This window comes from Methylobacterium sp. Leaf93, assembly GCF_001422345.1.
GTDB lineage: Bacteria > Pseudomonadota > Alphaproteobacteria > Rhizobiales > Beijerinckiaceae > Methylobacterium > Methylobacterium bullatum.
Genome location: NZ_LMMS01000027.1, coordinates 225,457 through 337,923, shown reverse-complemented (window position 1 = coordinate 337,923; position 112,467 = coordinate 225,457). Strand labels below are relative to the sequence as shown.

The following is a 112,467-nucleotide window of genomic DNA, read 5'->3' as shown; positions in this document are numbered from 1 at the left end:
CCGTGTAGCCCGCGGCCGTGACGGCCTGGAGGACCTTGTCGCTCAATCCGAGGTCGGCAAAAGACATATGCTGATGTGAACCGTTGCGCGCGGGAACTCGTACGGGTCCGCGCGGAGAAGATCGTCGTGAGTCAGGCTTCGAGGTCCGTTCGAAAAAGATCGTTCGAACACTGGACCAGCCGCGCACACGCGTTGCGGGACACTTAGAGCCTTGAGGTGTCTTGTCAATCGACCACTGGCCGAGCACCCTCGCTTATCCGGTGCACATCGCACCCTACGGGATATCGGCCGAGTGAGCGGGAGTACTGCCAAGCTGGCACACGCCCTGCTTGGGCTGACGCCCATCGGACATGGGCTTCGGCCCTCTCGACGAAGGAGGACCGGGCTCATGTCACATAGCGCATCGATCACCGAACCGGCCGCGTCCGGAGGCGCCGTCCCCACATCCCATGCCGACGTGGTGATCAAGCCCGGCTACGACGACCGCCTCACCAACGAGGATCTGGCCCCCCTCCGGAAGCAGACCTGGGGCACCTACAATTTCTTTGCCTTCTGGATGTCGGACGTCCACAGCGTCGGCGGCTACATTACGGCGGGCAGCCTGTTCTCCCTCGGCCTCGTGAGCTGGCAGGTGCTGGTCTCGCTGCTCGTCGGCATTCTCATCGTGCAGTTCTTCTGCAATCTCGTGGCAAAGCCGAGCCAAATCACGGGCACGCCCTATCCGGTGATCTGCCGGGCCTCCTTCGGCGTGAAGGGCGCCAACATCCCGGCCATCATCCGGGGGCTCATCGCGGTCGCCTGGTACGGCATCCAGACCTACCTCGCCTCCAGCGCCTTCATGATCGTGGCCCTGCGCTTCTATCCGGAGCTCAAACCCTATGCCGACGTGACCCAGTTCGGCTTCGCCGGCCTGTCCAGCCTCGGCTGGGCGGCCTTCATGGCCCTTTGGGTGATCCAGGCCCTCGTGTTCTGGCGCGGCATGGAGGCGATCCGCAAGTTCATCGATTGGGCCGGCCCCGCCGTCTACGTGGTGATGATCGCCCTGGCGGTCTACCTCGTGGCCAAAGCCGGCGTATCGAATGTCGGCCTCACGCTGGGCGAGGTGAAGTACCAGGGCTGGGACGCCCTGCCGGTGATGATCAACGCGGTCGCCCTGGTCGTCTCGTACTTCTCCGGGCCGATGCTGAATTTCGGCGACTTCTCACGCTACGGAAAGTCGTTCCCGGCGGTAAAGGCCGGCAATTTCTGGGGCCTGCCGGTGAACTTCATCGGCTTCTCGCTGCTCACCGTCATCACCACCTCGTCGACACTCCCGGTCTTCGGCCATCTCATCATCGATCCGGTGGAGACGGTGAGCAAGATCGACAACACCTACGCGGTTGTGCTCGGCGCCTTCACCTTCATGACGGCGACGATCGGCATCAACATCGTGGCCAACTTCGTCTCGCCGGCCTTCGACTTCTCGAACGTGGCACCGCAGCACATCAGCTGGCGCATGGGCGGCATGATCGCGGCCGTGGCCTCGATCTTCATCACCCCGTGGAACCTCTACAACAACCCGGCCGTAATCCATTACACGCTCGACATCCTCGGCGCGTTCATAGGCCCGCTCTTCGGCATCCTGATCGCCGACTTCTTCGTGGTGCGGAAGCAGCACGTGGTGGTGGACGACCTCTACACGATGAGCCCGACGGGCACGTATTGGTACGATGGCGGCTACAACCGCGCCGCCATCTACAGCGTCATTCCCTCCGCCCTGGTGCCGGTGCTCTGCGCCGTCATCCCGGCCCTGGGGAGTCTGGCGAACTTCAGCTGGTTCATCGGCGTGGCCCTGGGCTTCTCGATCTATCTCGTCCTGATGCGTAAGACGGCGGTCACGGCTAAGGCCTGACCGGAGACCGATTCCCTTTGCGCATCCTGCTGATCAACCCCAACACGACCGACTCCGTCACCGACCTCGTCACCCGGCATGCACGGCGGGTGGCGGGCGACGCCGCCGAGTTCGTGCCGGTCACCGGGCGCTTCGGCGCCCGCTACATCACCAGCCGGGCCGCGTCGGCGATCGCGGCCCATGCCGCCCTCGACGCGCTGGCCGAGCACGCGGAGGGCTGCGACGCGGTCTATCTCGCCTGTTTCGGCGATCCGGGGCTCGGGGCGCTCCGCGAGATCTCCCCCCTTCCGGTGGTCGGCATGGCCGAGGCCTCGTGCCTCGCCGCCACCGCGCGGGGAGGGCGCTTCGCCATCGTCACCGGAGGTACCCTTTGGGGGCCGATGCTAGAGGAGTTCGTAGCGGGGATCGGCCTGTCCGACAAACTCGCCGGCATCCGCACCATCGCCCCCACGGGAGACCGCATCGCACGGGACCCCGAGGCGGCTCTGGCGGATCTGGCCGCCGCCTGCACCACCTGCGCCCTCCGCGACGGGGCGGACGTGGTGATCCTCGGCGGGGCGGCGCTCGCCGGCCTCGCCGAGCGCATCCAGCCGCAGGTGCCCGTGCCCGTCCTGTGCTCGGTGGAAGTGGGCACCCGCGCGGTCCTCGCCGCCGCGATCTGCGGCTTGCCACCGGGCCAGCCGGCACCGTCCATCGAGAGCATCGGCCTGTCGCCCACCCTGGCCGAGCGGCTGGCGCAGGATTGAAGGAAACCCGCAGCCGATGACCCCGCGTGCCGGAAGGCACTTGCGGGCGGCCATCGGATCGGCTTACTTTGCGATACAAAGTTGATCCGGGAGCATCGGATGTCCGATCTCGACAAGGCCCTGGCCGATATCGTAGCGATCCGCGCGCAGCTCTCCCGCGGCGACGCCTTCTGCGGGTTCGGCCCCTCCGCCATCGCCGCCACGGGTGTCCTCGCCCTCGGCACCGTCCTGGCGCAGCATGCCTGGCTCGACGACCCGACCGGGCAGCCGCTGCTGTTCCTCGGCGGCTGGATCGCCACCGCCCTGGCCTCCGCCGGCCTCATCGGTGCCGAGATGTCGGCTCGCTCCAGGCGAGACCATGCGGGGCTCACCGACACGGCGATCGTGAACGCGGTGGAGCAGTTCCTGCCGGCGGGAGCGGCGGGCGCCCTGCTCGCCCTGGTCCTGGTGCGGGTCTCGCCGGAAAGCCTCTGGATGCTGCCCGGCCTGTGGCAGGTGCTCGTCAGCCTCGGGCTCTTCGCCTCGGTGCGGTCCCTGCCGAAGGGCGTCGCGCTGCCCGGCGCCTGGTACATGGTGGCAGGCCTCGCCGTGCTGATGCTGGCCAGTACCGACCATGCCCTCTCGCCCTGGACCATGGGCCTGCCCTTCGCCATCGGCCAGTTCCTCATGGCCGCGATCCTCTACCGTGCCCGGGAGGAGACCGATGCCTGAGGCTCCCTTCGCGTATGACGGCCTCGACCGGGTCATTCACGAGAAGGCCCGGCTCGGTCTCCTCACCTCGCTGATGGCGGCCCCGAAGGGCCTCGCCTTCGGCGACCTGAAGCAACTCTGCGGCCTCACCGACGGCAACCTCAGCCGCCACCTCCAGGTGCTGCAGGAGGCCGGCCTCGTCGAGATCAGGAAAGGGCAGGGCAACGGTCATGGCGGCTCTCGCCCACTGACCACCTGCCACCTGACGCAGGCCGGGCGCACGCGCTTCCTCGATTACCTCGCCGTCCTCGAACAGGTCGTCCGGGACGCCGCCAAGGCCGCCGAAACCGCGAGTCTCCCCCTCGTCGCCCGACCGGCCTGACGCCCGAAATCCGTCTTTTTTTGCGAAGGAACTTTGTAATGCAAAGTGAACAGACACCTGGCCTGCATGTCGGGATCATCATGGATGGCAATGGGCGCTGGGCCTCGGCGCGCGGCCTGTCCCGCGCGCTCGGCCACAAGGAAGGTGTCGAGGCGATCCGCCGGGTCGTCGAGGCGGCCCCGAAGCAGGAAATCGGTACCCTCACCCTCTACGCCTTCTCCTGCGACAACTGGCGTCGGCCGGAAGCGGAGGTCTCCGCCCTGATGGGGCTCCTCCGTCTCTACCTCCGCAACGAGGTCTCCCGATTGGTGGAGAACGGCGTGCGGCTCAGTGTGATCGGCCGGCGCGACCGTCTGCCCGAGGGGCTCGCCGCCGCCATCGGCCGCGCGGAGGCAGCGACCTTCGCGGGGAAGGCGCTGCACCTCCGGATCGCCGTCGATTATTCCGCCCGCGACGCCATCCTCGCCGCCGCGCTCGCCAGCGATCCCGGCATCACCCGCACCGCCTTCTCGGCCCTGGTGACGGGAGATGCCTGCGTGCCCGAGGTGGATCTCGTGATCCGCACCAGCGGCGAGCAGCGGCTCTCCGATTTCCTGCTCTGGGAGAGCGCCTACGCCGAACTCCACTTCACCCGCCGCCACTGGCCCGATTTCGGAGCCGGCGACCTCGAAGACGCGCTCGCCGCTTATCGGTGCCGCGAGCGCCGCTTCGGCGGGCTCGACGCCACGTCCGCCGCCGCCTGAGAGGATCGAGACGGGAGAAAGGGAAAGCCATGCGCATCGTCCTCGTCAACGTGCCCCACCCGGCCATCGGCAGCCGCATTCCCGACGACCACCTCCCGCCGCTAGGGCTTCTCGCCATCGGCGGCCCCCTCATCGACGACGGGCACGAGGTCCGCCTGATCGATGGCGAGTTCGGCCCGATGGACCCGGACGCCATCGTCGCGGAGGCTCTGGCCTTCCGTCCCGATGCCGTCCTGTTCGGGCATTCCGGCTCGACCTCGGGCCATCCGGTCATCGCCGACATCGCATCTCGACTGGCGCGCGCCCGGCCGGGTCTCCCCATCGTCTATGGCGGTGTGTTTCCGACCTACCACTGGCGCGAAATCCTGAGGGACGAGCCCTACGTCACCGCCATCGTGCGCGGGGAGGGCGAGGAGACGGCACGCCGCCTGATGTCTGCGCTCTCGGGCCGAGCGCCCCTCGCCTCCGTGCCGGGCATCGCCTTTCGCAGCGGCGACGGCCCCCATGCCACGCAGGCCGCGCCGGTGATCCGCGACCTCGACGCCTACCGCGTCGGCTGGGAACTCATCGACCATGCCCGCTACAGCTATTGGGGCGGCCTGCGAGCCGTCGTCGTGCAGTTCTCACGCGGCTGTCCGCATCTCTGCAATTATTGCGGCCAGCGTGGCTTCTGGACCCGCTGGCGCCACCGCGACCCGGTGAAGTTCGCCAGGGAATTGGCCCGGCTCCATCGCGACCACGGGGTGCGGGTCATCAACTTCGCCGACGAGAACCCCACCGTCTCGAAGAAGGCGTGGCGGGTCTTCCTCGAAACGCTGATCGGGGAGAATGTGGACCTCATCCTGGTGGGCTCGACCCGCGCCGACGACATCGTGCGCGACGCCGACATCCTGCATCTCTACAAGCGCGCCGGCTGGACGCGCTTCCTCCTCGGACTCGAAAGCACCGACGAGGCGACGCTCGCGCGCATCAAGAAGGGCGGCGCCACCACCACGGACCGCGAGGCGATCCGCCTTCTTCGCCGCCATGGCATCCTCTCCATGGCGACCTGGGTCGTCGGGTTCGAGGAAGAGACGGACCGGGATTACTGGCGCGGCCTGCGCCAGCTCCTGTCCTACGATCCCGACCAGATCCAGATGCTCTACGTGACGCCCCATCGCTGGACGCCGTATTTCAGCATCGCCGCGAATCGGCGGGTGATCCAGACCGATCGTCGCCGCTGGGACTACAAGCATCAGGTGCTGGCGACCCGGCACATGGCGCCGTGGCGGGTGCTGCTATGGTTCAAGTTCATCGAGGTGGCGGTCCAGGCTCGCCCGCGTGCGCTCGCACGTGTCCTGTTCCATCGCGACGCGGGACTACGCCACGCCATGCGCTGGTACACGCGGATGGGGCGTCGGGTATGGCCCTATGAGATCAGGAATTTCCTGCGCGACCCGCTGGTCGAGAACGGGCCGAGCGTCGCCGAATTCTGGGGGGAGCCGCAGGAGAGCGAGGAAGAATCCATGGTTGCCGTCAGCGCGGAACGGCGTCCCGAACCCGCGAGGCCACGCGCCGATGCGGCGTGACGGTCGATCTCAGATGAAGACGAAGAAGATACCGAAGCTGGCGATGAACCCCGCCAGCGATACGGCAGAAAGGGCCAGGAACCGGGACGATGCGACTGCGCCGACATCCTGCCCATCCTCGATGTGCGAGAAGGCGTGGCCTGCCGCCTGCGACGCGCGAATGAGATCGTCGTGGCGCACCATGCTCAAAGCTGCGGACGGTGCCATGTCGCTCTCCCATCGATCGGTTCTATGTGCGCTAACACACCAACTCAGGGTTGGTTCCGGAACGCCGGCGTCATCCGCCCGCCATGTGGCGCGCCTAACTCGAACTCGATCCATTCCAAGGAACGAGTTCGCCATGACAGAGCCGCTGCGTACCCGCTCGCAGGCCGCCGAAGACGGCGAGGATGCCGGCTCGAACCCGAGCCGGAACGCCACCTTCGGCGACGTGGTCGCCACCCGGTTCGATCGGCGCGACCTGCTGCGCGGCCTTCTCGGGGTCGGCGCCATCGCGGCGGTGGTGACGCCCCGCGCGCTCGCCGCCGGCCCGGCCGCGGCGGCGCAGGGAGAGGCGACGCCGTTCCCGTTCAGGGAGATCGAAGCGGGATCGGACGCGCACCATCACGTGGCCGAGGGGCACGATGCCGACATCCTTATCCGCTGGGGCGATCCGGTCCTGCCCGGGGCGCCCGCCTTCGACCCGCTGAACCAGAACGCTGCGGCGCAGGCCCGGCAATTCGGCTACAACAACGACTTCGTCGGCTATTTCCCGATGCCCGGCGCCGCCGATCCGGCCGCGCATGGCCTTCTCGTCATCAACCACGAATACACCAACGAGGAGTTGATGTTCCCCGGCCTCGGCCGCCAGGACATCAAGACCGTGGCCTTCAAGGGCATGACCCGCGACCTCGTCGACATCGAGATGGCCGCCCATGGCGGCTCGGTGATCGAGGTAAAGCGTAACGACGGCAAATGGGCCGTGGTGCCGGGGTCGCGATACGCCCGCCGCATCACCGTCGAGACGCCGATGGCCCTCTCCGGCCCGGCGGCCGGCTCCGATCGGCTGAAGACCACCGACGACCCGTCCGGCCGCGCGGTGAAGGGCATGGTCAACAATTGCGCCGGCGGCACCACACCCTGGGGGACGTGGCTCACCTGCGAGGAGAACATCAACTACTACTTCTCCGGCGCCCTGGCCGAGGGGAGCGCCGAGGCGACCAACCACAAGCGTCTCGGCCTGCCCGGCAACGCCTATGCCTGGGGCCGCTTCCACGAGCGCTTCGACCTGTCCAAGGAACCGAACGAGCCCAACCGCTTCGGCTGGGTGGTGGAGATCGACCCGTTCGATCCCGCCTCCGTCCCGACGAAGCGCACCGCCATGGGCCGGTTCAAGCACGAGGGCGCCGCCGGCATCGTCTCGAAGAGTGGTCGGTACGTCGTCTACCAGGGCGACGACGAGCGTTTCGACTACGTCTACAAGTTCGTGACGGATGCGGCCGTGAACCTCTCCGACCGGGCGGCCAACCGCGACATCCTCGATTCCGGCACGCTGCACGTCGCCCGGTTCGATGCCGACGGGCGCGGGGCCTGGATGCCCCTGGTGTTCGGACAGGGTCCGCTCACACCCGAAAACGGGTTCACCGCCCAGGCCGACGTGCTCATCGAGGCCCGGCGCGCCAGCGACCTCCTCGGAGCCACCAAGATGGACCGTCCGGAGGATGTCGAGGCCAACCCGAAGACCGGCAAGGTCTACGTGATGCTGACCAACAACGGGAAGCGCAAGGCGGGCGACGTGAACGCCGCCAACCCGCGGCCCGACAACCGCTTCGGCCACATCGTCGAACTGACCCCGGACGACGGCGACCACGCGGCCTCGGGCTTCGCCTGGGAAATCCTCGTCAAATGCGGCGATCCCTCCATCGCGGCGGTCGGCGCCACCTTCTCCTCGGCGACGACGAAGGACGGCTGGTTCGGCATGCCGGACAATTGCTCGGTGGACGGGCAGGGACGGCTTTGGGTCGCCACCGACGGGAACTCGCCGTCGAAGACGGGGCGCAACGACGGCATCTGGGCGATGGAGACGGAAGGGCAGGGACGGGGCACGGGCAAGCATTTCTTCAGGGTTCCGAACGGCGCCGAAATGTGCGGCCCCTACTTCACCCCCGACGACACCACGTTCTTCGTCGCCGTGCAGCATCCCGGCGAGGCCGACGAGGAGGATCCAAAGGCCATGCCCGCCACCTTCGAGGCGCCCTCCACCCGCTGGCCGGATTTCATCGACGGGATGCCGCCCCGCCCCGCCATCGTCGCGATCACCAGGCGTGGAGGTGGCCGGGTCGGAAGCTGACGGGGCGACGCGATCGCCCCCTGCGGCCAAGGGGGGGGCAGGCGTGGCCGAGCCCGCCGCTTCCGGTACCCCGGCGACACAGCATTAACGGAATTGGCGCAAGCTGCGCAGGAACACCGGGAGAGCGACCGCCGACGAGGGCGGCATCGCTTCACGTTTCCGTTTCGTTCCTGTATGGTTGGCCCATGACTCAGCGCGAGACCTCACGTCAGGCCGTTCCGGCCCCCGCCGGCGGCCGGCCGAGCGACCTGTTCGCGGGTGGTCAAGCGCCCGTGCGCGGCGCGAAGGCCGCTTCGGCGGCGCGCGCTCCCCTCGACAGAGCACCGGTCGATGCGGCGGAAGCCGGCTACGACGCCTCATCGATCGAGGTGTTGGAAGGCCTGGAGCCGGTCCGGCGCCGGCCGGGCATGTATATCGGCGGTACCGACGAGCGCGCCCTGCATCACCTCTTCGCCGAGGTGATCGACAATTCCATGGACGAGGCGGTGGCGGGCCATGCCAGCTACATCGAGGTGGAGTTGGAGGAGACCGGCCACCTCGTCATCACCGACAATGGCCGCGGCATTCCGGTGGACCCGCACCCGAAATTTCCGGGCAAATCCGCCCTCGAAGTGATCATGACCACGCTGCATGCGGGCGGCAAGTTCGACTCGAAGGTCTATGAGACCTCCGGCGGCCTGCACGGTGTCGGCATCTCCGTGGTCAACGCCCTCTCCGACATCCTCGAAGTCGAGGTGGCCCGAAGCCAGGTTCTCTATCGCCAGACCTTTTCGCGGGGCCATGTCCAGGGTCCGCTGGAAACCGTCGGCCGGGTGCAGAACCGGCGCGGCACGCGGGTGCGCTTCCACCCCGATGCGCAGATCTTCGGGGCGCTGAAGTTCGATCCGCGCCGGCTGTTCAAGATGGCGCGCTCCAAGGCCTACCTGTTCGGCGGCGTCGAGATCCGCTGGCGCTGTGCCCCCGCCCTGCTGGAGGGCATCGCCGACGTGCCGGCCGAGACGGTGCACCGCTTCCCCGGCGGCCTGCGCGACTATCTCGCCCGCGACCTCGACGGCAAGGAGCTCGTCACCGACGCGGTCTTCGCCGGCAAGGTGACGAAGCCCGGCGGCCACGGCTCCCTCGAATGGGCCGTCGCCTGGATGGTGGTGGAAGACGGGGTCTCGCACTCCTACTGCAACACGATTCCCACCGCCGAGGGCGGCACCCACGAGAGCGGCCTGCGCGTGGCCCTGCTGCGCGCCCTGCGCGAGCATGCCGAGCGCGTCGGCCAAGCCAAGCGGATGACCTCGGTCACCACCGACGACGTGATGGCGACCTGCGCCTCGATGCTCTCGGTCTTCATCCGCGAGCCAGAATTCCAAGGCCAGACCAAAGACAAGCTCGCCACGGTGGAAGCCTCGCGCATCGTCGAGACGGCGATCCGTGACGCGTTCGACCACTGGCTCGCCGCCTCCCCGGCCCAGGCCAACAAGCTCCTCGACTGGGTGATCGACCGGGCCGAGGAGCGCCTGCGCCGACGCCAGGAGAAGGAGGTCGCGCGCAAATCCGCGACCCGCAAGCTGCGCCTGCCGGGCAAGCTCGCCGACTGCTCGAAGGCGGGTACGGCCGGCTCGGAAATCTTCATCGTCGAGGGCGATTCCGCCGGCGGCTCGGCCAAGCAAGCGCGCGACCGCGCCAGCCAGGCCATCCTGCCCCTGCGCGGCAAGATCCTCAACGTGGCCTCGGCCAGTCGGGACAAGATGGGCGCCAACCAGCTCATCTCCGACCTGACCCAGGCGCTCGGTTGCGGCACGGGCAACGGCTACAAGGGCGAGGACCTTCGTTACGAGAAGGTCATCATCATGACCGACGCGGATGTCGACGGCGCCCACATCGCCTCGCTGCTGATCACCTTCTTCTACCGGCAGATGCCCAAGCTCATCGACAAGGGCCATCTCTATCTCGCGATCCCGCCGCTCTACCGGCTCACCCACGGCGCCAAGACGGTCTATGCCCGTGACGACGCCGACAAGGAGCGCGTGATCAAGACCGTCTTCAAGGGCGGTAAAGTGGAGATCAGCCGCTTCAAGGGCCTAGGCGAGATGATGCCGGCGCAGTTGAAGGAGACCACGATGGACCCCAAGAAGCGCACGCTCCTGCGCGTGGCTGTCCTCGACGAGGCGCGGGATTCCACCGGCGATGCCGTGGAGCGGCTGATGGGCAACAAGCCGGAAGCCCGCTTTGCCTTCATCTCCGAGCGTGCCGCCTTCGCCGACGAGGCGACACTCGACATCTGAGGACAGGCGGGGCGCGAGTTCGGCCTATCCGAGCCGCCTCTCTTCCCGGGAGTGGAGCGCCAACGGAGTCGGAGGCGAAGAGCCGCGCGGCGCCCCCCCAGCCGCAGACGCGGCACATCCCGCGATGAACTCCAAATCACCCTTCGCTTGCGCTCCGGACGTCCGGACCAGGGTGAATTGCGAGAGAGGTCCGTCAACGCAAAAAACCCGGCCGCGAGGCCGGGTTTTTCACGTGGACGATCCCGATGCCGCGCGATCCTCAATGAGGACCGCGCGACGATCATGGACGATCCTAGTAGGTGCCGAACTTGTAGTTCAGGCCGGCGCGGACGACGGCGAACTCGTCGTCGCGACGACCGGTGCTGACCGAGCGCGCAACCGAGTTATCGGAGGTGTCGATGATGAAGGCGCCCCGATTGCGGTTGCCGCGATCGAGGTTCACGTACAGGCCTTCGACCTTCAACGTCACAGCGGAAGCGCGGAAGAAGTTGAAGAACGACTCGGTGGGAAGAGCGTATTCGATACCACCGCCCACGGCGTAGCCGGTGCGGAAGTCGTCGTTGCCGCGGAAGCCGCCGAAGTCACGATCAGCGCTGCCGGCGCCGTAGGCGAAGCCGCCGGTGCCGTACACGAGGGTGCGGTCGAAGGCGTAGCCGAGACGACCGCGGACGGTCCCGAAATAGTCGAGGCTGGAGAGACCGCGCGGATCGTTGACGGCGAAGGCGGGAGTGGTGAGAACACCCGAGTCACGACGCTTGGAGCCGAAATCGAGGTACTGGGCGTCAGCTTCGATACCGACGACGACACCCGAACCCGGGGTGAACTGGTAGTTGTAGCCGATCTGCGCGCCGCCGGTGAAACCGTCCTGGCTGTCCTTGCGGAACGTGGCGGTCTGAGCGAGGCCGTTCGCGGTGACCTGCTGACCACCAATCGAACCGGGAACGGTGAAGCTGCGGGTGCTGTCGGAACCCGTGCTGAAAGCGTAACCGGCGTTAACACCGGCGTAGAAGCCCGTCCACGTGAAGACCGGGACCGGAACGAAGACCGGCGGGGCGGCGCGACGGGGAAGGTCGGCGGCCGAAGCGACAGCAGTCAGGCCGGCGAGAACGGTCGTAGCGAGAAGCAGTCTTTTCATTGTGTGTCTGGTCCTGATGGGCATTAAGCCTAGGTGCTTGTAGGCTCGGACGGGCGTGAGGTCTGTCGCATTCCTGCAACAACATCCATCGAATACAGCGGCACCCGTCAACGAAGGGTAAAGGTTAGGCGCAAGTGAGGAACGAGAGACTGGTGACGTGCTCTGGCGCACTTCCGGTGCCCTTCCTGCTCACCTCGAGGCTGATCCAGATCACGCTGCCGTGACGACCGGTTTTCACTTCCCGCAAGCATTTATTAAGCGGAACAATTCTGCATCATTCCGGTTAGAAACAACTTTTTGTCCTCGCATGCTATGCGAAGATTGCCGGCGGGCAGGGCCACGCGAAGGCGTCGGTGCATCGGCACGGCTCGGCAAGCAAATGCAGGCAACAGAAGGTTAAGCGTGCCCGATGATCTCATGGTCGCGCGTCCGAAGCCGGCATTCGGCCCGCCGCGGCATTTGCCGGACACGTCGCGGCGGAATCCATTCTTGCAATCGGGCCGCTGGCTCGAGGCGAGAACGAAGCACTCGGTTAGCCACGCACCACCGCAATGCGACCGCTCGGTCAAGACTCGAGTTGCCCTGACTGTGATCGGTCTCGCCGTAGGTCCTTGGCCGTCGCAGGCCTTCCCCGGACCGACTGTGCTCGGAGTTTGGCGGGAGCGCCCGGTGAACCGACGGCGACGCCCATCCCTCGCGGGAGGCGGCAGGTCTTCCGTCAATGCCCAGTGGGCAACCTCGATCGAAGCCATGCCCCTGAAGGCTTCGCGGATCGTCTCCCCGACGGGGTCGTGCCGCCGCCGGGGAGGAATCGAAGGGCCTATCGCCCGGCAGTGACCCAGAGCTCACCCTTGCCGAGGGTGGCGAGATCGCCGGAATAGCGCTTGAGCGCACCGGCGGCGAGGTCGGCATGGGCGGGACTGAGGGCACGCAGGGACCGGGCGAGCAACCGCAGGAACACGAGATCGTGCGTTCCCGTCTCGACGAAGCTCGGGCTCAAAGCGCCGTGTCCGCCGGCGAGGATCGTCCCGCGCCGCATGCCGTAGCCCGGATGGTCGCCCACCGAGAGGGCCGCGATCGTACCCGCGATCATCCGCGATCCGGCATGGGCGCCTGCGACACCGACCAGGATCAGCCCGCGCCGCATGCGGTCGCCGAGATAATCGCCGGCCGATCCGCGGATCACCAGCGTGGCGCCGTCGAGCCCCGCCTTGGCGGCATAGACGGCGCCGCCCGCATGATCGCCGGCATTGCCCTCGATGGTGATCGTGCCGCCCTTGGCGCCCGATCCGGCATAAGGTCCGGCCGATCCCGTAACCGTCACCGATCCCGACGCCATACCGGCGCCGAGGCGCTGGCCGACATCGCCGACGACGCGGATCGAGCCGCCACTGAGCGAGGCACCGACACTGTCGAAGCGCGACGAACCGCCTTCGATGGTCAGGCTGTCGGAGCCGTCGAGGCTGATGGCGAAGACGTCGCCCAGCGTCAGGCCGCGTCGGCTGGTGCCGATGGGGAGCCTAGCCGCTTCGGCCTCGGAGAGGCTACTTAACGAGAGCGGAGTCACGTGGAGGAAATCGAGCCGCTCCGGCGGCTCCTGGCGCAGGGTGAGGGTGCTCATGCCGCTCCAGCCTCGCTCGCCGGCTCCTTCGAGAGCAGGTCCTTCAGGTGATAATGGTGACGGCCGAGATTGCCGCCGTAATTGCCCGCCGTCACCGCCACGAGTCCATGCGCTGCACCGGCTTCGGTGGAGGCGTGGAGCGCCGCGCGCATGGATTCGGCCACCGAGCGCGAGGTGAGCCCGTCGATGACGATCTCGAGCACCACGCCGACCTCGGCCGCGAGTTCCGAGCCGGCCCGACCCTTGAGGGTGGGGCAATAGGCGTCGTTGGTGGAGGCCATCATGCCCTTGGTGCGTGCGCCGACCTTCGAGCCGGAGCGGACGATGCCGCCGGGGAAGGGCAGGATCACGTCCGCCACCGAGCGAGCGGCATCCACCGCGATCTCGGCGACCTTGAGGGTCTCGGCATGGTTGCGCCCGAGGAACAGCAGGTTGCCGCCGCCCACCGCGCCGTCCACCGCGCGGACGAAATCCTCGCAGAGGAACTCGCCGTCCATCACGGGGACGCGCCAATAGCGCCGCGCCTTGCCGGAGACGGGATCGGTCAGGCGCTTGGCGACGGCGAAGCCGTCACCGAAATAGCGGATCGCGCCACCGAGCTTGATCTTGTGCGGCCCGTCGACGCCCGCATAGCAGGCGGTGCCGGGGCAGGTGAGGATGCACTGGCCGACGCGCTTCAGGAGTTGGTCCTTGAGGCCGTTCGGCTCGAAGCCGAACAGCAGCACCCGCACACCGGGGCGTCCGTCCGGAGTCTCCTCCGGCGAGAGTTCGCAATCGATCCCGGCCTCGGCGCCGCAGCCGATCACCGAGGTCGCGAACCCGGTCATCGTGACGGCGGCGATCATCGCCCATTTGGCGGTGTCGTTGGTGATGATCAGCGCCGTGCCGGCGACGTCGAACGCCTCGGCGAAGGTGTCGATCACCGGGATGCCGTTGAGGGTCAGGTCAGTCATGCTCGGTCACCGTACCCACGCGAGGCGTCGTCATCAGGCCCGGCTTCATTCTCAAGCTCGACATGCCACGTCCTCGAACACATCGCTCACGGGGAAGGCCTCGTCCGGCACGGTAAAGCTGTCGAGGCCAGCACCGAATCGGGCATCGAGATAGGCGTCGGTGCGCGTCTCCATCGCCTTGTCGGATTCCACCGTCAGTTCCAGGGTATGGCCGGCGCGCCAATCGACGATCTCGCCATCCTCGACAATGACGTGTCCGTCCTTGAGCACCAGTTTGGCGCGGGCGAACATCGCGGTTCGGTTCTTGTCGTCGCGGTAGATCGCGACGTCGGCGCGCGCGCCCTCGCGCAGGTGGCCGCGATCGGCGAGGCCGAGGAGCTTGGCCGGGCCGGAGCGCGTCAGCTGGGCGATCTCGGAGAAGGTATATTCCCGCTCGATCCCACAGAGGCCCGAGCGCTCGGCGATGACCTTGTGCAGGCCCGCGATCTCGCGGTCGCGCTCCTCCTTATCCATCAGCAGATGGATGATCCGCGGATATTCGGTGAAGGGGCCGCCATTAGGGTGGTCGGTGGTGAGGATGGTGCGCTCGGGGTCGCCCGAGAGCAGCATCAGTTCGAGACCGATCGCCCATTGCAGGGAACTGACGGGGCCGCGCGGCTTGTAGAGGAACGGCACGATGCCGCCGCCTTCCGCGTCGCCCGCCGTGATGATCCACTTCTTCGGGTTCGCGCCCTTGCGGCCGGCGAACTGGCGGATGACGTCGAGCGAGATCGTCACCGTCTGGCCGAAGGCGACCTGACCCACGTCGAAGGTGGCGTTGGGGTGTTTCTCCATCGCCTCCGTGATGCGCTCGGCCGCCGAACGGAAACCGCCGGTGCCGGGATTGGCCGGATCGACCGCGCCGTAGGCATAAAACTGCGCATGGGCGAAGTGGATGCGCCGGCCTTCCGCCGCCTCCATGGTCGCCACGAAGGAATCGTCGGCGCCGGGAATGCCGAGGTTGTTGGCATGGACGTGCAGCGGATGCGGCACGCCGATCTCCTCCACCGCGTCGAGGAGAGAATTCATGATCTTGCGGGTGGTGAGCCCGTAGACCGGAATCTCCTCGTCGAGGCTGAGGTTGAGCATCCCGTCCTTGAAGGCCGAGGCGCCGCCCGCGTTGATGCATTTGACGCCGAGACCGCGCGAGGTGGCCACCGAGAGCGCGACGAGGTCCCGCACCGCCGCCTTGCCCTCGCGCTGGCGCAGCAGCTCGAGGAGCTGGTCGTCGTTGCCCATCACGGTGAGCGCACCGCGATCAAGCAGGGGGATGTCGGCGAGCTCGAGCTGGGTCGCCAGCGCGTTCGTCGGCGGCATCGCCGGCTCGACAGCGATGGTGTAGCCCATCCGCGCGTAGTTCGCGCCAATCCAGGCAGCCGAGCCTCCGGCATGGGCGAAGGGATGGCCCTCGGGCGCAGCCTCGCTGACATAGAGGTCGGGCAGGAGCAGGCGACTCATCACCACGTTGCCGCCGGCGATGTGCGAATGGACCTCGACGCCGCCAGCCATCACGACGCAGCCGGAGGCGTCGATGGTCTTGTCGGGCGCGCGCTCCGAGGCGGCGACGACCCGGCCGTCCTCGATCCAGAGGTCGCCGACGCCGTCGCGGCCGGCGGTAGGATCGACGACCCGGCCGCCCTGGATCAGGATCAGCATGAGGCGCCCTTCTTCTGCGTGAGGCGATTCTGGATGGCGGCGAGCACGCCGGCCGCCGTGAGGTCGGCCGGCTGGCCAACGGGAGGTGAATAGGTGATCGCCGCGCGGCGCTCGTTCCACAGTGCGCCGCCGGCCGTCTCGCCGGGCACGCCCACCGCGATGACGATCTCGGCGACGTCGCCCGTGGCGTCGGCACTGCCCTCGCCGACGATGGCGATGGTGGGCAGGCTGCCGAGCCAGTCCGGGCGCGGGGCGGGGAGGGAGGCGAGCCACAGGGCGGCATCGACCTCGCCAGCGGCCACCTGCCGCTGGCTGTCGAAGCGCCAGGGATCGTGTTCGGGCAGGTGGCGCCCGAAGCCGACGCGAGGGGGCTGACCGGTGGTCCAGGAGGCGAGCTGGGTCACGGCGCGCCCCTGGAACCCGTCCGAGACGGAAAGCGCGAAGAAGCGCGTCAGGTCGTTGAGATCGCGTACCAGCCCCTGCAGCATCTCGACACCGAGCTCGCCGAGCTCGCCGGCGTCGTAGAGGACGACGCCGTACTGGGCCGTCGTCAGGCGCCGGCCGAGATCGGCGTAGGCCGCCTCACCGGAGAGGTTGCCCTTCACGTAGGCACGCAGATGCGCCACCGAGACGGCGAGACCGCCGGCGGCGGCCGGATAGGAGACGTGCCGGGTGGCGGCGTCGCCGGGACCGCCGAGGGAGAGCAGCGTGCGCTCGGAGCCGGCGGCGCGGCCACGCGTCGGTACAGAGGCGGCGATCTCCTGCACGATCGGCCGGTCCCACGGGCGCAGGCCGACGATCAGCACTGCATCGCTCCGGCCGATCGCCTCGGCCGGCGTGGTGTTGAGATTGCCGAACTGGCTGAGGGGGCCGAGCTCCGCATAGAGGCCGTCGCCGCCGACGGGATCGACGGAGGCACCGATGAGTCCGGCCAGATGATAGGCCGCCCGCACCGCGCTCGTATCCGCACTCAATCCCATGACGATCGGAGTCTTCGCTGCGGCGAGGAGCGTGGCTGCGGCCTCCACCGCTACGCTCACGTCCGCCGCACCACCCTTTACCCAGGCAGCCATGCCTACACCTTGGAGAACGAGGGCCCGGCACGCGCTGTGTTCAGCGTCGCACACGGCGGGACTGCGCCAGTCCATTCCTAGTGGGCCGGCACGTTTGCATCGCGGAGGCGCCGCAAGCAACCCCCCAACGACCGCCGGCGGCTCCCTTCTGTCGAGCTACCACGCCGTGCCTCCCGGGCGTACGGCGGAGCCCGGCCCTGCGGAAGCCCGACGATTGATGGTATGGCGACGCTTGCGACCGATCCGCCCTCCGTGGGAGAAGCCCGCGCCGGCGAGCGCCATGCGATCGCCATTCCGGTCCGGTCTCACCGGGGGCGGATGGGCTCATAGCCCGCGCGGCGCAGGGATGAAGGCTTTTTTTTGATGAAAGGGGTCGACGTGGACCAGATCCCGGATCAACGGCCGGCCGAGACGGCGGGACAGGCCCGTGCGGTGCGGGTGCACGCACCGGCGCGGCTTCACTTCGGCTTCCTCGATCTGCACGGGGGGCTCGGCCGGCGCTTCGGCAGCATCGGGCTCGCCGTCGATGCCCCCTCCATCGACCTCACCGCGCGGGCGGCCCCCGCCCTCGACGTGATCGGGCCGGAGGCGGCGCGCGCCCGCACCTATGCGGAGGCAGCGTCACGCCATCTCGGCCTTCGGGGAGCGGCCGCCATCCGGGTGGACGAAGCGATCCCGGCCCATGCCGGCTTCGGCTCGGGCACGCAGCTCGCCCTCAGCGTGGCGGCGGCGCTCGCCGCCCTCGACGGCCGCCCCTTCTCGCCCGACGCCTTCGCCGACGCCCTCGATCGCGGCAACCGCTCGGGCGTGGGTCTGGCCGCCTTCACCCAGGGCGGCCTCATCGTGGATGGTGGCCGTGACGCCAGCAACGGCCCGCCGCCGCTGATCGCACGCCTCGCCTATCCGGAGGCGTGGCGGATCGTGCTAATCCTCGACGAGAGCATGACCGGCGTGCATGGCACCCGCGAGGTCGAGGCGTTTCGCGACCTCCCGCGCTTTCCCGAGGAGCAGGCCGCGGCGATCTGCCGGATCGTGCTGATGCAGGTTCTGCCGGCGGCGGCCACCGCCGAACCGGACGGTTTCGGCGCCGGCATCACCACCATCCAGCGTCTCATCGGCGACCACTTCGCGCCGCACCAGGGCGGGCGCTACGCCAGCCCCGCCGTGGCCGAGGCGCTCGCCGCCATCGCCGCCCACGGGATCGCCGGCTACGGCCAGAGTTCGTGGGGGCCGACCGGCTTCGCACTGGTTCCGTCCGAGGCGGAGGCACGCGCCCTCGTGGCGTCCCTCGACCGGCCCGGCCCCTTGCGTTTCGTGATCGCGCGCGGTCGCAATACCGGCGCCTCGGTCACGCCACTTTAAGACAACAAGCGCATCAGCGACGCTTGACGCAGCCGGCCCGTCCGGTTCCGACAGTACACATGCGAGAGGCGGCGCTGCGATGGCGCCGGACACTTGCGGAGGGAGAGACACGATGGCCCGCTCGATTCTTCATATGCTGACGCCCCTCAAGCACATGAGCCCGTTCGATGTGAACATGGCAGTGGACGCGGGTTTCGAGACGATCGTGACCTATACCGACGTGACCCTGCCGGACGTGACCTCCCTGGTGCAGGATTCGATCTTCTCCCGCTCCCCGCAGGATGGCGCCCGCACGACCATCTTCATCGGCGGCAAGAACGCCGAGGATGCCCTCGACATGATGGACCGGGCGAAGAAAGCCCTGGTGCCCCCCTTCGCCAACCACATCGTCGCCGATCCGGCCGGATCCTTCACCACCGGTGCCGCCATGGTCGCCGAGGTGACACGCGCCCTGAAGGCGAAGTTCGGCACCGACCTGAAGGGCAAGCGCATCGTCATCTTCGGCGGGGCCGGCGTCGTCGCCTACGTGGCGGCGGTGATCGGCGCGCTGGAAGGCGCCAAGACCGTCCTCGTCGGGCATGACGGCGAGGAGCGCGTCTCGAAGATCGCCTTCACCATGAAATGGCGCTTCGGCATCGATGTCGGCGCCGTCGACGGCTCGACACCCGAGGCGCGCCGCGCCGCCATCGCCGAGGCCGACGTGATCCTCTCGGCCGGCCCGGCCGGCATCCCGATCCTGTCGGCCGCCGATCTCGAATCCGCGCCGAAGCTCCTCGTCGCCTCCGACGTGAACGCGGTACCGCCCGCCGGCATCGCCGGGATCGACGTCAACGCCAAGGACGTCGCCCTGCCCACCGGCAAGGGCATCGGCATCGGCGCGCTGGCGGTCGGCAACGTCAAGTACCAGACCCAGTCCCGCCTGTTCCGCCAGATCCTCGCCGCCAGCGAGCCCCTCTGCCTCGACTTCCGCGACGCCTACAAGGTCGCCGTCGAGGTGGCCGGCTGACGGGCGGCGACGCCTGTCGACATCTCCCCCCTCGACCTCATCCTGAGGCGCCCGCGCAAGCGGGCCTCGAAGGAGCCCTCCAGTGATCGCAGCGCGAGCGGGAAGCCTCCTTCGAGGCCTCCGCTTCGCTGCGGCACCTCAGGATGAGGTGATCTGCTCGGAATTGCACGGTTGGCGGATAGCGCATCCAGACCGCCGCCCCGGGGCGACGCGATCCTCATCGCCGCCCAGTCCGGGCGCGCCCTGACGCAGGCCGCGCGCCGGTCGGGCCTGCGCCCCTATGTCCTCGACCTCTTCGGCGATGCCGACACGCTCGCCCTCGCCGAAGGCTATCGCCCTGCCGACGGTCGTTTCGGCGACGGGCTGGCGGGAGAGGGCGTGCTCGCCGGGCTCGATGCCCTGGCCGCCACGGCGGACAAGCCACCGATCGGGATCGTGCTCGGCAGCGGCTTCGAGAATGCGCCGGACCTGATGGCGAGGATCGGCCGGAGCCACAGGCTTCTGGGCGCCGGCCCCGATACGGTCCGGGTGCTGAAGGACCCGCTCGCCTTCGCCGCCCTCTGCCACCGCCTCGCGATCCCGCATCCGGCGGTGACGCGGGAGGCCGTGACCGATCGGTCGGGCTGGCTCCTCAAGCGCTCGGGCGGGTCCGGCGGCAGCCATATCCGTCTCGCCGGCGTGGGGAGGGCACCGGCGGGCGCCTATTTTCAGAGGCGGGTCGCCGGCACGGCGCACGCCGTCGCCTTCCTCGCCGACGGGCGCGAGGCGGCGATCGTGGCGGTCACCGAGCAATGGAGCGCGCCGTCGCCCCTGCGCCCCTTCCGCTATGCCGGGGCGCTGGAACGCGCCGCCCACGAGGCGTCGGTCCTGTCGGCCGCGACCCTCTCCCGCGTGACGGCGGCCATCGCCGGACTCGTCGCGGAGACCGGGCTCGTCGGGCTCGCCAGCGCCGACCTCCTCGTCGCGGAGACGGGGTGGTGGCTCACCGAGATCAACCCGCGCCCGGGAGCCACCCTCGACGTCCTCGACCGCCGCGCCACGCCGCTCCTGGCCGCGCATATCGACGCGAGCCTCGGCGTTTTGCCGCGAATCGAACCCGCACCGGTGGATGCGGCGGCCACGGAAATCTGTTACGCGGCAGCCGGCTACGCGCCGATGCCGCCCCTCGACTGGCCGGATTTCGTTCGCGACCGCCCACAATCCGGCACCTGCGTGCCACGCGATGCGCCCCTCTGCACCGTGTTCGCCGCAGGCCCGGACTCGGCCGCCACCCGAGACCTATTGCGCGTCCGGGCCGCCACTCTGCGGACCCTGCTCGCCACGACGGAGGAAGCCCGATGACCACCCATCCCCCCGCCACGCTCCGGACCACGCCGAGCCTGAACGCCCTCGCCAATCCCCTCGTGGAGAAGCTGGTGGCCGATGCCGAGGCCCTGCGCCTTGCCGTCACCACGGAGAACGGCGCACGCATGGTCGATGCCGGCGCCACCGTGCGCGGCTCCATCGAGGCCGGCCGGCGCATCGCCGAGATCTGCCTCGGCGGCCTCGGCACCGTGTCGATCGTCCCCACCGGGCCGATCGCGGCCTGGCCCTATTCCGTGGTGGTGCATTCCGCCGACCCGGTGCTCGCCTGCCTCGGCAGCCAGTATGCCGGCTGGTCGCTGGCCGACGAGACCGGCGATTCCGGCTTCTTCGCCCTGGGCTCCGGCCCCGGCCGCGCCGTCTCGGTGGTGGAAGACCTCTACACCGAACTCGGCTACCGCGATTCCGCCAGCCGGACAGCCCTGGTGCTCGAGGCCGCCGGCGGACCGCCCGCCTCCGTCATCGCCAAGGTCGCCGAGGCCTGCGGCCTCTCGGCCGATGCGCTGACCTTCATCTACGCGCCGACTCAGTCGCTGGCCGGCTCGACCCAGGTCGTCGCCCGCGTGCTGGAAGTCGCCCTGCACAAGGCCCACACCGTGGGATTCGACCTGCACAAGATCGTCGACGGAATCGGTTCGGCCCCGCTCTCGCCGCAGCATCCCGACTTCATCCAGGCCATGGGCCGCACCAACGACGCCATCATCTATGGCGGCCGGGTGCAGCTCTTCGTCGAGGCCGACGAGGCGGATGCCAAGCAGCTCGCCGAGCAGCTGCCCTCCACCACCTCCGCCGATCACGGCGCCCCCTTCGCCGACATCTTCGGCCGGGTGAACGGCGATTTCTACAAGATCGACGGCGCGCTATTCAGCCCGGCCGAGGTCATCGTTACCTCGGTGACCACCGGCAAGAGCTTTCGCGGCGGCCGGCTGATGCCGGAGCTGGTGGAAGCCTCCTTCAGCTGAGCTGACCGGAGAAGCCGCCGCGCCAGCCCCTCTCCCCACCGGGCGGGGAGAGGATCGCGGGCACCTTGTCGTACCTGCGATGAGCGGAGGCGAAGCCGGAGCGAGGGTGAGGGGGTCTCTCTAAACGAGGCTCCTCCGGGAACGCCCCCTCACCCTCGGCTGCCGCCTCGCCGTGCCGACGACGAGGTCGTCACGGCCCTCTCCCCGCAAGCGGGGCGAGGGGAACGCCTATCATCCCGGCCGGGCCGGGACCGGATCACCGTGTGAGACCACATCCATGCGCATCGGGCTCGCGGCCGATAACGGCAATTGGCACAAGGCCCGATTGAGGGCCGCCCTGGAACATCTCGGCGCCGAGCCGGTGCTGTTTTCGCTCGCCGACGTGGCGGTGGTCACCGGCGCGGGCGAGCCGCTTCGTGTGCCGGGCTTCGCGGACGGGTTGCCCGACGGCGTCCTCCTGCGCACCATCGCCGGGGGCACCTTCGAGGCCACCACCATGCGGCTCGGCGTGCTCCACGCCCTCATGGCCTCCGGGGTCACGGTGTGGAACTCGCCCGGGGCCATCGAGCGCTCGGTGGACAAGGCTATGACGAGCCTCCTCGTCGCCAGGGCCGGACTGCCCACCCCCGACACCTTCGTATTCTCCAGCCGCGAGGCCGCCGCCGCCTGCGTCGCCCGCGAGGCGGGGCCGGGCCGGCCGCTGGTGCTCAAGCCGCTCTTCGGCTCACAGGGCGAGGGTTTGCAACTCATCGAACGGTCGGAAGACCTGCCCGACGAGGAGGCCGTGTCGCGGGTCTATTATCTCCAGCGCTACATCGCGCGGAACGACGGCCTCTGGCGCGATTACCGGGTCTTCGTCTGCGAGGGCAGGGCCATCGCCGCCATGATCCGCGAGGGCGACGGCTGGATCACCAACGTCCATCGCGGAGGCCGGCCCTTGCCCTGGGCGATGCCGGAGAAGGCCGCGGAGCTCGCCGAGCGCGCGGCGGCCGCCATCGGCGTCGATTACACCGGCATCGACCTCGTGGAGGACGGGGAGGGCGGCTACCTCGTTCTCGAAGTCAATTCCATGCCGGCCTGGTCGGGCCTGCAGCAGGTCACCGAGGTCGACGTCGCGGCCGCCGTGGCCCGGGGCTTCCTCAACGCCGTGCGGGCGGCGAGGCCCCCTCGGCTCCTCGCAGCATCGGGATGAGCAGGCTTTCGCCGGAGGCGATCGCCGTGGCCTACAGGGCGTGCTGCCTCGCCGAGCTCGATGCCCTGAAACCCGGCAACGTCCACGTCTTCGGCGACGGCCATCGCATGGCGGTGGCGGATTTCGTCACGAGCGCGGAGGTCTCCGCGTCCCATCTGGCAGAACCCGGCGCGCGGGTCGGCCGTCGGGTGCGCACCGCCATGGAGGCGACCCTCGGCGCGGTGGGCCAGAACACCAATCTCGGCATTCTCCTCCTCTGCGCGCCCCTGGCGCTCGCCGCCGAGCGCGGTGGCCCTCTGCGCGGGGCGCTGAGCCACGTTCTCGATACCCTCAACGCCGCCGATGCGACCGACGTCTTCGCCGCGATTCGCGCCGCGAATCCCGGCGGCCTCGGCAAGGCCGAACGCCACGACGTGACCGGACCGGAAGCTCCGGCCAGCCTCCTCGCGGCCATGGCGGAAGCGGCCCCGCGCGACCGGATCGCCCGCGCCTACGTCACCGGCTTCGCCGACATCTTCGGCATCGGCATACCCGCATTGGCGGAGGCGCGCGGCAAGGGCCTCACGCCGCCCTGGAGTACGACGGCTTTGTTCCTCGGCTACCTCGCGGCCGTTTCCGACAGCCATGTCGCGCGCAAGCACGGGGTGGAGCGGGCCGACGCCCTGCGCATGGAGGCGAGGGAGCTTCTTTCCCTCGATCTCGCCACGCGCCCCGTGGCCGAGCTCCTGGCGCGAGACCACTCGTGGAAGGCCCAGAACCTCAATCCGGGCACCAGCGCGGACATGACGGTGGCCACCCTCTTCGCCGACCGATTGCTGGCGGCTGGAACCTGAACCCGATGAATCCAGCCCTCCGGCGGCGACGGGGGGGGGGCGCCATAATCGATGCAGTGGCGCGTTCAAGCCCCCGTTCGGCAAAGATTTTGCTCGAATCCGCCCCCCTTGCAGGGTTGTTCCGGCAGAGACCCCAGAGTAGGGTCCGCGCCGCGATCCGGGCAAACCGGTCCGGTCCCATTGGGGCTGGACGCCGTGAACAAGGATGGCTTTCGGCCGCGCCAAACTACGGGGCGGTCATGCTTTTTCAAGACTCCTGGGAGAAACCCCACATGGCGAAGATCAACAAAGTTCTGGTCGGCGAGGCTCTCGTCGGCGATGGCAACGAGGTCGCCCACATCGATCTCATCATCGGACCGCGCGGTTCGCCGGCCGAGACGGCTTTCTGCAACGGCCTCGTGAACAACAAGCACGGCTTCACCAGCCTGCTCGCGGTCATCGCGCCGAACCTGCCCTGCAAGCCGAACACCCTGATGTTCAACAAGGTCACCATCAACGACGCCCGTCAGGCCGTCCAGATGTTCGGCCCCGCCCAGTACGGCGTTGCCAAGGCCGTGCAGGACGCCGTTGCCGAAGGCATCATCCCCGCTGACGAAGCCGACGACCTGTTCATCCTGGTCGGCGTGTTCATTCACTGGGAAGCTGCCGACGACGCCAAGATCCAGAAGTACAACTACGACGCCGTGAAGCTGTCGATCCAGCGCGCCGTCAAGGGCGAGCCCACCGCTGCCTACGCCACCGAGCAGCGCAACTCCGCTTCGCACCCCTTCGCGTCGAACGCTTAGATCGGGGACAGTCCTGGGCAGAGCGCGCCTCCGCCCGCACCGCGGGGCCTGCTCCAGCGACTGGCTTCCATCTTCCTCGGACGATGAAACATGAAACGAGGCGGCTCCGGCCGCCTCGTTTTTTTGTGTCTCCGGCCGGCTACGCCCGTAATGTCCCGTCGTGGATCGCGGACGCCACCAGGGCACCCGTGACGCCGATCTCCTGCAGCGCGGCGACATCCGCCGGTCCGCGCACCCCGCCCGCCGCGTAGAGTCGCGTCGCGGGGCTGATCTCGCGGATCTCCGACAGGCGGCTGAGGTCCGGCCCGGTCCCGGCACCGACCCGGCTCAGGGTCATCACGATGACCTCGGAAGGCCAGTGCGCCGGCTCGTCATGAAGCTCCGCCGGTCCCATCCGCTCCGCGCCCCGGCTGTCGAGGGAGAAGACCGCGCGGTCTCCCAAGGCCCGCATCAGGGCGGCATCGTGCTGGCTCTCGCTGCCGATCACCGGGCGCCCCAACCCCTCCGCCAGGAACGCATCGACGCCGGGGCCGCCGGAGAATCCCGCATCGACCCAGAGCTGGACGCCCGGACAGGCGCGAGCGACCTGCTCGAGGCTGCCGAGATCGGGGGGCCTGCCGTCGATGATCGCATCGAGATCCGCGACGTAGAGAATGCGGGCGGCGATCGCGGCGACCAGCCCCTGCGCGACATCCCCGGGCGACGATCCCTTTGCCAAGGACGTCACGATCGGGGCATAGGAGGCGCGATCGCCGGCCCGCGCCCGCACCACCTCTCCGTGGCGCAGGTCGATCACCGGAACGATCCGAAACCCGTCCTTCATCCCCGTTCCTCCCTGTACGGACCTGCCCGTGACGCCTGCCGCATCCACGCACAACCCGGTGATCGGCTGGGATCTCGGGGGGGTCCATGTCAAGGCGGCCCTGGTTCGCGACGGCCGTGTCGAGGCGGTGGTACAGGCACCCTGCCGTCTATGGCGCGGCCTGCCCGCCCTCGACGAGACGTTTTCTCAGCTGCCCGATTGGGCGCGCGGAGAGGCCGACCATGTGGTGACCATGACCGGCGAACTCACCGACTGCTTCTCCGACCGCACCGATGGCGTGGCGCAGCTCTCCGCCTGGGCGAGCGCGAATCTCGCCGGTTCGGTGCGGATTTATGGCGGCCGGGCCGGGCTCCTCCCGCCCGGCGAGGCGACGGGCGCCGCCATCGACGTGGCCTCGGCCAATTGGCACGCCACGGCGGCCCTGGTCGGCCGCCACGCGGCGAACGCGCTCCTCGTCGATATCGGCTCCACCACCGCCGACCTGATCCCCATCGTGGACGGCCGCCCCACCGCCACCGGCTACAGCGACGCCGAGCGCCTGGAGACGGGCGAACTGGTCTATTCCGGCGTGGTGCGCACGCCCGTCCTCGCCTTCACCGCATCGGCGCCGTTCAAGGGCAGACGCACCGGCCTGATGGCCGAGACCTTCGCCACCACGGCCGACGTCTACCGCCTTACCGGCGACCTGCCCGAGGGGGCCGACCAGCAGCACAGCGCCGACATGAAGGGGAAATCGATCCCCGAGACCGAGATCCGCCTCGCCCGGATGATCGGCCGCGATCATGCGGAGGGAAGCTCGGCCGATTGGCGTGCCCTCGCGGCCCATTTCGCCGAGTGCCAGTTGCGGCCCCTCCACGACGCGGCGGCGATCCTGCTCTCGCGCCCCGACATCGCGGCGGATGCGCCCCTGATCGTCTGCGGGGCAGGGCGGTTCCTGGCCGAGCGGCTGGCCCGGCGCCTGGGACGCCCCGCCGTGGCGCTCACCGACCTCATCGCGCCGTCGCTCGCGGAGGAGGGCGCCGTCTGGGCCTCCACCTGTGGCCCGGCCGTGGCGGTGGCCCTGCTGGCCGCCGAACCTATCCAGCACTGAGCCGAACGGGAGACCCGCATGAGCGCCACGCACAAACTCGCCCGCATCCTGGCCACGCGCTCCGGCGCGGGAATCGAGCTCGCCCTCGCCACCGAGGGCGGCCAGACCCTCAAGGTACTGGCGAGCCAGGACCAGATCGACATGCTGGTGGACGAGTTGGAGGACATCCTCAATTCGCCGGTCGAGCCCGGCGACGACGAGCCGCCGGCGGCGGCGTGAGGCGCCGCTCCCCTCAATACGCGTCGCGCTCCTCGCGCTCTTCGTCCCCCAGCAGACCCCGGATCTGGTCGAGGCATCCCTGGAGGATGTAGGCCGCCGCCAGCATGTCGACGACCTCGCCGCGCTTGGCCCGCGAGGCGTCCGCCGCGATCAGCGCCCGCGTCACCGCCGCCGTGGACAGGCGCTCGTCGCAGAACAGCACCGGCAGGTCGAGCAGGGGCTTCATGTTGCGCACAAAGGAACGCGTGGCCTGGACGCGCGGCCCTTCGCTGCCATCCATGTTGAGGGGCAGGCCCATGACGAGGCCGCCGACCTGGTGAGTCTCGCACAGGAGGCGGAGGCGGGCGACGTCGGGCGTGAATTTCACCCGGCGGATGGTCTCGAGGGGCGAGGCGATCTGCCGGCCCACATCCGACAGGGCGAGCCCGATCGTCTTGGTGCCGAGATCGATCCCGATGAGGCGCCGGCCGCCCGCGGACGCCGCGACGAACGCCCGGACCTCGTCTTCCGTCACGAGACCTGACCCAGGAAACTGGAAGACAAGGGCTCGGCGCCCATGCCGAGAATGCCGCGCACTGCGGGCCCTTGAAGCCGGCGCATGAGATCGGGGAGGTCGGCGCCCCCGAACCGCACCGATTCGAGATCGGCGGCCATCACCCAGATCTCGTATTCCCGGCGCTCCGTCTGGTCCGCGCCGACGACCACATCCCAGAACAGGAACTCGCCTGCTTCGGTCTCACCGAAGAAACAGGCGCGTTCGACCACGCTCGGATCGTCACCCTCCACCTCGAAGCGATGCCCCTCCCGCGTCTCCAGCACGGAGGCGATGCTGTGCGCGATTAGTTCCGAACGGGTGACGAGGTCCGCGCTCTCGGTGGGGCTCGGGATCGCGATGCGAACGGAGCCGGAAGCGAGGCCGATTCCGCAATCGAGGCAAAAGCTGCGGTAGCTCTCCGGCAGCGGGAACCCCAGCTCCGTCTCCGCGCGGTCGAGATCGGCCGGATCGGATTTCGGTCCTGCGGTGAATTCGGCGAACACCGTCTGCCACATGATGTCTATCCCCAACGCGACCCGATCCTACGTCCGAAGGGGAATAGCCGCACCGGGAGCGAATGCGCCATAAGCTCGTTAAGGATTTGCTAACGATACGGAGACAGCATGAATCGGCTCGGCCGCCTCTCCCAGGTTTTCGGCGCGCTACGGTCTCCCGGCAAAGGTGGCAGAGCCTGGAACGTCGACACGGCGCGCGAGATGCCGTTCCGGCACAAGCTCATGCTCGCTTTGGCGCTCGAGATCCTCGTCCTCGGCTTCCGGCAGTCGGAAACGCTCCGCCAGGACAAGGGGATTGTGGTCGAAGCCCCCTCTCATCCCGGGAACGCCATCGTCTGAGACGACGCTTCCGCACGCCCCGGCGTTGCGGCGCCGCGAAGCGCGGTGCTATAGCCCGGCCCCTGACGCGCGTTCCGGCGCAGGTCCCGAGGTCCGAAGGCAGCATGTCGGTCGACGCAACCACAGTGAGGCGCATCGCGCATCTGGCGCGTATCGCGGTGAGCGACGAGGAGGTCGCGCCGCTCCAGGGTGAGCTCAACGCCATCCTCGCCTTCGTCGAGCAACTCTCCGAAGTCGATGTCGAGGGCGTCGAGCCGATGACCTCGGTCACGCCGATGGCGATGAAGAAGCGCACCGACGTGGTGACCGACGGCGGTCACGCTCGCGACATCGTCTTCAACGCCCCCGAGACCGAGGACCATTACTTCCTCGTCCCGAAGGTGGTCGAGTAGCACGCTCGATTTCGTGATGCGTGCCCGGCTCGGACCGCGCGGCGCCTGAGAATGGCGACGGGGTCCGGCGGGCTTTGAGGACAGTAGGCGGCATGACCCATCTCAACGAACTCACCCTGGCCGAGGCTCGCGACGGGCTGAAGGCCAAGGATTTCTCGGCGACCGACCTCGCCAAGGCCCATCTCTCGGCGATCGAGACGGCGCGCGGCCTCAACGCCTATCTGCTGGAGACGCCCGAGCGCGCCCTGCAGATGGCGGAGGTCTCCGATGCCAAGATCGCCTCTGGCGAGGCCCGGCCCCTCGAAGGCCTGCCGCTGGGCGTCAAGGACCTGTTCTGCACCCACGGGGTCGCCACCACGGCCGGCTCCAAGATTCTCGAAGGGTTCCAGCCGCATTACGAATCGGCCGTGACCCACAATCTGTGGCGTGACGGCGCGGTGATGCTGGGCAAGCTCAACCTCGACGAGTTCGCCATGGGCTCCTCCAACGAGACCTCGGCCTATGGCGACGTGGTCTCGCCCTGGCGGCGGCAGGAAAACGGAACGCTCTCTGACACGAAGTTGGTGCCGGGCGGCTCCTCCGGCGGTTCGGCCGCTGCCGTGGCCGCGCATCTGTGCCTGGGCGCCACCGCCACCGATACCGGCGGCTCGATCCGCCAGCCCGCCGCCTTCACCGGCACGGTGGGCATCAAGCCGACCTACGGGCGCTGCTCGCGCTGGGGCACGGTGGCCTATGCCTCTTCCCTCGACCAGGCCGGCCCCATCGCCCGCACGGTGCGCGACTGCGCCATCCTGCTCGGCTCCATGTCCGGGGCGGATGCCCGCGACACCACCTGCGCCGACCTGGCCGTGCCGGATTTTGAGGCGGCCGTGGCGCGGGGCGTGAAGGGCCTCACCATCGGCATCCCGAAGGAATACCGGGTCGAGGGCATGTCCGCCGAGATCCAGGCGCTCTGGGACAAGGGCGCCGCGATGCTCAAGGATGCCGGCGCCACGATTCGCGAAATCTCGCTGCCGCATACGCGCTACGCGCTGCCGGCCTATTACATCGTCGCCCCGGCCGAGGCCTCCTCGAATCTGGCCCGCTACGACGGCGTGCGCTACGGCCTGCGCGTGCCCGGCAAAGACATCGCCGGGATGTACGAGAACACCCGCGCCGCGGGCTTCGGCCGCGAGGTGAAGCGCCGCATCATGATCGGCACCTACGTGCTCTCGGCAGGTTATTACGATGCCTATTACGTCCGCGCGCAGAAGATCCGCACCTTGATCAAGCGCGACTTCGAGGAGGCCTACGCCTCCGGCATCGACGCAATCCTGACCCCCGCCACCCCGTCCGCCGCCTTCGGCATCGGCGAGAAGGGCTCGGGCGATCCCGTGGAGATGTATCTCCAGGACGTGTTCACCATCACGGTGAACATGGCGGGCCTGCCCGGCATCTCGGTGCCCGCCGGCCTCGACGCGCAGGGGCTGCCCCTCGGGCTCCAGCTCATCGGGCGCCCGTTCGACGAGGAGACGCTGTTCGCCGCTGCCCAGGTGATCGAAACGGCGGCCGGACGGACCAAGCTGCCCGCCGCGTGGTGGGCATGAAAGCGCGGCCATGACCGTTCCGGTCTATCCTTTCGACGTCTGGATCTGGGCCGCGTTCGATCCCGTCCTGATCGCCATCGCCCTGGTCATGGGCTGGAAGTCGGATCAGTTCGTGAAGGTCATCCTGGTCTCGCTGATGGCTTTCGCCATCTCGGTGCTGGTGTCCTGGGCCGTCACGGCCATCGGCATTCCCTGGCCGGCGCCGATCAGCCATGACGGGCCGACCTTCTTCCCCATTCGCTGGATGGCGGGCTTCCTGTGGGGCACCCTGGGCTTCCTCGCCCACCAGCTCTATCGCCTGCGCGCTTGACCGCGCCGGCCGGTCCTTCCACCTTTCCGGTGCGGTTTCGCGCCGCGCAACACTGAATCCGGGCCATCATGACCGCTGCCGTGAACCCAAAGAAACTCATCAAGGGCGGCCTGCACGACTGGGAGGTCGTGATCGGCATGGAGATTCATGCCCAGGTCACGAGCCGCTCGAAGCTGTTCTCCGGCGCCTCGACGGAATTCGGGGGCGAGCCCAACGACCACGTCTCCCTGGTGGACGCGGCGATGCCTGGCATGCTCCCCGTCATCAACGAGGAATGCGTGGCCCAAGCCGTGCGCACCGGCCTCGGACTGAAGGCGCGGATCAACCACCGCTCGGTGTTCGACCGGAAGAACTATTTCTATCCGGACCTGCCGCAGGGCTACCAGATCAGCCAGTTCAAGGACCCCATCGTCGGCGAGGGCGAGGTGCTGGTCGACCTGCCCGAGGGTGAGACCATCACGGTGGGAATCGAGCGCCTGCATCTCGAGCAGGATGCCGGCAAGTCCCTGCACGACCAGAACCCGACCCAGAGCTTCGTCGACCTCAACCGCTCGGGCGTCGCCCTGATGGAGATCGTCTCGCGGCCGGATCTCCGCTCGTCGGAGGAGGCGCGCGCCTACGTGACCAAGCTGCGTACCATCCTGCGGTATCTCGGCACCTGCGACGGCGACATGGAGAAGGGGTCGCTGCGGGCCGACGTGAACGTCTCGGTGCGAAAGCCCGGCGAGCCGCTCGGCACCCGGTGTGAGATCAAGAACGTCAACTCGATCCGCTTCATCGGTCAGGCCATCGAGGTCGAGGCGCGGCGCCAGATCGCGATCATCGAGGATGGCGGCACGATTTCCCAGGAGACCCGCCTGTTCGATCCGGGCAAGGGCGAGACCCGGTCCATGCGCTCGAAGGAAGAGGCGCACGATTACCGCTACTTCCCCGACCCGGACCTGCTGCCGCTGGAATTCGACCAGGCCTATGTGGATGCGCTGGCCGAGGGTTTGCCGGAACTGCCCGACGCCAAGAAGGCCCGCTTCATCGAGTCCTACGGCCTCTCTCCCTACGATGCCGGCGTGCTCATCGCCGAGCGGTCCTCCGCCGATTATTTCGAGGCGGTGGCCAAGGGTCGCGACGGCAAGGCCGCGGCGAACTGGGTGATCAACGAGCTGTTCGGCCGCCTCAACAAGGAGGGCCACAGCATTGAGACGAGCCCGGTCTCGGCCGATCAGCTCGGCGCCATCGTCGACCTCATCGGCGAGGGCGTGATCTCCGGCAAGATCGCCAAGGACCTTTTCGAAGTTGTCTGGTCCGAGGGCGGTGACCCGCGCGAGATCGTCGAATCGCGCGGCATGAAACAGGTGACCGATACAGGCGCCATTGAGGCGGCGGTGGACGAGATCATCGCCAAGAACCCCGACAAGGTTCAGCAGGCCAAGGAAAAGCCGACCCTGCTCGGCTGGTTCGTCGGCCAGACCATGAAGGCCACGGGCGGCAAGGCCAATCCGGCCGCGGTAAATGCCCTGCTGAAGGCGAAGCTCGGGATCGAGTGACCCGCGCCGCGCCGTTGTTGAGGCTCTCATTTCAACCGGTTGCTCAACCCCGACAAAGACATCCTCGACCGGCCCTGGCGCATCATGGTCAGCGGCATGCGCCGGCGGGCGCGCGGAGGCGGCTAACGAGATGTCTTAGAGGCACACGTGTCGGCCCTCGTGATGGCACCGGTGGCGGGGCGGGCGCCCGTCAGCCACACATCTCCCACTTTTATCGGGGGGCATGGCGCTCGGGCGCGCGAACGTCACAGGAGAATCCCAAATGCCCCTCAGGCTCGACCACTCCTCCGTCGAGGAACTCAACCTGGCCTTGCGCCTGTATCGGCGCCTTCTCGTTCGCCTGCCCCTGATCCTCGTCCTGGGCTTCGCCGGGGTGATCGGCCTGTCCCGTCTCAGCACGGTCCTTTCGCCGCCCTACGGCGTCTATCTCCTCGGGTGGGGCCTGGAGACTTGGGGATTGCTCGGCCTCCTCGCCCTTCTCTTCGCGGAGTTATGGTGGGAGGGCCGCCAGATCGGCAAGGCCCTGAACCATCCGGCCCTGCTGGATGCGCCGATCATGGGGCTTATGGGCGGCCTCGGCGTGATCGGTGAGCGCGCCGCCGAGATCGGGATGGAGCCCGGATTCTTCCACGGCCCGCTGCGGCCGATCCGCCAGCGCTGACGAGACCATGGCGCTCGGCAAGCCGGTCCCTCGCGGGCGAAAAGCTTCCGCGGTCGATCGCGAGAGCATCTAACACTTTCATGATCCGGCGGTATGAGGACGGCGGTTTTTTGCCCTGGGGCTAAAACCACGCTCTCTCAAAATCAGCGATCAGTCATGTGGGAAGGTCTTGCGGGCCTCAAGGCTCGGACACGTCGGGTGAAGACAATGGACAGGCGGCGGAAGCGGTCGAATTGGGGCATTCTGCGCATTCGAAGTCGTGCCGTATCGGCCGCTTCTGCGCCCCGGAGACCGCTTCCGTCCCGTGATTCGCGTTTGTGCTGCTCAACGTCCAGGCCGAATTAGTCCCGGATGATCGTCGCAGCATCCTGCTGGGGTGGAGTCATTCCCATCTCCTGCCTCTAAGTTGGCCGTGATCGACAACCGATCTACGCCTCCTCGTTGCTTGAGCTGTGCTTTGTTCAAGAGCACATGATCAAGGTGCGACTGGATCGCCCTTACGTCAAGCCCCTATCTCGTCTTTCCGGCAACTGTATTCTTTCCCATTCCGCCACATCTTAAAAAGCGCTGCCCATTCAGGTGGTTGGCCAGGTGGTCGACAAAGTGGTCGGCAAAGGATCGTCCGCGTTCCGGGGCCGGATTCAGGCGACGTTCCGGAGTGCCACGCCGCCGCGCGGAGGTGCGAGATTGGGCATCCGTCCCATCGCCTCCGCGTAATCCGCCGCCAGTTCCGCCGCGCCGCGCAAGCCTCCCGGCTCGTCCCGGTAGCCGCCCCAGCCGGCAATGGCGCCGCCCTGCCATTGCCGCTCGATCGCGGCACGCTCGGGCGTGCCGGTGAAGGCGGCGATGAAGGCATCCGCCGCCATGAGCAGGCGGCAGGCGCTCGGATGGTCGGCGACGGCGGCGGTGTAGTACCAGGGCGCGGGTGCGATGTTGCCGGGCACGATCTCGATGCGGCCGCGCCACGGGCTGTCGGCGCCGGTGCAGGCCCAGTGCATGATCGGCGCGTCCACGGCGAAGGCATCCACCACGCCCTCGGCCAGGGCATCGTGAATACGGCCCTGGTCGGTGATCGGCACGAGGCTGCCGAGGGTCGCCACCCGCCTTCCCTTCGCCTGCAGGTTCTCGGCCCAGCGCAGTCCGGCGGCCTCCAGCGTGGCGTAGGCGCTCGGATCGTTGATGACGCCGAGCGTCCGGCCGTCGAGGTCGGACAGGCTGCGGATGCGCGTGTCGCCGGTCCGGCGGGCCAGCACGTAATGGAGGTGGGTATAGGCCTGCGAATAGGCGATGGCGCCGAATCCCGGGCTCGGCGGCAGGGCCGACCAGACGATGTCGGCGGGCGCCTCGGAGGCGGTCCGGCCCGCGTCGAGCAGTTCCGTGCACTGGTCCCAGGGGCATTCGACGAAGACCGGCGTGACGCCGAGGGACCGCGCGAAGGCCGTGGCATAGGCGATGTCGAGGCCGAGCAGGGCGCCGCCGGCGGCCTTGCGGAAGGACAATCCCTTAAAATCGGGCTCCACGGCGATCCGAAGGGTACCGCGAGCCCGGATGTCGTCGAGGAGATCGAAGCCTTTCGGACGGCGGGCGAGACCGTGCCGGGCCATGTCCGGCGCGGGCAGGCCCGAGGCGGCCGCCTGCAGCGTGGCATCGGCCAGAGCCAGGGCGCGGACGGCCTTGGCCTCCGTCCGGTCGATGCTGCTCTGCATGGCACCGAGAGCCTCACCGATGGAGGCGTTGCTGGCGCTGATCGCGGACAGTTCGACGCCTACACCGCCGAGCAGGGTTTCGATCCGGTCGGCGGTGGCCCGCACGGAACCGGCGAGTCCGTCCAGGGCATGGTCCGTCGAGACGCGCAGGGCAGAGAGATCGGCGCGGACATCGGAGAAATCGATGATGCCGGCCGCGTTGCGTGCGCTCTCCCGGGTCTGGTCGGCCAGGGCGCGGACCTCGGCGGCGACCACGGCGAAGCCGCGCCCATGCTCACCGGCTCTCGCCGCCTCGATCGTCGCGTTCAACGACAGCATCCGGATCGTCGCGCCGATCCCGTCGATGGCGGCGACGATCCGGCTCGCCTCGGTGGCCTTGGTGTCGATGCGCGCGCCGATGCGGGCGATCTCGGCGTTGATCTCGCGCATGGCCTGACCGACCGCATCCACGAGCTCGCCGCGGAGGCGCTCGGCCGTTCCCGCCGCCGTGTCGCGGCCGACGCTGCCGAGCGTCGCCGCCAAAGAACGGTCGACGCCTGTCGATTGGCGACGGATCTCGCGGGTGAAGCTGGCAGCCTGTCCATTGGCGCGGGCGGCGTGGCGCATGAGTGTCGCCATGCCGGACACCGCGTCGGTGACGCCCGTGCTTTTGGGCATCGCGGTCGGGTCGTTCTCAAGGTCGTCGATGGATTTCAGCACGTGATCCGACCCAGCCGGGAAGATGCCGACAGACTCGCTCATGGCCCTTAAGCGTGGCTGAAACCTTTTCGCGATCCGTGCTCAACTTCGCGCCAATGCTGGAGAAGTTTTCACCGTGTCATCGCCGGGACATGCTTCGCCGGGGCATTCGGCGAAGCGGGACGTCTATCGGTCATCTTCACCACACGTCCGATGGGTCGGTCTTCGCGCGGGAGAAGAGCGGGCGGGGTCAGGCTTTCAGCGGGCCGCTGCCCCCGGATTGCGCTCCTGCCCGGAGACGGATGGTCCTGTGAAACGGTCGCGCAGGGTCTTCCAGAACGTGCCGCCATGGGCGCCGGGCTCCCCCACGGAGACGGTGGCGTTCATGCCGGCCACCAGGGTGATGCCGTCGGGAACCCTCTCGATGCGGATGCGCACGGGGACGCGCTGGGCGAGGCGCACCCAGGTATAGACCGGGTCGACATTGGGCAGGCCCTGCGTGCTCGGCGAGGCGTTGGCGTTGCTGATGCCGAGGGTGACGCTCTCCACCCGGCCGTCGATGAGCGCCGAGTAGCCGAGGAGTTCGGCCCTCGCCGCGTCGCCCACATGGATATGGGCCAGCTTCGTCTCCTCGAAATAGCCGTCGATCCAGAACGAATCGGTGTCGATCACCGCGACGTTGACGGTGCCGGCAGTGGCGTAGTCGCCCGCGCGCAGGAGAAGGTTGGTGACGCGCCCGTTCACTGGCGAGCGCACTTCCGTGCGTCCGCGGTTGACCCGGGCCTGATGCAGCTGCGCCTTCGCGGAGGCGAGCGCCGCCTCCGCGATCTTGGCGGTGCCCGCATATTGCTGTTTCTCCTCCACCGAGGTGGAGAGGGTGGTCAGGGCCTCGCGCCGGGCCGCCTGGGTCCGTTTGACCTGAAGGTCGGCCTCGCGGTTCTCCAGCTCGGCCTGGGCGGTGGCGATGGCAATGTCGAAATCCACCGGGTCGATGACGTAGAGCACATCGCCCTTGGCGACGTTCTGGTTGTCGGTGACGCGAAGCTCGACAATCTGGCCGGAGACCTGGGGCGCCACGCTCGCCACCTGCACGCGGACGCGCCCGTCGCGGGTCCAGGGCGCGGTGACGTAGAACTGCCAGACCAGGGCGGCGGCCAGGCAAGCGCAGGCCAGGATCACAACGGTCGCCAGGAGCCGCACCACGCGCCAACGCCGGCGCCTCGCGAGGGACGGCGCGCGCTCGCGGGACGGGCGAGCATCGGAAAGATCGTCGTCGGCCATTGTCAGGCAAGATCCATTTCGGCGAGCCACATTGCTCAGAAGAGAACGATGAGAAGCGCGAGGATGCAGACGAAGATCCCCACCTCGGCCAGCGGCGGGTTGGCGACGTAGCGGCTGAAGCGGATGCGGCTGAAGCCGAACCGCAGGAGCACCATGATGGCTAGGGCCGCCAGCACATAGGCGACGAAGGGCGAGATCAGGACGCCGCCGAGATCGATGTCATGCCGCATGGGGCGCCTCCATCAGGCCGGTCGCAGGATGCCGAGGCGGCGCAGGAGGCGGTGCTGGCTCTCCATGATGCCGCCCGCCGTCACCAGGTCGCTGACGAGGCGGGCGATGTCGAGCCGCGTCGGGGCGCTCACGGATCGGCCGTGCCGGAGGAACGCGCGAACGGACCGGGCGAGCGTGGCCGCCTCCGCCGCCTCCAGTCCCTCCCGCGCCTGCCTCGCGGCATCGTTCAGGGCGGGATCGTCGGGGAGGCGGCACAGCTGGGCATGGGCGCGGGCAGCGGCGGATTCGAGGCGGGCCAGGTCGAAGGCACGGTCCAGGCTCGCCGTGCGCACGGCGCCGCTGCCCGAACTCCATTGCGAGAATTGCAACAGCCGGTCGCTGTTGAGGCTGGTGCGGGTGGTGGCGTCGCCGCCATCGCCGGCCAGCGCGTCCAGCACCGAATCCCGGGCCGAATCGAGGGCGAAGGCGCGGCGCTGGGCGCGCGAGATCGGCAGCACGATCCGCACCGCGACGAACAGGATGCAAGCCGCCATGGTCACGAGGAAGGCGTTCGCGAGGAAGGTCTGCGCGTCGTAGGTCTGCGGATTGGACGGCGACAGGAGGACCATGAAGAACACGAGCAGGATGAAGCCGATCCCGAAGGTCGGCGGATTCAGGCTGAGAAAGCATGCCACGAAAATCACCGGCGCGATGGCGATGGCGAGGAGCGGGAAGCCCTGCTCGCCCCCCAGCACGCCGAAGAGCACGATCCCGGCGCAGAGGGCCGCGAGCGGCATACCGATGAGGACTCCGCGGGCGAAGGCCTTCGAATCCGGCGCGATGGCCGAGAGCGAACAGGTCGCCGCGACCTGCACCAGGGCAAAGGAGGTGGCGGGCCAGCCGGCGGCGATGAGGAGGAGAGCGGTGGCGCCAAAGGCGATCCCCACCCGTGCCGCTCCGCGAAGGGCCACGGGCAGGTCGCGATGCGTCGGCAGGGCGACATCGCGCTTCGGTCGGCAGCCGGTGGAGAGGGCGTTCAATCCGTCCTCGGCGAAGGAGGCGGCGCGCGCGAAATCGAGGCCGCGCTGCAGGGCCAGGATCTCCAGGGGCTCGCTCGCCCCCCCCTGGATCGCCTCATCCACCAGGGCACCGAGACGATGCGCGGCCGCGTCGGCATCGGGCTTTCCGTCGTCGGTCAGGCCCAGGCAGATCCGGCGGGCCTCGGCGACGGCCGCGCTGTCGCGGCCCAGCATCGCGGCGGCGGCCGTGAAGGCCCGACTCGCAGCCGCCATGGCGTAGAGCGCGGCGATGGCGCTGCGCGCCCCGGCGGCCCGGCGGGCGCCGTCGTCGAGCTCGCCGCCGATGGCGCTGGCATCGGCGCGCATCACCGCGATCTGCCGGATCAGGGCCGCCGCCCGCTCCGAGCCGGGATCCGCCTGGGACAGGGTCTCGCGGGCGAAGGCCCGGGTGGCCGACAGGGCCTCCGAAAGCGGCTTGCGCAGGGTGCGCCACGTGCTCGGCGAGGCCAGGGCGTCGTTGATGAAGGTGATGGCGACGATGCCGATGGTGATCGCCGCGACGCGGTCGATGGCGGCCTCGAAGACCGCCTGCGGCGTGTCGATATGGGCGACGGCGACGATGGCGACGGTGTAGCCCGCCAGCATGGCGCCATAGGCCCGCGTGTCCTGCAGGAAGTGGGCGACGAAGACGCATAGGCCGAGCCATGTCGCGACAGAGACCAGGAGGAGAACCCTGTCCTGTCCGAACGCACCGATCAGCAGGATCGATATCGCGCCCCCCGCCAGGGTGCCGAGAAAGCGGTACAGCGCCTTGGACAGGGCCTGGCCGCGTTTGGGCTGGGCCAGGATCGCCACGCAGACGGCGGCCGACGAGGCGCCGGAGAGTTGAAGCCAGAACGCGGCGTAGAGCGCCAGCACCATGGCGAGCCAGATCCGCAGGGCGAAGGCCCAGGCGGAAGGCGCGGGGACGATGCGCTCCAGGAGCGAGAGCGCACGGTCGGCCGGGGAGGGGCTTGATCCGGCGGAACCCCCACTCACGGACTGGGCCCGGCCGCCGCCGCATCCGCGGCCTTGCCGGCGACCCTCATCTGCCAGAGGCAGAGAAGGGGCGTCACCACCAGCTCCATCGCCAGGGCACCCAGCATCACCGCCGAGGGCAGACCGGTGAGATAGAGACCCAGCAACCGCGCCAATCCGCCGAGGACGACCACGAGGGTGAGGAAACGGAACAGGCGCGCTTTCGCCTCGATGGCCGGCACGCAACTCCAGAACAGGATGCCGATGCCCGTCAGCAGGCCCGACAGGTAGCGGAAATGGCTGTCGGCGGAGATCTGGGACAGGCTGTCGCCGCCGACTCCCCCTAGTCCGAACAGGATTCCGAAGAGCCCCGACGCCACCGGTATGATCGCGGCCACCGCCACCACGCGCTGCAACGCCTCGCGTTCCCGCATCCGCCCGTTTCTCCGCTCCGGCCCGGAGCAATCGCAGCTCGAGCCGGTCCCGAGTCGAACTAGTTCAGGCCTTGATCTCCTTCAAGCGCTTGACGCACTTGCTGAAATATTGCGGCCATTTCGGCCCCTGCGCGGCCTTGTCGGCAACCGAGAGGGCGCGCCACTCGGCGCCGCATTTCTTCTGCCGCTCACGGGCGGCGCTCTGCCCGACAGTCAGTTCCTTCGCGTCCTTCGCGGCGGGCTCCGGAGCAGCGGCAACGGGGTCCTTGGCGGACGCCGTCGTTGCGAAACCCAGCACCATCGACGCCGCGATCACCGCGGCTGGAAGAAAACGAAACCGCATGATCGCAACCCCAGGTCGTTGTCCTGCGCTCACGGTGAGGCGCCGGCACCGCCGTCATCACAGCCAGAAGTCGGGTAAAGGGCAAGATCCTTCGCCGTGCCGCGGCACACCGTCCACCGTTCGATGGCGGCGCGGATCCTGCAACCATCCGCCCCTCGCCCGGTTTGATCCGGCGACATGATGCGACCCTGACAGGAGCGGAACGTTTCCCATGGCCGCCGCCACCCAGAAGCCCATCGACCTCCATACCTGGGGCACGCCCAATGGTTGGAAGATCCCCATCATGCTGGAGGAGTGCGGTCTGCCCTACCGGGTGGTGCCGGTGAATATCGGCAAGGGCGACCAGTTGGCGCCAGACTTCCTTGCGATCTCGCCCAACAACAAGATCCCGGCCATCGTCGACCCGGACGGTCCGGGGGGCCAGCCCATCACGGTCTTCGAATCGGGGGCGATCCTGCAATATCTCGGGCGAAAGACCGGCTGCCTCTACCCCGCCGACGAACGCGCCCGGGTGGCCGTGGACGAATGGCTGTTCTGGCAGGTCGGGGGCTTCGGACCGATGCTCGGCCAGATGCACCATTTCCGCATCCATGCGGAGGAGAAGATCCCCTACGCCATCGAACGGTTCTCGACGGAATCCCATCGTCTCTACGGCGTGCTCGACCGGCGCTTGGCGGATCGCGACTACATCGCCGATACGTATTCCATCGCCGACATCGCGATCCTGACCTGGGCCAAGCATCACGAGAAGCAGGGTATCGATCTGGCGACCCTGCCGAATGTCCGTCGCTGGCTCGACACAGTCCTGGCGAGGCCCGCCGTGAAACGGGGCCTCGCCGCGATCTGAGCCGCTACTTCTTGGCTTCGACCTGAGGCGCGGCCGGCTTGGCCGCGGGCTTCGGCGCCGGCTTGGTGGCGGCTTCGGAAGCCGGGGTCACGGCCGCCTGCTGGTTCACGTCAGGCACGCGGGTCCAGGTCTCGGAGCCGCACAGGACCTTGAGAAGGCATCCGGACACGCTCAGCTCGGAGCCGGATTCACGCTCCAGGCTGACCTGATAGATCTTGCCCTCGTCGATGTTGTAGATGTCGCCGGAGAACTTCTCTTCGTCGGGGGCGAGACCTTCGATGAGCTGCAGGCCGATGACCGGGCGCAGGCGCTTCTTCGGGTCGGGGTTCTTGGCGTCGGTGCGCGGCGCACCCGTCTCGGTGGTCGGCGTCTTCAGCCACACGACCTTGCCGCAGATGTTCGCACTGTTCGGGCCGCAATGATCGATGCGGATCTTGGCGCGGCCATCCTTCGTGAGCCAGGTGCCGGACGGGTCCTTCGACGGGGCCGCAGCAGCGGCGACGAGTCCGGAGAGCAGGAAGGCGGAGGTCAGGGCAACGCGCATGGCTTTTGGTCTCCTGGTGCCTGTGAAGGGCCGCGGCGCATCGGCGGGAGCGTCGCGAAGGGTCGTGAGCCTGGGGTCGAAAGCTTGGTCGTGGCCGCGCCGGACGTCGAGAACGGTCCGGGCCAGCGTCTTCTGGTGTGAGAAGACACCAGCAATCGGGCGAATTTCCGGCACTGTTGCGCCGAAGCCATGACCAAGGAAATTCCGCTGTGGATGCGCCGTCTTCGTCCTTCGGGTTGAGAGGACGGGGCGTGCTCGCTATAAGCCGGCCGCCGAAGCCGTTTTCGGCCGAGCGAACATAACCGGACTGATCATGGCCACCGAGCGCACTTTCTCCATCCTGAAGCCCGACGCGACCAAGCGGAACCTCACCGGCGCCGTGAATGCCGTGATCGAGAAGGCGGGCCTGCGCATCGTCGGCCAGCGTCGCATCCAGATGACCCAGGCCCAGGCCGAAAAGTTCTACGAGATCCACAAGGAGCGCCCGTTCTTCGGCGAGCTCGTCTCCTTCATGACCTCGGGCCCCGTGGTCGTGCAGGTGCTCGAGGGCGAGAACGCCGTCGCCGCCTACCGCACCGTGATGGGCGCCACCAACCCGGCCAATGCCGACGAGGGCACCATCCGCAAGACCTTCTCCGAGTCGGTCGGCGAGAACACCGTGCACGGTTCGGACAGCGCCGAGAACGCGAAGATCGAGATCGCGCAGTTCTTCCAGGATTCCGACATCGTCGGCTGAGCCCGACCGGCTTTCGCGCCGCCAACGGGTTCGTGATCGCATCGTCGTCCGGTGAACCGGGAGCGTGGCGCGGAACGATGCCGGGTGTGGCGCGAACGCCCTTGCGCGCGAGTCCTGCCGGGCGTGAAAGGAATTCCCTTAACCGAATCCCTTTCACGGACCCCACATTCCATGCGCTCCATCGCTCCGCGCACCGGCCGGATCCTGCTCGCCGCCGGCCTCATCTCCCTGCTCGCCGCGTGTAACGCGAACAAGGGTGCGCCCACGGCCTCCCTCGAAGGCTACACGCCCGATCCGGCTCTGAAAACGGCTTCCGCCAGCAACCTCACCGGACGCGTGCGCCACGCCTGCACGGTGACGCAGTCCCGCCTGCAGAGCGTCCCCGAGGCTTCGCTCACTCGCCCCTGCGGCTGCTACGCCAAGCAGACCCTGGCGAGCCTCAATCCGGCCGAGCTCGAATCCTACCGCACCACCGGCTATTTCAACGATTCCGCCCGCGCCAAGGCGCTCTCGGCCCTCGACAGCTGCCAGCTGCCGCGCCCGGCGTAAGCCGTCATCATCGCCGATCTCGATATCTCGGGATCGGCGGCTGGGGCCTCAGCCTTGCGCGGACAGGCTGAGCAAGGCCCCCTCGGCCGGCCTGATGTCTCCGGCGAACACCACGCGGCCACTCTCCAGCCTTGCCCGCCCGCCCGCGATCAGCGCCAGGGCACGCGGGTAGAGGAGGTGTTCCTCCACGAGAATGCGCGCGGCGAGACTGTCGGCATCGTCGCCCGGCAGAACCGGGACGGCGGCCTGGGCCACGATCGGCCCGGCATCGAGTTCCGGCACCACGTAATGCACCGTGCAGCCATGCAGGCGCACGCCGGCCGCCAGGGCCTGCTCGTGGGTATGGACGCCGCGAAACAGCGGCAGCAGCGAAGGATGGATGTTGATCATCCGCCCGGCCCAGGCCTCGACGAAGCCCGCGGAGAGGATCCGCATGAAGCCGGCCAGCACGACGAGCTCGATCCCGGCCGCTTCGAGTTCCGCGTTCAGGGCGGCATCGAAGCTCGCCCGATCGGGATAGGCGCGGTGATCGAGCGCCGTCGTGGCGATCCCGGCGCTGGCGGCATGGGCGAGCCCGCCCGCCTCCGGCCGGTTGGAGGCGACGAGGACGATCTCGGCGGGATAATCCGGGGCCTTCGCAGCCTCGATCAGCGAGACCATGTTCGAGCCGCGTCCCGAGATCAGGATCGCGACCCGCATCTTGGGTCGGGGAGCCATCACAGGGCGAGCTTGCCCTGGAAGGTCACCGGATCGGGTCCGCGCTCGGTGATGAGCCCGAGGCGGATCGGCGAGGCGCCTGCGGTGTCGAGCGCCCGGGTCACCGCCGACACGCTCTCCGGCGAGACCACCGCCACCATGCCGATACCGCAATTGAAGGTGCGCAGCATTTCGGATTCCGCGACCCCACCGACCTTCGAGATCCATCCGAAGACGGGCGGCGGAATGATCGCGTCGAGGTCTATGCTGATGCCGACACCGTCGGGCAGGACGCGGGGCAGGTTGTCGGGAAAGCCGCCGCCGGTGATGTGGGCGAGCGCCTTGATCCCGTCCGTTGCCTTCAAGGCGGCCAGCAGCGGCTTCACATAGATCCGGGTCGGCTCCAGCAGGGCGTCGCCGAGCGAGCGCGACGGCTCGAACGGGGCCGGGTCGTCGTAGGAGAGGCCGCTTGCCTCGACGATTCGGCGGACCAGAGAGAAGCCGTTGGAATGTACACCGGAGGACGGCAGGCCGAGGACGACGTCGCCTGGCGCGATGCCGGGACGTGGCAGGAGCTTTCCACGCTCGGCGGCGCCGACGCTGAAGCCCGCGAGGTCATAATCCGACCCGTCGTAGAGGCCCGGCATCTCGGCGGTCTCGCCACCGATGAGCGCGCAGCCCGCGATCCGGCAGCCCGCCGCGATCCCGCGCACTATGTCGGTGCCGACGCCCGGCACCAGCTTGCCGGTGGCGTAATAATCGAGGAAGAACAGCGGCTCGGCGCCCTGGACGATGATGTCGTTCACGCACATCGCCACGAGATCGACGCCGATCGTATCGTGGCGGCCGGTCTCGATGGCGATCTTGACCTTGGTGCCGACGCCGTCATTGGCCGCCACCAGGATCGGGTCGGAGAAGCCGGCGGCCTTCAGGTCGAACAACCCGCCGAACCCGCCGATCTCGGCATCCGCGCCGGGCCGGCGGGTGGAGCGCACCAGCGGCTTGATCGTCTCGACCATGGCGTTGCCCGCATCGATATCGACGCCCGCATCCGCGTAGGTCATTCCGTTCCGGCTCTCGCCGTTCTTGCTCTCGGCCGTCATCGGCACCTCGTCTCAACGTCCTGTCCCGGCTGCTCTAACGGGTCGCGGCGGTCTCGGCGAGTCGTCGCGGACGAGTTCGGCGCCCGGTGCCGGGCGCGGAAGCAGATTTCGATCGCCTCAACCGTTCGACGAGGGCCGCACTGGGCTCGCCGATCCCCGCGCCCGCTTCGATGAACCGGACAGGCGGCGCCTTGCGCGGATCGGAGCATCGTCTTCAGGCGGCCCGAAGCTGCGCCAGAAAACGGGTGACTTCGGCATCGAGATGGTCGGCATCGTGCGAGACCGAGGAGGCGACGGAAAGCACCCTCTCGGCCGCTCCGCCGGCCCTCTGCGCCGCGTCGGCGACGCCGCCGATATGAGACGTGACCTGACCGGTGCCATTGGCGGTCTGGTGGATGTTGCGAACGATCTCCCGGGTTGCTGCCCCCTGTTCCTCCACCGCGGCCGCGATCGCGCTCGAGATCCCGCTCAAGTCGTCGATGCGCCCGGCGATGGCGCCGATCGCCGTCACCGCCTCCCGGGTGACCGACTGGATGTCGCCGATCTGGGAGGCGATCTCGTCGGTGGCCCTGGCGGTCTGGGTGGCGAGTTCCTTGACCTCGGCCGCCACCACCGCGAAGCCGCGTCCCGCCTCGCCGGCACGCGCGGCCTCGATGGTGGCATTGAGGGCGAGCAGGTTGGTCTGGCTGGCGATGCCGTTGATCATCGCCACCACGTCGCCGACACGGGTCGCCGCCCGGCTCAGATCCTGAACCAGCCCCGCGGTGCGCCCGGCCTCCGTCGCGCTCGCCTGCGTCAGCGCCGCCGAACTGTCGACCTGACGGCCAACCTCCGACACCGAGGCACTGAGTTGCTCCGCCGCCGCCGCTACGGCGGCGACGTTGGTCGAGGCCTCCTCCGCGGCACGGATCACCGCGCCGGAACGGTCGGCGGTGTCGCCGGCCATCTGCGACATCGCCTGCGCAGTGTCCTGCAGTTCACCAACGGAAGTCGCCACGGCGCGGACGATGCCGCCGAAAGCCGCTTCGAAGGCCTGCGCCAGGGTCTCGGTCTGAGCCCGGCGCTCGATCTCGCGCTGTCGGGTTTCCCCGGCATGACGCTCCGCCACGTCCCGGGCGAGGTTGGCCTTGAACGCTTCGAGGCCCCGGGCGAGGCTGCCGACCTCGTCCCGGCGTTCCAGGCAGGGCACCGCGGCGGCGTAATCGCCCTCAGCGATCCGGCCCATGGCCAGGCCGACCGCGCCGTAGCCGCGGACCAGCGCCTCGTGGGCGAACCAGCCGAGGGCCAGGAACGTGGCGACGGTGGCGACCAGCGTGCCGACGACGACGGCGAAATAGAAGTGTGCCTGGGCTTCGTCCGCCGCGACGGCCGCGTCGGTGCGGGACTGCATCAGCCCGTAGAACGCGTCGAGCGGCTTCATGATCTGCGCCTTGAAACCGTGATATGCCTCCGAATGGACGAGCCCGATCGCCCGATCGCGGTCTCGGGCGGGGTTCGGTTGTGCCAGGGGCTGGCCATCCTTGTCCTTGCCCTCGACGAGATTCATCGCCTCGACCTCAAGATGAACCAGCCCGTCAGAATTCCGGACCGATTCCGCCAGCATGTCGGTTTCCTGCCGGCTGAAGCCGAGACGCTTCATCAGGTCGTGCACCGACACGGTCTCGCCGTCGGGGCGCGGCTTCGCCACGCCGGCTGCGACGAAATCCCAGTAGATGCGATGATACTCCTCCGGGCGCGGCTTGCGGCCGGAGCGGATGTCGAGGATGTCCAAATATTGCTGCTTGTACGACGCTTGGCCGGTGACGACGTAGGTGCGGCCGAGCCGGGTGAGATCGTCCGAAGACTGCCGGATCTCGTCGGCGAGGAGGATCGATTGCTGGCGGGTCGCGTAGGCCGCGCTCACCTGGTCGACAGCCCGTCCATAGAGGATGATGGACCCGGCCAGCAGCAAGCTGGATACCAGCATAGCCGTGATCAGACCAATAAACCTGTTAGATAGACTCATTTTATTCCCCCGCCGTTGAGGGAAATTACAGTCTAGCTCGTTAAAAATCCGCTTTCCCGAGGATGAAAGTCGTTCGCGCTCGTTCCCCTGCCACGGGCCGTGCGGGGCCTCCGCGGCCGAGCCTTGACCCCGCCGCACCGCCTTCCCACTCTTGTGCGCGGGCGACAGACGAGACGGAGGAGGGCCGATGCGCGGCAGGGCGGTGATCGGACTGGTGGGGCTCGGCATCGTCGCGCTGCTGCTTTACCTGCTTTCGGGGGTGATGCTGCCCTTCGTGGCAGGGCTGGCCCTCGCCTATCTTCTCGACCCCATGGCCGACAGGCTCCAGCGCCTGGGTCTCGGGCGGCTCTCCGCCTCGCTCCTGATCCTCGCCATGTTCGTCGTCGGGCTCGTAGTGATCCTGCTGATCGTGGTGCCCCTGGCCGCCAATCAGATCTCGGCGCTTGTGACGACGTTCCCCGGCATGGTTTCACGGCTGCAGGGTATCATTGTCGAGCGGGTCGGGCCAATCTTGACGCGGGTCGGCGGGGCGGACGTTCTCAACGACCTGCAATCGTCCGTCGGGGCCCTGGTGGGGCAGGGCGGCACGTGGTTCCTGGCTTTCCTGAAGTCGCTGTGGTCGGGCAGCCAGGCGCTGGTCTCCATCGCCTCGCTCCTCGTCGTGACCCCCGTCGTGGCTTTCTACCTTCTCGTCGACTGGGACCGGATGGTCGCCACCGTCGACGGATGGACCCCTCCGCGCCACCGCACCACCGTGCGGCGCCTGGCCGGCGAGATCGACCGGGCGATCATCGGCTTCGTACGAGGGCAGACCCTGGTCTGCCTGATCCTGGGGACGTTCTATGCCGTCGGCCTGTTCTTCGTCGGCGTGAATTTCGGCGTGCTGATCGGGATGATCGCGGGCTTCCTCACCTTCATCCCCTATGTCGGCACCCTCGTCGGGTTCCTGCTCTCGGTGGGCGTCGCCCTGGTCCAGTTCTGGCCGACCTCCGACTGGCTCCATATCGGACTGACTGTCGCCGTGTTCGTGGTCGGCCAGTTCTTCGAAGGCAACGTCATCTCGCCCAAGCTCGTGGGCGATTCGGTCGGCCTGCACCCGGTCTGGCTGATGTTCGCGCTCCTGGCCTTCGGCTCGCTGTTCGGGTTCCTCGGTCTGCTGCTGGCCGTCCCCGTCGCGGCCTCTATCGGCGTCATCGTGCGCTTCGCGATCTCGCGTTATCTCCAGAGTCCGCTCTACTATGCCGAAGAACCGATCCTGATTCAGAAGCGCGAGGGATGAAATCGCCGATGCGCGAGGCCGCGCCCCCGAAGCAGCTCGCCTTCGACCTGCCCCTCGACCCGCGCTATGGCCGCGAGGACTTCCTGGTGGGGCCGGCCAACGAGGCGGCCTACGGGCTGATCGAGGCCTGGCCGCGCTGGCCCGATACGGTCTGCCTCATCACCGGGCCGTCGGGCAGCGGCAAGAGCCACCTGGCCTCGATCTGGGCGACCCGCTCCCATGCCTGGACCGTCCCGGCCTCCGAGGTCACCGCCGATTCGGTCACGCATCTCGTCTCTAACGGCGCCCTGGTCATCGAGGATATCGACCGCCCCGAGGGCCGCGAGGAGGCGGCCCTGTTCCACCTCCTCAACCTCGCCCGCGAGAACGGCAGCCCCATCCTCATCACGGCGGCCGCACCGGTGGAGGCGCTCGGCCTCGTCACCGCCGATCTGCGCTCGCGCCTGAGGCTGGCACCGGGCGCCACCATCCTTCCCCCCGACGACGCGCTGATGCGGGCGGTGCTGGTCAAGCTCTTCGTCGACCGCCAGCTCGTGGTCGATCTCAGCGTCGTCGAGGCCATCGCCCTGCGGATCGACCGCTCCCTCGCCAGGGCCAGGGCCGTGGTGGCCGAACTCGACCGCGACGCCTTGAGGCGCGGCCGCCGCATCACGAGGCCGCTGGCCATGTCTGTCCTGGCCGATCTGGGAGTACCGGACGACGAGACCGACGAGGACGACGCGCCGGCTTGATCGCCCGCCCATCCCGATTGTCATGGAATTGTCAGACGCGACGGCCCGGCCGCATGCTACGAGGCCGTTCGTTCGAGCAGAGTGAGGAGAAGACCCGTTGCCGGAAGTGGATTCGGACTCGATCGCCAAGGAGTCGGACATCAAGGGATGGGATACGGAGGGAACGGCTGTCGAGGAGCGGAAGATCGCTCCAGCGGCCGACGCCTCGCCAGACGAGCCCCGCTCCGGTGACGACGGCCGCGGCTCCGCGGCACCCGAATCCCTGGCGCCCAAACGCCCCGCCGCCCGGCGCCGGCCGGCGGAGGCCGGTCCGGTTCGCCCCGCGACCGTCCGGATACGGACGACGAAGCCCGGCCCTGGAGCGCCTCTCCCGGCAGAATCGGCCTCGTTCGACGAGGCCCCCGAGGCACAGACGGAATCAGGCTCGATTCTGGCGGAGACGATCATGGCCGACACGGCGACAGAACGAGCGACAGTCGAACCCGTGGCGCGGGAGACCGTGCTCGCCGCCGGCCGCGCCCTGCGCCATTCGCCCGAGCGCTTCGTGAACCGGGAACTGTCCTGGCTGCAGTTCAACCGCCGGGTGCTGGAAGAGGCCTCCAACGCCAGCCATCCGCTGCTGGAGCAGCTGCGCTTCCTCTCGATCTCGGCCAACAACCTCGACGAGTTCTTCATGGTCCGCGTGGCGGGCCTGCACGACCAGGTCCGCGCCGGCCTGATCCAGCCGTCGCAGGACGGGCTCAGCCCGTCCGAGCAGCTCACCCGGATCGGTTCCGAAGTCTCGCGGCTCGCCCTCGACCAGCAGCGGCGCTGGCGCGAGTTGCGTGACGACCTGCACGGTGTCGGCGTCGACCTCGTGGAGCCCGGCAACCTTACCCCCGATCACAAGGCCTGGCTCGAGGAGTACTTCCTCAGCCACGTCTTCCCGGTGCTGACTCCCCTCGCCATCGACCCGGCCCATCCGTTCCCGTTCCTGTCGAACCTCGGCTCCAGCATCGCCCTGATGATGGTGCGGCCCCGCGACGGGCGGACCCTGCGCGCCCTGATCCGCCTGCCCGCCGTCCTCGACCGCTTCGTGCGCCTGCCGGAGGTCGCGGGGGAATCCACCGCCCGCTTCATCGCCATCGAGCAGGTCATCGTCCTGTTCACGGGCCGCCTGTTCCCGGGCTACTTCGTGAAAGGGCAGGGGGCGTTCCGGGTGATCCGCGATTCCGACCTCGAGATCGAGGAAGAGGCCGAAGACCTCGTCCTGCATTTCGAGAGCGCCCTGAAGCAGCGCCGCCGCGGCGTCGTCATCAGGCTCGAAGTCGAGGCGGGAATGCCGGAGGATCTGCGCGCCTTCGTCGCCGACGAGCTCGAGATCGGCTACGACGCGATCTTCGTGGTCGAGGGCATGCTCGCCCTCAACGAATTGTCGCAGATCGTCGGGATCGACCGGCCGGACCTCAAGTTCAAGTCGTACAACCCGCGCTTCCCCGAGCGCATCCGCGAGAGCGGCGGCGACGTCTTCGCCGCCATCCGGCAGAAGGACTTCATCGTCCACCACCCCTACGAATCCTTCGACGCGGTGGTGCAGTTCCTGGCCCAGGCCGCCCGCGACCCCAACGTGGTCGCGATCAAGCAGACGCTCTACCGCACCTCCTCGAACTCGCCGATCGTGGCGGCGCTGGCCGAAGCCGCCGAACTCGGCAAGTCCGTGACGGCACTGGTGGAGTTGAAAGCGCGCTTCGACGAGGAGGCCAATATCCGCTGGGCCCGCGACCTGGAGAAGGCCGGCGCGCAGGTGGTGTTCGGCTTCATCGAGCTGAAGACCCATGCCAAGCTGTCGATGGTGGTGCGGCGCGAGGGCGACAAGCTCGTGAGCTACTGCCATGTCGGCACCGGCAACTATCACCCGATCACGGCGCGGGTGTACACTGACCTGTCGTTCTTCACTGCCGACCCGGCGGTGGCCCGCGACGTCAGCCGCATGTTCAACTACATCACCGGCTATGCCGAACCGGCCGAACTCGAGCGCATGGCGGTCTCGCCGCTGACCCTCAAGCCCCGGCTCCTCGAGAACATCGCGGCCGAAGTGGCCCATGCCAAAGCCGGGCGGCCGGCGGCGATCTGGATCAAGTGCAACTCCCTGGTGGACGGGCAGATCATCGACGCGCTCTACGACGCGTCCCAGGCCGGGGTGCAGATCGACTGCATCGTGCGCGGCATCTGCTGCCTCAGGCCGGGCATTCCCGGCCTGTCGGATACGATCCGCGTGAAATCCATCGTCGGGCGCTTCCTCGAACACGAGCGGATCTACGCCTTCGGCAACGGGTTCGGCCTGCCGCACCCGAAGGCGACGGTGTCGATCTCATCGGCCGACCTGATGACCCGCAACCTCGAACGGCGCGTGGAGGCGCTGTTGCCGATCACTAACCAAACGGTGCATCAGCAGGTGCTAGACCAGATCATGCTCGCCAATCTCCTCGACAACCAGCAGAGCTGGCGTGTACTGGCGTCTGGCGCGAGTGAACGTGTCCAGCCCTCCGAGGGCGAGGAGCCGTTCAACGCGCACAAGTACTTCATGACGAACCCGAGCCTGTCCGGCCGGGGCAAGTCCTCGAAGAAGTCGAGTCCGCGCGCGCTGAGCCGTAGAGCCCAGCGTCCTTGAGCGGACGATACCGGCAGGAGCTGGTCATGGGACTTCCTCGTAGCGGCATGACAGGTACGGGCTTCACGACTCAGGGGGATCCCGGCGTGCAGGATCGCGTGCAACCGGTGGCGATCATCGACATCGGCTCGAACTCCGTGCGTCTCGTGGCCTATGACGGCCTGAACCGCGCGCCGACGCCGCTCTACAACGAGAAGGTCCTGTGCGGGCTGGGCCGCAACGTGTTCAGCACGGGCCGGCTCAACGAGGAGGCGGTTCGGCGCGCTCTCAGCGCGCTGGCGCGCTTCCGCATCCTCTGTGAGACCATGCGCGTTGGCCGCGTCTTCGTGCTGGCCACGGCCGCCGCGCGCGACGCGCAGAACGGTCCGGAATTCCTCGCCGCGGCGGAGGCCGCCTGCGGCCACCGGATCGAGCTCCTGTCGGGGCGGCGGGAAGCGGAGCTCTCCGCCCTCGGTGTGATCTCCGGTTTCCATACGCCGGATGGGGTCGTCGGTGATCTCGGCGGCGGCTCCCTCGAACTGGTGGACGTGCGCGGCGCCACGGTGGGGCAGGGGGTGACGATGCCGCTCGGCGGTCTCGCCCTCCAGGATCTCTCCGGCGGGTCGGTGAAGAAGGCCCTCAAGATCGCCCGCGAGAACCTCGCGAAGGCAGCCCCGCAGCTGGAGACCCTGCGCGGGCGCAGCTTCTACGCGGTGGGCGGTACCTGGCGGGCGCTTGCCCGCCTGCATCAGGCCGCGCGGGGCTACCCGCTACACGTCATGCACGGCTACAGCATCGAGCCTTCCGACGAACTCAGCTTCCTCGAAGTGGTGGAGCGCACCGACGCCGCCCTGCTGCAGGACGTGGAGGCCGTCTCGGAGGCGCGCCGGCCCCTCCTCGCCTATGGCGCCGTGGTGCTGGAGGAGATCATCCGCGTCGGCCGCCCCCGCGAACTCGCCATCTCGGCCTCCGGCGTGCGCGAGGGGCTGCTCTACGAGCAGCTCGACCGCGACACCCGCCTCACCGACCCGCTCCTCGCGGCGGCGGCGGAACTGAACCGCCTCCGCGCCCGCTCGCCGGGCCACGGCAGCGACCTCATCGCCTGGACCGACCGGTTCGTCGCCACCCTCGACGGGCCGGAGACCGCCGACGAGCGCCGCCTGCGCCACGCCGCCTGTCTCCTCTCGGATATCGGCTGGCGCGCACACCCCGATTACCGGGGTGAACAGAGCATCAACGTCATCACGCATGCCGCCTTCGTCGGGATCGACCACCCCGGACGGGCCTATCTCGCCCTGGCGGTCTATTTCCGCCACGAGGGCGTCGCGGCGGACAAGGCCAGCCCGATGCTGCGCAGTCTCGCCGGGCCGCGCCTGTTCGAACGGGCCCGCCTCCTCGGCGCCCTCCTGCGTGTCGCCTTCCCGATCTCGGCGGGGATGGAGGGAGCGCTGGCCCGCATGCCCCTCCTCGTCGCGGATCGACGGGTGACCCTGACCCTGCCTTCGAATCTGGCCGCGCTGCCGGGCGACCGCCTTCTCAACCGCGTCCGCGGCCTGGGCCGGGTACTGGGTCTGGAAGGGCGGATCGATACCGCCTGATACGGTCGGGGTCGCCGCCGAGATCTTCTATCTCTTCATGCTGCGAACGCACCTCATCGGCTGATCGACGACGCGGCGCGTCACGCCGGCCTGTCCGCGAAGATCGCTTTCTTGACGATGGCGTGGACGCCCCAATTGCCGTCCACCACCTGGGTGATGCCGAAATCGACGGCGATGGACATCAGCGAGATCGCCTCGTCCTCCGTCAGCCCCTTTGCCTGCATCAGAAAGGACCGCATCTTGCGGAAGGCGTCGCGCATGGCGAGGTCGATGGAGGATTTGGAGAAGATCTCGCTCTGCGCGTCGGGGCCGAGATCGGCGAGGTAGTTCGGGTAGCTGAAGCCCGAGAGCACCCAATCTTCGGACGTCTCGATCATCGGGAAATCGAGGGTCTCCAGGGCCGTGCCGGCGAGATCCGCCTTCTTGTGCAGGACGAACTGGAAGGTGCCGGTGAGCGAGCACTCGATAGCGGTGCCGCAGAGTTCGGAATCGCCCTGGCTGGCATGCGGATCGCCCACCGAGAACAGGGCGCCCGGCACCGCGACGGGATAGTACATCGTCGCGCCCTTGCCGATGCGCCAGTTGTCGATGTTGCCGCCGGTGTAACTCGGGGGAATCGAGTTCACCATGTCGGCCTCCTTGGGCGCGAGGCCCATGGTGCCGAAATGCGGGCGGATCGGCACGCGCACCCCCTTGAGCACGTCGAAATTGCGCTGCGTCTTGGTGTGGTCGACGGGGATGCCCGGATAATCGATGGTGGGATGCGCCACGCCGAACGGATCGGTGACCCCCGGCCAGCGGAAATTGTACACCGCCTTCGCCCAGTCGCGGGCGCCGCTCGCATCGACTTCGTAGATGGTGATGACCTCGCGCGCCCGGTCGCCGGTGATCATGTCCTTGTAGTGGTAGCCCCACCAGGCGGCGGCGTTGCTGCCGAAGCTGCGGCCCTTGAAGGCGGGGTTGGCGCAGGGGCGGGGCGCCACATCGAGGATGCGCACCTCCAGCACGTCGCCGGGCTCCGCGCCGCGGATCGCCACCGGGCCGGTACAGATGTGGACGCCGAGCCCCCCGCCCGGTCCGAGGGGGCCGGTCTCCGGCCCGGCGCCGCGGCGGGCGACGCCCTTCTTGTCCTTGGTCCAGAGGAACACGCTCTCGGCGCCGGGATCCCCCGTCACCATGCGCTCGGCATCGTCATTGGCGTGGTGGGTCAGGGTCTCGATGGTGACGTAGTCGCCGGATGCGATCTCGACCTGGGGCTTCAGCAGTTTCGAGAAATAGCCCCAATGGACGGTCTCGGCGGTGGCCGGCAGATGATAATGCGCCGTCTGCCGGATGCCCTTGGCGCTCGTCTGCGCCAGCGCGGGGCCGACGAGGGACAGGCCGCCGGCCGCCATTGCCGCCGCGCCCCCGGTAGCGACGAAGCCGCTCTTGAGGAAGGCCCGCCGCTCGGGCGCGAGGTCGCCGAGGAAACGGCGGCGATGCTCGGCGAAATGGGTGCAGTTCGGATCGTCACCACGGCACATTGGAATCTCCCGACCGGCCCTTGATCCGAATCCTGTATGCAATCCGGTGGCCAGTTTTCCACGCGCCGGGTCTCAAGGGAAAGTCCCGGCGGGATCCGATGGCCGGCGGGCGAGGACAGACGGGAGAATGGATGGATTTCCGCCAAATCGAGCGAACATTCCCCGACGACGCACGTTGACCGGCGCTGATTTCCAGAATCCCCGAGCGTGTCGGGGAGGTTGGAACGCGTCCTTGGATATCGGAGACACGAACGGCTTCACGCTCCCGGCAGGATTCCGCCGGGGCGATGGGGTCCGTGCGCGTGGTCCTCATCCTTCACATCTGTTCTCAGGAGCTCCTCCTTGGCTCAATCCCCCACTCTGAAGCCTGTCGTCGCAACGCCACCGGCCCTCGACGCTCGCCCGGCCGTGTACAATCAGGTCTCCTGGGGCGCGATCTTCGCCGGGGCCGTGGCGGCCCTCGTGGCGCAGATGATCCTCAACATGATCGGCCTCGGCATCGGCTTGTCGACCCTGGACCCCGCCGGTAGCGACACCCCGACCGCCGCAAGCTTGTCCACGGGCGCCGGCCTGTGGTGGGTCGTCTCCGGCATCGTCGCCTCCCTCGCCGGCGGCTTCCTCGCCGGGCGCCTCTCGGGCAAGCCGCTGGCGAGCACCAGCGGTTATCATGGCCTCGTCTCCTGGGCCGTCACCACCCTGGTCATCGTCTACCTGCTCACCTCAGCGGCCGGCGGCCTCATCGGCGGCGCGTTCGGCGGGATTTCGAGCGTGATCGGCGGCGCGGGATCGGCCATCGGCGGCGCCACCCAGACGGCGGCCCAGGCCGCGGCCCCCTCGCTCACCAAGCTGAGCAATCCCCTCGACGGCGTCGAGAACCAAGTCCGTCAGTCCACGGGCGGCCAGGATCCCGCAACCCTGCGTGACGCCGCGTCCCAGGCCGTGCGTGCCTACCTGACAGGCGATGCCGCTCAGCAGGCCCAGGCCGAGACCAAAGCCGCCGATGCCCTGGCCAAGGCGCAGGGAATCTCGCCGGATCAGGCCAAGGCCCAGATCCAGGAGTACCGCAAGCAGTACGAGCAGACAGTGGCCGACGCCAAACAGAAGGCCAAGGTTGCCGCCGAAGCGACCCGCAGCGCCGCTGCGCAGGGCGCCCTCTACGCCGCCCTTGCCCTGATCCTCGGCGGCCTAGCCGCCTTCCTCGGCGGCCGCTTCGGCACGGTGACTCCGGCCGCCGCCTACGGCGACCGCCGCGTCTGATCCCACCGCTTCCGGGCACACGAACGAAAAAGGCCCCCGAGCGATCGGGGGCCTTTTTCATGGCATCGGCCGTGAGGACGAACGACGTCCCGGCTGTTTTTCCTATTCGGAGAGGGGCGTCAGACCCGGCTCGACCGACGCGGTCGTCGGCTGGACGGCGCCCGCCTGTGCCTCCACCACCGCCGCGGCGGTGACGTTGACGATCCCGCGCGCCGTCACCGACGGCGACAGGATGTGGGCGGGCCGGGCCGGGCCGATCAGCAGCGGCCCCACGGGCAGGGCGTCGGCCAGGACCTTGGAGAACTGGAAGGCGATGTTGGCCGCGTCGAGATTGGGAAAGATCAGGACGTTGGCGGAGCCCTTGAGGGGCGAGCCCGGCAGCACCCGGTCGCGGATCAGGCCCGACAGGGCGGTATCCGCCTGCATCTCGCCATCCACCTGGAGGTCCGGCCGGCGACCCTGGATCAGCCCCAGCGCCGCGCGCATCTTCTGGGCCGAGCGGGAATCGGACTGGCCGAAATCCGAATGGCTGAGGAGGGCGATCTTTGGAGTGAGGCCGAAGCGCGCCACGTGGCCGGCGCAGGCCACCGCCACGTCGGCGATCTCCTCGGCGCTGGGATCGGGCCGGACATGGGTGTCTGCGAGGAAGTAGGCGCCCTCCTTTGTGACGATGAGGCTCATGGCGGCGAAATCGAGCACGCCCGGCGCGAGGCCGATCACGTCGCGGATCACCCTCAGGCGCGTCTCGAACCGGCCCTCCAGGCCGCAGATCAGTGCGTCCGCCTCGCCCCGGCGCACGGCGATGGCGCCGATCACCGTGTTGTTGGTGCGCACCAGGGTGCGCGCGGCATCCGGCGTGATCCCGCGACGGCCGGCGACTTCGAGATAGGTCGCGACATAGTCGCGGTAGCGCGGATCGTCCTCGGGATCGATCAGGTCGAAATCGGTGCCCTGCCGGATCGACAGGCCGAAGCGCTTGATCCGGGTCTCGATCACCCGCGGGCGCCCCACCAGGATGGGTCGGGCCACATGATCCTCGACGATGGCCTGGGCGGCGCGCAGCACGCGCTCGTCCTCACCCTCCGCGTAGAGGACGCGCTTGGGGTTCTCCTTCGCCTTGGTGAAGATCGGCTTCATAATGAAACCGGAGCGGTGGACGAAGCGGTCGAGACTGTCGGCGTAGGCCTGGATGTTCTCCAGCGGCCGGCCGGCGACGCCCGAATCCATCGCGGCCTGCGCCACGGCGGGGGCGATCCGCAGGATCAGACGCGGATCGAAAGGGCTCGGAATCAGCGAATGCGGGCCGAAGGGCCGTGCCTCGCCGCCATAGGCGCGGGCGACCACGTCGGACGGAGTCTCGCGGGCCAGCGCGGCGATCGCCTTCACGGCGGCCTTCTTCATCTCCTCGTTGATCGAGGTGGCGCCGACATCGAGGGCACCGCGGAAGATGTAGGGGAAGCACAGGACGTTGTTGACCTGGTTCGGGAAATCCGAACGCCCGGTACAGATCATCGCGTCGGGGCGCTTCGCCTGCGCCAGATCCGGCATGATCTCCGGATAGGGGTTGGCGAGCGCCATGATCAGCGGCTTCTCGGCCATCTTCTCCAGGTATTCCGGCTTCAGGACGCCGCCGGCCGAGAGGCCGATGAACACGTCGGCGCCCGGAATGACCTCGGCCAGCGTCCGGGCCTCAGTCTCCTTGGCATAGACGTCCTTCCAGCGGTCCATCAGTTCGGCGCGGCCCTTGTAGACGACGCCCTTGATGTCGGTGACGGTGATGTTCTCGACCCGGGCGCCGAGCGACACCAGCAGGTTGAGGCAGGCGAGCGCCGCTGCGCCCGCGCCCGAGGTGACGATGCGGACGTCGGAAAGCTGCTTGCCGGCGAATTCCAGGGCGTTGAGGACGGCCGCCGCCACAATGATCGCGGTGCCGTGCTGGTCGTCGTGGAAGACCGGAATGTTCATCCGTGCCCGGCACTGCTCCTCGACCTCGAAGCACTCGGGTGCCTTGATGTCCTCGAGATTGATGCCGCCGAAGGTCGGCTCCAGGGAGCAGACCACGTCCACCAGCTTGCCGACGTCGTTCTGGTCCACCTCGATGTCGAACACGTCGATCCCGGCGAACTTCTTGAACAGGACCGCCTTGCCCTCCATCACCGGCTTCGAGGCGAGGGGGCCGATATTGCCGAGACCGAGCACGGCGGTGCCGTTGGTGAGCACCGCCACGAGGTTCTGGCGAATGGTGAGGGTGGCTGCCTCCTGCGGGTCGTCGTAGATCGCCATGCAGGCTGCGGCGACGCCGGGGGAATAGGCCAGCGCCAGGTCGCGCTGGTTTCCCAACGGCTTCGTCGCCTGGATCTCGAGCTTTCCGGGCCGGGGTAGGCGGTGGTAGACGAGGGCTCCGGATTTGAGATCGTCGGACATGTTGTCGCCCATGAGCCTCACTCCCTTCATCGCGGGCTCTGACGGCGCCGCGGAGCTTTCCCGCCGGTCTTCGGGATGCATTGATTGAAAACTCTGTTGCACCGCTTGCGGAGTGGGCGCAACCCGCACAACGAAACCCGCCTGCACCTCGCCAAAATGGTGAAAACCCATGGTTTCTCCATCGGCTCGTACTCCTATGGCCGTCCGAAAGTGCGGTTCCCGGAAGCTGGGCGGCACCTTACGATCGGCCGGTATTGTTCCATCGCCGACAGGGTCGAGATCCTCCTCGGCGGCGGCCACCGACTCGACTGGGCCACCACCTATCCCTTCGCGGCCATGCCAGGACTCTGGCCGGGGGTGGAGGCGCCAGCAGATTATCATGCCTCGCGCGGCGACGTGACCATCGGCAGTGACGTCTGGCTCGGCTCGGGCTGCATGATCCTGTCCGGCGTCACCATCGGGCACGGCGCCGTGGTGGGGGCCCATGCCGTCGTCAGCCGGGATGTGCCGCCCTACGCGATCGTCGCCGGTAACCCCGCGCGGGTGGTCCGCCACCGCTTCGATCCGGATCATGTGGCGGCCCTGCTGGAGACGGCGTGGTGGGACCTGCCCCCCGAGGCGGTGCGCGCCCTGGTGCCCTTGCTTCAGAGCGACCGTATCGGCGATCTCATCGCGGCAGCGCGGGCGGCCAGGGCCGGCGGCGTTGCGGGCGGGGCATGAATCGCTTACCCGGACCCTTCTTCCCGACGCGTCAACGATCGCTCGACTCCGATCATCGATTCCCAAGGCAACGCCGATGTCCGACACGCCTCCCGACCGCCTCGCGGTGAACCCGACCAGCCCGTTCTACAACGAGGCCATCCTGGAACGCGGCATCGGCATCCGCTTCAAGGGCGTCGAAAAGACCAATGTCGAGGAATACTGCGTCAGCGAAGGATGGGTCCGCCTGTCGGCCGGCAAGACCCTCGACCGCGCCGGTAACCCGATGACGGTGAAGCTGAAGGGCCCGGTAGAGCCGTACTTTCGCGATGCGGCCGAGGGCGATTCGGCCTCCGCCTGATCCTCGGCCCGCCCGGTCACGGAACGGCCGGCTCGTCGTTCTTCCCGCCCCTGTCTCCCTCGCGCTTGCGCCGCTCCCCGGCGAAATTGCGCAGGGCGGTCTCGACCAGGGCGTCGACCTGAGCCGGGCCGGTGGAGGCCCGGATCACCAGGCTGGTGATCGCGTCGGGATGGTTCTTGCGCTGCTTGGGCGTCCGGGCGTGGTTCGAGATACGAAGCGCGTAGGTGCAGCCGTCCGGCTTGAGATAGACGCTGTCGCCGCGCGTGTTGCGGGCAACGACGACGAAGCCCTGCGCCGCGACGCCAGCGACGGCGCGGGCCAGGGCGGCCGTCGGATTGAGCAGGCTCATGCGAGCCCTTCCCGAGCGAGGGCGGTGCGCCCACGGATGGCGGCGAGGGCGCCGGCCGCCGAACCGGCATAGCGCTCGATCAGGGGTCGGCGGAATCCCAGGGATGCCAAGGCCGCCTTCGGAGCATTGACCGCGAGCATGGCGGGGCTCGGGTCCGGCAGGCCGTACTTGCGCGAGACATAGGCCCGCGACCAGGCCTGATGCCAGCGGGTGCGGAAGACCCGGCCAGGCTCCGGCGCCGACGAGCGCCCGCGCCCATGCAGGGCGACCGCGCCGTGGACATGGACTAGGGAGCGGCCGGAATCGGCGACCCGGCGGCACAAGTCGTCATCCTCGTAGAACAGGAAGATGTTCGGATCGAACCCGCCGAGGGCGAGGAACAGGTCCCGCCGGATCATCAGGCAGGCACCGGAGAGGAACGGCGCGCAGGCATCGCCGTCGGGCAGGACACGGTTGCCGGGCGGGTTGGTGAGGTAGGGTGCGAGCAGCGAGCGTGGCTGGTAGAAGAACCGCCCGTCCGGCTCCATCAGGCGCGGCGCGAGCAGGCCAGCATCCGGATAGGCGACAGCCGCGCGCAGGAGCGCATCGACCGCGCCGGCCCGCAGCACGATGTCCGGGTTGAGGATGAGCACGCGCTCCGCACGGTCGGCGGCGCGGATACCGATGGTGTTGGCCCGGCCGTAGCCCTCGTTGCGAAGATTGCGGATCACCCTGGCCCCGGCCGCCTCGGCGACGCCCGCCGACCCGTCGCGGCTCGCATTGTCCACGACGATGGCCGGCACGTGCTCGGCTGCGAGCGCCGTGAGACAGGTCGGCAGCGCATGCGCACTGTCATGGCTGACGACGATGGCGACGAGGGAGGGCATGTCGGCCCTGTCAATGTTGGAGGGATCGGGCGCTGCAAACCCTCCCCCTCTGCGGGGGAGGGTGGCCCTCGCGTCAGCGAGGGTCGGGAGAGGGGAGCGCGCAATCCGGAGAGGTCGCCCCCTCTCCCGCCTGCTCCGTAGGTACCCTCCCCCGCAGAGGGGAGGGGGTGTGTCGCGGCTCAGCCCTGCTTCTCGGGCAGATTCAACCGGATATGGAGCTCGCGCAGCTGCTTCGGCGTCGCCTCGGCGGGGGCGCCCATCATCAGGTCCTCGGCGCGCTGGTTCATGGGGAACAGCACCACCTCGCGCAGGTTCTGCTCGCCGCAGAGCAGCATGACGATGCGGTCGATTCCCGGCGCGATGCCGCCGTGCGGCGGGGCGCCGAGCTTCAGCGCGTTGAGCATGCCGCCGAATTTTTCTTCGAGCACCTCCTGGCCGTAGCCGGCCAGACCGAAGGCCTTCTCCATCACCTCGGGGCGGTGGTTACGGATCGCGCCGGAGGACAGTTCCGTGCCGTTGCAGACGATGTCGTACTGGAACGCCTTAATGCCGAGGATCTTCTCGGCCTCGCTCGGATCGAGGGCGAGGAATTCCTCGCGGTCGAAATTCGGCATCGAGAACGGGTTGTGGGAGAAGTCGATCCGCTTCTCGTCCTCGTTCCACTCGTACATCGGGAAGTCGGTGATCCAACAGAACGCGTACTGGTCCTTGTCGGAGAGGTTCAGCTCGTCCGCGATGCGGATGCGGGCCTTGCCGGCCAGAGCCGCGGCCTTGGCCTCGGTGCCGGCGGAGAAAAACACGGCGTCGCCGGCCTTCGTGCCGGTCTTCTCACGGATGAGGGCCTGGATCTCCGAAGGGATGAACTTGGCGATCGGGCCCTTGCCGGTGACCGTGCCGTTGTCGTCCTCGAAGATGATGTAGCCGAGGCCCGGCGCGCCCTCGGCGCGGGCGAAGTCGTTGAGCTTGTCGAAGAACGAGCGCGGCTGGGTGGCAGCCCCCGTGGCCGGGATGGCGCGGACCACGCCGCCGGACTTGATCACCCCCTTGAACGCCTTGAACTCGACCTCGTCGCGGGCGAACTCGTCCGTCACATCGGCGATGATCAGCGGGTTGCGCAGGTCCGGCTTGTCGACGCCGTATTTCAGCATCGCCTCGGCATAGGGGATGCGCGGGAAGGTCTCGGTGACGCGCTTGCCCTCGGCGAATTCCTTGAAGACGTCGCGCAGGACCGGCTCCACCGACTGGAACACGTCCTCCTGGGTGACGAAGCTCATCTCGATGTCGAGCTGGTAGAATTCGCCCGGCGAGCGGTCGGCGCGGGCATCTTCATCGCGAAAACACGGCGCGATCTGGAAGTAACGGTCGAAGCCGGCGATCATCGTCAGCTGCTTGAACTGCTGCGGCGCCTGCGGCAGCGCGTAGAACTTGCCGGGGTGCACGCGGGACGGCACCAGGTAGTCACGCGCGCCTTCCGGGCTGGAGGCGGTGAGGATCGGCGTCTGGAACTCGAAGAAGCCGCCCTCGCGCATGCGGCGGCGGAGCGAATCGATGATCGCGCCGCGCTTCATGATGTTGGCGTGCAACTTGTCACGGCGCAGGTCGAGGAAGCGGTACTTGAGCCGCGTCTCCTCCGGGTAGTCCTGGTCGCCGAAGACCGGCACCGGCAACTCGCCGGCGGGGCCGAGAACCTCGATGTCGTCGATATAGACCTCCACCGTGCCGGTGGGCAGGTCGGCATTCTCGGTACCGGCAGGGCGCGTGCGCACGCGCCCGTCGATGCGGATCACCCATTCCGAGCGGGCGAGGTTGGCGGTCTTGAACGCCTTCGAATCGGAATCGACCACGCATTGGGTGCGACCATAATGGTCGCGCAGATCGATGAAGAGCACGCCGCCATGATCGCGGATGCGATGGCACCAGCCGGAAAGACGAACGGTCTCGCCGACGTCGGACGGGCGGAGCGCCCCGCAGGTATGGGTACGATAACGGTGCATGACGGGCTCTTCAGATTGAGCGGCGCACCATTCACGCGAGGGCGGGCAAGTCAAGGCGAAGGCGACCCCACGCCACGCGGCGGAGCCCGTAGGCAGGAGCGGGGACGAGCCCGGAACGGGCATCGTCGAGGCCCCGGAGATGGGGTCGGGACCTTTCGGAAACGAGGGTGAACCCCCATATCAGGTCCATGAATGCAAACGCATTTTTCGATATTCTGAACGAGGCCGCCGCCGCTCCTGCCGAACGCCGGAAGACTGCCGAACAGGGCGAACACAAGTCCGGCGCGTGGCAGGTCCTGCCGCTCGAAGGCCGCTACGAGATCGTCTACGAGGATTCCCGTGGTCTCTGGAGCACGCGTGCCCTCGCTGCGCGCGAGTTGAAGCTCGGCCCTGGCCGGACGCTGCTCGGCGGCATCGACCGCGCACGCGGCGGTTATCGCGGCTTCCGGGTGGACCGCATCCGGCGCCTGACCGAGGAGGGCGGGCCTCGGATGAATGCCGGCATCCTCGACTGGCTTCTCGTCCGTGCCGAGGCCCAGAGGCGCGAGCGTGTCGAACTGGTGCGCAGCCTCGCGCGCCGGAACCAGTCCCGCAAGCGCGCCGCCTGACGAGGGACGTGCAGCACGGGATGTCGGGGATAGGCGCGCGCGGTGCGAGATACGATCTCGCCTCGCGCGTCAACCTCCGATATAGCCGGCTCTCATGGATCTCATCGCCACCACGCCGGCTCTCGCCGAGGCCTGCAGCCGTTTCGCCGGACAGCCGTTCGTCACCGTCGACACGGAGTTCATGCGGGAGACGACCTACTACCCCAAGCTCTGCCTCATCCAGATGGCGGGGCCGGACGGGTCGGGCGTGCTCGTCGACCCGTTGTCCCCCGACATCGACCTCGCGCCGTTCTTCGCGCTGATGGCCGACGAAGGCGTGGTCAAGGTATTCCACTCGGCGCGCCAGGATCTCGAGATCATCTGGCTGCTCGGTGGGCTTCTGCCGCAGCCGTTCTTCGATACGCAGGTCGCTGCCATGGTCTGCGGTTACGGCGATTCGGTCTCCTACGAGCAGCTCGTCAACGACGTGGCCAAGGCCAAGATCGACAAATCCTCCCGCTTCACCGACTGGTCGCGCCGTCCGCTCTCCGACGCCCAGTCCAGCTACGCCCTCTCCGACGTGACCCACCTGGTGAAGGTCTACGAGGTGCTGGCGGGGCAGCTCCTCTCCACCGATCGCGGCGAATGGCTCGACGAGGAAATGAGCGTCCTCACCTCGCCGGAGACCTACAAGGCCGACCCGGCCCAGGCCTGGCGCCGGTTGTCCGGTCGCATGCGCAAGCCGCGCGAGATCGCGGTCCTGGCCGAGGTCGCCGCATGGCGCGAGCGCGAGGCGCAGACCCGCAACGTCCCGCGCGGGCGCATCCTCAAGGACGAGGCGGTGATCGACATCGCCACCTCCGCTCCGCGCAGCGTCGAGGCCCTTGGGCGCCTGCGCTCGATCCCGGCGGGCTTCGAGCGTTCGCGGACCGGAGCCGACATCCTCGCCGCCGTGGAGCGCGGCTTCCAGCGCGACCTGTCCGACATCGTCCTGCCCGAGCGCAGCCGGGGTCGGGGCGGCAACGGCGCCGTGGTGGAATTGCTGAAGGTGCTGCTCAAGGCGGTCTGCGAGGCGGAGGACGTGGCGCCCAAGATCGTCGCCACGATGGATGACCTCGAAGCCATCGCCGAAGACGACGAGGCCGACATCGCCGTCCTGCACGGCTGGCGCCGGACGCTGTTCGGCGAGAAGGCGCTCGCCCTCAAGGCCGGCCGCCTCGCCCTCTCGGCCGAAAATGGCCGCATCGTGGTGCGCGAACTGAATTGAACCCGGCCCCAAACGCTCTGCCCCCTCCTGTAGGGAGCGAGCGACGCGGGCGTCGTCCCGGGTCGCTTAATTCGCCTTCGCGCTCACATCCAGCCTGTCGAGGACGGCGCCCGGTGTCGGGGCCGCGCTGAATTCGAGCATGCCGATGCCGCCGGCGTTCTTCGCCTTGGCGCTGAGCAAGAACGTGCCCGGCTTTGTCACGAACTGGCCCAGGGCCGCGCCGATGGCCTTGGCGCCGGCCGAATTGCCGAGGATGGCCGGCACGCCGAACGTGGTGGCGGTGACGTATTCCTGTGTCAGTTCCTCCGGCTTGAGGCTCAGGCTCTTCGACTGCGAGGCGATGAAGCGCTCGAACAGGCCGGTATTCTCGATCCGCAGGTCGAGGGCCTTGGCGGTGGCGCCCAGCATGGCGAAGGTCGAGACGCTCGGATCGGGGTCGAACACCGCAGGTCCGATACCACCGAGGGTGCCGTTGATCGTCACGCTGCCCATGTCCTTGCCCGACACCGATACCTCGCTGAAGGAAAGCTCCTTGGCGGCTTCGTTCCAGGCCGTGTCGGCGACGACGTTCAGGTCGAGGTCGCGGTAGCCGTAGGCGCCGAGGGAGCCGAGCCCCGGGATTCCGGCCACCGCAGAGGCGGGGAGGGTAAGGCCCGAAAGGTTGGCCCGGCCGGTGGTTGGCACCCCGTCGCGCAGCGGGCCGAAGGTGAGGGCGCCGTCGCGCAGGCCGATATGCGTAGGCGCTGTTGCGGCCGAGGGGAGCGCGGGCGACGCGGCGCCAGGAGGCTTCGCGGGGGGCTTGGGCGAAGCGGGCACCTCGTCCGGCGGCAGGTCGAGGCTCAGGTCCTTGAATGCCAGGGTGCCGAGCACCGGCGTCATCTGCCGTAAATCCGCTTCGGTAGGCTCCCCGGCCTGCGTCGAAAGCTTGCGCATGGCCACCACGGTCGGGGCGAAGGAGAAGCCCGCGAAGGACAGGCGCGAGAGCTTGCCGCGGGCCTCGCCCACCGTGAAGCCGAGATCCTCGAAGGTCAGGTTGCCCGAGGTGAAGGCCATGCGTCCCATGGTCATCGCCACGGGCTCACCGTCATGGATCTGATTGATCGCGAGCCCGCTGGCCTGGAACGAGCCGACGGAGAACCCGTCGAGGAGATCGGCCGCGGTTCCCAGGATACGTGCCTTGTCGGCGGAGGCGGGCTGGCTGGGGTCTACGCGGGCCATCGCGTCCAGAGCGCCGGTCCATGTCGCTGGGACTTGGCGGCCGCTGACGTCGGTGCCCTCGAGACGGGCGATCTTCACCACCGTGCCCTCGGCCTCCATCACAATGTCGGTGGCCGAGAAACCGCCATAGATCCGCAGCATCGGGCTCTTGGCGTCGCCGGCCTCACCGTAGAGACGCGCCATCGCCGTGAGATCGACGTCCCGCATCTCCATGCGACCGTAACTGGCGCTGTGTTTCGCCACGCCCCCGGCCTCCGCGGCCGTCAACCCGGCCGCACTGGCCTGAGCGATGCGGCCGCCGCGCACATCCCTGGCCGTCACGTCGCGATAGGTCGCGGTCTGGGTCTTGGTGCCGATCCGGGTCTCTGAGCGAAGCTCCGGGATCACGACGCTCGCGGCGTCGAACTTCGCGAGACGCGCGGCCAGGGGCTCGGGGCCGGATCTGAGCAGGGCGAGGAGGTCGTCCTTGGTCAGGCGCGTCCCGCTGACGATGACCTGCGGCGCGGTGAGGACCGTGCCGCCGAAGGTCATCGTCACGTTCTGGAGCGTGACGTCCTGCACGGCGGAGGCGGCTTCCTGGGCCGAGACCGGCAAGGGGCCGATCGGGCCGCCGCCGCCGAAGACGAGGAGGGCGCAGACCGAAAGGCCAGCCGTCCGCATGAGAAAGGGACGACCTTGTGGGACGATCATGAGCGGATCCGGGGCGCTGCGAAAAAAGGCGCTTCGTGCAACGGTGCCGCGCCGAACCGCATCCGTGCCGCTTTTTCCACGGCGAGGCAATCGCGCTGCCTCACGCCGTGCTGTGACGGAATGACGAAGCCTCAGAGCGAGAACGAGGTGCCGCAGCCGCAGGAGGAGGTGACCTGCGGATTCTCGATCTTGAAGGCCTGGCCAATCAGGTCGTTGGCGAAATCGATGGTCGATCCGCTCATGTATTCGAGGGAAACCGGATCGACGAGGACGGTGGCGCCGTCCCGCTCGATCACCACGTCGTCCTCGGCCCGCGCCCGCTCGATGTCGAAGGCGTAGGAGAAGCCCGAGCATCCGCCGCCGTTCACGCTGATCCGCAGGGACGCGCCGGGAGGCTCGGCTCCCATGATCTCGTTGATGCGCTTGGCCGCGCGGGGGGTCAGGGTGATGTCGGCCATCGTGATGCTCTTGGGTTCTCGTCGATTGCCAGAAGCGCTAGCCCACACAAGATATGCGCCGTAGAGACGCGCTGCAACGCGGGATGATCGTTGCGCGCGATAGCGCATTCAGGAGGTGACGTGCGGCACAGGGGCGAACGCTGGCGGGCGCGCTACGCCACCGATCCGGCGGCCACGCGCGGGCGGCTGATCCCGGAGGCGATCTCGCCCACGCGCAGCGACTTCCAGCGCGACCGCGACCGGATCATCCATTCGGCCGCCTTCCGCCGCCTCAAGCACAAGACCCAGGTCTTCGTCCACCACGAGGGCGACCATTACCGAACCCGTCTGACCCACACCCTCGAAGTCAGCCAGATCGCCCGTGCACTGGCCCGCGCGCTCGGCCTCGACGAGGATCTCGCGGAGGCGCTGGCGCTCTCCCACGACCTCGGCCACACCTGTTTCGGCCATACCGGCGAGGACGCGCTCGATGCCCTCATGGCCGCTCACGGCGGGTTCGACCACAATGCCCAGGCCCTGCGGATCGTCACCCGGCTCGAGCGGCGTTATGCCGGGTTCGACGGGCTCAACCTCGCCTGGGAGACCCTGGAGGGCCTCGTCAAGCACAATGGCCCGCTCCTCACGAAAGAGGGCGCCCCGACCCCGCGCTGGGCGGCACGGGGCATTCCCGCCGCCATCCTCGAATACAACGCGCAGAACGACCTCGCCCTCGCCCGTTTCGCCGGGCCGGAGGCGCAGGCGGCGGCTCTGGCCGACGACATCGCCTATGACAGCCACGACCTCGACGACGGTCTGCGGGCGGGCCTGTTCGAACTGTCGGATCTCGACGGCGTCCCCTTCCTCCGGGACATCCTCGACGAGATCGACGCGCTGCATCCGAATCTCGAGGAATCTCGAAAGATCCACGAACTGGCGCGGCGCGTAATCACCCGCTTCGTGGAGGACGTGATCGCCGAGAGCACCCGGCGGATCGAGGCCCTGGCACCGGCTTCCGTCGCCGATATCCGCGCGGCCGACGAGGCGGTCGTCTCCTTCTCGCCGGCCCTGGAGGAGGCGGATGCCGCGATCAAGCGCTTCCTCTACGCGCGGATGTACCGCCACCCGAGCGTGCTGGCGGTGCGGGCGCAGGCGGACATCATCGTCGCGGACCTGTTCGATGCCTTCAGCACGAACCCTGCCTGCATGCCCGAGGAATGGCGGGCCGGGCTCGAGGCGGCGGGGGAGGGGCGCATCGCCCGCCGGGTGGCCGACTACATCGCCGGCATGACCGACACCTACGCGGTGCTCGCCCACAAGCGCCTGTTTCCCACGACGCCGGACCTGCACTGGAGTCCCGAGAGCCGGGGCCTGCCGCTGGCGGAGGGGTAGGGCCGGGATGTCGGGACGATCCATGCGCATCTGCTTCATCGGCGACAGTTTCGTGAACGGGGTCGGTGACGACACCTGTCTCGGATGGACGGGCCGTCTCTGTGCCGAGGCCCGTCGCGCGGGCTGGGACGTCACGCATTACAATCTGGGCATTCGCCGCGACACCAGCCTCGACATTCAGGGCCGCTGGCGCGGCGAGGCCGAAGCCCGCCTGCCCGAGGTGCTGGACGGCCGGCTCGTTTTCGCGTTCGGCGCAAACGATTGCACCCTCATGGATGGCCGAACCCGCGTCGCCCATGACAGCTCCCTCGATGCAACACGGGCAATTCTCGCAGACGCCGCCGGTTGGCGAAAAACCCTGATGATCGGCCCGCTTCCCGTCTGCGACGATCCCTCGACGGATGCACGAATCCTGGCTCTGTCGCGCGACATCGCTCCCCTCTGCGCCCGACTGGGTGTTCCGTTCCTGCCGGTCTTCGGCGTGGCCACGGGATCCGATGCATGGACCAGCGAGGCCGCGGCGGGGGACGGAACCCACCCCAATGCCGGCGGCTACGCGGCCCTGGCCGGCGCCGTGGCCGAGTGGGAGGCTTGGCGCGCCTGGTTCTGAAGCGCCGGGCTGATGGGGGCAGCAAAGGGCGATGGGCGGCCTCCCGTGACACCTGCCCCCCGCATTGGTATGCCGCCGCATTGAGGCGCAGGCCGTCGTGACGATGCGGCTTGGCGCGAGCGGAATAGATATCCCATGAACATCTTCGCCACCTTCGAGACGCGCGTACGCAAGGCGCTCGAGAGCCTGATCCGGTCCGGGACGCTGCCCGAGGGGCTCGATCTCTCCCGCGTGGTGGTCGAGCCGCCGCGCGATGCCACTCATGGCGACCTCGCCACCAATGCCGCCCTGGTCCTCGCCAAGGAGGCCCGGACCAATCCGAAGGCGCTGGGCGAAGCGCTGGCGGCGGAGCTCCGGCAAGATCCCCGCGTGATCGAGGCGAGCGTGGCCGGACCGGGCTTCATCAACCTGCGCCTGACGCCCCAGACCTATCACGAGGTCGTGCGTGCCGCGCTCGGCGAGGGCACCGAGTACGGCCGAGCCCACCTGCCCGGCGGCAAGGTCAACATCGAATACGTCTCGGCCAACCCCACCGGGCCGATGCATGTGGGCCATGGCCGCGGGGCGGTGTTCGGCGATGCGCTGGCCAACCTGCTCGTGGCGGCCGGCCGCCACGTGACGCGCGAGTACTACATCAACGATGCCGGTGCGCAGGTGGACGTGCTCGCCCGCTCCGCGTTCCTGCGTTACCGCGAGGCGCTGGGCGAAGAGGTCGGCCCTGTGCCCGAAGGCCTCTATCCCGGTGACTACCTCGTGCCGGTGGGCAAGGCCCTCGCCGAGACGCACGGACGCGCACTCCTCGACACGCCGGAATCCGACTGGCTGCCGCAGGTGCGGGCGGATGCCATCGCCGCGATGATGGACCTGATCCGGGGCGATCTCGCCCGGCTCGGCATCCACCATGACGTGTTCTTCTCGGAAGCCACCCTGAAGGAGGCGGTGCCCGCTCTTCTGGCGGAGCTTCGTGAAAAGGGCCTCGTCTACGAAGGCCGGCTGCCGCCGCCGAAGGGCCAGCTGCCCGAGGATTGGGAGGACCGCGAGCAGACCCTGTTCCGCACCGTGGAGTTCGGCGACGACGTCGACCGGCCGCTGCTGAAGTCGGACGGCTCGTTCACCTACTTCGCCTCGGACATCGCCTATCATCGCGACAAGATCAGGCGCGGCGCCACCGACCTCATCGACGTCCTCGGCGCGGATCACGGCGGCTACGTCAAGCGCATGCAGGCGGCGGTGAAGGCGGTGAGCGACGGGAACGCCACCCTCGACGTGAAGCTTTGCCAATTGGTGCGGCTCCTTCGGGCCGGCGAGCCGGTGAAGATGTCCAAGCGCGCCGGCGAGTTCATCACCCTCGCCGAGGTGGTCGACGAAGTCGGCCGCGACGCGATCCGCTTCATGATGCTCTACCGCAAGAACGACGCGACCCTGGACTTCGACCTCGCCAAGGTGGTGGAGCAATCCAAGGACAACCCGGTCTTCTACGTCCAGTACGCCCATGCCCGCTGCGCCTCGGTGTTCCGGCAGGCGCGCGAGGCCATGCCCGGCGAGGACTTTTCCGTCGCCGGCCTCGCAGATGCGGATCTGACGCTGCTGGCCGATTCCGCGGAAATCGAGATCATGCGGCTCATCGCCCAATACCCGCGGGTGATCGAAGCGGCGGCGGCGGCACACGAGCCACACCGTGTGGCATTCTACCTCTACGAGCTGGCAAGTTCCCTGCATGGTTTCTGGAACAAAGGCAAAGACTTGCCGCAATTACGGTTTATTAATCCAAACGACCGAAACTCGACACGGGCAAGACTGGCCCTCGTGGAGGCTTTGAGAGGCGTCGTCGCCTCCGGCCTCGCGGTCTTGGGTGTCACCGCGCCGGATGAAATGCGGTGAGGTGATCTCGGCGTGAAGAGGAATGCTGCCATGACGACGAACGCTTCGCGAGCGCCTGTCGATTTCGACGCCTTCGCGCGTGACTTGCAGCCCACGACGCCGCCCCAGCCGCAGGCCCAGCCTGCGACCAAGCCCGACCCGCTGGCGGAACTCGCCCGCATCGTCGGCCAGGACGACCCCTTCCGCGCCCTCCTCGAGGCCCGCGATTCCCGTACCGCCCCCCAGCCGCAAGGCCAGGGCGGGCGGAGGGAGCCGATATTCCACGACGAGGCACCGGCAGCCGTCCCGTCGGCCCATTCCGGGGCGCCTGCGGCCTATGCACCTGCGCCTGCGGCCTATGCACAGCATCCCCAGTACCAGACGGCGTCCGAATCGGAGGCCTCGCTCTCGGCTCATCCGGCCGATGCGTTCGACCAGTATCTCGCCTCCGTCGATCACAGCGCCTATGTCGACGGGGTCCACGATTCCCGCGGATCGGAGGCCTATGCGCCGGAGCAGGACGACCGCCTCAACCGCGCGGCCGAACGGCCCCGCCAGCGCAGCCGCCTCGTCTCCGTGGGTGCCGGCCTCGGCGTGCTGGTGGTCTGCGTCACCGGCGCGCTCACTTGGCGCGGCCTGCATTCGAGCCAGGGCGACGGCACCGTGCCGACGATCCTGGCCGACAAGGCTCCGCTGAAGATCGCCCCGCAGAAGGCGGACGGCGTCGAGATTCCCGACCAGAACAAGCAGATCTACGACCGCAACGCCAAGGACGGCCAGATCCGCATCGTCAACCGCGAAGAACAACCGGTCGACGTCGCGCAGGCCGCCCGTTCCGCCCAGCGCGCCGGGGAGGGCGGAGCCACGCCCTCGACCGGGCAGGGCGGCAATACCGCCCCCCTCACCGAAACCCTCGGCGAGCCCCGCCGGGTGCGGACCGTGTCGGTCAAGCCGGATACGCCTCCGCCGCCGCCCCAGCGCGAGGCGTCCGCTGCCCAATCCGTGATCCCCACGATGACCCTTCCGGGCGATAACGGCGGCGCCACCAGCGGGTCGATGCATCCGCGTGTCGGAAAGCTGCCGACGGCGACGCCCGCAGTGGACGTCGAAGCTGCGGTACCCGAGCAGGCCGCCCCCGCTCCCCGCGTGAAGGCCCCGCAGCGCGTTAGCGCCGTCGCTCCCGATGCGACGTCCGCCCTGCCGACGCCCGCCCCCGTTCCGACGGCTTCGACCGCTCCGGTCAGCGGGTATTCGGTCCAGCTCGGGGTGCGCACCAGCGAGGCCGAGGCTCAGGCCGCCTTCAAGCAGATGCAGGGCAAGTTCAGCCAGCTCTCCGGCAAGCCCGCCCTGATCCGTCAGGCCGAGGTCAGCGGCAAGACGATCTACCGCGTCCGCGTCGGCCCCCTGGCCAAGGCGGAGGCGACCACCCTCTGCACCGAACTGCAGGGTGCCGGCGGCCAGTGCTTCGTCGCCAAGAACTGAGCCACCGGAACCGGGCGTCGAAGCTGAGTTCCGAGAACCGGGCCTGAGAATTCCGGGCTCACGGAGCCGAAGCGAAGACCTCGAAGGCGATCGTCGACGCCTCGCATCCCGGCAGCGCTTCGTACGAGCCCCGACCGGGCGAGGGCCGCCGCGAGCGGAAAGAGCAGGGACGGACGTCCCTCGGATCGTCTGTCCATTCAAGCCGAGCAGCACACCCCATGACCACTCGTGCCCTGATCCTCGGCTGTGCCGGCCTGACCCTCTCGGACGAGGAGGCCGCGTTCTTCCGCGATGCGCAGCCCTGGGGCTTCATCCTGTTCAAGCGCAACATCGGCTCGCCGGACGAAGTAAGGGCGCTGACCGATGCGCTGCGGGCCACATCCGGCCGGGCCGACACGCCGATCCTGATCGACCAGGAGGGCGGACGGGTGCAGCGGATGGGGCCGCCGCACTGGCCGTCCTACCCGCCCGGCGCCGGTTTCGGCCGGCTCAACGGGTCGGGCATCGCCATGGCACGCCTCGGCGCGCGGCTGATGGCGCACGATCTCGCCTCGGTGGGGATCAACGTCGATTGCGCGCCCGTCCTCGACGTACCGGTGGCCGGCGCCCACGACATCATCGGCGACCGCGCCTACGGCACCGATCCGCACACCGTCATCGCCCTGGGGCGCGCGGTGGCCGAGGGGCTGATGGAGGGGGGCGTTCTCCCCGTGATCAAGCACATCCCCGGTCACGGCCGCGCCGCCTGCGACAGCCACAAGGATCTGCCCGTGGTGGAGGCCGAGGGCGTGAGCCTCGCCGCCCACGATTTCGTTCCCTTCCGCGCCCTGGCGGACCTGCCGATGGCGATGAGCGCCCACGTGGTCTACGCCGCCCTCGACCCGCACCATCCTGCCACGCAGTCCAGCGTGGTGATTGGACAGGTGATCCGCGGCCTGATCGGTTTCGACGGCCTGCTCATGACCGACGACCTCTCGATGAAGGCGCTGGACGGCACTTTTCGCGAGAAGGCCGAAAAGGCTTTCGCCGCCGGAATCGACGTCGCTCTCCATTGCAACGGCGATCGGCAAGAGATGCAGGCCGTTCTCGAAGGCACGCCGATCCTGTCCGGCGACGCCCTGCGCCGCGCCGAGGCCGCCCTGGCCCGGCTCGCACCGCATGGAGAGTTCGACGTCGCCGAGGCGCGCGCGCGCTTCGAGGCTGGCCTTTCCGCCCAGGCATGAGCGCGACGCTCCCGACGCGTTTATGCCGCGCCGCACAATTGCCTCAGGTGCCGCGAATGCCGTGTCCAGAGACCCCGTGGTTCTTGTGTTCGCTTCCTCCCATCCCTAGTTTCCCGACAATCCGTCGTGAGAGGGCGTCGCTGGGCAGGCGACCGCATGGGCGCAGGAGTTTGCCATGGGCAGCATGAGTATCTGGCACTGGATCATCGTCGCGGGCATCGTGATGCTGCTGTTCGGGCGCGGCAAGATCTCCGACCTGATGGGCGACGTCGCCAAGGGCATCAAGGCCTTCAAGAAGGGCATGGCCGAGGACGAGACGCCTGCCGGACAGGCGCCGGCCGTGCCGCCGCCGAGCAACGGCGAGCCCGTTCGTACCCTGCCTCACCAGGGCGAGCCGGCCACCGCCAGCCACGTCTCGGCCGACCGCAAGGTCGTCTGAGACTGTTGAGGCGCATCGGCGGTCCTGGACGGGATCGCCCAAAGTTCGTGTGAGCGAAATCGCCCGGACGGAGATCGGTCTTGCGTGAACTATGCTAGGCCGTCGGTCGTGACGAGGCATAGGCCATCGGCCGCGGGACGAGCGACACCATGTTCGACATGAGTTGGGGCGAGGTGATGCTGATCGGCGGCGTCGCCCTCATCGTCATCGGGCCCAAGGATCTTCCCAAAGCCCTGCGCACCGTGGGCCAAGTGACGGGCAAGATGCGTCGCATGGCCGGCGAGTTCCACGCCCAGTTCAACGAGGCGATCCGCGAGGCCGAGTTCGACGAGGTCCGCCGCGAGGTCGACGGCATCAAGCGTTCCGCGAGCACGATGGGGCCGAGCTTCAATCCGGTCCAGACCATCCGCGACGAGATCCGAGGCGCCGTGGACGGACGCTCGCAATCGAGCACGCAGCCCCTCGCCAACGTGGCCGCCAAGCTCGCCGAGAACGACCCGCCCGTGCCCTCCGAGCCGTCGATCCAGACTCCCGCATCGGCCGAGCCGGCACAGGTCGAGCCACCGCCCCCGCCGGACTACGCGCTGCCCGATCTCCCGCCCCGGGCTGCCGTGGCCCCGACCGAACCTTCCACCAAGCCTATCGAGCCCGGCGCCACCTCATGATCGATCCGGTCGACGAATCCGAGGTCGAGGCGTCACGCGCGCCGCTCCTCGACCACCTGATCGAGTTGCGCTCGCGGCTGATCAAGTCGCTGGCGGCGTTCGTCGTGATGTTCTTCGCGTGCTTCTTCGTCTCGCGGCACATCTACAACATTCTGCTCCACCCCTACGTTTCCATCGTCGGGCCGGAGAAGGCGCAGCTCATCGCGACGCACTTCCTCGAACAGGTGTTCACCAACATCAAGCTCAGTGTGTTCGGCGCGGGCTTCCTCGCCTTCCCGGTCATCGCCACGCAGATCTACGCCTTCGTGGCGCCCGGCCTCTACCGCAACGAGCGCCAGGCCTTCCTGCCCTACCTCGTCGCCACGCCGATCTTCTTCGTGCTCGGGTCGTTGGTGGTGTTCTTCCTCGCGATGCCGCTGCTGATCCAGTTCTCGGTGAGCCTGCAGCAGGTCGGCCAACCGGGCGAAGCGACGATCTCGCTTCTGCCGAAGGTGGACGAGTATCTCTCGCTCATCATGACCCTGATCTTTGCCTTCGGTTTGGCCTTCCAGTTGCCGGTGATCCTCACCCTGCTCGGCCAGATCGGCGTCATCGACACCGTCTTCCTGCGCGAGAAGCGCCGCTACGCCATCGTCCTCGTCTTCGTGGCGGCCGCGATCCTGACGCCGCCCGACGTGATCTCGCAGCTGTCGCTGGCCCTGCCGATGCTCCTCCTCTACGAGGCTTCGATCCTCTCGGTGGCCCGCGTCGAGCGCCGCCGTAAGGCCAAGCGGGTCGCGGAAGGGCTGGAGCCGTAGGAGGGCTTCTCCTCCTCGTACGTTGCCGGTATCGTCCTTCGCAAATGACGCTCTCGATGCGGGCCGTTCGATGCGATGAACAAGACGCTGGTCTTCACGTCAGGCGCCGGGCGTGCCTTCTGGAAGCTTCCGGCGGAGGTACAGGAGACGTTGAACCAAAAGCTCTTTCTCTACGGGCTGACCGGCGAAGGTGATGTGAAACGGTTGGTTGGTGTCAATGCCTTGCGACTGCGCGACGGCGAGTACCGGATCGTGTTCGAGGAATCGGCGACGGCTTTGACGATCGTCGCCGTCGGCCATCGGCGTTCGATCTATCGTTGAGAGGAGGCGATGCGTGAAACCGCAAATCCTGACGACTGCGGCGGGCGAGGAACTCGTCGTTCTGGCACGACACGACTACGACGTGCTGCTCGCCCGCCTCGGTGACGAGGAGGCGGAGGATCGCCTTTCGGCCGAGATTGCGATGACGGTGAAAGCGGCGATCGCCGAAGGGACAGAGATTCTGCTGCCCACTTGGCTCACGGATCGGATGGCAGCCGATGGCAGTCCGGTCAGGATCGTGCGCGAGCATTTTGGGCTCTCATCGAGCCGGATGGCGTCCAAGGCCGGCATGACCACAGACCACCTCGCGGATATCGAAGACGGTGGACAAACTCCGTCGCCTGCTATGCTCGATGCGATCTCGCTGGCCGTCGCGCTCGACCCACGCGTACTAAGGGGCCTGTACCACCCTCCGGGTGAAGCAGCTTGAGGCGAAGCTTTCGCGCGGCCGAAAAGACTGGAATTGTAGCAGTACCACTACTCTCGCCCCCGACTTGATTTTGAGGCGCCGCGAAGCGGCCTCGGAAGAGACCTCCAGTTCGCGCCGTGGTGTCTGAAGTCCTTCGCTGGCGCTTCGACGCCTCGCGGTGAGGTCGTGGGATAGGCGGGGGCTACACCAGCCCGGCCTTGTCGGGGTCGCCCCGATGCTGCAAAGCGTCGGCGACTGACAGCGAACCGAGCCGCCCATGCACGACATCCGCGCCATCCGCGAGAATCCGCAAGCGTTCGACGAAGCCCTGCGCCGTCGCGGCCTCGACGCGCTCTCGTCCGAGCTGATCGCCCTCGACGACGCGCGCAAATCCGCCACCTCGGCGGCGCAGGCCAATCAGGAGCGGCGCAACGCGCTGGCCAAGGAGATCGGTGGCGCAAAGAAGGCGAAGGACGAGGCGCGCGCCGCCGAACTCATGGCCGAGGTGGCGCGGCTGAAGGAGGAGGGACCTGCCCTGGAGGCGGCCCAGACGGAAGCCGGCAGGATTCTCGATGACCGTCTCGCGGCGATCCCGAACCGCCCGAATCCGGACGTGCCGGAAGGCGCCGACGAGCACGGCAATGTCGAACACCGCGCCTTCTCCGGCAGCGGCACCAAGCTCGCCACCGGCCGCCAGCATTTCGAACTCGGTGAGGCCTTCGGCCTGATGGATTTTGAGGCGGCCTCACGTATGTCCGGCGCCCGCTTCGTGGTGCTGAAAGGTCAGCTCGCGCGGCTGGAGCGAGCGCTCGGCCAGTTCATGCTCGATCTTCACACCGGCGAGCACGGCTACACCGAAGTGGCGCCGCCGATCCTGGTGCGCGACGAGGCGATGTTCGGCACCGCGCAGTTGCCGAAGTTCCGGGACGACCAGTTCCGGGCCGGAGAGGAGCACTGGCTCATCCCCACGGCCGAAGTTCCCCTCACCAACCTCGTGCGTGAATCGATCCTCTCCGAGGACGAGCTACCCTTACGCTTCACCGCGCTGACCCCGTGCTTCCGCGCCGAGGCCGGCTCGGCCGGGCGCGACACGCGCGGCATGCTGCGCCAGCACCAGTTCAACAAGGTTGAGCTCGTCTCGATCACCACGCCCGATCAATCCGCCAACGAGCACGAGCGGATGCTCGGCTCGGCCGAGGCGATCCTGAAGAAGCTCGACCTGACCTACCGGGTGATGACGCTCTGCACCGGTGACATGGGCTTTGCCAGCCAGAAGACCTACGACATCGAGGTCTGGATGCCAGGGCAGGAGACGTTTCGCGAGATCTCGTCCTGCTCGGTCTGCGGCGACTTCCAGGCGCGGCGGATGAACGCGCGCTACCGCCCGAAGGAGGGCAAGGGCGCACAATTCGTGCATACCCTCAACGGATCGGGCGTCGCGGTCGGCCGCGCCCTCATCGCCGTGATGGAAAATTACCAGAACCCGGACGGCAGCGTCACCATCCCGTCGGTTCTCAAGCCCTACATGGGCGGCATCGAGAAGATCGAAGGGCTCAAGAGCTGATGCGCATCCTGGTGACCAACGACGACGGCATCCACGCGCCGGGCCTCGAAACCCTGGAGGGCATCGCCCGGACACTGTCCGACGATGTCTGGGTCGTGGCACCCGAGAGCGACCAGTCCGGCGTCTCGCACTCCCTGTCGCTCAACGATCCCCTGCGCCTGCGCCAGGTCTCCGAGAAGCGCTTCGCCGTAAAGGGCACGCCCTCCGATTGCGTGATCATGGGCGTGCGCCACATCCTCAAGGACCACGGGCCGGACCTCATCCTGTCCGGGGTCAATCGCGGCCAGAACGTCGCCGAGGACGTGACCTATTCGGGCACCATCGCGGCGGCCATGGAGGGCACCATCCTCAACGTGCGCTCCATCGCTCTGAGCCAGGCCTATGGCGCCGGCGGGCGCGGGGCGATCAAATGGGCCTGCGCCGCCCATCACGGGCCAGGCGTCGTCAAGAAGATCCTGGAGGTTGGAATCGAGCCCGGCATCGTCGTCAACGTCAACTTCCCCGATTGCGAGCCCGAAGAGGTCGTCGGTACCGCCGTGGCCGCGCAGGGGATGCGCAATCAGGCGCTGCTCGCCATCGATGCGCGCCATGACGGACGCGGCAACCCGTATTTCTGGCTCGCCTTCGCCAAGGCGCGGTTCGAGCCCGGCCACGGCACCGACCTGAAGGCCATCGCCGAGAATCGCATCTCGGTGACGCCGCTCCGCCTCGATCTCACCGACGAGCCGACTCTGACGCGCTTCGCCCAGGCCTTCGCCGAGTGAGACGCCTCGGCCTTCGCGCAGCGCAAGCGCGACCGCGCGAAGGCGCCCCTATGCCGGATCGCGGACGTTCCGGGAATCGGACCATCCGCACACAGCCGTGAGACGACGTCCATGACGATGGAAGGCTCGGTCGAAGATGCCGCCTTCGTCATGGCCCTGCGCGGCCTCGGCGTGCGCGACACCGATACCCTGCGGGCAATGGAGCGGGTGCCCCGTGCTCGTTTCGCGCCCCGCGAGCACCGCGATCTCGCCCGGCGGGACGTGGCCCTGCCGCTCGCCTGCGGACAGACCATGTCGGCACCCACCGTTGTCGCCGCGATGCTCACCGCCCTGAAGGTGAAGCCCGGCGCCCGCATCCTCGAGATCGGCACCGGCTCGGGCTACGTCACCGCCCTGCTCATCCGCCTCGGCGCCGCCTCCATCCTGAGCATAGAGCGCTACGCCACCCTGGCGGAGGATGCGGTCTCGGCCCTCGACCCGGAGGATCGGGTGATCGCCCGTGTGGAGGTCGGCGACGGCCTCGATCCCGGCGTTGCGGGGGAGGGGGCGTTCGACCGCATCCTGATCAACGGTACCCTGCCGGCAATGCCCGCCCATCTCGACTCCCTCCTGGCGCCCGGCGGCAGGCTGGTGGGCGCTCTCGCGCAGGCGGGCGGGGCGCGCCTCGTCCTCGCCGAACGGGGCGGGGAGGGCGCCGTCGTTAAAAATCTCGGCGTCCGATTAAGGCTGGCACCCCTCACACCCGGCAGAGCCTTCGTTCTCTAGGCAACAGGCACAGGCCCGGCTCCAGGGGCCCAAATCCTTGATCCATCACGATCTTCTCGCCGGACACAACCGCGGTCGATTTGGAGGGAGCCGGGACGGCCCTGCCAGGAAAGTTCCTTGCACGCCGAAAACGTGGTGAACGGGAACGGTTGTTTAACCTGAATCCCGTTTGAATGACGTCATCAAGTTGCGTCAGGCAAACAGGTGCGTCGATGCGGGTTCGCGGGACTGGTCTAGGGTTGAGGACGCTGTCGCGTTTCGCGCTCATCGGTGTGATCGGCGGCAGTGCCGCCGGATGCTCAACCGATGCGTCACGGTTGGGCGACCCCTTCGGGAACCCCTTCGCCTCCAATGTTTCGAGTGAGCCGAGCGCCACGGGCAGCCTGCCCGATGACGGCGAGATGGCTCCGGCTCCGGCGGTGCGGACCCCCAGGATCCAGTCGCAAGCCCTCGGTGCGCCGATGTCGCCGCGTCCGCTGGCCGCGACGCCGCCCATGGCCACGGGCCGCGTCGCCTCCACGGCGCCGTCCTCCGGGATGGTCTCCGGCATGAATCCCTCGGGGATGAATCCTGCGGGCATGAATCCGGATGCCGGCCGCGGCATGGTCGCGACCCCGCGCACCGTTCCTGCGGCGCCCCCGCCGCGCGTCCCGTTCAATGCGGGGGCCAAGGCCGCGGAGGCCAGGGCCGCCGAGGCGAAGGCCGCGGAAGCGAAGGCTCGTGCCGAGGCTGCCCGCGCCGAGGCCGCGCGCCAGGAGAGCGTCCGTTTGGAAGCCGCCCGCAAGGAATCCGAAGCCCGGACGCTGGCCGCGGCCAAGACCGCCGCCGAGGCCAGGAAGATCGCCGAAGCGAACAAGGCGTCGGAGGCCAAGCGCGCCGCGGAAACCAAGAAGCTGGCGGAGGCCAAGCTCGCGGCCGATGCCAAGCATGCGGCCGAAGCCAGGAAACTCGCGGAGGCCAAGAAGGTCGCTGACGTGAAGAAGGCCGCCGAGGCCAAGAAGCCCGTCGAGGTCGCCAAGGCCGAGGCGCCGAAGGTCGATCCCGCAAAGGCGAAGGCGGAAGCCGCCCGCAAGGCAGCAGACGCCGAGGCCAAGCTCGCCAAGGCCGAAGCCGCCAAGGATGCGGCCAAGAAGGTCGCCGAGGCCAAGGCCGCCGAATTGGCGGCCGCCAAGGCCAAGGCCGCGCCGGTCAAGGTCGCCTCGCTGACGCCCGTGCCCGAGAAGGCCGAGCCCGCCAGCACCGGCTCCGTCGCCCCCACGGCTCCCGCCGCCGAGCCCGACCAGTCGTTCCGCTGGCCCGCCAAGGGCCGGGTGATCTCGGGCTACGGTACCAGCGGCAACGAGGGCATCAACATCTCGGTGCCCGAGGGTACGGCGGTGAAGGCCGCCGAGGACGGCACGGTCGCCTATGCCGGCTCGGACGTGAAGGGCTACGGCAAGCTGGTGCTGGTTCGCCACACCAACGGCTACGTCTCGGCCTACGCCCATAACGGCGAACTCGACGTCCGCCCCGGCGAGAAGGTCAAGCGCGGCCAGACCATCGCCAAGTCCGGCGCCTCGGGCAACGTGACCTCGCCCCAGCTCCACTTCGAGATCCGCAAGGGCGCGACCCCGGTCGACCCGATGCCGCACCTCGCCAGCAATTGAGCGGATTTACCATCCACACGACCAACGGCGGCTCTCAGGAGCCGCCGTTTTCGTTTGTGCGGATCCACCTGATCCCTAACCATCCACCTCAGGACGGGGTCGTGGATGGGAAAAAGGAGCGATCCGCCGTTTCGGCTGGGAGTGCGCGAGACCTCAATCGAGCCGCTGCCCCAGCCGCCCCGCCAGGTCCTGGATGAACTGGAAGGCGGTGCGGCCCGAGCGCGAGCCGCGGGTGGTGGCCCATTCCAGCGCCTCGGCCCGCACCGTATCCGGGTCGGCCTTCAGCCCGTGGCGCTCCACATAGGCGCGGATCATGGCGAGGTACTCGTCCTGGCTGCATTTGTGGAAGCCGAGCCAGAGGCCGAACCGGTCGGAGAGCGAAACCTTCTCCTCCACAGCCTCGCCGGGATTGATCGCGGTAGAGCGCTCGTTCTCCACCATGTCGCGGGCGAGCAGGTGGCGGCGGTTGGAGGTGGCGTAGAACAGCACGTTGTCGGGTCGGCCTTCGATGCCGCCATCGAGGGCCGTCTTGAGCGACTTGTACGATGTGTCGTCGCCATCGAAGGACAGGTCGTCGCAGAACACGATCCAGCGGTGCGCATCGCCGCGCAGGGTCGCCATCAGGTCGGGCAGGGCCTCGATGTCCTCGCGGTGGATCTCCACCAGCTTCATCGGTAACTCGCCCTCCGCCCGCTCCGCGTTGATCCGGGCATGGGCCGCTTTCACCAGGGACGACTTGCCCATGCCGCGCGCGCCCCAGAGCAAGGCGTTGTTGGCGGGCAGGCCTTTGGCGAAGCGCGTGGTGTTGTCCACGAGGATGTCGCGGGCCCGGTCGATGCCGGTCAGCAGATCGATCTCGACCCGGTTGACCTTCGGCACCGGGATCAGACGGCGGTCCGATCCCCAGAGGAAGGCATCCGCCGAATTCAGGTCCAGGGCGGGCTTGGCGGCCGGGGCGGAACGCTCCAGGGCGGCGGCGATCCGCTCGAGGACGGGTAGGATCGCGTCGAGCATCGCCCGGTCGGCAGGTGGGGTCGAGGTCATGGCGTCTCGAAACTCCTTGGATGTGCTGTCGAGCGCGTCCATACGGACAATGCGGCGGAAAATCACGGGTGCGGCATCGGGTGCGGGCCATCCGATCCGCGCATCCTGCGGACGCGCCGTTGCTTTCACCAAGTGCATGGCTATAGTCCGCGCGCTTTTCGACCTGTCCTGACGCGCCCATACCCGCCTGCGCGCGGCTCCCCAGGACCGGCTCAGCCCAAGGAGTCACCCGCTTGATTACCCCCGCCTTCGCGCAAGGGGCCACCGCGGCCGCTGGCGGAGCGGACATCGCCTTGCAGGTGGTGCCGTTCGTCCTCATCTTCGTCATCATGTACTTCCTGATCCTCCGCCCGCAGCAGCGCCGCGTGAAGGAGCATCAGGCCCTCGTGAAGAACGTGCGCCGGGACGACACCATCGTCACCACCGGCGGGCTGGTCGGCCGCGTCACCAAGGTGGCCGACGAGGCCTCCGAGATCGAGGTCGAGATCGCCCCGAACGTCAGGGTGAAGATCGTCCGCACCATGATTTCGGAAGTCCGCGTCAAGGGCGGTCCGGTCAAGGCGGCCTGAGATCCCGGGGCCGTCACACGCGGCGGCCTTGTGCACCGCTTGAAGATGCCGGTGCAAACACCGGCATCGTAAGAAGAAACGGAACGGGCGGATGCTGCGCTTTTCGAGAACCAAGATCGTCGCGACGCTGGCCGTCATCCTCATCGGCCTGAGCCTCGCCGTGCCGAGCTTCTTCTCGGCCGAGCAGCGCAAGGGCTTCATGGCCTCTCTGCCGGGCTGGTTCCCGAGCTGGATCGTGCCCCAGCGTGCCATCGTACTGGGGCTCGATCTCCAGGGCGGCTCGCAGATCCTTCTCGAGATCGACCGGAACGACCTGATCCGCTCCCAGACCACGGGTCTGCGCGACGACGTGCGCCGCACCCTGCGCGAGGCCGGCATCACCCCCGAGGGCGGCATCCAGCTGATTCCGCGGGGCGTCCAGATCCGCATCTCCGATCCGGCCAACCGCGCCAAGGCCCTGCCGAAGCTGCGCGAACTCTCGCAGCCGATCTCCAACGCCATGGTGGCCCAGGCCGGGGGCCAGACCCTCGACGTCGTCGACCGGCCAGACGGCACGATCCAGCTCCTGCTCACCGATGCCGGCCTCACCGACCGCACCCGCCGGGCCGTGACCCAGGCCATCGAGGTCATCCGCCGCCGCATCGATTTCGGCGGCACCAAGGAGCCCTCGATTCAGCAGCAGGGCGCCGACCGCGTCCTCGTCCAGGTCCCCGGCCTGCAGGACCCGCAGCAGCTCGAGGATCAGCTCGGCAAGACCGCCAAGCTCGAATTCCGCATGCTGGCCGATTCGCCCTCCGGCGATGTCGACATGCTCACCAACAAGGACGAAGGCGGCGGCAAGGTACCGGTGGAGCGCCGGGTCATGGCCGATGGCGGCGATCTCACCGACGCGCAGCCGGCTTTCGACCAGCAGAGCCACGAGCCCATGGTGAGCTTCAAGTTCAACCTGAAGGGCGCCCAGCGCTTCGGTCAGGCGACCTCGGAGAATGTCGGCCGCCGCATGGCCATCGTGCTGGATAACGAGGTCGTCTCGGCGCCGCGCATCAACACGCCGATCACCGGCGGCTCGGGCCAGATCACCGGCAACTTCACCGTCAAGCAGGCCAACGACCTCTCGATCCTGCTGCGCGCCGGCGCCCTGCCGGCCAAGCTCACCGTGGTCGAGCGCCGCGTGGTCGGCCCCGGCCTCGGCCGTGACTCGATCAAGGCCGGTCAGAACGCCACCTTAGTCGCCGGCGCCCTCGTCATCATCTTCATGTTCGCGACCTACGGCGTGTTCGGTTTCTTCGCCAACATCGCGCTCCTCGTCCATGTGGGCCTCATCCTCGGCCTGATGTCAGTGCTGGAGGCGACCATGACCTTGCCGGGCATCGCCGGCATCGTGCTCACCATCGGCACGGCGGTGGATTCCAACGTGCTGATCTATGAGCGCGTGCGGGAAGAGGTAAGGGCGGGGCGCTCCATCGTCTCGGCTCTGCAGGCCGGCTTCGACAAGGCCTTCGCCACCATCATCGATTCGAACTCGACCATGGCCATCGCCGCCCTGATCCTGTTCTTCCTCGGCTCCGGCCCGGTGAAGGGCTTCGCCGTGGTGTTCATCCTCGGCATCCTCACCACCGTCATCACGGCGGTGACGCTGACCCGCATGATGATCGCCCTGTGGTACAACTACGCCCGACCCAAGGCCCTGCCGTTCTGACAACCCCTGTCGTTCTGATCCGAACCCCGTTTCCCTGAGTTCAAGACAAGGACGCTTCGCTTCTCATACGATCGGTTGGTCCACCACCCCGTCATCCCGGGGCCGCGCAGCGGAGCCCGGGATCCAGACGCCCAGGTGGTGATCCAGCGTCACGCCGGCGGCGGTTCTGGATTCCGGGCTCGCCTGCGGCGCCCCGGAATGACGGGATGGCGGCGGCACCGATCCGATCGTCCGAGACCGGGTATCGTCCACGAAAGACCGAGACCGAACATGCGTCTGCTCCGCCTCTGGCCCGATGAGTCGCACGTCGACTTCATGCGCTTCCGGCGCTTCACCTTCCCGCTCTCGGCCTTGCTGTCGGTGGGGACGGTGATCCTGTTCCTGACGGTCGGCCTCAATTTCGGCATCGACTTCAAGGGCGGCACCCTGGTGGAGCTGCAGGCGAAATCGAAGACGGCCGACGTGGCCGCCGTGCGCCACACCGCCAACAGCTTCGGCTTCGGCGAGACCGAGGTGCAGGAGCTCGGCGGCGACGGGCAGATCCTCGTCCGCTTCCCGCTCCAGCCCGGGGAGCAGGGCCAGACGGCGGTGATGCAGAAGGCGCACGGCGCCTTCGACGCGGAATACGAATTCCGCCGCACCGAGACGGTGGGGCCGCGCGTCTCCGGCGAACTCGTTCAGTCGGGCACGCTCGGCGTGGTACTGTCGGTGCTCGCGGTGCTCCTCTACCTCTGGTTCCGCTTCGAGCGGGAACTGGCGCTCGGCGCCATCGTCGGCACCCTGCACGACATCGTGCTCACCATCGGCATCTTCGTCATCAGCCGGATCGAGTTCAACATGACCTCGATCGCCGCCATCCTCACCATCGTCGGCTACTCGCTCAACGAGACGGTGGTGGTGTTCGACCGGACCCGCGAGCTGATGCGGCGCTACAAGACCATCCCCACGGTGGAGCTGCTCAACCTGTCGATCAATTCCACCATGTCGCGCACGGTGATGACGGCGACCTCCGCCTTCCTGTCTCTGCTCGCCCTGGTGCTGTTCGGCGGAGAAGCGATTCAGGGCTTCGCCGTGGTAATGCTCGCAGGCGTGGTGATCTGCACCTATTCGGCGATCTTCGTGTCGACCCCGGTCCTGATCTATCTCGGCCTGATGCTGTCGGGCGTGAAGTCGCAGAGCCGTCCCACCGGCGGCCGCGTGCCCCAGGCGGCGGAGTAGAGATGGCGGAGGGCAGCCTGCATGACGGGTTCGTTCCCGGGCGCCACCTCATCGACGCCTATGGCAATAGCGGCTTTCGCTTCGCCGACATGTCGCATCGCGGCTCGATCCTGGTGACGCCGGGGGGCATCAGGGCCTGGGATGTCGTGGAGGCCAAGGCCATCGACCGCAACGCCCTGCGCCCGGTCGTGGCCGAGGCGGGGGCAGTCGAGCTCCTCCTCATCGGCACCGGCCTCGACATCGCGCCGTTTCCGGACAATCTGCGGCGCTGGCTCAAGGACAACGGAATCGGCCTGGACGTGATGCAGACGGGGGCCGCCGCGCGGACCTACAACATCCTCATGGCGGAGAACCGCAAGGTCGCCGCCGCGATGATCGCGGTCGCGTGACGAAGACCGAGACCAGCCCCGGAACGGCCGAACCCCTCGCCTTCGCCTTCTCGCATTGTGAGGCCCTTGTCCGCGAGGGAGACCCGGACCGCTACTTCGCCACTCTCTTCGCGCCGGCAGCCTTCCGGCCGCATCTCTTCGCGCTTGCCGCCTTCAGCCTCACCATCGCCCGCGTGCGCGACGCCGTCACCAACCCGATGGCGGGCGAGATCCGTCTGCAATGGTGGCGCGACGCGCTGCAGGGCGAGGCGAGGGGGGACGTGAAGGCCAACCCGGTAGCCGCCGCGCTGGACGACGCCATCGTCAAGCGCAAGCTCGGGCGCCAGCCCTTCGTCGATCTGATCGATGCCCACGTCTTCGACCTCTACGACGATCCGATGCCACGGGTGAACGATCTCGAAGGTTATTGCGGAGAGACCGCCTCCTCGCTCATCCGCCTCGGCGGCCTTGTGCTCTGCGACGGCGCGGAGCCGGGAGGCGCCGCAGCCGCCGGCCATGCCGGTGTCGCCTATGGCGTCGTCGGATTGCTGAGGGCGCTGCCGTGGCACGCCCGCAACGGGCAGGTCTACCTGCCGGCCGATATCCTCAAGGATCATGGCGTCACCCGCGAAGACATCGTCACGGGACGCGGCGGCCCCGGTCTCCTCGGGGCGACGTCCGATCTGCGGGCCCTGGCCCGGCGCCATCTGAAGGCCTTCGAGGATGCGCGAGCCACCATCGCGCCGGCCGCTCTACCCGCCTTCCTGCCCACCGCCCTGGTGGAACAGAGCCTCGCGATGATGGAGCGGTCGGGCTACGACCCGTTGAACACCGTCATCACCCTCCCGCGCTGGCGGCGGCTGTGGCGGCTCTGGCGCGGATCGCGGAAAGCCTGAAGCTCCTTCTACCCATTCGTCTGAGGCGTCGGGCAAGCGCCCCGCAGGAGCCATCCAGGGATTTCAAAGCTGGCTAGAGAGCTCCTGCGAGGCCCGCTGACGTGGGCACCCCAGTCTGCAATCTTGCCTACGGAATGAAAGAAAAGCCCCCCGACAGTACTCCGTCGGGAGGCCAAGGCTTCAGCGTGCCTTCTTCGTCAGCTTCTCCGCGATCTCGAACATCTCCTGCGGGGCGTAATCCGGGGTGAAGGCCGAAGGGACGCCGGTGAGCTGGTGGATCTTGCCGCCGTCGGGCATGCCCTCGACCACCGACAATTCGCCCGGCGGATCACCCGGCAGAGCCATCTCGCCATTGCCCCAGATGCCGGCCATCTCCGTGTAGTCACCGGGGCTGAAGGTATAGAGCCGGCGGTGCGAGCCCTCCTGCAGGTACTTCTGGCATTCGGGGATCTTGTCGAGGTTGATGTTCGGCGTCGGCAGGAACTTCTCGATCTCGACGCCTGTGATCTTCTTCAGTGCCAGGGCGTAGGCATGGGCGTGGACCGAACCGCGCACGAGAAGGTAGCCGCAGACCTCGCGCCCGGTCGGGTCGGTCAGGGTCTCGTAGACGCGCAGCTTGTGCAGGCGGGCGCCGCATTCGAGATGGAAGTTGTGGAGCAGGTCGACGACCACGTTGCCGGTGGTGGTGATGAAATCGTTGTTCCAGGACGCGCCGTTGCTGTTCACCGGGGTGACGCCACCGCCATTCGACAGGAACGCGGCTGCAAGGCGAATGTCCTTCATGTCCTCGAAGGGCGCACCCGAAATGTCGCCGCCATCTTTCTCGTCGCCATCATTGTCGGGGCCGTTGTTGAGCATGGCGACGCCATTGCTCACCAGCTCCACATGGCCCAGCTCCTCGGCTGTGATCGCGGCAACGAGGCTATAGAACGGGCGTAGTTTAGACTTGCTGCGGAAATTGAAGCTCTGGAACATGTAATTCCCAAGAGTCGACATCTCCCCATATTTACCACCCAGCAGTTCCTGCAGGGCAGCGGCAGCGTTCGGATCTTTCCTTTTGGGTGCGGGCAGTTCGGCTTGCAGCTTATCGACGCGCATGAACATAGGTTGATCTCCGTATCGCTGGCATGGAGGATACCAAGGGGAACGGTCTCCCGACTCTCATGTTCCGAGGCTGCGACAGGTCGCACAGCCGCCTCGCTTCCGTTTCGGAACGGCTCCGCTTGTGTTTCGAAGGAGATGCCTTGCCGTTTCCGGGCGTCTGCGGTCTCGGCGGACAGAAAGCGAAGCACGCGCGCAACATGATCTGAATACAAGATTCTTCGCGTTGAGCCCGCTCCACTGCTCTGCTAGCTACGATGTCAAGGGCCCGGCGAGAGATCGGGCTCACCGAGGAGCGCGACGCCCGTGAATACGTGGAACCAGGTCTACGATCCCTTTGGGAGCCCATGGCTCTCGACGCTTGCGGCATCCCTGCCGGTCATCGCCCTGCTCGGCATGATCGCCAGCGGCAAGGTCAAGGCTCACATCGCCGCCGTCCTCTCTCTGGTCCTGGCGTTCTGCGTCGCCGTCTTCCTGTTCGGCATGCCGGCGGATCTGGCCACCCGCGCCTCCGGCTACGGCATCGCCCTCGGGCTTTTCCCCATCGGCTGGATCATCCTCAACGTCATCTTCCTCTACCGGCTCACGGTGGAGAAGGGTTGGTTCGCCACTCTGCAGCAGTCGGTAGCCGGCATCACCACCGACAGGCGGCTCCAGCTGCTGCTGGTCGCCTTCGCCTTCGGCGCGTTCTTCGAAGGCGCGGGCGGTTTCGGCACCCCCGTGGCGGTCACCGGCGCCATCCTGATCGGCCTCGGCTTCTCGCCGCTGGCCGCCTCGGGCCTGTCGCTCATCGCCAACACCGCCCCGGTGGCCTATGGCGCGCTCGGAGCGCCCATCGCCGGCCTCGCCTCGGTGACCGGCTATGACCCCTACGTTCTCGGCGCCATGATCGGCCGGCAGCTGCCGTTCTTCTCGGTGCTGGTGCCGTTCTGGCTGATCTGCGTGTTCGCGGGTTTCCGCGGGATGCTGCAGATCTGGCCCGCCATCCTCGTCTGCGGCGGTTCGTTCGCGCTTGCCCAGTTCGGCATCTCGAACTACGTCAACCCGTGGATCGTCGACATCGGCGCCGCGCTCGTCTCCATGGGCGCCCTGGTGCTGTTCCTGCGCTTCTGGCGCCCGGCAGTGATCTGGACCTCGCCGGCCCTGCGCGGCAACGATCCGTCCATCGGCTACGTCACCACCGTCGACGGCCCCAAGGCCGCCGCCGCCACCCGCACCGCCACCTCTTCCGAGATCCTGCTGGCCTGGGTGCCGTGGATCATCCTTTCGGTGATCGTGGCGATCTGGGGCACCAAGTTCTTCAAGGACATCGTCGACCCGATCTTCATCTGGAACTATCCGGTGCCGGGCCTGCACAACGTCATCATGAAGGTGCCCCCCGTGGTGGCCACCGCCCATCCGGAGCCTGCCGTCTTCAAGTTCGCCTACATGTCCTACACCGGCACCGGCGTCCTGTTCGCGGCCATCATCTCCGGCCTCCTGATGCGGTTCTCGCCCTGGCGCCTCGTGACCGCCTACATCGAGACCATCTGGGTGCTGCGCTACTCGCTCATCACCATCTCGGCGATGCTGGCGCTCGGCGTGCTCACCCGTTACGCGGGCGTCGATGCCACGTTGGGTCTCGCCTTTGCGGGCACGGGCATCCTCTACCCGTTCTTCGGCACCCTCCTGGGCTGGCTCGGCGTCGCGCTCACGGGCTCCGACACCGCGTCGAACGTCCTGTTCGGCGGCTTGCAGAAAATCACCTCGGAGCAGCTCGGCCTGTCGGGCATCCTCATGGCCTCGGCGAACTCGTCGGGCGGCGTCATGGGCAAGATGATCGACGCCCAGTCAATCGTCGTCGCCTCCACCGCCACCGGCTATTTCGGCCAGGAGAGCAAGATCCTGCGCTTCGTGTTCTGGCACTCGATCGTGCTGGCCTGCCTCGTCGGCGTGCTCGTGATGCTCCAGGCCTACGTCTATCCGTTCAGCGCGATGGTCATCCATCCGTAAGGGTGAACCGATAGGCTGAATCCATGACCCGTCCCGGCGATGCCGGGGCGGGTTTCATTTTTGTCGCGTCGCTCGAGGAAGGAGCGTTCCGGCGAAGAGGGATCTTGCCCTCGTGGCCGCGTGGCTCCACCACGGAATCCATGTTCTTCCGCACGCTCGCCTCGCGCTACTCCCTGTCGAACCTGCCCGCGCAGGCGACAGCACGCCTGCGTCTCGCGCCGCTGGTCCAGGCGGATGCGGAGGCGGTCCAGGCCCTCACCGACGATCAGGCGATCACGGGAGCGGTGGATTTCCTACCCGATCCCTTCACCCTCGATCATGCCCGCCGCCTGATCGGCAGGGGGAAGCCGACGAAGGATTGCTTCCTCGGGGCCAAGGCCGACGGCGTTCTCGTGGCGGTGGTCGGTCTCCACCTGCGCGGCGAGCACGCGGTGGAGCTCGGCTACTGGGTCGGCGGCGCCGCCCGCGGCCAGGGCTACGGCAGCGAGGCGGTGACGGGGGCCATCGCGATCCTGCGCAAGCGCTTCCCCCACCGCTTCATCGTTGCCGAGTGCCGGCCCCAGAACGAAGCCTCGCGCGGCCTCCTTCTCAAGACCGGTTTTCGCGACACCGGCGACGAGGGCCACCGGCCGGGCCGGCGCATCTTCTCGCTGGATCCGGTCTGATTGGATCCACGGCCGCTCGCCGACCGCGCCGGACCAGAGATTCAGCGGCTCCGGCAATCCTTGCCGTACCAGTACCCCGTCCGACCATCGAGCCCGCCGCCAGAGGCCGCGCCGCAAACAGGCAGGCTCTTGTCGCCGATGCGCTGCTGGCTGAGGGACCGGTAGAGGTCAGCCTGCGCCTCGCGTTGGCGATTCTGGACGGCGAGGTCAGCCTGGAGTTGAAGGCTCCTTTCCGCACGGATGCGCTCGCGATTCTGATCGATGTCCATCATGCAGGTCGCGAACCCCTCGGAGCCCGGCGCATATCCGTAGCCGGAGCATCGACCGAGATCAGCTTTCCGCTGCTCCTCGGCCGACATGCAGCCGGAAAGGCCGATCGTACAGACGGCAAACAGGGCCGCGCGACGGCCGAGCCGACTCAAGCGACGCGTGATCGCCCGGGGGCGGCCGGTATCGGGTCGCGGGTCCGTTCGATCCGTTGCGTGAACCGGCGTGACGGGACGGAGTAAGGCTTGGTGAGACATGGCATCCGGAAACGAAAGATGGATTGGCCACGTATGATTGCAGCAGGACGGGCTAACACTGACTTTATCGTTATGATGGACAAGGAATGAAAGCACCGTCCCGGCCCATTCTCGGACAAACCAAGCTGACGTTGCTTTAAGAACGATCCCCCCTGCGAGACTCGCACCGCATCGAAGGACGAGGTTCGTCCACCATGACGAGCATGACCGGCGACGCCGTCGTGCGATCCGGCGTGTTCGTCACTCCGCCGCGATCGGCACCGCCTCGCCTCCCATCCACGCCGCCAGATCCGCCCGCGCCCGGTCGGTATAGGCGCGCTTCTTCGCAACCGCCTTTTCCGGCCCCTTCAGGCGCTTGCCGCCCTCGCCCTTCGGGGAATGGGCAAGGGGCGGAAACAGGCCGAAATTCACGTTCATCGGCTGGAACGAGCGGGGGCTCCCGGCCTCCTCGGCCGCGATGTGGCCGCCGGTGATGTGACCGATGAGGGCACCGAGCGCCGTGGTGGCGGGGAGCGGCGCCAGGGTCTCGCCGCGTGCCTCGGCAACGGCAAAGCGACCCGCCATGAGGCCGATGGCGGCGCTCTCGACATAGCCCTCGCAGCCGGTGATCTGTCCGGCGAAACGCAGGCTCGGCCGGGCCTTCAGACGCAGGGTCGCGTCGAGGAGGCGGGGTGAATCCAGATAGGTGTTGCGGTGGAGGCCGCCGAGACGCGCGAATTCGGCGTTTTCCAGGCCGGGAATCGTGCGGAACACCCGCACCTGTTCGGAATAGGTCAGCTTCGTCTGGAAGCCGACCATGTTGTAGAGGGTGCCCAGCGCATTGTCCTGGCGCAGCTGGACGATGGCGCAGGCCTTCACGGTGGGATCGTGCGGGTTGGTGAGACCGACGGGCTTCATCGGACCGTGACGCAGGGTCTCGGGCCCTCGCTCGGCCATCACCTCGATCGGCAGGCAGCCGTCGAAATAGGGGGTGGTCGCCTCCCATTCCTTGAACCCGATCTTGTCGCCCGCGATCAGCGCCTGGATGAAGGCGTCGTACTGCTCACGGTTCATCGGGCAGTTGATGTAATCGGCCCCCGTCCCGCCCGGCCCGACCTTGTCGTAGCGCGACTGGAACCAGGCCTTGTCCATGTCGATGGAGTCGCGGTGGACGATGGGCGCGATGGCATCGAAGAAGGCCAGCGCCTCGGCCCCGGTCAGGCCGCGGATCGCTTCCGCCAGGGCGGGCGAGGTGAGGGGGCCGGTGGCGATGATGGTCCGGCCCCATTCCTCCGGCGGCAGGCCCTCGACCTCCTCGCGGGCGATCGTGACGAGGGGATGCGCCTCCAGCGCGGCGGTGACGGCGGCGGCGAACCCGTTCCGGTCCACGGCGAGCGCACCGCCGGCCGGCACCTGGTTGGCGTCGGCCGCGCGCAGGATCAGCGAACCGAGCGTCCGCATTTCCTGATGCAGCAAGCCGACGGCGTTGCCGTTGGCATCGTCCGAGCGGAACGAATTCGAGCAGACGAGTTCGGCCAGGTCCTGACCGTGATGCGCCTCGGTGGCACGCACCGGCCGCATCTCGTGGAGCACCACCGCATGGCCGCTCTCGGCGATCTGCCAGGCAGCCTCCGACCCGGCGAGGCCGCCGCCGACGATGTGGATGGGGGAGGTGTCTGCACGGTCCGTCATGGGCATGGGATAGACCCGCGCCCCGTCCCGATCAATGCAGCTGCGGCGAGACCAGGAAACGCTCGCGGTCGCTCGACGTCACGACGAGCTTGATCGGACGCCCGTCGCGCTCGATCGTGAGCGGCACCCGCACGCCGGCCTCGCCCAGCGCCCAGACCTGCCGGAAGAACCCGGCGAGATCCTCCACCGGCTCGCCCGCCACCGCCGCGAGCACGTCGCCCACGCGCAGATCCGCGCTCTCGGCGGGGCCGTCATCGGCGAGCCCCATCACCACCACCGCGCCGTCGCTGTCGCTGGCATAGAGCCCGAGCCAGGGCCGGGTCGGACGGTCCGCCCGCCCGCGGGTGGTCAGATCTTCGAGGATCGGCGGCAGGAGGTCGATGGGCACCACGAGGTTGATCGCCTTCGGGCCTTCCGCGCCGCCCTGCTGCAGCTGCAGGGAGCCGATGCCGAGGAGGTCGCCGGCCGGGCCGATCAGGGCCGTGCCGCCCCAATGCGGATGCGAGGGCGCGGTGAACAGGGCCTCGTCGAGGACGTATTCCCAATAGCCCGCGAATTCCTGCCGCGCGATCAGTTCTGCGGCGACGCAGCGGGTGCGTCCGCCGGCTCCGGCCACCACCGCCTTGTCGCCGATCTTGAGGCTGGCCGAGCGCCCGATGGGAAGCGGCGGCAGCGCCAGGTCGCCCAGGGCCTGGACGAGGCCGAACCCGGTCACGGCGTCGAAGCCGACCACGTGGCCGGGGACCGAGCGTCCGTCATGCGTCGTCATCCAGACGCTGTCCGCCTCGGTGACGAGGTAACCGATGGTGAGGACGAGGCCGTCTTCGCGGATCACCACGCCGTTGCCGGCCCGCTCCGTGCCCAGGGTCTCGGCGGTGAACGCCTCTGGCGGGATGCGCGTCGAGAGTGACACGATCGCCGACAGAGCCTTGTCGAGGTCGTACGCGTAATCGCCAGCCTTGGGCTGCACGGCGGCGGGAATTTTCCAGTCTCCGTGCGACGTCATGAATCCCGTATCCTTGTCCTGCGCCTGGGAGTTCCGCGGCTCCGCATCCTCGAAGGATCGGCGGCCTTCTGCTGGAGATAGGTCGCCGGCTCGCCGTCGAACACCCACGCCCGGCCGCACGCAGACCAGCATTGAGAGAGGGATGCCGATCCCCATCGATCGCGCGCCGCGCAGTAGCCGGCGCGCATCCGCTCCATTAAGACTCGTTTGCAACGTTCCCGCCAGATCGAACGGTCGTATCATGTCGTGCCGAGAGGATGCCCCGACCCTTGCGTGACGACGCGGCACTGGCGCGCCTGATCGCGGCCGTGGCATCCGGCAACGAGCAGGCCCTTCGGGCTCTCTACGATCTCACCGCTCCGAAACTTTTCGGCATCGTGCTCCGTATCCAACGGGATCGCGGTATGGCGGAAGACGTGCTCCAGGACGTCTACCTGCGCATCTGGCAGAATGCCGGTTCGTTCTCTCCGGAAGCGGGCCGCCCGTTGCCGTGGCTCTGTACCATCGCCCGCAACCGGGCGATCGACGGGGTTCGGCGCAAGGGCGAGGTCCAGGGGCCGGTGAGCGAGGACGGAGAGGATTGGGTGGAACGGTTGGCCGATCCGCATGACAGCGAAGGTGCGATTCTCGGGCGCGACGCCCTTCGCACCTGCCTGTCCCGCCTGGAGGCGACGCAGCGCGACTGCATCGTGCTCGCCTATTGCGAGGGCCATTCGCGGGAAGAACTGGCCGAGCGGTTCGCGCGTCCCGTCAACACTATCAAGACCTGGCTGCATCGCGGGCTCGCGGCCCTGCGTGGCTGCCTGGAGGGGCCGGCATGACCGAGGACCCCGCCGAGCGAGACCTGCGCGCCGCCGAATACGTCATCGGCACGCTCGACGCCACCGAGCGCGCCGCCATGGATCTCGAACTCGCCGTCGATCCCGCCGCGCGCGCCGCCGTGCGGGAGTGGGAGCGCCGGCTGGCGCCCCTCGCCGCCGCCATCCCCGAGATCGAGCCGGGCGAGGGCGTGTGGCTGGCGATCCTGCGCGCGCTGCCCCACCGCTCCTCCGCGTCTCCGGCGGCGAACGACAACCGCGTGGCCGCCCTGTCGCGCAAGCTCGGCCTGTGGCGGGCGGCAGCGGCGGGTGCCGGAGCCCTGGCCGCCGGACTCGCCCTGTTCATCGCCGTCGGCCCCCGTCCCGGCGGGGAGGGCGAGACACGCTACGTCGCCGTGGTCAGCAGCGGCGGCGAGGCGCCGGCGCTCATCGTCAGCATCGATACGGCGGCGGGAACCGCGCGGGTACGCCCGGTGGGCGCCGAGGCGCCGGCGGGAAGCAGCCTGGAATTGTGGTATGTTGGAGCCGACAAGACGCCGAAATCCCTTGGGCTGATCGGCAAGGACGCCGCACGTTTGGCCCTGCCCGCCGGGTCCGAGGCCGCGCGGCGCGGAGAGGGTGTCTTCGCCGTCTCGGTGGAGCCGCCGAACGGCTCGGCTACCGGCCTGCCCACCGGCCCCGTCGTCTATACGGGCAAGCTCATCCGCGATTGAGGGCGGCCCAGACGGGAACCCGCCACCATGGAGCCCTCCCATGCCGCGCTTTGCCGCCAACCTGACGCTGCTCTTCACGGAACACGCCTTCCTCGACCGGTTCGAGGCCGCGTCCCGTTCCGGGTTCACGGCGGTGGAGTTCCTGTTCCCCTACGAGCATTCGCCGGAGGCGATCGCCGCGCGCCTCGCCGCGCACGGGCTCGACCTCGTCCTGTTCAACATGCCACCCGGCGATTGGATGGCCGGTGAGCGCGGTCTCGCCGCACTGCCAGACCGCTTCGATGAGACCAGCGCCGGGGTCGAAACCGCGCTCGCCTATGCGCTGGCAACCGGCTGCCCGCGCCTGCACATGATGGCGGGCCTGGCCGATGGGCGCGACAGCCGCGCCGGGCAAGCTTATCGCCGGTCCCTGCGCCACGCCGCCGGGCGCCTTGCCGAGCATGGCATCGACCTCCTGATCGAGCCCATCAACCGCCGCTCCATGCCGGGCTATTTCCTCGACGATGTCGATGCCGCCGCCGATCTCGTGGCGGAGCTGCGCGCGGAGGGGCTCGCCAACCTCAAGCTCCAGTTCGACATCTTCCACTGCCAGATCCTGCACGGTGACGTCACCACGCGGCTGGCCCGCCTCCTGCCGCTCATCGGCCATGTCCAGGTCGCGAGCGTACCGGCGCGCCACGAGCCCGGCACGGGGGAGGTGAACGACGCCTTCGTCTTCGCCGAACTGGACCGGCTCGGATATTCGGGATCGGTCGGGTGCGAGTACAATCCGCGTGGCCGAACCGAGGATGGGCTCGGCTGGCTGAGCGCCTGTGCGAGCGCACGAGCCCGAATTTAGCGCGGTGAGGCCGGTTCCCCTTCGGACCCGATGAAGCATGGCGCTTCCACCTAGCACGGTTCGCCACGGAGGGGCGGAATCATCAATTGTTTATGACGCGGCATCGTGGTTAGGGACTGCCCCGGCCGGCTCGGACGGCCAAGCTTCGAAAAGCTTTTCCCCAAGGGACAGATCAAGCGATGGCCGACCTCTTCAAACCCGTCGCCCTGACGGGGAACGCCGTCGTGGACAGCCTCATCCTCGGCGGCGCCTGGAACGCCACGACCCTGACCTACGGGTTCAAGGCGCAGGACATCGATGCGAACGGGATCGACGATTTCTCCGAGGGCGACTGGAAGGCGTTCTACAGGGAGATCTACGACACCGTCAGCAGCGTCGCGAATGTCGATTTCGTCGAAGGCAGCGTGGCGCGGGCCCAGTTGATCCAGCGGCTCGATGTCGGCGGAGGCGGCGAATCCGGCACGCCCGCCCCGGGCACCACCTCGCTGGAAACGGCGGTGGGCATCGACCCGACGAGCGTGAAAGGGGCCGCGGACGTGGTCCGCCTCGGCACCTATTCCGAAACCTGGATCCACGAGATCGGCCACAGCCTGGGGCTCGGCCACCCCCATGACGGGGAGAACGGCAAGCTGCCGGGCGTCGTCGAGCCGGGCGATTTCGGCACCGGCAACCTTAATTCCCAGATCTACACGGTGATGGGATACACCTTCCCGTTCTGGGGCGAGGACAACCCGTTCACGCCCGAGCACGACGAGAATACGCCGCTCAACGCCCAGCCGGGCTCCTTCGGTGCCATCGACATCGCGGCCCTGCAGCATCTCTATGGAGCCCGCGCCCACAACACCGGCAACGACGTCTATCGCTTCAGCGACGATGTCGACGCCAATCGCGGCTACACCACGATCTGGGATACGGACGGCACCGATACGATCGTCTATCAGGGATCGAGCGCGGCCAAGATCGACCTGCGCGCCGCGACCCTGAAGGCCGAGATCGGCGGAGGCGGCTGGCTCTCCACCTCGGAAACCCTGACCGGCGGCGTGACCATTGCCAACGGCGTCTCCATCGAGAAGGCGAAGGGCGGGGCGGGCGACGACATCCTCATCGGCAACGACGGGGCCAACTGGCTCGATGGCGGACGGGGAGCCGACCGCATGAGCGGGGGGCTCGGGAACGACATCTACGTCACGGACGGCCTCGACAGGATCGAGGAGGCGGCCAGGAGCGGTACGGACCATGTGCTGAGCTCGGCCAGCTATCGCCTCGGCACGAATCTCGAAGCGCTCAGGCTCTTCGGCTCGGAGGCGATCGATGGGATCGGCAACGCCGTCGCCAATACGATCGTCGGCAACGGCGCCGCCAACATGCTGACGGGCGGTGCCGGAAACGACGTCCTCACCGGCGGAGAGGGGGCGGATACCTTCCTGTTCCGCACACGGCCCGGCCCCGACAACACCGATCACATCCGCGACTTCTCCGTCGCCGACGATGTCGTCGCCCTCTCGAGCAAGGTGTTCTCCGCCCTCGGCGCGGGCCCCCTGTCGGAAGACGCGTTCAAGGACGTCGCATCGGGATCGCTCGATGCGGATGACCGCGTTCTCTACGACCAAACCACGGGCCTCCTCTCCTACGATGCCGATGGAAGCGGAGCGGGCAATGCCCTTGCCGTCGCGGTGATCGACACGAAAGCGGCGCTGACCTTCGCGGATGTGCTCGTCGTCTAAGCGGGTTCGCGTTGGCAAGCCAACGCATCGCCTCGCTTAGGTCTCTAGAATGACGCAGGTTTTTTCCCGCAAAGCTGGTGACCACTTTTGCGGAACCTGCTTAGACACCCGTTCGACGGGCCGTTCCGATGGGCGACCTGTCGACGACGAGCGGAATGGCCGATCCCCTCCCGTGACCTCATCCCGAGGCACCTTCCGGAAGACGGGGGGATTGTCCCTGCCTTGTACGTGGCGGAAGGAGCCTGAAACTTTCCGTCCATCGTGGCCGTAGCAGTCCGAAAACGGGGAATGCCTTCTGCGATTTCGGAGGCACGCATGCGATTGGTGTTGCGAATACTAATAGGCCTGAGCGTCGTTTCTTCGCCCTGCATCGCTCAGCCGGGGCAGAACCAGCCCACCGTCACGGCCCGGCAACGGGAGGCCGTCAGCGAGGAGCGGGCGGCCGAGGTCAGGGCCGCCATCGCCGAGGCGCGAAAGCGCCAGGACAAGATCGACAGGGAGAACACCAGTCTCTGGCTGCGCTGGACTTACGCGGTCTGTATCGGTTGCGGCCCGATGCCCAGGACGTTTCGCCCGGTCCACACGCATCCGTTGCGTGTGCTCAGCGGCGTTCCGGCGGCTTTCGACGACGAGCGCGACAGGCGGAAGAGCCGCCGCGCCTGACGCCGCACGGGGCGGACCTCACTTCTTGGCGGGATCGGTCCGCTTCAGGATCGCCTCCATCTGCGCGATCTCGGCTTCCTGTGCCTTGAGGATGGCCTCGGCCAGGGTGCGAACCTCCGGATCCTTGGAATACTGAAGCGCGACCTTGGCCATTGCGAGGGCGCCCTTGTGGTGCGGGATCATGCCGGCGGCGAAATCACGGTCGACGTCTCCGGAATAGCGGATCTCCATGTCGCCGTGCATGCGCATGCTCGCCTCCTTGAAGGCGCGGGTCGCCGGGGTGTCGGCGGCCTTGCCCTTCGCGGGGGTCTTCGGGCCGTGATCGTGGCCGTCCGTATGGACGGTGCCGTCCTCGTGGCGGTGCTCGCCGGCCGCGAGAACCGGGGAGGCGAGGGGCAGAGCCAGGATCGCGGCCAGGATCGCGGGGAGGGCTGTCTTCGTCATGGGCGTTCCCTGTCGTCAGAAGGTTGCGGGCGGGGAGGGCAGTGCCCCCGCCACCGGGGAGGGGGTTTCGTCGCCCTGCGCCTCGCGCAGTCGGGCGAAGGCGGGTCCGCCGAAGCGCAGCATCAGGACCGGCGTCAACATGGCGTCGAGGAGCGTCGCACTGATGAGGCCGCCGAAGATCGTCACCGCGACGGGGTGCAGGATCTCCTTGCCCGGCGCGGTCCCGTCTAGGAGCAGCGGCACCAGGGCGATGCCTGCGGCGAGCGCCGTCATCAACACCGGCACGAGGCGCTCGTTGCTCGCCCGCAGCACCAGGGCCGGGCCGAAGGGCAGCCCCTCGTTCAACCCGAGATTCAACACGTGGCTGATCTTCAGGATGCCGTTGCGGGCGACGATGCCGGTGAGCGTCACGAAGCCGATCATCGAGGCCACCGAGAGCGGCAGACCGGCGATGGTGAGGGCGACGACGCTGCCGATGAGGGCGAGCGGAACGTTGCCCATGACGATGAGGGCCAGCACGCCGGAGCGGTAGCGACTCCCCAGCAGCGCGAAGACAAGGGCGAAGGAGACGAGTCCGAGGAGGCCGATCCGGCGGGTCGCCTCCCCTTGTGCCTCGAACGCGCCTTCGAGGCGCGCGCTGATCCCCTCCGGCAGCGTCGTGCGTGCCAGGGCCTGCGCGATGTCGGCGGCGACCTTCGAGCCGTCCGAGCCCGGCACGGTGTTGGCCTGGACCACGATACGGCGGCGGCCGTTCTCGCGCAGGATCTGGTTGGGCCCGTCCCGCTCGGCGATGTCGGCCAGGGCATGGGCGGGTACCCAGCCCGAGGGCGTCTCGATGAGGAGGTCGCGCAGGGCGGCCATGGACCGGCCACTCTCGGGCAGGCGCAGGACCACGTCGAAGCGGCGCAGTCCCTCGACCAGGGTCGAGACCACGCGTCCGTTGGCGAGGTTCCCCACCGTCTCCACCACCGTCGCGGGGGAGACACCGTAGAGGGCGGTCTTGGCCGGATCGACCCGTATCTCGATCTGGGGAACGCGCACCTGCCGCTCCACCTGGAGGTCGGCGACGCCCGGAATGCCGGATAAGGTCTCGCGCAGGGATTCGGCGGTGCGGCGCAGCGCGTCGAGATCCTCGCCGAACAGCTTGAGGGCGATTTCGGCCCGGACGCCGGAGAGCATGTGGTCGAGCCGGTGGGAGATCGGCTGGCCGACATTCACTGTGACCGGCAGGGCGGCGAGCCGCCCCCGGATCTCGGCGGTGATGGCGTCGCGTTCGCGTCCGCCGGGCTTCAGGCGGATCTCCAGATCGGTGGAATGGACCCCCTCGGCATGCTCGTCGAGCTCGGCGCGTCCGGTGCGGCGGCCGACCTTGTCCACCTCGGGGATCTCCATCAGCAGGCGCTCGGCGATGGCGCCGACGCGGGCGGATTCGGCGAGGGAGATGCCGGGGGTGAAAGTGGTGGTGACCGTGAACGAGCCTTCGTTGAAAGTCGGCAGGAAGGCGCGGGGCAAGCGTCCCGTGCCGTAGCCGGCGGCGACCACCGCGACGATCGCGCAGACGATGGCGAGGCGCTGATGGGCGAAGGCCGTCTCCACGAGGCGCCCGTTGGCGCGCTTGAGGCCGCGGATCAGACGGTTCTCGGGATGGTCGAGGCTCTTCAGGCCGGGGAGCAGCCAGGAGGAAAGGACAGGCGTCAGGGTCAGCGAGACCACGAGGCTCGACAGGATGGCGATGATGTAAGCTTGGCCCAGCGGCGCGAAGAGCCGGCCCTCGATACCCGACAGGGCGAAGAGCGGGACGAAGACGAGGCAGATGATGATGGTGGCGTAGACGATGCCGGAGCGCACCTCGTTGGACGCCTCGACGATCACCGCGAAAGTGCTGCGAGGCGAGCCCTCCGCCCGGTTGTCGCGCAGGCGCCGCAGGATGTTCTCCACATCGACGACGGCGTCGTCCACCAGCTCTCCGATGGCGATGGCGAGGCCGCCGAGCGTCATCGTGTTGATGGAGAGTCCGAGCAGCGAAAACACCGTGGCGGTGGCGAGGATCGAGACGGGAATGGCGGCGAGCGAGATCAGCGTGGTCCGTACGTTCATCAGGAAGGCGAACAGCACCACGGCCACCACGGCCACGGCCTCGATCAGCACCGTGATCACGTTGCGAAGCGACGTCTCGATGAAGTCCGCCTGTCGGAACAGGACGTTGCCGGCCTCGATTCCGTGCGGCAGGGAGGGGCCGATCTCCTTGAGCGCCGCCTCGACCTCGCGGGTCAGGCGCACGGTGTCGATGCCGGGCTGCTTCTCGATGGAGACCACCACGGCGGGATTACCCATGAAGCCGCCGTCGCCGCGCTTGGGCCGCGCTCCGAAGGCGATCTCGGCGACCTGCCGCAGGTAGACCGGACCGCCCGGCGTCGTGACGACGAGATTGCGAAGGTCGTCGAGATCGGTGGTGCGGCCGAGCGCGCGGATCAGGACCTCGCGGCCGCCGGCCTCGGAATAGCCGCCGCCGGCATTGCCGCCGTAATTCTGGAGGGCGCGGGCGAGGGCCTCGTCGGTGACGCCAAGCGCCCGCATGGCGGCGGGGTTGGGCGCGACCCGGAACTGGCGCACCTCGCCGCCGATGGGGATCACCTGTGCCACGCCCGGGATCGAGAGCAGGCGCGGGCGCAAGGTGAAGTCGGCGGTCTCGCGCACCTGCATCGGGGTCGCGGTCTTCGAGGTGACGGCGACGAGAAGGATGCCGCCCATGATCGAGGAGACCGGCCCCATCTGCGGGACCACGTTGGGCGGCAGTTCCGAGCGCGCGAGCGCCAGCCTCTCGTTGACGAACTGCCGGTCCCGGAACAGGTCGGTGTCCCACTCGAACTCCACCGTGACGATGGACAGGCCGATGCCGGAGACCGAGCGCACCCGGCTGACGCCGGGCAGGCCGTTCATGCGGGTCTCGATCGGGTAGGTCACCCGCTGCTCCACCTCCGTGGGGGCGAAGCCCTCGGCTTCGGTCAGGATCGTGACCGTGGGCCGGTTGAGGTCGGGGAGCACGTCGACGGGCAGGCGCGCGAGGGAGAGCGCGCCGGTCAGGACCAGGGCGAAAGCGAGCGCGACGACGAGGAGGCGGTTGCGCAGGGATTGCGCGACGATGAGGCCGAACATCTTCGCGGTTCCTCAGCGGATCTGGTCGAGGAGTTCGGCGCCCTGGACGACGACGCGCCGTCCCGGCTCCAGACCCTCGGCGATGAGCGTGCGGTCGGCGTCGAGGGGATCGGTGCGGACGCTGCGCGCCACGAAGCGCTCGGCGCCGACATGCTCGTAGACCACGCTGCCGCCCTCCGCCCGCAGGATGCCGGAGCGCGGCACGGCGAGGCCGGTCCGCTCCCCCGTCAAGGGGGCGTGGACGGTGACGAACTGGCCGAGCCGCAGGCCGGTGGACTCGCCCGCCACCGCGAATTGCACCGGGACCGCCTGATTGCGGTCGGCGAGGCCGGCTCCGCGATAGGTCAGGGCAAGACTGCGCCCGTCCCCGAGGCGGGCCGTCGCCGAGCCTTCCGGCGACAGAGCCTCGAAGCTCAGCGCCTCGATCCAGAGTTTGCCCGGATCGACGATGCGGAAGACGACGGTGCCGGGGGCTGCCATGGCGCCCGCCGTGGCGCTCGCCTCGGCGATGACGCCGTCCACCGGCGCGACCAGGGCCTCGGGCGAGCCGCGGACCGCGTCGAGGGCGGCGCGGCGGTCCTTCAGCCCGTCGCGCTCGGAGCGGGCATCGTCGAGCTGGGTCTGGGCCACGGCGCCGGTCCCCGCCAGACGCTCGAACCGGACCACGCGCCGGTCGAGGATCGCGATCTGCTGATCGAGCTCGCCCTGGCGCTGGCGCATATCGGAGACGTCCACGGCCTGGACCGGTGGGGTGACGGTGGCGAGGACCTCGCCACGCGTCACGCGGGTCCCGAGGCGCGGGAAGCCATTCGCCGGAGGGGCCAGGCGGCCGCCCACGGAGGATTGCACCACGCCGCTGGCATTGGGGTCGGCGATGACCCGGCCGGGCAGGGCCACGGTGCGGGCCACGCTCTGCGTCGCCGTCACGGCGGTGCGCAGGACGAGGAGCCGCTGCAGGGATTTGGGCACGAAGATGGAACCGTCGCCCAGGCGTTTGGCCCGGTCGGCGCCGCCGGAGGGCGGGCTCGCCATCATCCCGCCCTCGGCCGGCGCGGCATCGTGGCCTTCATGGGCGAGGGCGGCGCTGCCCAACACGATCGTCGCCGTGACCGCCAGGACGACGACGATGGGAATCGTGCGCCGACGGCGGATCAGGACGACGGCGCCGAGGCCGAGGAGAAAGCCTCCGGCGGCGGTGACGGAGGGCGGCTGGTGCGTCAGGCGCTCGACCAGGGAGGCGGCGGTCGCCGACCCGGACGTCGTCGCCGCGGCTTTGGCGGCCGGCAGGTCGAGATCGAGGGAAAGGATGTCGGTGCTGCCCTCCGCCGTCACCGCGACGAGGAGGTCGTGGTGCTCGGATTCCTCCAGCCAGGGGGCCGAAAGCCGGTAGGTGCCGTCGGCCTGGAGTTCGGCCTTCCTGCGGCCTTCCGGCGTCGAGAGGGCGAGGGTGGCGTCGGTGACCGGCACGTTGGTCTCGAACGCGTCGAGATAGAAGACGAGATCGTGGCCGTGCACGGTGGCGACGAGTTCGTAGCGCTCCGACTTCGCCTCTGCCCGGGGTGCCGCCGCGGTGACGGGCAGGGCAGGGGCCTCGTCTCCGTGGGAATGGCCCTCATGGGACAGGACCGCGCCGGACAGGGCTGCCCAGGCGATGGCGCACGCCGCGACGAGGCGCAGGGCTGCCGGGAAAACGATGGACATGATGGAAAGAACCTCGACGCCGATGAAGCAGGGACGGCTTTCCGCGCGGCGCCGTCAGGCGGCCGGGCGCGGAACGCCGTCGTTACGTCAGGCGAAGGGTCTTGGTGGTTCGGACGGAGAATCCGGAGCGACGTCCGTACGGGCGGACATGGCACCCACGGGAACGGGACCGGTCAAGCCGGGTGCGGACGTGATATCGCCATCGGCCGGTGCCAGGCCGATGGCGCAGCAGCAGGCGGCTCCGCAGGGGCCGGTGCAGCAGGGGCCGGCACAGCCGAGATGGGGCTCCGCCCGCAGGACGGACACGATCTCATGCACGCCGGGGGTGACGGCATCCGCCCGGACGGCTAGCGCGTCGAGGGAGTCCGGAGCCTGGACCCATGCCACAGGGGCGCCGCCATCGTGCCCGTGGCCCGTATGGGCGCTCGCGGGCGACGACAGGCCGAAGCCGGCGATCGCGAGGATCACCGTCATCAGCCAGAGCGCGAGGCTCCGGTCCAGATTGCGCCGGATGGGTTTCATGTCGGCGCGGAGCGTAGCATAGGGCATGCGCCCGCGACAGGGCCGATCGCAACTCGGAAGGCTAGACGCGTGAGACAGATCCTCGTGATCGGCATCGGCACCGGCAATCCGGAGCACGTCACGATCCAGGCGATCCGGGCCTTGAATACGGTGGATGTGGTCTTCGTCCTCGACAAGGGAGGGGAGAAAGCCGACCTCGTCGCCCTGCGCCGGGAGATCTGCGAGCGCTACATCGAGGACCGCCCCTACCGCATCGTCGAGGCGCAGGACCCGGAGCGGGACCGGAATCCGGCCGATTACGGCGTCGCCGTGGAGGATTGGCACGGTGCCCGCGCGGCTCTCTACGAGGCGATGATCGCGCGCGAGCTTCCCGAGGACGGCACCGGCGCCTTCCTGGTCTGGGGCGATCCCTCGCTCTACGACAGCACCCTCCGGATCATCGACCGGATCGTGGCGCGGGGGCGCCTCGCCTTCGACCATCGGGTGATTCCCGGCATCACCAGCGTTCAGGCCCTGGCGGCGAGCCACCGCATCGCCCTCAACCGCATCGGCGCGCCGGTGCAGATCACCACCGGGCGCCAGATCGCCGGAGGATTGTCCGCCGAGGCCGACACCACCGTGGTGATGCTCGACGGCGACCCGACCTTCGCCCATCTCGACCCGAACCTGACGATCTATTGGGGCGCTTATCTCGGGAGCGACGACGAGGTGATCCTGTCGGGCCGCCTCGGCGACCTCGCCGGCGAGATCCGGCGGGTCCGGGCGGAGGCGAGGGCGCGCCACGGCTGGATCATGGACATCTACCTCCTGCGCAGACCTACGGATTGAGCCGGATCCTCGCCCTCAATGTTCGCGCGGACGCCGTGCTCCTTCGAGGTGGCCGGCCAGGGTGAAGGCGATCTCCCGCATGAGGGAGTCGAGAACCGCGGCCAGTCTCGGCTGGTGGAGGTCGGCCGCGAGGTCGTGCAGGGCGATGGCGTGTTCCGCCATGCGGTTGGCCGCAGCCTCCGCGTGCAGGCCGGGTTGGTGAAGGCTTGCCCCGTCTTGGCTGCGATCGATGGCGATGCCGAGGCCTCTCGCCCGCCCGGTGGCTTCGCCCCGGTCGATCCGTCCGCGCAAGCCGAGACGGCGTTCGCCTCGAACCGTCCGGAACGCGATCTCGAACGGGCCGCCCGCCTCGACGGCGGCATGCAGGGCGTTCTCCACGCGAAGCCGGTCCTCGGCGAGAATCGTCGTGAGGAACGCGTCGAGACTCACGCCCGCCGCTTCCCGAACGAGACCGAGCACGTCCGCGAGGGAGTCCGAGACGACGATCCGGCCGGCCCAGACGTCGTGCGACCAGACGCCCACGACGCCCGACGCGTCGAGTGCCGCCAGGATTCCGTCCGTGTCGCTGGTGAGAAGGCTCGTACGCGCAGGCATGGATCTCTTGGGCCGCCGGGGCGGATCGCTGAGGACGAAACGTGTGACCGCGGATCGACACGAGGCAGGGATCGCCCTCGCATTGAATTTACCTGAAGTTGATAAATCCCCGTCGATCCGCGATGTCAGCGGCAACCTAAGCGCCGAGTCCCGCAAATGAAAGGGATGAGACACGCCCTACGGGAATTTTTAGCAACCTGAGATTGATCGAAGGCCCCGGGGTCGAACGCGGGCGGCATCGTTCGTCGCGGTCTCGATCCCCGGTTCACGGCACGCGCCGATCCCCGGCCCCGCCCTTAACCACTGGTTAACCATGACGGGCCAAAACCGGGATCAGGGCATCCTGGTGTCACGGGACGACGGCTGCGAGCCCGACCGGTGACCATCCGAGGCAGGGGATTCGATCGGCTTTTGGGCCGAGGGATCGTCCCGGCACGGCAGGAGGCGACATCTCAGGACGCGAGAAGGGCTCCCGTATGAAAGCCATCACCTTCGTCACCCAGAAGGGGGGGAGTGGGAAGAGCACGCTGTGCATCTCACTGGCCGTCGCGGCGCAGGAGCGCGGTTTGTCGGTCTGCATCCTCGAAATGGATCGTCAGGCGACGATCAGCGACTGGCTCGACCACCGCACGGTGGATGGACCGGAAGTCGCGCAGATCGATGCGTCACAGATCGAGGCCGTCATGGCCCAGCTGCGCGACTCCTCCTACGATTACGTTTTCATCGATACGCCGGGCGTCGATTCCACCGGCACGCTCTCGGCGATCCGCGCGGCCGATCTCTGCATCATCCCCTGCCGCCCCACCCCGGCGGACCTGCGCGCGTTCAAGCCGACCCTGGCCGCGGTCTACCGCCTGGAGAAGAAGTTCGCCTTCGTGCTGAACCAGACCCCGCCGCGCTCCTACCGGATCCGCGACGCGGCCGATGGCCTGGCCGTGCTGGGCATCCTGCCGGACGTCAACATCGTCGCGCGCACCGATCATCAGGACGCGATCGGCGTCGGTCAGGGCGTCACCGAATTCAACCCCAAGGGCCAGGCCGCCGGCGAAGTGCGCAGGCTCTGGACGTGGATCGAGAAGCGGATGCAGGTCGCCAAGCATGCCAAAGCCGCCTAGGCCGAGCCTCGCCTCCATCGTCGCGGGAACCGTTCCCCCGGCCAGGAGCGCCGACATCGTCCAGCTCGATACGGGCCACGTCCCCGTCCGCAAGGCCCCGAGCACCTTGAAGGAGCGTGCACGACAGATGTCGGTCTATCTGGAGCCACCGGTCTACGACCAGCTCCGCGACCTTGCCCATACCGAGCGCACCAAGATGCACGCGCTCATGCTCGAAGCCCTCGACCTCCTGTTCAAACAGCGGGGGACCATGCCGATCGAGCGGCTGAACGAGACCAACCACCGCTAACGGCCCTCTCCTGTCGATATCGACAATCGACAGGAGAAAATCGTTTTTTTTCAGATCCTTGCACCTGAACTCTCACGTTCCGCATCAGCCCACGACATCTCTTCCCGATGGGTCGGGAGGAGGGATCCGGAGCATGATATCCACATCCTCGGAACCGCAACTTCTTTCGATCCCGCATAACAATAGGGCTAAACCCTCGTTCGACGGATCAGCCATGGGCAACGGATCGGAGCCCTATCCGCAGCGTTCAGGTTTCCTTTACGTCAACCCGACAATTGTCTGTGCAATCGAAGACCGTTCCTTCCGGGCAGACTTCGATGGCCGGACCGGACCGCTCTTCCGTTCCTGAGGCCCGTGTGGCGTTTCGAGAGCGTAGAGTGCTGGGCGGTTCGGTATGGTGCGTTCGACGAAGGCCGGATCGGCTCAAACGGCGGGCATACCGCTGTTGCGCCTCCTCGCCGTGTCCGTGGTGGCATTGACCACCGCGAATTGCGCGCAGAACACCCAGAAGCTCGCCGGCCCGGCCGGCTCTTCCGGATCGTCCTACGACCCGAAATACGGCGTGAAGGCCAGCCCACGTCTTTACAATGAGGGTGACACGATCCCGAAGGGCGGCGGCCGCCGCTTCTCGGGAAAGCCCTACGTGGTGGCCGGCCGCACCTACGTGCCCCGCGACGATGCCAAGGGCTATGTCCGCGAGGGCTTGGCATCCTGGTACGGCAGCGCCTTCCACGGCCGGATGACCGCCAATGGCGAGGTGTTCGACCGCCATTCCATCGCGGCCGCCCACCCGACCCTGCCGCTGCCGAGCTACGTCCGGGTGACCAACCTCGCCAACCGCCACTCGATGATCGTGCGCGTCAACGATCGCGGCCCCTATCACGCCAATCGCCTTATGGACGTGTCGGAGGAGGTGGCCCAGGCCCTGGAATTCCATCGCAGCGGCACCGCCAAGGTGAGGGTGGAGTATGTCGGCAAGGCCTCCACCGCCGGCAGCGACGACCGCAAGCTGATGGCGACCCTGCGCACCGATGGCGCGCCCGCTCGCGTCGGCGGCGGCTCGCCGGTGATGATGGCCGATCTCGGACCCGATGCCGAACCGGAGCGTCTGACGCGCGCGCAGCGTCCCGCCCTGGCCTTCAAGCCTGCGGCCGACGAGGACGATGCCGCTCCCGCGCCGCGTCCCGTCCGGCCCGCGCCGGTCCTGGTGGCGGGCGGCTCCAGCGTCGCCGTGCCGGCGGCCCTGCAGCCCACCGCGTCCCGGTCACACGGGTTCCGGCCGACCATGCCGGATCGCACGGCTCCCGCTCTCCAGGTTCCCGCCATGCAGATGGCCCATGCGGGGCCGAAGGCGAAGGGGTCCGTACCGCCGCCCCCGGCACCGGTGCGCCTCGCCTCGAGCGCCGGCCCTGCCCATGCCCCGGCATCGAAGCACGGCGCCGGGACGCCCAAGGACGCGAAGTCGCTTCAGGCCAAAGTGGAGACCTCCGCTCCGAAGACGAAACTCGCCCTGTCGCCGGTGCCGGCGGCACCGCAGCGGATGGCCGCCGCTTCGGCCCCCGCACGCGGCACGGTCGTGAAGACGGCGAGCATCGCGACCCCGGCACGCTCCGCGACGGGCCATGCCGCAGTGGCGAACATGCGTCCGGTTCCGCCTCCCTCGGGTCCTCTGGGAACGGCCAAGGCCAGCGTCGCCAAGCTGTCCGTGCCTCCGGCCGGCTCCCAGCCCGCCGGCGCCCAGGCCGGGCGCGGCAAGTCGACCGCCCCGGCGGTCGCCACCGCCGCGGCAAAGCCGGCCCAGCCACGCCGCTCGCGCATCGCCGAGGTCAACTGACCGTCGAACGACCGGGACCGACGCGCGGGGCGGCATCGTCCCGTCCACCGTGTCGCGACCTCATCGGCAAAGTTGCGTTCGATTTCGCGGGCGATCCGCTATACCATCTCGCAAGGGCGAGAACGGACCGGGCTTATCAGCCAAGCCTCGGAGCCGACGGGCATGAGGCGAACGATGCGTGCGACGACGAACCGGACGAATCTGGCCGCCGGCTTTCGGGCCGGACTGGCCGGCTTGAGCCTGTCGGCGATCGGCTGGTTCGCCGCCCTTCCCGCCCTCGCCCAGAGCTTCCAGACGGCCGCGCCCCACGCCATCCTCATCGATGCGGATTCGGGCTCCGTGCTGTTCGAGAAGGGGGCCGACGAGCCGTTCTCACCGGCCAGCATGGCCAAGCTGATGACCACGGAGATCGTCTTCAACGAGATCCGGCAGGGCCGGCTCAGCATGGACAGCGAATTCCAGATCACCGAGGACGCTTGGCGCCGGGGCGGCGCCGGGGGAGGCGGCTCCTCGATGTTCGCCCAGCTCAACAGCCGCATCAAGCTCTCTGATCTGCTGCGCGGCCTGATCGTGCAATCGGGCAACGACGCGGCCATCGCCATCGGCGAGGGCATCGCCGGATCGGAGGAAAATTTCGGTCGGATGATGACCGCGCGGGCTAAGGAAATCGGCCTGACGCGCTCCACCTTCCGCAACGCCACCGGCTATTCCGCGCCGGACCAGAAAGTCACCGCACGCGACCTCGCCAAGCTGGCGATCCACATCATCGACACCTATCCCGACCTCTACAAGATCTTCGCCGAGCGCGAGTTCACCTGGAACAAGATCAAGCAGCAGAACCGCAACCCGCTCCTGACCCTCGATATCGGCGCCGACGGGCTCAAGACCGGATTTCTCGAGGAATCGGGCTACGGCCTCACGGGCTCGGCAATTCAGAACGGCCAGCGCCTCATCATGGTGGTGAGCGGCCTCAAGACAGCGCGCGACCGCGCCGCTGAATCCCGCAAGCTGGTGGAATGGGGGTTCCGCGCCTTCGAGCCGCGTCAGATCTTCGCCAGCGGCGAGACCGTGGCCGATGCCTCGGTCTTCGGCGGGGCGCAGGGGAGCGTCCCGCTGGTGGCCAAGAAGCCGGTCCGGGTGCTCCTGCCGCGCGGCAACGGCGACCGTATCAGCGCCCGCGTCGTCTATCAGGGCCCGCTGACCGCGCCGGTGGAACAGGGCAAGGAGGTGGGCCGCCTGCGCATCACCCGCGGCGACACCCAGGCCCTCGACCTGCCGGTCTATGCCGGAGAGGACGTGCCGGCCGGCACGATCCCGCAGCGCGCCCTCGACGGAGCCTGGGAACTTGGAACCGGCCTGTTCCGGCGCGCCTTCGACAAGGCCGGTGCCGGTGACAAGGCCGGTGCGACCGACAAGGCCGGCGCCAAATCGTGACCGACCGAAGCCGTGGGCGGGGAGGGGTCTTCATCACCTTCGAGGGTGGGGAGGGGGCCGGGAAATCGACCCAGATCGCCCGCCTCGCGACACGCCTGCGTGGTGCCTCCTCCGTCCCGGTCGTGACGACGCGCGAGCCCGGCGGCTCGGTCAAGGCCGAGGCGATCCGCGAGGCGTTGCTGGCCGGCACGGTGAAGCGGCACGGTCCCTTCGCCGAGGCGCTGCTGTTCTCCGCTGCCCGCATCGACCATCTCGACACGCTGATCCGCCCGGCCCTCGCCCGCGGCGAGACCGTGCTGTGCGACCGCTTCTCGGATTCGACCCGTGCCTATCAGGGAGCGGCGGGAGGCCTCGACCCCGCCCTGCTCTCGGCCCTGGAGCGGGTCGTCGTCGGGGACATGACGCCCGACCTCACCCTGATCCTCGACCTCGACCCCGCCATCGGCCTCGCCAGGGCGAAGGCCCGTGCCGGGGCAGGGGAGGCGGCCGACCGGTTCGAGGCGGAGGCGCTGGGCTTCCACACCCGCCTGCGGCAGGCGTTCCTCGCCATCGCGGCAATGGAGCCGGAGCGCTGCGTCGTCATCGATGCCGGCCTCCCCCCCGATGCGGTGGAAGAGGCGATCGCGGCCGCCCTCGCCGCCCGCCTGCCCAGCCTTCTCTCCCGCCCGGAGGCTGCCGACGATGCGGCCTGAACGCGCGCCCGAGGACGTCGAGCCCGGCGATCTCGCCGACATCCCCCGCCCGCGCGAGCAGGCCGGTCTCGTCGGCCATGCGGAGGCGGAGGGCGCCTTCATCGAGGGGATCGCCTCCGGCCGCCTGCACCATGCCTGGCTCATCGGCGGCCCGCGCGGCATCGGCAAGGCGACCCTGGCCTATCGCGTGGCGCGCTGGCTGATCGCCAACCCGCGCCCCGGCCACGTCCCGGACACCCTCGCGGTCGATCCCTCGCATCCGGCGGCGCGGCAGGTGGCGGCGCTGTCGCACCCCAACCTCGTGGCCCTGCGCCGGACCCGGCCGCACAATGCCAAGACGCTCGCGACCAAGATCTCGGTCGATGCCGCGCGCCATGCCCTCGACCTGTTCGGCTCGACGGCAGGCAATGACGGCTACCGCATCTGCATCGTCGACAGCGCCGAGGATCTCAACGCCAACAGCGCCAATGCCCTGCTCAAGATGGTGGAGGAGCCGCCGCCCCGCTGCCTGTTCCTGATCGTCAGCCACGCGCCGGGCCGGCTGCTGCCGACGATCCGCTCGCGCTGCCGGGCGCTCAACCTGCGCCCCCTGGGGGAGGGTGAGGTGGCTCGGGTGCTGGAGAGCTTCCCTCCCCCCTTCGTGCGGCCGGACCCGGAAGCCCTGGCCCGCGCCGCCGCCCTGTCCGAGGGCTCGGTGGCGCAGGGCTTCGCCATGCTCGATCCGGCGACATCCAACCTCGTCGGCGAAATGGAGACCCTGCTGTCGCGCCTCGACCATCCCGATTGGCGCCGCATCCTGGCACTGGCCGAGAAGCTCTCCGGCCGGGACGCGGACGAGCATTTCGCAGCGAGCCTCGACACGGTGTTCCGCTTCGTCTCATCGGAACTCGACCGCCGCCGCCACGAGCCCCCCGCTCGCCTTGCGGCCCTGGTGGAGGTGTGTGACAAGATCGCCCGCGCCGCCCGGGAGGCCGCGACCTACAATCTCGACCGCCGGCCGCTGATCCTCTCGCTGTTCGGCGACCTCGCGGGGGCCGTGCGCGCCGGGACATGAGCAGGCTCGTCCTGTGATCCGATGAACCGCGTATCCGAGGGTATTTCGACGCGATGGCCAACGAGTCAGGGCCCAGCCCATCCATTGCCGAGACGTCCGGTTTCGACGCTAAGACCTTCGGCATCAGCACGGCGATCTCCTATCCCAACGGCGCGCCGCATATCGGCCACGCCTACGAGGTGATCGCCACCGACGCGATCGCGCGGTTCAAGCGCCTCGACGGCTACGACGTGCTGTTCGCCACCGGCACCGACGAGCACGGGCTCAAGATCCAGCAGACCGCCTCCAAGGCCGGGATCAGCCCGAAGGCCCTGGTCGACGACATGGCCGCGCGCTTCAAGGCCATGGCCGAGGCGCTGAACTGCAGCCACGACCGCTTCATCCGCACCACGGAGCCGGACCATTATGCCGCCGCCCAGGAACTCTGGCGGCGCATGGAGGCCAAGGGCGACATCTACCTGTCGAAATATGCCGGCTGGTACTCGGTTCGCGACGAGGCCTATTACAACGAGGACGAGACCGAGACCGCCCCCGACGGGACGCGCCGCGCGCGGGAGACCGGCACGGCCGTGACCTGGATGGAGGAGGAGAACTTCCTGTTCCGCCTCTCCGCCTACCAGGATCGCCTGCTCGCCCTCTACGAGGCCCAGCCCGATTTCATCGGCCCCGAGACACGGCGCAACGAGGTGGCGAGCTTCGTCCGTTCCGGCCTCAAGGACCTTTCAGTCAGCCGAACCAACTTCGACTGGGGCGTGCCGGTGCCGGGGCACCCGGACCACGTGATGTACGTCTGGGTCGATGCACTCACCAACTATCTCACGGTGACGGGCTTCCCCGACGAGGCCGACTCCCGCAAAAAATTCTGGCCGATGGACCTGCACGTCATCGGCAAGGACATCGTGCGCTTCCACGCGGTCTACTGGCCGGCCTTCCTGATGTCGGCGGGCCTGCCGCTGCCGAAGCGCGTCTTCGGCCACGGCTTCCTGCTCTCCAAGGGCGAGAAGATGTCGAAGTCCCTCGGCAACGTGGTGGATCCGATGGACCTCATCGCGACCTACGGGGTCGATGCGCTGCGCCAGTTCGTCCTGCGCGAGGTGCCCTTCGGCGGCGACGGCAATTACAGCCACGAGGCCATCATCACCCGCTACACGGCGGACCTGTCGAACGGGCTCGGCAACCTCGCCCAGCGCTCTCTTTCGATGATCGCGAAGAATTGCGGCGGCCAGATCCCCGAGCATGGCGCGTTCACGGAGGACGACCGGGCGCTCCTGGCGCTGGCGGACGCCCTGCCGGGCTCCGTGCGCGTGGCGATGGACAAGCTCGCCCTGCACACGGCGCTCGCCGACATCTGGGCCGTGGTGACGGCGTCCGACCGCTATTTCGACGCGCAGAAGCCCTGGGTCCTGCGCAAGACCGACCCGGCCCGCATGGCCGCCTCCCTCTACGTGGTGGCCGAGACCCTGCGCGCCATCGGCATCCTGGTGCAGCCCTTCATGCCGGATTCGGGAGCCAAGCTCCTCGACCTCCTGGCCGTGCCCGCGGGCAGGCGGCAGCTCTCCGATATCGGGGAGGGGGGTCGGCTGGCGCCGGGCACGGCGCTCCCCGCGCCGAGCGGGCTGTTCCCGCGCTTCGTCGAGCCGGAGGCTCCCGCCGTCTGAGGCGGGATCCG

The 112,467-nt window shown here is 68.4% G+C and carries 106 protein-coding genes (1 of these 106 only partly in view); 69 read left to right on the top strand and 37 right to left on the bottom strand.

Annotation, left to right across the window (positions count from 1 at the left end; genetic code table 11):
- A protein-coding gene (locus ASF26_RS17560) for a DEAD/DEAH box helicase (protein WP_056256794.1) crosses the window boundary here: on the bottom strand, window positions 1-67 show its 5' portion. It extends 1,514 nt beyond the left edge of the window; only the first 67 of its 1,581 coding nucleotides appear in the window; it begins with the start codon at window positions 65-67; its stop codon lies off the left edge, out of view.
- Window positions 68-388: 321 nt separating this feature from the next.
- Between ASF26_RS17560 and ASF26_RS17555 the strand changes: the two genes are divergently transcribed.
- The 6 genes from ASF26_RS17555 to bchE all read left to right on the top strand — a co-directional run bounded on the left by ASF26_RS17555 (window position 389) and on the right by bchE (window position 6,020).
- Window positions 389-1,891 carry an NCS1 family nucleobase:cation symporter-1 gene (locus tag ASF26_RS17555; protein ID WP_056256788.1) on the top strand — a complete coding sequence of 501 codons (1,503 nt, stop codon included), beginning with the start codon at window positions 389-391 and terminating at the stop codon, window positions 1,889-1,891.
- Window positions 1,892-1,908: 17 nt separating this feature from the next.
- Window positions 1,909-2,637 carry an aspartate/glutamate racemase family protein gene (locus ASF26_RS17550; RefSeq protein WP_056256785.1) on the top strand — a complete coding sequence of 243 codons (729 nt, stop codon included), beginning with the start codon at window positions 1,909-1,911 and terminating at the stop codon, window positions 2,635-2,637.
- A gap of 99 nt (window positions 2,638-2,736) precedes the next feature.
- Entirely contained in the window at window positions 2,737-3,348 is a 612-nt protein-coding gene (locus ASF26_RS17545) for a hypothetical protein (RefSeq protein ID WP_056256782.1), read from the top strand.
- A complete protein-coding gene (locus tag ASF26_RS17540) occupies window positions 3,341-3,709 on the top strand; it encodes a transcriptional regulator (protein WP_056256780.1) in 369 nt (122 codons plus the stop codon). Before ASF26_RS17545 ends, ASF26_RS17540 begins: the two co-directional genes overlap by 8 nt.
- A gap of 38 nt (window positions 3,710-3,747) precedes the next feature.
- Complete coding sequence (locus tag ASF26_RS17535; protein ID WP_056256778.1) at window positions 3,748-4,452, top strand: di-trans,poly-cis-decaprenylcistransferase; 705 nt, start codon at window positions 3,748-3,750, stop codon at window positions 4,450-4,452.
- Window positions 4,453-4,481: 29 nt separating this feature from the next.
- The gene (gene bchE / locus ASF26_RS17530) at window positions 4,482-6,020 is read left to right on the top strand and encodes a magnesium-protoporphyrin IX monomethyl ester anaerobic oxidative cyclase (protein WP_056256777.1); all 1,539 of its coding nucleotides are present in this window, start codon (window positions 4,482-4,484) and stop codon (window positions 6,018-6,020) included.
- 9 nt (window positions 6,021-6,029) lie between these two features.
- Here the strand turns inward: bchE and ASF26_RS22825 are convergent, their stop codons facing one another.
- Entirely contained in the window at window positions 6,030-6,227 is a 198-nt protein-coding gene (locus ASF26_RS22825) for a hypothetical protein (RefSeq protein ID WP_156463033.1), read from the bottom strand.
- Window positions 6,228-6,360: 133 nt separating this feature from the next.
- Between ASF26_RS22825 and ASF26_RS17525 the strand changes: the two genes are divergently transcribed.
- Window positions 6,361-8,349 (top strand): PhoX family phosphatase, encoded by a 1,989-nt coding sequence (locus tag ASF26_RS17525; RefSeq protein WP_056256775.1) that lies wholly within the window; start codon window positions 6,361-6,363, stop codon window positions 8,347-8,349.
- A gap of 185 nt (window positions 8,350-8,534) precedes the next feature.
- Window positions 8,535-10,625: a DNA topoisomerase IV subunit B gene (gene parE, locus ASF26_RS17520; protein WP_018043461.1), complete on the top strand. Its 2,091-nt coding sequence runs from the start codon at window positions 8,535-8,537 to the stop codon at window positions 10,623-10,625.
- A 292-nt stretch (window positions 10,626-10,917) separates the two neighbouring features.
- Here parE and ASF26_RS17515 read toward each other — a convergent pair whose 3' ends face one another.
- From ASF26_RS17515 to ASF26_RS17495, 5 genes are all read right to left on the bottom strand, one after another.
- Window positions 10,918-11,760, bottom strand: coding sequence for a porin family protein (locus tag ASF26_RS17515; RefSeq protein WP_056256773.1), 843 nt, complete (start codon window positions 11,758-11,760; stop codon window positions 10,918-10,920).
- Between the two features lie 820 nt (window positions 11,761-12,580).
- Window positions 12,581-13,381, bottom strand: coding sequence for a formylmethanofuran dehydrogenase subunit C (locus ASF26_RS17510; protein WP_056256768.1), 801 nt, complete (start codon window positions 13,379-13,381; stop codon window positions 12,581-12,583).
- Entirely contained in the window at window positions 13,378-14,334 is a 957-nt protein-coding gene (fhcD, locus tag ASF26_RS17505; RefSeq protein WP_056256764.1) for a formylmethanofuran--tetrahydromethanopterin N-formyltransferase, read from the bottom strand. The genes ASF26_RS17510 and fhcD overlap by 4 nt, the downstream gene beginning before the upstream one ends.
- 51 nt (window positions 14,335-14,385) lie before the next feature.
- Complete coding sequence (locus tag ASF26_RS17500; RefSeq protein ID WP_056256760.1) at window positions 14,386-16,029, bottom strand: formylmethanofuran dehydrogenase subunit A; 1,644 nt, start codon at window positions 16,027-16,029, stop codon at window positions 14,386-14,388.
- On the bottom strand, window positions 16,023-17,102 hold the full coding sequence (locus ASF26_RS17495) for a hypothetical protein (RefSeq protein ID WP_056256756.1): 1,080 nt from the start codon (window positions 17,100-17,102) through the stop codon (window positions 16,023-16,025). Before ASF26_RS17495 ends, ASF26_RS17500 begins: the two co-directional genes overlap by 7 nt.
- A 363-nt stretch (window positions 17,103-17,465) precedes the next feature.
- On the opposite strand from ASF26_RS17495, the gene ASF26_RS17490 reads away from it, so the two are divergent.
- From ASF26_RS17490 to fae, 7 genes are all read left to right on the top strand, one after another.
- The gene (locus ASF26_RS17490) at window positions 17,466-18,464 is read left to right on the top strand and encodes a beta-ribofuranosylaminobenzene 5'-phosphate synthase family protein (protein ID WP_056256749.1); all 999 of its coding nucleotides are present in this window, start codon (window positions 17,466-17,468) and stop codon (window positions 18,462-18,464) included.
- A gap of 112 nt (window positions 18,465-18,576) precedes the next feature.
- Window positions 18,577-19,470, top strand: a complete 894-nt coding sequence (locus tag ASF26_RS17485) for an NAD(P)-dependent methylenetetrahydromethanopterin dehydrogenase (protein ID WP_056256747.1) — start codon at window positions 18,577-18,579, stop codon at window positions 19,468-19,470.
- Between the two features lie 171 nt (window positions 19,471-19,641).
- Window positions 19,642-20,811, top strand: a complete 1,170-nt coding sequence (locus ASF26_RS17480; RefSeq protein WP_056256739.1) for an ATP-grasp domain-containing protein — start codon at window positions 19,642-19,644, stop codon at window positions 20,809-20,811.
- Complete coding sequence (mch, locus tag ASF26_RS17475; RefSeq protein ID WP_056256735.1) at window positions 20,808-21,794, top strand: methenyltetrahydromethanopterin cyclohydrolase; 987 nt, start codon at window positions 20,808-20,810, stop codon at window positions 21,792-21,794. Before ASF26_RS17480 ends, mch begins: the two co-directional genes overlap by 4 nt.
- 277 nt (window positions 21,795-22,071) lie before the next feature.
- Window positions 22,072-22,986 carry a RimK family alpha-L-glutamate ligase gene (locus ASF26_RS17470; protein ID WP_056256732.1) on the top strand — a complete coding sequence of 305 codons (915 nt, stop codon included), beginning with the start codon at window positions 22,072-22,074 and terminating at the stop codon, window positions 22,984-22,986.
- The gene (locus ASF26_RS17465; protein WP_056256728.1) at window positions 22,983-23,819 is read left to right on the top strand and encodes a triphosphoribosyl-dephospho-CoA synthase; all 837 of its coding nucleotides are present in this window, start codon (window positions 22,983-22,985) and stop codon (window positions 23,817-23,819) included. Before ASF26_RS17470 ends, ASF26_RS17465 begins: the two co-directional genes overlap by 4 nt.
- 272 nt (window positions 23,820-24,091) lie before the next feature.
- Window positions 24,092-24,604 (top strand): formaldehyde-activating enzyme, encoded by a 513-nt coding sequence (fae, locus tag ASF26_RS17460; RefSeq protein WP_018043473.1) that lies wholly within the window; start codon window positions 24,092-24,094, stop codon window positions 24,602-24,604.
- A 139-nt stretch (window positions 24,605-24,743) separates the two neighbouring features.
- Here fae and ASF26_RS17455 read toward each other — a convergent pair whose 3' ends face one another.
- Window positions 24,744-25,427 carry a HisA/HisF-related TIM barrel protein gene (locus ASF26_RS17455; protein ID WP_056256724.1) on the bottom strand — a complete coding sequence of 228 codons (684 nt, stop codon included), beginning with the start codon at window positions 25,425-25,427 and terminating at the stop codon, window positions 24,744-24,746.
- Window positions 25,428-25,455: 28 nt separating this feature from the next.
- Between ASF26_RS17455 and ASF26_RS17450 the strand changes: the two genes are divergently transcribed.
- Both ASF26_RS17450 and ASF26_RS17445 read left to right on the top strand, forming a co-directional pair.
- Window positions 25,456-26,517, top strand: coding sequence for a hydantoinase/oxoprolinase family protein (locus tag ASF26_RS17450; RefSeq protein ID WP_056256720.1), 1,062 nt, complete (start codon window positions 25,456-25,458; stop codon window positions 26,515-26,517).
- 18 nt (window positions 26,518-26,535) lie between these two features.
- Window positions 26,536-26,736 carry a hypothetical protein gene (locus ASF26_RS17445; protein WP_056256716.1) on the top strand — a complete coding sequence of 67 codons (201 nt, stop codon included), beginning with the start codon at window positions 26,536-26,538 and terminating at the stop codon, window positions 26,734-26,736.
- Between the two features lie 13 nt (window positions 26,737-26,749).
- Here the strand turns inward: ASF26_RS17445 and ruvX are convergent, their stop codons facing one another.
- On the bottom strand, window positions 26,750-27,250 hold the full coding sequence (gene ruvX, locus ASF26_RS17440; RefSeq protein ID WP_056256713.1) for a Holliday junction resolvase RuvX: 501 nt from the start codon (window positions 27,248-27,250) through the stop codon (window positions 26,750-26,752).
- On the bottom strand, window positions 27,247-27,786 hold the full coding sequence (locus ASF26_RS17435; protein WP_056256710.1) for an SMI1/KNR4 family protein: 540 nt from the start codon (window positions 27,784-27,786) through the stop codon (window positions 27,247-27,249). The genes ruvX and ASF26_RS17435 overlap by 4 nt, the downstream gene beginning before the upstream one ends.
- A 108-nt stretch (window positions 27,787-27,894) precedes the next feature.
- Between ASF26_RS17435 and ASF26_RS17430 the strand changes: the two genes are divergently transcribed.
- The 6 genes from ASF26_RS17430 (at window position 27,895) to ASF26_RS17405 (ending at window position 32,615) form a co-directional block, all read left to right on the top strand.
- On the top strand, window positions 27,895-28,125 hold the full coding sequence (locus ASF26_RS17430; RefSeq protein WP_056256705.1) for a hypothetical protein: 231 nt from the start codon (window positions 27,895-27,897) through the stop codon (window positions 28,123-28,125).
- A 104-nt stretch (window positions 28,126-28,229) separates the two neighbouring features.
- On the top strand, window positions 28,230-28,517 hold the full coding sequence (gatC, locus tag ASF26_RS17425) for an Asp-tRNA(Asn)/Glu-tRNA(Gln) amidotransferase subunit GatC (protein ID WP_018043480.1): 288 nt from the start codon (window positions 28,230-28,232) through the stop codon (window positions 28,515-28,517).
- 92 nt (window positions 28,518-28,609) lie between these two features.
- Window positions 28,610-30,103, top strand: coding sequence for an Asp-tRNA(Asn)/Glu-tRNA(Gln) amidotransferase subunit GatA (gatA, locus tag ASF26_RS17420; protein WP_056256701.1), 1,494 nt, complete (start codon window positions 28,610-28,612; stop codon window positions 30,101-30,103).
- A gap of 10 nt (window positions 30,104-30,113) precedes the next feature.
- Complete coding sequence (locus ASF26_RS17415; protein WP_018043482.1) at window positions 30,114-30,413, top strand: hypothetical protein; 300 nt, start codon at window positions 30,114-30,116, stop codon at window positions 30,411-30,413.
- 68 nt (window positions 30,414-30,481) lie between these two features.
- Window positions 30,482-31,954 (top strand): Asp-tRNA(Asn)/Glu-tRNA(Gln) amidotransferase subunit GatB, encoded by a 1,473-nt coding sequence (gene gatB / locus ASF26_RS17410; protein ID WP_056256698.1) that lies wholly within the window; start codon window positions 30,482-30,484, stop codon window positions 31,952-31,954.
- Window positions 31,955-32,216: 262 nt separating this feature from the next.
- Window positions 32,217-32,615, top strand: coding sequence for a hypothetical protein (locus ASF26_RS17405; protein WP_056149356.1), 399 nt, complete (start codon window positions 32,217-32,219; stop codon window positions 32,613-32,615).
- Window positions 32,616-33,256: 641 nt separating this feature from the next.
- Here ASF26_RS17405 and ASF26_RS17400 read toward each other — a convergent pair.
- From ASF26_RS17400 to ASF26_RS17375, 6 genes are all read right to left on the bottom strand, one after another.
- Window positions 33,257-35,062 (bottom strand): methyl-accepting chemotaxis protein, encoded by a 1,806-nt coding sequence (locus ASF26_RS17400; RefSeq protein WP_056256691.1) that lies wholly within the window; start codon window positions 35,060-35,062, stop codon window positions 33,257-33,259.
- 195 nt (window positions 35,063-35,257) lie between these two features.
- Complete coding sequence (locus ASF26_RS17395; protein WP_056256686.1) at window positions 35,258-36,280, bottom strand: HlyD family secretion protein; 1,023 nt, start codon at window positions 36,278-36,280, stop codon at window positions 35,258-35,260.
- Window positions 36,281-36,315: 35 nt separating this feature from the next.
- Window positions 36,316-36,510 carry a DUF1656 domain-containing protein gene (locus ASF26_RS17390; protein ID WP_056256682.1) on the bottom strand — a complete coding sequence of 65 codons (195 nt, stop codon included), beginning with the start codon at window positions 36,508-36,510 and terminating at the stop codon, window positions 36,316-36,318.
- A 12-nt stretch (window positions 36,511-36,522) separates the two neighbouring features.
- Window positions 36,523-38,547 (bottom strand): FUSC family protein, encoded by a 2,025-nt coding sequence (locus ASF26_RS17385; RefSeq protein WP_056256679.1) that lies wholly within the window; start codon window positions 38,545-38,547, stop codon window positions 36,523-36,525.
- On the bottom strand, window positions 38,544-38,960 hold the full coding sequence (locus ASF26_RS17380; RefSeq protein ID WP_056256675.1) for a DUF4345 domain-containing protein: 417 nt from the start codon (window positions 38,958-38,960) through the stop codon (window positions 38,544-38,546). Before ASF26_RS17380 ends, ASF26_RS17385 begins: the two co-directional genes overlap by 4 nt.
- 64 nt (window positions 38,961-39,024) lie before the next feature.
- Window positions 39,025-39,303 carry a hypothetical protein gene (locus ASF26_RS17375; RefSeq protein ID WP_056256672.1) on the bottom strand — a complete coding sequence of 93 codons (279 nt, stop codon included), beginning with the start codon at window positions 39,301-39,303 and terminating at the stop codon, window positions 39,025-39,027.
- Window positions 39,304-39,514: 211 nt separating this feature from the next.
- On the opposite strand from ASF26_RS17375, the gene ASF26_RS17370 reads away from it, so the two are divergent.
- Window positions 39,515-40,150, top strand: coding sequence for a glutathione S-transferase N-terminal domain-containing protein (locus ASF26_RS17370; protein ID WP_056256668.1), 636 nt, complete (start codon window positions 39,515-39,517; stop codon window positions 40,148-40,150).
- A 4-nt stretch (window positions 40,151-40,154) separates the two neighbouring features.
- Here the strand turns inward: ASF26_RS17370 and ASF26_RS17365 are convergent, their stop codons facing one another.
- Window positions 40,155-40,694, bottom strand: coding sequence for a DUF2147 domain-containing protein (locus ASF26_RS17365; protein ID WP_056256664.1), 540 nt, complete (start codon window positions 40,692-40,694; stop codon window positions 40,155-40,157).
- Window positions 40,695-41,007: 313 nt separating this feature from the next.
- Here ASF26_RS17365 and ndk point away from each other — a divergent pair, with 313 nt between their 5' ends.
- The gene (gene ndk / locus ASF26_RS17360; protein WP_018043493.1) at window positions 41,008-41,430 is read left to right on the top strand and encodes a nucleoside-diphosphate kinase; all 423 of its coding nucleotides are present in this window, start codon (window positions 41,008-41,010) and stop codon (window positions 41,428-41,430) included.
- Window positions 41,431-41,601: 171 nt separating this feature from the next.
- A complete protein-coding gene (locus ASF26_RS17355; RefSeq protein WP_056256660.1) occupies window positions 41,602-41,979 on the top strand; it encodes a hypothetical protein in 378 nt (125 codons plus the stop codon).
- A gap of 48 nt (window positions 41,980-42,027) precedes the next feature.
- Here ASF26_RS17355 and purN read toward each other — a convergent pair whose 3' ends face one another.
- The 3 genes from purN to ASF26_RS17340 form a co-directional block, all read right to left on the bottom strand.
- A complete protein-coding gene (gene purN / locus ASF26_RS17350) occupies window positions 42,028-42,696 on the bottom strand; it encodes a phosphoribosylglycinamide formyltransferase (protein WP_018043495.1) in 669 nt (222 codons plus the stop codon).
- Window positions 42,696-43,778, bottom strand: coding sequence for a phosphoribosylformylglycinamidine cyclo-ligase (gene purM, locus ASF26_RS17345; RefSeq protein ID WP_056149373.1), 1,083 nt, complete (start codon window positions 43,776-43,778; stop codon window positions 42,696-42,698). Before purM ends, purN begins: the two co-directional genes overlap by 1 nt.
- A gap of 214 nt (window positions 43,779-43,992) precedes the next feature.
- Window positions 43,993-45,744, bottom strand: a complete 1,752-nt coding sequence (locus tag ASF26_RS17340; RefSeq protein WP_056256655.1) for a HAMP domain-containing methyl-accepting chemotaxis protein — start codon at window positions 45,742-45,744, stop codon at window positions 43,993-43,995.
- A gap of 226 nt (window positions 45,745-45,970) precedes the next feature.
- On the opposite strand from ASF26_RS17340, the gene ASF26_RS17335 reads away from it, so the two are divergent.
- From ASF26_RS17335 to ppx, 4 genes are all read left to right on the top strand, one after another.
- Window positions 45,971-47,062 (top strand): AI-2E family transporter, encoded by a 1,092-nt coding sequence (locus ASF26_RS17335; RefSeq protein ID WP_056256643.1) that lies wholly within the window; start codon window positions 45,971-45,973, stop codon window positions 47,060-47,062.
- A gap of 8 nt (window positions 47,063-47,070) precedes the next feature.
- The gene (locus ASF26_RS17330) at window positions 47,071-47,793 is read left to right on the top strand and encodes a DnaA/Hda family protein (protein WP_056256987.1); all 723 of its coding nucleotides are present in this window, start codon (window positions 47,071-47,073) and stop codon (window positions 47,791-47,793) included.
- Window positions 47,794-48,238: 445 nt separating this feature from the next.
- The gene (locus ASF26_RS17325) at window positions 48,239-50,443 is read left to right on the top strand and encodes an RNA degradosome polyphosphate kinase (protein WP_238253948.1); all 2,205 of its coding nucleotides are present in this window, start codon (window positions 48,239-48,241) and stop codon (window positions 50,441-50,443) included.
- A 47-nt stretch (window positions 50,444-50,490) separates the two neighbouring features.
- Window positions 50,491-52,020, top strand: coding sequence for an exopolyphosphatase (ppx, locus tag ASF26_RS17320; protein ID WP_056256641.1), 1,530 nt, complete (start codon window positions 50,491-50,493; stop codon window positions 52,018-52,020).
- A gap of 80 nt (window positions 52,021-52,100) precedes the next feature.
- Here the strand turns inward: ppx and ASF26_RS17315 are convergent, their stop codons facing one another.
- On the bottom strand, window positions 52,101-53,543 hold the full coding sequence (locus ASF26_RS17315) for an acetamidase/formamidase family protein (RefSeq protein WP_056159028.1): 1,443 nt from the start codon (window positions 53,541-53,543) through the stop codon (window positions 52,101-52,103).
- 360 nt (window positions 53,544-53,903) lie between these two features.
- On the opposite strand from ASF26_RS17315, the gene ASF26_RS17310 reads away from it, so the two are divergent.
- Window positions 53,904-54,800 carry a PhnA-like protein gene (locus ASF26_RS17310; RefSeq protein WP_156463038.1) on the top strand — a complete coding sequence of 299 codons (897 nt, stop codon included), beginning with the start codon at window positions 53,904-53,906 and terminating at the stop codon, window positions 54,798-54,800.
- Window positions 54,801-54,902: 102 nt separating this feature from the next.
- Here the strand turns inward: ASF26_RS17310 and ASF26_RS17305 are convergent, their stop codons facing one another.
- Complete coding sequence (locus ASF26_RS17305; protein WP_056256634.1) at window positions 54,903-57,236, bottom strand: NADP-dependent malic enzyme; 2,334 nt, start codon at window positions 57,234-57,236, stop codon at window positions 54,903-54,905.
- An 84-nt stretch (window positions 57,237-57,320) separates the two neighbouring features.
- On the opposite strand from ASF26_RS17305, the gene ASF26_RS17300 reads away from it, so the two are divergent.
- Both ASF26_RS17300 and ASF26_RS17295 read left to right on the top strand, forming a co-directional pair.
- Window positions 57,321-57,944 carry a CatB-related O-acetyltransferase gene (locus ASF26_RS17300; RefSeq protein WP_056256629.1) on the top strand — a complete coding sequence of 208 codons (624 nt, stop codon included), beginning with the start codon at window positions 57,321-57,323 and terminating at the stop codon, window positions 57,942-57,944.
- 76 nt (window positions 57,945-58,020) lie between these two features.
- Complete coding sequence (locus ASF26_RS17295) at window positions 58,021-58,284, top strand: DUF3297 family protein (RefSeq protein WP_018043507.1); 264 nt, start codon at window positions 58,021-58,023, stop codon at window positions 58,282-58,284.
- 16 nt (window positions 58,285-58,300) lie between these two features.
- On the opposite strand, the gene ASF26_RS17290 is transcribed toward ASF26_RS17295, so the two are convergent.
- The 3 genes from ASF26_RS17290 to aspS form a co-directional block, all read right to left on the bottom strand.
- Window positions 58,301-58,633 (bottom strand): hypothetical protein, encoded by a 333-nt coding sequence (locus ASF26_RS17290; RefSeq protein ID WP_056256625.1) that lies wholly within the window; start codon window positions 58,631-58,633, stop codon window positions 58,301-58,303.
- Window positions 58,630-59,499 carry a glycosyltransferase family 2 protein gene (locus ASF26_RS17285; protein WP_056256622.1) on the bottom strand — a complete coding sequence of 290 codons (870 nt, stop codon included), beginning with the start codon at window positions 59,497-59,499 and terminating at the stop codon, window positions 58,630-58,632. The genes ASF26_RS17290 and ASF26_RS17285 overlap by 4 nt, the downstream gene beginning before the upstream one ends.
- Before the next feature lie 179 nt (window positions 59,500-59,678).
- Window positions 59,679-61,493, bottom strand: coding sequence for an aspartate--tRNA ligase (gene aspS / locus ASF26_RS17280; RefSeq protein ID WP_056256617.1), 1,815 nt, complete (start codon window positions 61,491-61,493; stop codon window positions 59,679-59,681).
- Between the two features lie 188 nt (window positions 61,494-61,681).
- On the opposite strand from aspS, the gene ASF26_RS17275 reads away from it, so the two are divergent.
- Both ASF26_RS17275 and rnd read left to right on the top strand, forming a co-directional pair.
- Window positions 61,682-62,101, top strand: a complete 420-nt coding sequence (locus ASF26_RS17275) for a hypothetical protein (RefSeq protein WP_056256614.1) — start codon at window positions 61,682-61,684, stop codon at window positions 62,099-62,101.
- A 94-nt stretch (window positions 62,102-62,195) separates the two neighbouring features.
- Entirely contained in the window at window positions 62,196-63,347 is a 1,152-nt protein-coding gene (rnd, locus tag ASF26_RS17270; protein WP_056256608.1) for a ribonuclease D, read from the top strand.
- Window positions 63,348-63,413: 66 nt separating this feature from the next.
- Here the strand turns inward: rnd and ASF26_RS17265 are convergent, their stop codons facing one another.
- Both ASF26_RS17265 and ASF26_RS17260 read right to left on the bottom strand, forming a co-directional pair.
- Window positions 63,414-65,255: a hypothetical protein gene (locus tag ASF26_RS17265; protein WP_200925953.1), complete on the bottom strand. Its 1,842-nt coding sequence runs from the start codon at window positions 65,253-65,255 to the stop codon at window positions 63,414-63,416.
- A 131-nt stretch (window positions 65,256-65,386) separates the two neighbouring features.
- Window positions 65,387-65,713, bottom strand: a complete 327-nt coding sequence (locus ASF26_RS17260) for an iron-sulfur cluster assembly accessory protein (RefSeq protein WP_018043514.1) — start codon at window positions 65,711-65,713, stop codon at window positions 65,387-65,389.
- 120 nt (window positions 65,714-65,833) lie between these two features.
- Between ASF26_RS17260 and ASF26_RS17255 the strand changes: the two genes are divergently transcribed.
- The 14 genes from ASF26_RS17255 (at window position 65,834) to ASF26_RS17190 (ending at window position 79,626) form a co-directional block, all read left to right on the top strand.
- A complete protein-coding gene (locus tag ASF26_RS17255; protein ID WP_056256601.1) occupies window positions 65,834-67,081 on the top strand; it encodes a deoxyguanosinetriphosphate triphosphohydrolase in 1,248 nt (415 codons plus the stop codon).
- Between the two features lie 7 nt (window positions 67,082-67,088).
- Window positions 67,089-67,691 carry a GDSL-type esterase/lipase family protein gene (locus ASF26_RS17250; protein WP_244475968.1) on the top strand — a complete coding sequence of 201 codons (603 nt, stop codon included), beginning with the start codon at window positions 67,089-67,091 and terminating at the stop codon, window positions 67,689-67,691.
- Between the two features lie 135 nt (window positions 67,692-67,826).
- Window positions 67,827-69,572 (top strand): arginine--tRNA ligase, encoded by a 1,746-nt coding sequence (argS, locus tag ASF26_RS17245; RefSeq protein WP_056256594.1) that lies wholly within the window; start codon window positions 67,827-67,829, stop codon window positions 69,570-69,572.
- A 30-nt stretch (window positions 69,573-69,602) separates the two neighbouring features.
- A complete protein-coding gene (locus ASF26_RS17240) occupies window positions 69,603-71,033 on the top strand; it encodes an SPOR domain-containing protein (RefSeq protein ID WP_056256590.1) in 1,431 nt (476 codons plus the stop codon).
- Between the two features lie 218 nt (window positions 71,034-71,251).
- Window positions 71,252-72,256 carry a beta-N-acetylhexosaminidase gene (gene nagZ, locus ASF26_RS17235; protein ID WP_056256588.1) on the top strand — a complete coding sequence of 335 codons (1,005 nt, stop codon included), beginning with the start codon at window positions 71,252-71,254 and terminating at the stop codon, window positions 72,254-72,256.
- A gap of 175 nt (window positions 72,257-72,431) precedes the next feature.
- A complete protein-coding gene (locus tag ASF26_RS17230) occupies window positions 72,432-72,695 on the top strand; it encodes a twin-arginine translocase TatA/TatE family subunit (RefSeq protein ID WP_018043520.1) in 264 nt (87 codons plus the stop codon).
- A gap of 149 nt (window positions 72,696-72,844) precedes the next feature.
- The gene (gene tatB, locus ASF26_RS17225) at window positions 72,845-73,360 is read left to right on the top strand and encodes a Sec-independent protein translocase protein TatB (RefSeq protein WP_056256583.1); all 516 of its coding nucleotides are present in this window, start codon (window positions 72,845-72,847) and stop codon (window positions 73,358-73,360) included.
- Entirely contained in the window at window positions 73,357-74,157 is an 801-nt protein-coding gene (gene tatC, locus ASF26_RS17220) for a twin-arginine translocase subunit TatC (RefSeq protein WP_056256579.1), read from the top strand. Before tatB ends, tatC begins: the two co-directional genes overlap by 4 nt.
- A 75-nt stretch (window positions 74,158-74,232) precedes the next feature.
- The gene (locus ASF26_RS17215) at window positions 74,233-74,478 is read left to right on the top strand and encodes a hypothetical protein (protein ID WP_056256576.1); all 246 of its coding nucleotides are present in this window, start codon (window positions 74,233-74,235) and stop codon (window positions 74,476-74,478) included.
- A gap of 13 nt (window positions 74,479-74,491) precedes the next feature.
- On the top strand, window positions 74,492-74,908 hold the full coding sequence (locus tag ASF26_RS17210; protein ID WP_056149414.1) for a helix-turn-helix domain-containing protein: 417 nt from the start codon (window positions 74,492-74,494) through the stop codon (window positions 74,906-74,908).
- Window positions 74,909-75,164: 256 nt separating this feature from the next.
- The gene (gene serS, locus ASF26_RS17205) at window positions 75,165-76,451 is read left to right on the top strand and encodes a serine--tRNA ligase (protein ID WP_056256573.1); all 1,287 of its coding nucleotides are present in this window, start codon (window positions 75,165-75,167) and stop codon (window positions 76,449-76,451) included.
- The gene (gene surE / locus ASF26_RS17200) at window positions 76,451-77,215 is read left to right on the top strand and encodes a 5'/3'-nucleotidase SurE (RefSeq protein WP_056256569.1); all 765 of its coding nucleotides are present in this window, start codon (window positions 76,451-76,453) and stop codon (window positions 77,213-77,215) included. Before serS ends, surE begins: the two co-directional genes overlap by 1 nt.
- Window positions 77,216-77,326: 111 nt before the next feature.
- Window positions 77,327-77,980 carry a protein-L-isoaspartate O-methyltransferase gene (locus ASF26_RS17195; protein WP_156463031.1) on the top strand — a complete coding sequence of 218 codons (654 nt, stop codon included), beginning with the start codon at window positions 77,327-77,329 and terminating at the stop codon, window positions 77,978-77,980.
- Between the two features lie 212 nt (window positions 77,981-78,192).
- Complete coding sequence (locus ASF26_RS17190; protein ID WP_056256565.1) at window positions 78,193-79,626, top strand: M23 family metallopeptidase; 1,434 nt, start codon at window positions 78,193-78,195, stop codon at window positions 79,624-79,626.
- Between the two features lie 153 nt (window positions 79,627-79,779).
- Here ASF26_RS17190 and ASF26_RS17185 read toward each other — a convergent pair whose 3' ends face one another.
- On the bottom strand, window positions 79,780-80,670 hold the full coding sequence (locus tag ASF26_RS17185; RefSeq protein ID WP_187273345.1) for an ATP-binding protein: 891 nt from the start codon (window positions 80,668-80,670) through the stop codon (window positions 79,780-79,782).
- A 233-nt stretch (window positions 80,671-80,903) separates the two neighbouring features.
- On the opposite strand from ASF26_RS17185, the gene yajC reads away from it, so the two are divergent.
- The 5 genes from yajC (at window position 80,904) to ASF26_RS17160 (ending at window position 85,420) form a co-directional block, all read left to right on the top strand.
- Complete coding sequence (gene yajC / locus ASF26_RS17180) at window positions 80,904-81,239, top strand: preprotein translocase subunit YajC (protein WP_056164250.1); 336 nt, start codon at window positions 80,904-80,906, stop codon at window positions 81,237-81,239.
- Between the two features lie 91 nt (window positions 81,240-81,330).
- Window positions 81,331-82,938: a protein translocase subunit SecD gene (gene secD / locus ASF26_RS17175; RefSeq protein ID WP_056256555.1), complete on the top strand. Its 1,608-nt coding sequence runs from the start codon at window positions 81,331-81,333 to the stop codon at window positions 82,936-82,938.
- Window positions 82,939-83,208: 270 nt separating this feature from the next.
- Window positions 83,209-84,156: a protein translocase subunit SecF gene (gene secF, locus ASF26_RS17170; protein ID WP_018043530.1), complete on the top strand. Its 948-nt coding sequence runs from the start codon at window positions 83,209-83,211 to the stop codon at window positions 84,154-84,156.
- Between the two features lie 2 nt (window positions 84,157-84,158).
- Entirely contained in the window at window positions 84,159-84,545 is a 387-nt protein-coding gene (locus ASF26_RS17165) for an MTH938/NDUFAF3 family protein (RefSeq protein WP_056256550.1), read from the top strand.
- A complete protein-coding gene (locus tag ASF26_RS17160; RefSeq protein WP_056256544.1) occupies window positions 84,542-85,420 on the top strand; it encodes a phytoene/squalene synthase family protein in 879 nt (292 codons plus the stop codon). The genes ASF26_RS17165 and ASF26_RS17160 overlap by 4 nt, the downstream gene beginning before the upstream one ends.
- A gap of 180 nt (window positions 85,421-85,600) precedes the next feature.
- On the opposite strand, the gene ASF26_RS17155 is transcribed toward ASF26_RS17160, so the two are convergent.
- On the bottom strand, window positions 85,601-86,524 hold the full coding sequence (locus ASF26_RS17155) for a manganese catalase family protein (RefSeq protein WP_026175884.1): 924 nt from the start codon (window positions 86,522-86,524) through the stop codon (window positions 85,601-85,603).
- A 303-nt stretch (window positions 86,525-86,827) separates the two neighbouring features.
- Here ASF26_RS17155 and ASF26_RS17145 point away from each other — a divergent pair, with 303 nt between their 5' ends.
- Window positions 86,828-88,513 carry an L-lactate permease gene (locus tag ASF26_RS17145; RefSeq protein WP_056256536.1) on the top strand — a complete coding sequence of 562 codons (1,686 nt, stop codon included), beginning with the start codon at window positions 86,828-86,830 and terminating at the stop codon, window positions 88,511-88,513.
- Window positions 88,514-88,653: 140 nt separating this feature from the next.
- Window positions 88,654-89,178, top strand: a complete 525-nt coding sequence (locus tag ASF26_RS17140; RefSeq protein WP_056256976.1) for a GNAT family N-acetyltransferase — start codon at window positions 88,654-88,656, stop codon at window positions 89,176-89,178.
- Between the two features lie 41 nt (window positions 89,179-89,219).
- Here the strand turns inward: ASF26_RS17140 and ASF26_RS17135 are convergent, their stop codons facing one another.
- The 3 genes from ASF26_RS17135 to ASF26_RS17125 all read right to left on the bottom strand — a co-directional run bounded on the left by ASF26_RS17135 (window position 89,220) and on the right by ASF26_RS17125 (window position 92,379).
- Window positions 89,220-89,450 carry a hypothetical protein gene (locus tag ASF26_RS17135; protein ID WP_156463030.1) on the bottom strand — a complete coding sequence of 77 codons (231 nt, stop codon included), beginning with the start codon at window positions 89,448-89,450 and terminating at the stop codon, window positions 89,220-89,222.
- 492 nt (window positions 89,451-89,942) lie between these two features.
- A complete protein-coding gene (trmFO, locus tag ASF26_RS17130) occupies window positions 89,943-91,373 on the bottom strand; it encodes a methylenetetrahydrofolate--tRNA-(uracil(54)-C(5))-methyltransferase (FADH(2)-oxidizing) TrmFO (RefSeq protein ID WP_056256972.1) in 1,431 nt (476 codons plus the stop codon).
- 31 nt (window positions 91,374-91,404) lie between these two features.
- Window positions 91,405-92,379, bottom strand: coding sequence for a S1C family serine protease (locus tag ASF26_RS17125; protein WP_056256531.1), 975 nt, complete (start codon window positions 92,377-92,379; stop codon window positions 91,405-91,407).
- 269 nt (window positions 92,380-92,648) lie between these two features.
- Between ASF26_RS17125 and ASF26_RS17120 the strand changes: the two genes are divergently transcribed.
- The 5 genes from ASF26_RS17120 to ASF26_RS17100 all read left to right on the top strand — a co-directional run bounded on the left by ASF26_RS17120 (window position 92,649) and on the right by ASF26_RS17100 (window position 97,135).
- The gene (locus ASF26_RS17120) at window positions 92,649-93,200 is read left to right on the top strand and encodes a sigma-70 family RNA polymerase sigma factor (protein WP_018043540.1); all 552 of its coding nucleotides are present in this window, start codon (window positions 92,649-92,651) and stop codon (window positions 93,198-93,200) included.
- Window positions 93,197-93,910 (top strand): anti-sigma factor, encoded by a 714-nt coding sequence (locus ASF26_RS17115; protein WP_200925952.1) that lies wholly within the window; start codon window positions 93,197-93,199, stop codon window positions 93,908-93,910. The genes ASF26_RS17120 and ASF26_RS17115 overlap by 4 nt, the downstream gene beginning before the upstream one ends.
- 40 nt (window positions 93,911-93,950) lie before the next feature.
- Complete coding sequence (gene otnI / locus ASF26_RS17110) at window positions 93,951-94,748, top strand: 2-oxo-tetronate isomerase (protein WP_056256528.1); 798 nt, start codon at window positions 93,951-93,953, stop codon at window positions 94,746-94,748.
- A 179-nt stretch (window positions 94,749-94,927) separates the two neighbouring features.
- Window positions 94,928-96,472, top strand: a complete 1,545-nt coding sequence (locus tag ASF26_RS17105; protein ID WP_056256525.1) for a M10 family metallopeptidase C-terminal domain-containing protein — start codon at window positions 94,928-94,930, stop codon at window positions 96,470-96,472.
- A gap of 315 nt (window positions 96,473-96,787) precedes the next feature.
- Window positions 96,788-97,135 (top strand): hypothetical protein, encoded by a 348-nt coding sequence (locus ASF26_RS17100; RefSeq protein ID WP_156463029.1) that lies wholly within the window; start codon window positions 96,788-96,790, stop codon window positions 97,133-97,135.
- Between the two features lie 18 nt (window positions 97,136-97,153).
- Here the strand turns inward: ASF26_RS17100 and ASF26_RS17095 are convergent, their stop codons facing one another.
- The 4 genes from ASF26_RS17095 to ASF26_RS17080 form a co-directional block, all read right to left on the bottom strand.
- Window positions 97,154-97,579 (bottom strand): DUF305 domain-containing protein, encoded by a 426-nt coding sequence (locus tag ASF26_RS17095; RefSeq protein ID WP_056256518.1) that lies wholly within the window; start codon window positions 97,577-97,579, stop codon window positions 97,154-97,156.
- A 15-nt stretch (window positions 97,580-97,594) separates the two neighbouring features.
- The gene (locus tag ASF26_RS17090; RefSeq protein ID WP_056256515.1) at window positions 97,595-100,735 is read right to left on the bottom strand and encodes an efflux RND transporter permease subunit; all 3,141 of its coding nucleotides are present in this window, start codon (window positions 100,733-100,735) and stop codon (window positions 97,595-97,597) included.
- Window positions 100,736-100,747: 12 nt separating this feature from the next.
- Window positions 100,748-102,436 (bottom strand): efflux RND transporter periplasmic adaptor subunit, encoded by a 1,689-nt coding sequence (locus ASF26_RS17085; protein ID WP_056256512.1) that lies wholly within the window; start codon window positions 102,434-102,436, stop codon window positions 100,748-100,750.
- Window positions 102,437-102,523: 87 nt separating this feature from the next.
- On the bottom strand, window positions 102,524-102,985 hold the full coding sequence (locus ASF26_RS17080) for a hypothetical protein (protein ID WP_056256508.1): 462 nt from the start codon (window positions 102,983-102,985) through the stop codon (window positions 102,524-102,526).
- Window positions 102,986-103,027: 42 nt separating this feature from the next.
- Here ASF26_RS17080 and cobF point away from each other — a divergent pair, with 42 nt between their 5' ends.
- The gene (gene cobF, locus ASF26_RS17075; RefSeq protein ID WP_056256505.1) at window positions 103,028-103,786 is read left to right on the top strand and encodes a precorrin-6A synthase (deacetylating); all 759 of its coding nucleotides are present in this window, start codon (window positions 103,028-103,030) and stop codon (window positions 103,784-103,786) included.
- Window positions 103,787-103,801: 15 nt separating this feature from the next.
- Here cobF and ASF26_RS17070 read toward each other — a convergent pair whose 3' ends face one another.
- The gene (locus ASF26_RS17070) at window positions 103,802-104,380 is read right to left on the bottom strand and encodes a hypothetical protein (protein ID WP_056256501.1); all 579 of its coding nucleotides are present in this window, start codon (window positions 104,378-104,380) and stop codon (window positions 103,802-103,804) included.
- A 476-nt stretch (window positions 104,381-104,856) separates the two neighbouring features.
- Between ASF26_RS17070 and ASF26_RS17065 the strand changes: the two genes are divergently transcribed.
- From ASF26_RS17065 to metG, 7 genes are all read left to right on the top strand, one after another.
- Entirely contained in the window at window positions 104,857-105,495 is a 639-nt protein-coding gene (locus ASF26_RS17065) for a ParA family protein (protein WP_056149447.1), read from the top strand.
- Window positions 105,479-105,784, top strand: a complete 306-nt coding sequence (locus tag ASF26_RS17060; protein ID WP_056256499.1) for a ribbon-helix-helix domain-containing protein — start codon at window positions 105,479-105,481, stop codon at window positions 105,782-105,784. The genes ASF26_RS17065 and ASF26_RS17060 overlap by 17 nt, the downstream gene beginning before the upstream one ends.
- A gap of 394 nt (window positions 105,785-106,178) precedes the next feature.
- Complete coding sequence (locus ASF26_RS17055) at window positions 106,179-107,618, top strand: septal ring lytic transglycosylase RlpA family protein (protein ID WP_056256495.1); 1,440 nt, start codon at window positions 106,179-106,181, stop codon at window positions 107,616-107,618.
- Window positions 107,619-107,792: 174 nt separating this feature from the next.
- Window positions 107,793-109,052: a D-alanyl-D-alanine carboxypeptidase family protein gene (locus ASF26_RS17050; protein ID WP_056256492.1), complete on the top strand. Its 1,260-nt coding sequence runs from the start codon at window positions 107,793-107,795 to the stop codon at window positions 109,050-109,052.
- Window positions 109,049-109,744, top strand: coding sequence for a dTMP kinase (gene tmk / locus ASF26_RS17045; RefSeq protein ID WP_156463028.1), 696 nt, complete (start codon window positions 109,049-109,051; stop codon window positions 109,742-109,744). The genes ASF26_RS17050 and tmk overlap by 4 nt, the downstream gene beginning before the upstream one ends.
- Entirely contained in the window at window positions 109,734-110,798 is a 1,065-nt protein-coding gene (locus ASF26_RS17040) for a DNA polymerase III subunit delta' (protein ID WP_056256484.1), read from the top strand. The genes tmk and ASF26_RS17040 overlap by 11 nt, the downstream gene beginning before the upstream one ends.
- A 53-nt stretch (window positions 110,799-110,851) precedes the next feature.
- Complete coding sequence (gene metG, locus ASF26_RS17035; protein WP_056256480.1) at window positions 110,852-112,456, top strand: methionine--tRNA ligase; 1,605 nt, start codon at window positions 110,852-110,854, stop codon at window positions 112,454-112,456.
- The last annotated feature ends 11 nt before the right edge of the window (window positions 112,457-112,467 follow it).

Excerpts from the sequence above, each read along its gene's own strand:
- ASF26_RS17555 (WP_056256788.1), top strand. The coding sequence starts at position 389 with ATGTCACATAGCGCATCGATCACCGAACCGGCCGCGTCCGGAGGCGCC.
- ASF26_RS17545 (WP_056256782.1), top strand. The coding sequence starts at position 2,737 with ATGTCCGATCTCGACAAGGCCCTGGCCGATATCGTAGCGATCCGCGCG.
- ASF26_RS17540 (WP_056256780.1), top strand. The coding sequence starts at position 3,341 with ATGCCTGAGGCTCCCTTCGCGTATGACGGCCTCGACCGGGTCATTCAC.
- ASF26_RS17535 (WP_056256778.1), top strand. The coding sequence starts at position 3,748 with ATGCAAAGTGAACAGACACCTGGCCTGCATGTCGGGATCATCATGGAT.
- bchE (WP_056256777.1), top strand. The coding sequence starts at position 4,482 with ATGCGCATCGTCCTCGTCAACGTGCCCCACCCGGCCATCGGCAGCCGC.
- ASF26_RS22825 (WP_156463033.1), bottom strand. The coding sequence starts at position 6,227 with ATGGCACCGTCCGCAGCTTTGAGCATGGTGCGCCACGACGATCTCATT.
- ASF26_RS17525 (WP_056256775.1), top strand. The coding sequence starts at position 6,361 with ATGACAGAGCCGCTGCGTACCCGCTCGCAGGCCGCCGAAGACGGCGAG.
- parE (WP_018043461.1), top strand. The coding sequence starts at position 8,535 with ATGACTCAGCGCGAGACCTCACGTCAGGCCGTTCCGGCCCCCGCCGGC.
- ASF26_RS17515 (WP_056256773.1), bottom strand. The coding sequence starts at position 11,760 with ATGAAAAGACTGCTTCTCGCTACGACCGTTCTCGCCGGCCTGACTGCT.
- ASF26_RS17510 (WP_056256768.1), bottom strand. The coding sequence starts at position 13,381 with ATGAGCACCCTCACCCTGCGCCAGGAGCCGCCGGAGCGGCTCGATTTC.
- fhcD (WP_056256764.1), bottom strand. The coding sequence starts at position 14,334 with ATGACTGACCTGACCCTCAACGGCATCCCGGTGATCGACACCTTCGCC.
- ASF26_RS17500 (WP_056256760.1), bottom strand. The coding sequence starts at position 16,029 with ATGCTGATCCTGATCCAGGGCGGCCGGGTCGTCGATCCTACCGCCGGC.
- ASF26_RS17495 (WP_056256756.1), bottom strand. The coding sequence starts at position 17,102 with ATGGCTGCCTGGGTAAAGGGTGGTGCGGCGGACGTGAGCGTAGCGGTG.
- ASF26_RS17490 (WP_056256749.1), top strand. The coding sequence starts at position 17,466 with ATGAAAGGGGTCGACGTGGACCAGATCCCGGATCAACGGCCGGCCGAG.
- ASF26_RS17485 (WP_056256747.1), top strand. The coding sequence starts at position 18,577 with ATGGCCCGCTCGATTCTTCATATGCTGACGCCCCTCAAGCACATGAGC.
- mch (WP_056256735.1), top strand. The coding sequence starts at position 20,808 with ATGACCACCCATCCCCCCGCCACGCTCCGGACCACGCCGAGCCTGAAC.
- ASF26_RS17470 (WP_056256732.1), top strand. The coding sequence starts at position 22,072 with ATGCGCATCGGGCTCGCGGCCGATAACGGCAATTGGCACAAGGCCCGA.
- ASF26_RS17465 (WP_056256728.1), top strand. The coding sequence starts at position 22,983 with ATGAGCAGGCTTTCGCCGGAGGCGATCGCCGTGGCCTACAGGGCGTGC.
- fae (WP_018043473.1), top strand. The coding sequence starts at position 24,092 with ATGGCGAAGATCAACAAAGTTCTGGTCGGCGAGGCTCTCGTCGGCGAT.
- ASF26_RS17455 (WP_056256724.1), bottom strand. The coding sequence starts at position 25,427 with ATGAAGGACGGGTTTCGGATCGTTCCGGTGATCGACCTGCGCCACGGA.
- ASF26_RS17445 (WP_056256716.1), top strand. The coding sequence starts at position 26,536 with ATGAGCGCCACGCACAAACTCGCCCGCATCCTGGCCACGCGCTCCGGC.
- ASF26_RS17435 (WP_056256710.1), bottom strand. The coding sequence starts at position 27,786 with ATGTGGCAGACGGTGTTCGCCGAATTCACCGCAGGACCGAAATCCGAT.
- ASF26_RS17430 (WP_056256705.1), top strand. The coding sequence starts at position 27,895 with ATGAATCGGCTCGGCCGCCTCTCCCAGGTTTTCGGCGCGCTACGGTCT.
- gatC (WP_018043480.1), top strand. The coding sequence starts at position 28,230 with ATGTCGGTCGACGCAACCACAGTGAGGCGCATCGCGCATCTGGCGCGT.
- gatA (WP_056256701.1), top strand. The coding sequence starts at position 28,610 with ATGACCCATCTCAACGAACTCACCCTGGCCGAGGCTCGCGACGGGCTG.
- ASF26_RS17415 (WP_018043482.1), top strand. The coding sequence starts at position 30,114 with ATGACCGTTCCGGTCTATCCTTTCGACGTCTGGATCTGGGCCGCGTTC.
- gatB (WP_056256698.1), top strand. The coding sequence starts at position 30,482 with ATGACCGCTGCCGTGAACCCAAAGAAACTCATCAAGGGCGGCCTGCAC.
- ASF26_RS17405 (WP_056149356.1), top strand. The coding sequence starts at position 32,217 with ATGCCCCTCAGGCTCGACCACTCCTCCGTCGAGGAACTCAACCTGGCC.
- ASF26_RS17400 (WP_056256691.1), bottom strand. The coding sequence starts at position 35,062 with ATGAGCGAGTCTGTCGGCATCTTCCCGGCTGGGTCGGATCACGTGCTG.
- ASF26_RS17395 (WP_056256686.1), bottom strand. The coding sequence starts at position 36,280 with ATGGCCGACGACGATCTTTCCGATGCTCGCCCGTCCCGCGAGCGCGCG.
- ASF26_RS17390 (WP_056256682.1), bottom strand. The coding sequence starts at position 36,510 with ATGCGGCATGACATCGATCTCGGCGGCGTCCTGATCTCGCCCTTCGTC.
- ASF26_RS17380 (WP_056256675.1), bottom strand. The coding sequence starts at position 38,960 with ATGCGGGAACGCGAGGCGTTGCAGCGCGTGGTGGCGGTGGCCGCGATC.
- ASF26_RS17375 (WP_056256672.1), bottom strand. The coding sequence starts at position 39,303 with ATGCGGTTTCGTTTTCTTCCAGCCGCGGTGATCGCGGCGTCGATGGTG.
- ASF26_RS17370 (WP_056256668.1), top strand. The coding sequence starts at position 39,515 with ATGGCCGCCGCCACCCAGAAGCCCATCGACCTCCATACCTGGGGCACG.
- ASF26_RS17365 (WP_056256664.1), bottom strand. The coding sequence starts at position 40,694 with ATGCGCGTTGCCCTGACCTCCGCCTTCCTGCTCTCCGGACTCGTCGCC.
- ndk (WP_018043493.1), top strand. The coding sequence starts at position 41,008 with ATGGCCACCGAGCGCACTTTCTCCATCCTGAAGCCCGACGCGACCAAG.
- ASF26_RS17355 (WP_056256660.1), top strand. The coding sequence starts at position 41,602 with ATGCGCTCCATCGCTCCGCGCACCGGCCGGATCCTGCTCGCCGCCGGC.
- purN (WP_018043495.1), bottom strand. The coding sequence starts at position 42,696 with ATGGCTCCCCGACCCAAGATGCGGGTCGCGATCCTGATCTCGGGACGC.
- purM (WP_056149373.1), bottom strand. The coding sequence starts at position 43,778 with ATGACGGCCGAGAGCAAGAACGGCGAGAGCCGGAACGGAATGACCTAC.
- ASF26_RS17340 (WP_056256655.1), bottom strand. The coding sequence starts at position 45,744 with ATGCTGGTATCCAGCTTGCTGCTGGCCGGGTCCATCATCCTCTATGGA.
- ASF26_RS17335 (WP_056256643.1), top strand. The coding sequence starts at position 45,971 with ATGCGCGGCAGGGCGGTGATCGGACTGGTGGGGCTCGGCATCGTCGCG.
- ASF26_RS17330 (WP_056256987.1), top strand. The coding sequence starts at position 47,071 with ATGCGCGAGGCCGCGCCCCCGAAGCAGCTCGCCTTCGACCTGCCCCTC.
- ASF26_RS17325 (WP_238253948.1), top strand. The coding sequence starts at position 48,239 with ATGGCCGACACGGCGACAGAACGAGCGACAGTCGAACCCGTGGCGCGG.
- ppx (WP_056256641.1), top strand. The coding sequence starts at position 50,491 with ATGACAGGTACGGGCTTCACGACTCAGGGGGATCCCGGCGTGCAGGAT.
- ASF26_RS17315 (WP_056159028.1), bottom strand. The coding sequence starts at position 53,543 with ATGTGCCGTGGTGACGATCCGAACTGCACCCATTTCGCCGAGCATCGC.
- ASF26_RS17305 (WP_056256634.1), bottom strand. The coding sequence starts at position 57,236 with ATGGGCGACAACATGTCCGACGATCTCAAATCCGGAGCCCTCGTCTAC.
- ASF26_RS17295 (WP_018043507.1), top strand. The coding sequence starts at position 58,021 with ATGTCCGACACGCCTCCCGACCGCCTCGCGGTGAACCCGACCAGCCCG.
- ASF26_RS17290 (WP_056256625.1), bottom strand. The coding sequence starts at position 58,633 with ATGAGCCTGCTCAATCCGACGGCCGCCCTGGCCCGCGCCGTCGCTGGC.
- ASF26_RS17285 (WP_056256622.1), bottom strand. The coding sequence starts at position 59,499 with ATGCCCTCCCTCGTCGCCATCGTCGTCAGCCATGACAGTGCGCATGCG.
- aspS (WP_056256617.1), bottom strand. The coding sequence starts at position 61,493 with ATGCACCGTTATCGTACCCATACCTGCGGGGCGCTCCGCCCGTCCGAC.
- ASF26_RS17275 (WP_056256614.1), top strand. The coding sequence starts at position 61,682 with ATGAATGCAAACGCATTTTTCGATATTCTGAACGAGGCCGCCGCCGCT.
- rnd (WP_056256608.1), top strand. The coding sequence starts at position 62,196 with ATGGATCTCATCGCCACCACGCCGGCTCTCGCCGAGGCCTGCAGCCGT.
- ASF26_RS17265 (WP_200925953.1), bottom strand. The coding sequence starts at position 65,255 with ATGATCGTCCCACAAGGTCGTCCCTTTCTCATGCGGACGGCTGGCCTT.
- ASF26_RS17260 (WP_018043514.1), bottom strand. The coding sequence starts at position 65,713 with ATGGCCGACATCACCCTGACCCCCCGCGCGGCCAAGCGCATCAACGAG.
- ASF26_RS17250 (WP_244475968.1), top strand. The coding sequence starts at position 67,089 with ATGTCGGGACGATCCATGCGCATCTGCTTCATCGGCGACAGTTTCGTG.
- argS (WP_056256594.1), top strand. The coding sequence starts at position 67,827 with ATGAACATCTTCGCCACCTTCGAGACGCGCGTACGCAAGGCGCTCGAG.
- ASF26_RS17240 (WP_056256590.1), top strand. The coding sequence starts at position 69,603 with ATGACGACGAACGCTTCGCGAGCGCCTGTCGATTTCGACGCCTTCGCG.
- nagZ (WP_056256588.1), top strand. The coding sequence starts at position 71,252 with ATGACCACTCGTGCCCTGATCCTCGGCTGTGCCGGCCTGACCCTCTCG.
- ASF26_RS17230 (WP_018043520.1), top strand. The coding sequence starts at position 72,432 with ATGGGCAGCATGAGTATCTGGCACTGGATCATCGTCGCGGGCATCGTG.
- tatB (WP_056256583.1), top strand. The coding sequence starts at position 72,845 with ATGTTCGACATGAGTTGGGGCGAGGTGATGCTGATCGGCGGCGTCGCC.
- tatC (WP_056256579.1), top strand. The coding sequence starts at position 73,357 with ATGATCGATCCGGTCGACGAATCCGAGGTCGAGGCGTCACGCGCGCCG.
- ASF26_RS17215 (WP_056256576.1), top strand. The coding sequence starts at position 74,233 with ATGAACAAGACGCTGGTCTTCACGTCAGGCGCCGGGCGTGCCTTCTGG.
- serS (WP_056256573.1), top strand. The coding sequence starts at position 75,165 with ATGCACGACATCCGCGCCATCCGCGAGAATCCGCAAGCGTTCGACGAA.
- surE (WP_056256569.1), top strand. The coding sequence starts at position 76,451 with ATGCGCATCCTGGTGACCAACGACGACGGCATCCACGCGCCGGGCCTC.
- ASF26_RS17195 (WP_156463031.1), top strand. The coding sequence starts at position 77,327 with ATGACGATGGAAGGCTCGGTCGAAGATGCCGCCTTCGTCATGGCCCTG.
- ASF26_RS17190 (WP_056256565.1), top strand. The coding sequence starts at position 78,193 with ATGCGGGTTCGCGGGACTGGTCTAGGGTTGAGGACGCTGTCGCGTTTC.
- ASF26_RS17185 (WP_187273345.1), bottom strand. The coding sequence starts at position 80,670 with ATGACCTCGACCCCACCTGCCGACCGGGCGATGCTCGACGCGATCCTA.
- secD (WP_056256555.1), top strand. The coding sequence starts at position 81,331 with ATGCTGCGCTTTTCGAGAACCAAGATCGTCGCGACGCTGGCCGTCATC.
- secF (WP_018043530.1), top strand. The coding sequence starts at position 83,209 with ATGCGTCTGCTCCGCCTCTGGCCCGATGAGTCGCACGTCGACTTCATG.
- ASF26_RS17165 (WP_056256550.1), top strand. The coding sequence starts at position 84,159 with ATGGCGGAGGGCAGCCTGCATGACGGGTTCGTTCCCGGGCGCCACCTC.
- ASF26_RS17155 (WP_026175884.1), bottom strand. The coding sequence starts at position 86,524 with ATGTTCATGCGCGTCGATAAGCTGCAAGCCGAACTGCCCGCACCCAAA.
- ASF26_RS17140 (WP_056256976.1), top strand. The coding sequence starts at position 88,654 with ATGTTCTTCCGCACGCTCGCCTCGCGCTACTCCCTGTCGAACCTGCCC.
- ASF26_RS17135 (WP_156463030.1), bottom strand. The coding sequence starts at position 89,450 with ATGATGGACATCGATCAGAATCGCGAGCGCATCCGTGCGGAAAGGAGC.
- trmFO (WP_056256972.1), bottom strand. The coding sequence starts at position 91,373 with ATGACGGACCGTGCAGACACCTCCCCCATCCACATCGTCGGCGGCGGC.
- ASF26_RS17125 (WP_056256531.1), bottom strand. The coding sequence starts at position 92,379 with ATGACGTCGCACGGAGACTGGAAAATTCCCGCCGCCGTGCAGCCCAAG.
- ASF26_RS17115 (WP_200925952.1), top strand. The coding sequence starts at position 93,197 with ATGACCGAGGACCCCGCCGAGCGAGACCTGCGCGCCGCCGAATACGTC.
- otnI (WP_056256528.1), top strand. The coding sequence starts at position 93,951 with ATGCCGCGCTTTGCCGCCAACCTGACGCTGCTCTTCACGGAACACGCC.
- ASF26_RS17105 (WP_056256525.1), top strand. The coding sequence starts at position 94,928 with ATGGCCGACCTCTTCAAACCCGTCGCCCTGACGGGGAACGCCGTCGTG.
- ASF26_RS17100 (WP_156463029.1), top strand. The coding sequence starts at position 96,788 with ATGCGATTGGTGTTGCGAATACTAATAGGCCTGAGCGTCGTTTCTTCG.
- ASF26_RS17095 (WP_056256518.1), bottom strand. The coding sequence starts at position 97,579 with ATGACGAAGACAGCCCTCCCCGCGATCCTGGCCGCGATCCTGGCTCTG.
- ASF26_RS17090 (WP_056256515.1), bottom strand. The coding sequence starts at position 100,735 with ATGTTCGGCCTCATCGTCGCGCAATCCCTGCGCAACCGCCTCCTCGTC.
- ASF26_RS17085 (WP_056256512.1), bottom strand. The coding sequence starts at position 102,436 with ATGTCCATCGTTTTCCCGGCAGCCCTGCGCCTCGTCGCGGCGTGCGCC.
- ASF26_RS17080 (WP_056256508.1), bottom strand. The coding sequence starts at position 102,985 with ATGCCCTATGCTACGCTCCGCGCCGACATGAAACCCATCCGGCGCAAT.
- ASF26_RS17070 (WP_056256501.1), bottom strand. The coding sequence starts at position 104,380 with ATGCCTGCGCGTACGAGCCTTCTCACCAGCGACACGGACGGAATCCTG.
- ASF26_RS17065 (WP_056149447.1), top strand. The coding sequence starts at position 104,857 with ATGAAAGCCATCACCTTCGTCACCCAGAAGGGGGGGAGTGGGAAGAGC.
- ASF26_RS17060 (WP_056256499.1), top strand. The coding sequence starts at position 105,479 with ATGCCAAAGCCGCCTAGGCCGAGCCTCGCCTCCATCGTCGCGGGAACC.
- ASF26_RS17055 (WP_056256495.1), top strand. The coding sequence starts at position 106,179 with ATGGTGCGTTCGACGAAGGCCGGATCGGCTCAAACGGCGGGCATACCG.
- ASF26_RS17050 (WP_056256492.1), top strand. The coding sequence starts at position 107,793 with ATGCGTGCGACGACGAACCGGACGAATCTGGCCGCCGGCTTTCGGGCC.
- ASF26_RS17040 (WP_056256484.1), top strand. The coding sequence starts at position 109,734 with ATGCGGCCTGAACGCGCGCCCGAGGACGTCGAGCCCGGCGATCTCGCC.
- metG (WP_056256480.1), top strand. The coding sequence starts at position 110,852 with ATGGCCAACGAGTCAGGGCCCAGCCCATCCATTGCCGAGACGTCCGGT.